The 109,636-nt window shown below is 62.4% G+C and carries 93 protein-coding genes, 1 tRNA gene, 1 rRNA gene and 2 pseudogenes (1 of these 97 cut by a window edge); 36 read left to right on the forward strand and 61 right to left on the reverse strand.

Translation table 11 applies throughout. The features are described from left to right. From zorA to G473_RS26565, 9 genes are all read left to right on the forward strand, one after another. A protein-coding gene (zorA, locus tag G473_RS0111890; protein ID WP_245580048.1) for an anti-phage ZorAB system protein ZorA crosses the window boundary here: on the forward strand, positions 1 to 392 show its final stretch. The gene continues 1,768 nt to the left of window position 1, outside the view; 392 of the gene's 2,160 nt are visible here — the last part of the coding sequence; its start codon lies beyond the left edge, outside the window; its stop codon occupies positions 390 to 392. A gap of 15 nt (positions 393 to 407) precedes the next feature. Continuing rightward, on the forward strand, positions 408 to 1,115 hold the full coding sequence (locus G473_RS0111895; RefSeq protein ID WP_029013284.1) for an OmpA/MotB family protein: 708 nt from the start codon (positions 408 to 410) through the stop codon (positions 1,113 to 1,115). 4 nt (positions 1,116 to 1,119) lie between these two features. Then, positions 1,120 to 2,751 carry an EH signature domain-containing protein gene (locus G473_RS26555; RefSeq protein WP_035706796.1) on the forward strand — a complete coding sequence of 544 codons (1,632 nt, stop codon included), beginning with the start codon at positions 1,120 to 1,122 and terminating at the stop codon, positions 2,749 to 2,751. Continuing rightward, on the forward strand, positions 2,748 to 6,146 hold the full coding sequence (locus tag G473_RS26560) for a DEAD/DEAH box helicase (RefSeq protein WP_051330187.1): 3,399 nt from the start codon (positions 2,748 to 2,750) through the stop codon (positions 6,144 to 6,146). Before G473_RS26555 ends, G473_RS26560 begins: the two co-directional genes overlap by 4 nt. Positions 6,147 to 6,271: 125 nt before the next feature. Next, positions 6,272 to 6,514, forward strand: a complete 243-nt coding sequence (locus tag G473_RS0111915) for a hypothetical protein (protein WP_029013286.1) — start codon at positions 6,272 to 6,274, stop codon at positions 6,512 to 6,514. Positions 6,515 to 6,639: 125 nt separating this feature from the next. Next, positions 6,640 to 8,205, forward strand: coding sequence for a site-specific DNA-methyltransferase (locus G473_RS0111920; protein ID WP_029013287.1), 1,566 nt, complete (start codon positions 6,640 to 6,642; stop codon positions 8,203 to 8,205). Then, entirely contained in the window at positions 8,205 to 10,862 is a 2,658-nt protein-coding gene (locus G473_RS0111925) for a DEAD/DEAH box helicase (RefSeq protein WP_210163300.1), read from the forward strand. The genes G473_RS0111920 and G473_RS0111925 overlap by 1 nt, the downstream gene beginning before the upstream one ends. A gap of 28 nt (positions 10,863 to 10,890) precedes the next feature. After that, complete coding sequence (locus G473_RS29915) at positions 10,891 to 12,225, forward strand: phospholipase D family protein (protein ID WP_210163301.1); 1,335 nt, start codon at positions 10,891 to 10,893, stop codon at positions 12,223 to 12,225. A gap of 325 nt (positions 12,226 to 12,550) precedes the next feature. Beyond that, positions 12,551 to 13,786, forward strand: coding sequence for a tyrosine-type recombinase/integrase (locus G473_RS26565; RefSeq protein ID WP_342665655.1), 1,236 nt, complete (start codon positions 12,551 to 12,553; stop codon positions 13,784 to 13,786). A gap of 51 nt (positions 13,787 to 13,837) precedes the next feature. Here G473_RS26565 and G473_RS26570 read toward each other — a convergent pair. The 3 genes and pseudogenes from G473_RS26570 to G473_RS31000 form a co-directional block, all read right to left on the reverse strand. Continuing rightward, positions 13,838 to 15,058 (reverse strand): annotated as a pseudogene (locus tag G473_RS26570) (IS256 family transposase). An 81-nt stretch (positions 15,059 to 15,139) separates the two neighbouring features. Then, positions 15,140 to 15,787 (reverse strand): PepSY-associated TM helix domain-containing protein, encoded by a 648-nt coding sequence (locus tag G473_RS26575; protein ID WP_051330188.1) that lies wholly within the window; start codon positions 15,785 to 15,787, stop codon positions 15,140 to 15,142. After that, positions 15,787 to 16,365 (reverse strand): STN domain-containing protein, encoded by a 579-nt coding sequence (locus G473_RS31000; protein ID WP_029013289.1) that lies wholly within the window; start codon positions 16,363 to 16,365, stop codon positions 15,787 to 15,789. Before G473_RS31000 ends, G473_RS26575 begins: the two co-directional genes overlap by 1 nt. 369 nt (positions 16,366 to 16,734) lie before the next feature. Between G473_RS31000 and G473_RS0111955 the strand changes: the two genes are divergently transcribed. Together G473_RS0111955 and G473_RS0111960 are read left to right on the forward strand one after the other, a co-directional pair. Then, positions 16,735 to 18,879, forward strand: a complete 2,145-nt coding sequence (locus G473_RS0111955; RefSeq protein WP_051330220.1) for a TonB-dependent receptor — start codon at positions 16,735 to 16,737, stop codon at positions 18,877 to 18,879. Between the two features lie 157 nt (positions 18,880 to 19,036). Continuing rightward, positions 19,037 to 20,245, forward strand: a complete 1,209-nt coding sequence (locus G473_RS0111960) for an MFS transporter (protein ID WP_029013291.1) — start codon at positions 19,037 to 19,039, stop codon at positions 20,243 to 20,245. Here G473_RS0111960 and G473_RS26580 read toward each other — a convergent pair. Together G473_RS26580 and G473_RS0111970 are read right to left on the reverse strand one after the other, a co-directional pair. Then, positions 20,237 to 23,338 (reverse strand): hypothetical protein, encoded by a 3,102-nt coding sequence (locus G473_RS26580; RefSeq protein WP_051330189.1) that lies wholly within the window; start codon positions 23,336 to 23,338, stop codon positions 20,237 to 20,239. The two genes, G473_RS0111960 and G473_RS26580, sit on opposite strands and share 9 nt — an antisense overlap. Continuing rightward, positions 23,335 to 24,216 (reverse strand): ABC transporter ATP-binding protein, encoded by an 882-nt coding sequence (locus G473_RS0111970; RefSeq protein WP_029013292.1) that lies wholly within the window; start codon positions 24,214 to 24,216, stop codon positions 23,335 to 23,337. The genes G473_RS26580 and G473_RS0111970 overlap by 4 nt, the downstream gene beginning before the upstream one ends. 217 nt (positions 24,217 to 24,433) lie before the next feature. Here G473_RS0111970 and G473_RS26585 point away from each other — a divergent pair, with 217 nt between their 5' ends. From G473_RS26585 to G473_RS26605, 10 genes are all read left to right on the forward strand, one after another. Beyond that, the gene (locus tag G473_RS26585) at positions 24,434 to 25,528 is read left to right on the forward strand and encodes an HlyD family secretion protein (protein ID WP_051330190.1); all 1,095 of its coding nucleotides are present in this window, start codon (positions 24,434 to 24,436) and stop codon (positions 25,526 to 25,528) included. After that, positions 25,525 to 27,078, forward strand: a complete 1,554-nt coding sequence (locus G473_RS26590) for an MDR family MFS transporter (protein WP_051330191.1) — start codon at positions 25,525 to 25,527, stop codon at positions 27,076 to 27,078. Before G473_RS26585 ends, G473_RS26590 begins: the two co-directional genes overlap by 4 nt. 10 nt (positions 27,079 to 27,088) lie before the next feature. After that, the gene (locus tag G473_RS0111985) at positions 27,089 to 28,825 is read left to right on the forward strand and encodes an ABC transporter ATP-binding protein (RefSeq protein WP_029013293.1); all 1,737 of its coding nucleotides are present in this window, start codon (positions 27,089 to 27,091) and stop codon (positions 28,823 to 28,825) included. Then, positions 28,819 to 30,600 carry an ABC transporter ATP-binding protein gene (locus tag G473_RS26595; protein ID WP_210163302.1) on the forward strand — a complete coding sequence of 594 codons (1,782 nt, stop codon included), beginning with the start codon at positions 28,819 to 28,821 and terminating at the stop codon, positions 30,598 to 30,600. Before G473_RS0111985 ends, G473_RS26595 begins: the two co-directional genes overlap by 7 nt. 136 nt (positions 30,601 to 30,736) lie before the next feature. Then, entirely contained in the window at positions 30,737 to 31,672 is a 936-nt protein-coding gene (locus tag G473_RS0111995; RefSeq protein ID WP_245580049.1) for a helix-turn-helix transcriptional regulator, read from the forward strand. 103 nt (positions 31,673 to 31,775) lie between these two features. Further along, positions 31,776 to 32,783 carry a helix-turn-helix domain-containing protein gene (locus G473_RS29260; RefSeq protein ID WP_029013295.1) on the forward strand — a complete coding sequence of 336 codons (1,008 nt, stop codon included), beginning with the start codon at positions 31,776 to 31,778 and terminating at the stop codon, positions 32,781 to 32,783. Between the two features lie 223 nt (positions 32,784 to 33,006). Then, positions 33,007 to 35,250, forward strand: a complete 2,244-nt coding sequence (locus tag G473_RS0112005; protein WP_245580050.1) for a TonB-dependent siderophore receptor — start codon at positions 33,007 to 33,009, stop codon at positions 35,248 to 35,250. Continuing rightward, on the forward strand, positions 35,244 to 35,534 hold the full coding sequence (locus G473_RS0112010; protein WP_154667379.1) for a hypothetical protein: 291 nt from the start codon (positions 35,244 to 35,246) through the stop codon (positions 35,532 to 35,534). The genes G473_RS0112005 and G473_RS0112010 overlap by 7 nt, the downstream gene beginning before the upstream one ends. Continuing rightward, positions 35,531 to 35,836, forward strand: coding sequence for a hypothetical protein (locus G473_RS0112015; RefSeq protein WP_029013298.1), 306 nt, complete (start codon positions 35,531 to 35,533; stop codon positions 35,834 to 35,836). The genes G473_RS0112010 and G473_RS0112015 overlap by 4 nt, the downstream gene beginning before the upstream one ends. Further along, positions 35,833 to 37,422 carry a PepSY-associated TM helix domain-containing protein gene (locus G473_RS26605; RefSeq protein ID WP_035706801.1) on the forward strand — a complete coding sequence of 530 codons (1,590 nt, stop codon included), beginning with the start codon at positions 35,833 to 35,835 and terminating at the stop codon, positions 37,420 to 37,422. Before G473_RS0112015 ends, G473_RS26605 begins: the two co-directional genes overlap by 4 nt. Before the next feature lie 82 nt (positions 37,423 to 37,504). Here the strand turns inward: G473_RS26605 and G473_RS0112025 are convergent, their stop codons facing one another. The 7 genes from G473_RS0112025 to G473_RS0112055 all read right to left on the reverse strand — a co-directional run bounded on the left by G473_RS0112025 (position 37,505) and on the right by G473_RS0112055 (position 46,692). Continuing rightward, positions 37,505 to 38,746 (reverse strand): RhtX/FptX family siderophore transporter, encoded by a 1,242-nt coding sequence (locus G473_RS0112025; RefSeq protein WP_210163303.1) that lies wholly within the window; start codon positions 38,744 to 38,746, stop codon positions 37,505 to 37,507. After that, a complete protein-coding gene (locus tag G473_RS29265) occupies positions 38,743 to 39,168 on the reverse strand; it encodes a cupin domain-containing protein (RefSeq protein WP_051330192.1) in 426 nt (141 codons plus the stop codon). The genes G473_RS0112025 and G473_RS29265 overlap by 4 nt, the downstream gene beginning before the upstream one ends. Positions 39,169 to 39,171: 3 nt before the next feature. Continuing rightward, the gene (locus G473_RS26615) at positions 39,172 to 41,352 is read right to left on the reverse strand and encodes a TonB-dependent siderophore receptor (RefSeq protein WP_051330193.1); all 2,181 of its coding nucleotides are present in this window, start codon (positions 41,350 to 41,352) and stop codon (positions 39,172 to 39,174) included. Between the two features lie 97 nt (positions 41,353 to 41,449). Next, positions 41,450 to 42,280: a helix-turn-helix transcriptional regulator gene (locus tag G473_RS0112040; protein ID WP_084438023.1), complete on the reverse strand. Its 831-nt coding sequence runs from the start codon at positions 42,278 to 42,280 to the stop codon at positions 41,450 to 41,452. 87 nt (positions 42,281 to 42,367) lie between these two features. Beyond that, the gene (locus G473_RS0112045) at positions 42,368 to 43,630 is read right to left on the reverse strand and encodes an MFS transporter (protein ID WP_051330221.1); all 1,263 of its coding nucleotides are present in this window, start codon (positions 43,628 to 43,630) and stop codon (positions 42,368 to 42,370) included. Continuing rightward, on the reverse strand, positions 43,627 to 44,655 hold the full coding sequence (locus G473_RS0112050) for a methyltransferase (protein WP_029013302.1): 1,029 nt from the start codon (positions 44,653 to 44,655) through the stop codon (positions 43,627 to 43,629). The genes G473_RS0112045 and G473_RS0112050 overlap by 4 nt, the downstream gene beginning before the upstream one ends. Before the next feature lie 9 nt (positions 44,656 to 44,664). Next, complete coding sequence (locus G473_RS0112055) at positions 44,665 to 46,692, reverse strand: TonB-dependent receptor (RefSeq protein ID WP_035706804.1); 2,028 nt, start codon at positions 46,690 to 46,692, stop codon at positions 44,665 to 44,667. 161 nt (positions 46,693 to 46,853) lie between these two features. On the opposite strand from G473_RS0112055, the gene G473_RS0112060 reads away from it, so the two are divergent. Then, positions 46,854 to 47,798, forward strand: coding sequence for a helix-turn-helix transcriptional regulator (locus G473_RS0112060; protein ID WP_051330194.1), 945 nt, complete (start codon positions 46,854 to 46,856; stop codon positions 47,796 to 47,798). Here G473_RS0112060 and G473_RS26620 read toward each other — a convergent pair. Together G473_RS26620 and G473_RS0112070 are read right to left on the reverse strand one after the other, a co-directional pair. Then, the gene (locus G473_RS26620; RefSeq protein WP_051330195.1) at positions 47,756 to 48,217 is read right to left on the reverse strand and encodes a hypothetical protein; all 462 of its coding nucleotides are present in this window, start codon (positions 48,215 to 48,217) and stop codon (positions 47,756 to 47,758) included. The two genes, G473_RS0112060 and G473_RS26620, sit on opposite strands and share 43 nt — an antisense overlap. Then, on the reverse strand, positions 48,217 to 50,283 hold the full coding sequence (locus G473_RS0112070) for a TonB-dependent receptor (protein WP_084438024.1): 2,067 nt from the start codon (positions 50,281 to 50,283) through the stop codon (positions 48,217 to 48,219). The genes G473_RS26620 and G473_RS0112070 overlap by 1 nt, the downstream gene beginning before the upstream one ends. A gap of 112 nt (positions 50,284 to 50,395) precedes the next feature. Here G473_RS0112070 and G473_RS29270 point away from each other — a divergent pair, with 112 nt between their 5' ends. The 10 genes and pseudogenes from G473_RS29270 to G473_RS30765 form a co-directional block, all read left to right on the forward strand. Beyond that, positions 50,396 to 51,289 (forward strand): helix-turn-helix domain-containing protein, encoded by an 894-nt coding sequence (locus tag G473_RS29270; protein WP_051330196.1) that lies wholly within the window; start codon positions 50,396 to 50,398, stop codon positions 51,287 to 51,289. A gap of 141 nt (positions 51,290 to 51,430) precedes the next feature. Further along, complete coding sequence (locus tag G473_RS29275; protein ID WP_210163304.1) at positions 51,431 to 52,243, forward strand: helix-turn-helix domain-containing protein; 813 nt, start codon at positions 51,431 to 51,433, stop codon at positions 52,241 to 52,243. A gap of 114 nt (positions 52,244 to 52,357) precedes the next feature. Continuing rightward, positions 52,358 to 54,487 carry a TonB-dependent receptor gene (locus G473_RS0112085; RefSeq protein WP_051330198.1) on the forward strand — a complete coding sequence of 710 codons (2,130 nt, stop codon included), beginning with the start codon at positions 52,358 to 52,360 and terminating at the stop codon, positions 54,485 to 54,487. Between the two features lie 284 nt (positions 54,488 to 54,771). Beyond that, entirely contained in the window at positions 54,772 to 55,281 is a 510-nt protein-coding gene (locus G473_RS0112090; RefSeq protein WP_051330199.1) for a sigma-70 family RNA polymerase sigma factor, read from the forward strand. A 1-nt stretch (position 55,282) separates the two neighbouring features. Beyond that, the gene (locus G473_RS26635; protein WP_051330200.1) at positions 55,283 to 56,266 is read left to right on the forward strand and encodes a FecR family protein; all 984 of its coding nucleotides are present in this window, start codon (positions 55,283 to 55,285) and stop codon (positions 56,264 to 56,266) included. Between the two features lie 60 nt (positions 56,267 to 56,326). Beyond that, positions 56,327 to 58,711: a TonB-dependent siderophore receptor gene (locus tag G473_RS0112100; protein ID WP_051330201.1), complete on the forward strand. Its 2,385-nt coding sequence runs from the start codon at positions 56,327 to 56,329 to the stop codon at positions 58,709 to 58,711. A gap of 3 nt (positions 58,712 to 58,714) precedes the next feature. After that, a complete protein-coding gene (locus tag G473_RS30345) occupies positions 58,715 to 58,888 on the forward strand; it encodes a hypothetical protein (protein WP_154667380.1) in 174 nt (57 codons plus the stop codon). Beyond that, positions 58,888 to 59,085, forward strand: coding sequence for a hypothetical protein (locus tag G473_RS0112110; protein ID WP_029013309.1), 198 nt, complete (start codon positions 58,888 to 58,890; stop codon positions 59,083 to 59,085). The genes G473_RS30345 and G473_RS0112110 overlap by 1 nt, the downstream gene beginning before the upstream one ends. After that, positions 59,082 to 60,560: a PepSY-associated TM helix domain-containing protein gene (locus G473_RS0112115; protein ID WP_029013310.1), complete on the forward strand. Its 1,479-nt coding sequence runs from the start codon at positions 59,082 to 59,084 to the stop codon at positions 60,558 to 60,560. The genes G473_RS0112110 and G473_RS0112115 overlap by 4 nt, the downstream gene beginning before the upstream one ends. 272 nt (positions 60,561 to 60,832) lie before the next feature. After that, a pseudogene (locus tag G473_RS30765) lies at positions 60,833 to 61,000 on the forward strand (SDR family NAD(P)-dependent oxidoreductase); the annotation flags it as partial. 66 nt (positions 61,001 to 61,066) lie between these two features. On the opposite strand, the gene G473_RS0112120 reads toward G473_RS30765, so the two are convergent. Genes G473_RS0112120 through G473_RS0112175 form a run of 13 tightly spaced genes read right to left on the reverse strand, consistent with a single transcriptional unit; the run spans position 61,067 to position 70,949 of the window. Next, positions 61,067 to 61,384 (reverse strand): DUF736 domain-containing protein, encoded by a 318-nt coding sequence (locus G473_RS0112120; RefSeq protein ID WP_029013311.1) that lies wholly within the window; start codon positions 61,382 to 61,384, stop codon positions 61,067 to 61,069. 3 nt (positions 61,385 to 61,387) lie between these two features. Continuing rightward, a complete protein-coding gene (locus tag G473_RS0112125; RefSeq protein WP_029013312.1) occupies positions 61,388 to 61,684 on the reverse strand; it encodes a DUF2274 domain-containing protein in 297 nt (98 codons plus the stop codon). Positions 61,685 to 61,686: 2 nt separating this feature from the next. Further along, complete coding sequence (locus G473_RS0112130) at positions 61,687 to 62,871, reverse strand: TraB/TrbI/VirB10 family type IV secretion system protein (RefSeq protein WP_029013313.1); 1,185 nt, start codon at positions 62,869 to 62,871, stop codon at positions 61,687 to 61,689. Continuing rightward, the gene (trbG, locus tag G473_RS26640) at positions 62,868 to 63,542 is read right to left on the reverse strand and encodes a P-type conjugative transfer protein TrbG (RefSeq protein ID WP_084438033.1); all 675 of its coding nucleotides are present in this window, start codon (positions 63,540 to 63,542) and stop codon (positions 62,868 to 62,870) included. Before trbG ends, G473_RS0112130 begins: the two co-directional genes overlap by 4 nt. Positions 63,543 to 63,571: 29 nt before the next feature. Further along, a complete protein-coding gene (locus G473_RS31195) occupies positions 63,572 to 63,847 on the reverse strand; it encodes a hypothetical protein (RefSeq protein ID WP_154667382.1) in 276 nt (91 codons plus the stop codon). Beyond that, on the reverse strand, positions 63,844 to 64,551 hold the full coding sequence (gene trbF / locus G473_RS0112140) for a conjugal transfer protein TrbF (protein ID WP_035706810.1): 708 nt from the start codon (positions 64,549 to 64,551) through the stop codon (positions 63,844 to 63,846). The genes G473_RS31195 and trbF overlap by 4 nt, the downstream gene beginning before the upstream one ends. Positions 64,552 to 64,553: 2 nt before the next feature. Beyond that, positions 64,554 to 65,864: a P-type conjugative transfer protein TrbL gene (gene trbL / locus G473_RS0112145; protein WP_029013315.1), complete on the reverse strand. Its 1,311-nt coding sequence runs from the start codon at positions 65,862 to 65,864 to the stop codon at positions 64,554 to 64,556. A gap of 11 nt (positions 65,865 to 65,875) precedes the next feature. Continuing rightward, entirely contained in the window at positions 65,876 to 66,571 is a 696-nt protein-coding gene (gene trbJ / locus G473_RS0112150; RefSeq protein WP_029013316.1) for a P-type conjugative transfer protein TrbJ, read from the reverse strand. Continuing rightward, a complete protein-coding gene (gene trbE / locus G473_RS0112155; protein WP_029013317.1) occupies positions 66,568 to 68,994 on the reverse strand; it encodes a conjugal transfer protein TrbE in 2,427 nt (808 codons plus the stop codon). The genes trbJ and trbE overlap by 4 nt, the downstream gene beginning before the upstream one ends. Further along, a complete protein-coding gene (locus G473_RS0112160) occupies positions 68,988 to 69,251 on the reverse strand; it encodes a VirB3 family type IV secretion system protein (protein ID WP_029013318.1) in 264 nt (87 codons plus the stop codon). Before G473_RS0112160 ends, trbE begins: the two co-directional genes overlap by 7 nt. Further along, positions 69,248 to 69,571 carry a TrbC/VirB2 family type IV secretion system protein gene (locus tag G473_RS0112165; protein WP_029013319.1) on the reverse strand — a complete coding sequence of 108 codons (324 nt, stop codon included), beginning with the start codon at positions 69,569 to 69,571 and terminating at the stop codon, positions 69,248 to 69,250. Before G473_RS0112165 ends, G473_RS0112160 begins: the two co-directional genes overlap by 4 nt. 14 nt (positions 69,572 to 69,585) lie before the next feature. After that, positions 69,586 to 70,554, reverse strand: a complete 969-nt coding sequence (gene trbB, locus G473_RS0112170; protein ID WP_029013320.1) for a P-type conjugative transfer ATPase TrbB — start codon at positions 70,552 to 70,554, stop codon at positions 69,586 to 69,588. Next, the gene (locus tag G473_RS0112175; RefSeq protein ID WP_029013321.1) at positions 70,551 to 70,949 is read right to left on the reverse strand and encodes a ribbon-helix-helix domain-containing protein; all 399 of its coding nucleotides are present in this window, start codon (positions 70,947 to 70,949) and stop codon (positions 70,551 to 70,553) included. The genes trbB and G473_RS0112175 overlap by 4 nt, the downstream gene beginning before the upstream one ends. A gap of 210 nt (positions 70,950 to 71,159) precedes the next feature. Between G473_RS0112175 and G473_RS0112180 the strand changes: the two genes are divergently transcribed. Further along, positions 71,160 to 71,447, forward strand: a complete 288-nt coding sequence (locus G473_RS0112180) for an HU family DNA-binding protein (protein ID WP_051330202.1) — start codon at positions 71,160 to 71,162, stop codon at positions 71,445 to 71,447. Positions 71,448 to 71,491: 44 nt separating this feature from the next. Here the strand turns inward: G473_RS0112180 and G473_RS26645 are convergent, their stop codons facing one another. The 11 genes from G473_RS26645 to G473_RS0112230 all read right to left on the reverse strand — a co-directional run bounded on the left by G473_RS26645 (position 71,492) and on the right by G473_RS0112230 (position 82,696). After that, positions 71,492 to 71,794 (reverse strand): DUF3325 family protein, encoded by a 303-nt coding sequence (locus tag G473_RS26645; RefSeq protein ID WP_035706813.1) that lies wholly within the window; start codon positions 71,792 to 71,794, stop codon positions 71,492 to 71,494. Further along, positions 71,791 to 73,299 (reverse strand): PepSY-associated TM helix domain-containing protein, encoded by a 1,509-nt coding sequence (locus tag G473_RS26650; RefSeq protein ID WP_051330203.1) that lies wholly within the window; start codon positions 73,297 to 73,299, stop codon positions 71,791 to 71,793. Before G473_RS26650 ends, G473_RS26645 begins: the two co-directional genes overlap by 4 nt. Next, on the reverse strand, positions 73,296 to 73,589 hold the full coding sequence (locus G473_RS0112195; protein ID WP_029013323.1) for a hypothetical protein: 294 nt from the start codon (positions 73,587 to 73,589) through the stop codon (positions 73,296 to 73,298). Before G473_RS0112195 ends, G473_RS26650 begins: the two co-directional genes overlap by 4 nt. 20 nt (positions 73,590 to 73,609) lie before the next feature. Continuing rightward, complete coding sequence (locus G473_RS0112200; protein ID WP_161630979.1) at positions 73,610 to 76,042, reverse strand: TonB-dependent siderophore receptor; 2,433 nt, start codon at positions 76,040 to 76,042, stop codon at positions 73,610 to 73,612. A 77-nt stretch (positions 76,043 to 76,119) separates the two neighbouring features. Beyond that, complete coding sequence (locus G473_RS26655; RefSeq protein WP_084438037.1) at positions 76,120 to 77,148, reverse strand: FecR domain-containing protein; 1,029 nt, start codon at positions 77,146 to 77,148, stop codon at positions 76,120 to 76,122. Continuing rightward, positions 77,084 to 77,608, reverse strand: a complete 525-nt coding sequence (locus G473_RS0112210) for a sigma-70 family RNA polymerase sigma factor (RefSeq protein WP_035706819.1) — start codon at positions 77,606 to 77,608, stop codon at positions 77,084 to 77,086. The genes G473_RS26655 and G473_RS0112210 overlap by 65 nt, the downstream gene beginning before the upstream one ends. Positions 77,609 to 77,798: 190 nt before the next feature. After that, positions 77,799 to 78,767 carry a type IV secretory system conjugative DNA transfer family protein gene (locus G473_RS31200; protein WP_425411576.1) on the reverse strand — a complete coding sequence of 323 codons (969 nt, stop codon included), beginning with the start codon at positions 78,765 to 78,767 and terminating at the stop codon, positions 77,799 to 77,801. Then, positions 78,668 to 79,822 (reverse strand): type IV secretory system conjugative DNA transfer family protein, encoded by a 1,155-nt coding sequence (locus tag G473_RS31205; protein ID WP_425411574.1) that lies wholly within the window; start codon positions 79,820 to 79,822, stop codon positions 78,668 to 78,670. The genes G473_RS31200 and G473_RS31205 overlap by 100 nt, the downstream gene beginning before the upstream one ends. A 135-nt stretch (positions 79,823 to 79,957) precedes the next feature. After that, positions 79,958 to 80,773 (reverse strand): oxidoreductase, encoded by an 816-nt coding sequence (locus G473_RS0112220; protein ID WP_029013326.1) that lies wholly within the window; start codon positions 80,771 to 80,773, stop codon positions 79,958 to 79,960. Between the two features lie 52 nt (positions 80,774 to 80,825). Next, positions 80,826 to 81,827 carry an NADP-dependent oxidoreductase gene (locus G473_RS0112225; RefSeq protein ID WP_029013327.1) on the reverse strand — a complete coding sequence of 334 codons (1,002 nt, stop codon included), beginning with the start codon at positions 81,825 to 81,827 and terminating at the stop codon, positions 80,826 to 80,828. Positions 81,828 to 81,907: 80 nt separating this feature from the next. Further along, positions 81,908 to 82,696: an SDR family NAD(P)-dependent oxidoreductase gene (locus tag G473_RS0112230; RefSeq protein ID WP_029013328.1), complete on the reverse strand. Its 789-nt coding sequence runs from the start codon at positions 82,694 to 82,696 to the stop codon at positions 81,908 to 81,910. Positions 82,697 to 82,756: 60 nt separating this feature from the next. Between G473_RS0112230 and G473_RS0112235 the strand changes: the two genes are divergently transcribed. Further along, the gene (locus G473_RS0112235) at positions 82,757 to 83,368 is read left to right on the forward strand and encodes a TetR/AcrR family transcriptional regulator (protein WP_210163305.1); all 612 of its coding nucleotides are present in this window, start codon (positions 82,757 to 82,759) and stop codon (positions 83,366 to 83,368) included. A gap of 162 nt (positions 83,369 to 83,530) precedes the next feature. Here G473_RS0112235 and rlxS read toward each other — a convergent pair whose 3' ends face one another. The 21 genes from rlxS to G473_RS31210 all read right to left on the reverse strand — a co-directional run bounded on the left by rlxS (position 83,531) and on the right by G473_RS31210 (position 106,496). Next, entirely contained in the window at positions 83,531 to 85,519 is a 1,989-nt protein-coding gene (gene rlxS / locus G473_RS0112240) for a relaxase/mobilization nuclease RlxS (RefSeq protein WP_029013330.1), read from the reverse strand. A gap of 263 nt (positions 85,520 to 85,782) precedes the next feature. Further along, positions 85,783 to 86,148 (reverse strand): hypothetical protein, encoded by a 366-nt coding sequence (locus tag G473_RS0112245; RefSeq protein ID WP_029013331.1) that lies wholly within the window; start codon positions 86,146 to 86,148, stop codon positions 85,783 to 85,785. A 286-nt stretch (positions 86,149 to 86,434) separates the two neighbouring features. After that, the gene (locus tag G473_RS0112255) at positions 86,435 to 86,698 is read right to left on the reverse strand and encodes a hypothetical protein (protein ID WP_154667383.1); all 264 of its coding nucleotides are present in this window, start codon (positions 86,696 to 86,698) and stop codon (positions 86,435 to 86,437) included. A 192-nt stretch (positions 86,699 to 86,890) separates the two neighbouring features. After that, the gene (locus G473_RS26665) at positions 86,891 to 87,445 is read right to left on the reverse strand and encodes a lytic transglycosylase domain-containing protein (protein ID WP_051330206.1); all 555 of its coding nucleotides are present in this window, start codon (positions 87,443 to 87,445) and stop codon (positions 86,891 to 86,893) included. Then, positions 87,433 to 87,999 carry a S26 family signal peptidase gene (locus G473_RS0112265; protein WP_245580051.1) on the reverse strand — a complete coding sequence of 189 codons (567 nt, stop codon included), beginning with the start codon at positions 87,997 to 87,999 and terminating at the stop codon, positions 87,433 to 87,435. The genes G473_RS26665 and G473_RS0112265 overlap by 13 nt, the downstream gene beginning before the upstream one ends. Next, a complete protein-coding gene (locus G473_RS0112270; protein WP_029013334.1) occupies positions 87,996 to 88,235 on the reverse strand; it encodes a helix-turn-helix transcriptional regulator in 240 nt (79 codons plus the stop codon). The genes G473_RS0112265 and G473_RS0112270 overlap by 4 nt, the downstream gene beginning before the upstream one ends. A gap of 176 nt (positions 88,236 to 88,411) precedes the next feature. After that, entirely contained in the window at positions 88,412 to 88,750 is a 339-nt protein-coding gene (locus tag G473_RS0112275) for a DUF736 domain-containing protein (RefSeq protein WP_029013335.1), read from the reverse strand. Positions 88,751 to 89,196: 446 nt separating this feature from the next. After that, entirely contained in the window at positions 89,197 to 92,421 is a 3,225-nt protein-coding gene (locus G473_RS0112280; RefSeq protein ID WP_029013336.1) for a type I restriction endonuclease subunit R, read from the reverse strand. Continuing rightward, positions 92,418 to 93,713, reverse strand: a complete 1,296-nt coding sequence (locus G473_RS29925; protein ID WP_161630980.1) for a restriction endonuclease subunit S — start codon at positions 93,711 to 93,713, stop codon at positions 92,418 to 92,420. The genes G473_RS0112280 and G473_RS29925 overlap by 4 nt, the downstream gene beginning before the upstream one ends. A gap of 4 nt (positions 93,714 to 93,717) precedes the next feature. Beyond that, on the reverse strand, positions 93,718 to 95,262 hold the full coding sequence (locus tag G473_RS0112290; protein ID WP_029013338.1) for a type I restriction-modification system subunit M: 1,545 nt from the start codon (positions 95,260 to 95,262) through the stop codon (positions 93,718 to 93,720). A gap of 103 nt (positions 95,263 to 95,365) precedes the next feature. Then, positions 95,366 to 95,848: a hypothetical protein gene (locus tag G473_RS0112295; protein ID WP_051330207.1), complete on the reverse strand. Its 483-nt coding sequence runs from the start codon at positions 95,846 to 95,848 to the stop codon at positions 95,366 to 95,368. Position 95,849: 1 nt separating this feature from the next. Beyond that, the gene (locus G473_RS0112300; protein ID WP_029013340.1) at positions 95,850 to 96,812 is read right to left on the reverse strand and encodes a toll/interleukin-1 receptor domain-containing protein; all 963 of its coding nucleotides are present in this window, start codon (positions 96,810 to 96,812) and stop codon (positions 95,850 to 95,852) included. A 132-nt stretch (positions 96,813 to 96,944) separates the two neighbouring features. Continuing rightward, on the reverse strand, positions 96,945 to 98,333 hold the full coding sequence (locus G473_RS0112305; protein WP_029013341.1) for an HsdM family class I SAM-dependent methyltransferase: 1,389 nt from the start codon (positions 98,331 to 98,333) through the stop codon (positions 96,945 to 96,947). Beyond that, positions 98,330 to 98,905 carry a restriction endonuclease subunit S gene (locus G473_RS29280; protein WP_029013342.1) on the reverse strand — a complete coding sequence of 192 codons (576 nt, stop codon included), beginning with the start codon at positions 98,903 to 98,905 and terminating at the stop codon, positions 98,330 to 98,332. The genes G473_RS0112305 and G473_RS29280 overlap by 4 nt, the downstream gene beginning before the upstream one ends. A 530-nt stretch (positions 98,906 to 99,435) precedes the next feature. Continuing rightward, positions 99,436 to 100,380, reverse strand: a complete 945-nt coding sequence (locus tag G473_RS0112320) for a DUF2493 domain-containing protein (protein ID WP_029013343.1) — start codon at positions 100,378 to 100,380, stop codon at positions 99,436 to 99,438. 255 nt (positions 100,381 to 100,635) lie between these two features. Then, positions 100,636 to 101,634: a DUF7146 domain-containing protein gene (locus tag G473_RS0112325; protein ID WP_154667384.1), complete on the reverse strand. Its 999-nt coding sequence runs from the start codon at positions 101,632 to 101,634 to the stop codon at positions 100,636 to 100,638. Positions 101,635 to 101,696: 62 nt separating this feature from the next. Beyond that, on the reverse strand, positions 101,697 to 103,727 hold the full coding sequence (locus G473_RS0112330) for a ParB/RepB/Spo0J family partition protein (protein WP_029013345.1): 2,031 nt from the start codon (positions 103,725 to 103,727) through the stop codon (positions 101,697 to 101,699). Between the two features lie 95 nt (positions 103,728 to 103,822). After that, positions 103,823 to 105,019 carry a hypothetical protein gene (locus G473_RS0112335; RefSeq protein WP_029013346.1) on the reverse strand — a complete coding sequence of 399 codons (1,197 nt, stop codon included), beginning with the start codon at positions 105,017 to 105,019 and terminating at the stop codon, positions 103,823 to 103,825. 84 nt (positions 105,020 to 105,103) lie between these two features. Next, positions 105,104 to 105,592 carry a thermonuclease family protein gene (locus tag G473_RS29285; RefSeq protein WP_154667385.1) on the reverse strand — a complete coding sequence of 163 codons (489 nt, stop codon included), beginning with the start codon at positions 105,590 to 105,592 and terminating at the stop codon, positions 105,104 to 105,106. 99 nt (positions 105,593 to 105,691) lie between these two features. After that, on the reverse strand, positions 105,692 to 106,090 hold the full coding sequence (locus G473_RS31085) for a DUF2285 domain-containing protein (protein ID WP_035706826.1): 399 nt from the start codon (positions 106,088 to 106,090) through the stop codon (positions 105,692 to 105,694). Between the two features lie 16 nt (positions 106,091 to 106,106). Next, on the reverse strand, positions 106,107 to 106,496 hold the full coding sequence (locus tag G473_RS31210) for a transcriptional regulator domain-containing protein (RefSeq protein WP_425411575.1): 390 nt from the start codon (positions 106,494 to 106,496) through the stop codon (positions 106,107 to 106,109). 511 nt (positions 106,497 to 107,007) lie between these two features. Here G473_RS31210 and G473_RS29290 point away from each other — a divergent pair. Both G473_RS29290 and G473_RS26690 read left to right on the forward strand, forming a co-directional pair. Next, positions 107,008 to 107,721, forward strand: a complete 714-nt coding sequence (locus G473_RS29290) for an AraC family transcriptional regulator (RefSeq protein WP_084438043.1) — start codon at positions 107,008 to 107,010, stop codon at positions 107,719 to 107,721. 60 nt (positions 107,722 to 107,781) lie between these two features. After that, the gene (locus tag G473_RS26690; protein ID WP_051330210.1) at positions 107,782 to 109,233 is read left to right on the forward strand and encodes a DUF6880 family protein; all 1,452 of its coding nucleotides are present in this window, start codon (positions 107,782 to 107,784) and stop codon (positions 109,231 to 109,233) included. Positions 109,234 to 109,319: 86 nt separating this feature from the next. Here the strand turns inward: G473_RS26690 and G473_RS0112365 are convergent. Together G473_RS0112365 and rrf are read right to left on the reverse strand one after the other, a co-directional pair. Further along, positions 109,320 to 109,396 (reverse strand) — tRNA-Met (locus G473_RS0112365). A gap of 97 nt (positions 109,397 to 109,493) precedes the next feature. Next, a 5S ribosomal RNA gene (gene rrf, locus G473_RS0112370) occupies positions 109,494 to 109,608 on the reverse strand. Between the last annotated feature and the right edge of the window lie 28 nt (positions 109,609 to 109,636).

Consider the following 109,636-nt stretch of genomic DNA (forward strand, 5'->3'; position numbering starts at 1 on the left):
AGGGCCTGGAAGCAACCGCCGACACAATGCGCGACACCATCACCGCCTATGCCCAGACGCGTGGCAGCCTGGAGGCCATGGCCGAAACCCTGCGCACCACGGTGCAGGAAGCCGATCAGCGGGCCGGTTTGAGCCGGACCCTGGTCACCGACATGGAACGGCTGGTGGCCAGATTCAGCGAAAGCCAGACCCAGGCCCGCGAGTATCTGGACGAGATCACCAGCGTCCTGGGCAAAGCCTTCGATGATTTTGGCACCTCTATGACCAGGAGCCTGGACAGGAGCCGCAGCGAGTTCGATGTGTCCCTGTCCAAGGCCGTCGGGATGCTGGATAGCGAGATTCAGGAACTGGCGGACGTGCTGGAGAATTTTCGTGTCCGGGTGTCCAACTGATCGGGAGGGGCGGTGATGCTGGGTCGGATCGTTCTTTCCAAAAGGTCGAAGGATGAAGCCGAAAAGCCGTTCTGGATCAGCTTTTCTGACCTGATGACGGCCTTGATGGTGCTGTTCCTGGTGGTGATGGCCATTTCGCTTCTGTCGGTGACGCAGAAACTGCGCGATGTACAGATGGAGGAGGCCGAACGGGCCGACGCCATCGACCGGATCGTCAGCTCCCTGCAGGAAGCGGCGGCCAAACATGGCGATGTGTCGGTCACCGGCAGCCGCGACCGGGTGGTGATCGAGTTTGGCGAGGCCGCACGCTTTGCCAGCAACGACCACCGGATCGGCACGCCGGGCGCGGAACGGCTGCGGCGGTTCGCACCGGAAATCTTGAACATGGCAGAAAGCGAGGATGGCCGCCGCTGGTTCAAGCGGGTGGTTGTGGAGGGTTTTACCGATCCGCGCGGCACCTATCTGCATAACCTGCATCTCAGCCTGATGCGGGCGGAAAGCGTGGTCTGCAACCTGTTGGCCCCCGGCGGGGCCGAACTGACCGATGCGCAGAAACAGGCGGTGCGGCGGCTGTTCCTTGTGGGTGGCTTCTCCTCCAACTCCACCCGCACCACGGACGAGGAAAGCCGCCGGGTCGAGCTGCGGCTGGATTTCCGGACAGTGCGGGAGAGGCCGGAGGCACCGGCACTGCTGGATGTTCCCTTGGGACAATGCCGGATCTGACGCCATGACCATCGCCGCGTTGAAGCGCCATCTGGAACAATCGCTGGCCCGATTACAGCAGAACCCGCCCCGCCTGGGGCGGCCCGACCAAATGGCGGCTGTTGCTGAACGGCTGCTGCGCGGACAAGCGTCGGATCAGCAGCAGCGGGCCAGGGCGAACAAGGTGCTGCAGGCCCTGACGGCCTTTCTGAGCCACGGGACGGTTGCGGGCACGCTGCGGCATCTATGCTGGGGGCTGACGGAGCCGCTGCCGACAGGGGCGCTGCTGACGCGACCACAATGCAAGGCCCTGCTGACCGAGATAGAGCGAGCGCTGGCCGGCGGCAGCCTGACGGCCAGCGCTTGGCGCGGACTGTTGCAAGGCTATTTCACGGCGGACCCGGCCACCATTGATGGGGCCGGGCGGGAAAACTGGCTGGCACTACGCGCCTTTCTGGCCCGCAGCCTGCCGGTGCTTCAACAGCGGATGAAGGCCATGCCGGTCTGGCTGGCGACGATCCTGGATCATGCGGCGGTACTGTCAGACAATCCCTGTGCGGGTTATGCGGCGGCATTGCTGTCGGGAGACCGGTCCGATCTTGAGCGGCTGCGGGACGATCTCGGCATCCCGCCGCAAAGCTGGTTCTGGCGGGAAACGGTCCTGGCGCAGGTCCGCGCGGCCTGCGCCATGGCGGATGGCGATTTCCGCGCCAACCTGTCAACCGTCCTCACAGCGCTGAAGGATTATCCGTTGCTGGTCAATGAGGGGCTGACTTTGCTGCTACCCCGCTATCACTTAGCGGCGGATAGCCGGCATGACGGTCTGTGCGCGTTGGCAGTGGCGCATTGGGGGAGCCCCAATATCTTCGCCCAGGCGAAATGGGCGCAAGTGTCTCCCGATGTGAAAAAGATGGTGCAGGTCTGGTTGGCCTTCCAGGACCTGCAAACCTTTTTTGAGATTTTGCAGGCCGACAAGACCGTCGATACAAGACGGTTTGAGTTCTGGCTGCGCTATCACCGGCAAATGGATTACGTGCGCATCGCCCTGGGCGCACAGGCCTGGCACTCCAATGATCCCGACCTGCGCGAATTGCGAAAAAAGGGCCGGGACCGCGTCTGTCGCCTGGAAGGGGGCCCTGGCAATCTGAACGCCATCATCATGAAGATCGGTGACTTTCTGCTGGTGGAATTCAGCCATACCGGCAATGCGGCCTATGGGTATCCGCATTTTTCACCTCCCTTTCCACTCGACCAGGAGAGCGTTCGGTTGTTCAACTTGAAGAGTGTGGCGAAATCTGTTTTTCAAGAATCCCACAATGGATCATGGGAGGATAAGTTTGACCGTATTCTTTCCACCGAGTTGAAGATCCATGCGGACAGCCGGCAACGGCCCATGCCGAGCCCACTACGCGCGCCATTACCGCCCCCGCCCTTTGTCTACCAGCAGCCAGCACTGACGCCCACGCCTGCCAAGCCAGTATTTGACATGGTCTGGCTGCGGGAAGAGTGCCGACGAAGGTCAATTGCGGTGATTGATAACCGGGATAAGAAGGGCGCGCTCTGGGTTCGGCACAAGGAACAATCCGATGCGTTTGGTCGTGACCTTGCCGCCCAAGGTTTCAGATTTGTACCCGGTAATGGCTGGTGGCTGAAATGAGCCTGTTTGACCGCTGGCGTGGGCGGCGCCCCTCCCAACCGCCCACCGCCTCCCTGATCCGGACATTTGAAGAGGCCGGCATATGTTTCCGCCCCACCGGTGCCCTGTCGGCTCAGGACGCCATCGACTGGCTGGCCAATCCGGCCCCGTTCGATGATTGGGAACTTGCCTGCTATCTGGCGCAACTGCATCAGGAAGGCTGGGGCCCAGACCTGGATGATGCGTTCATCCTGCCCTGGGATCAGCTCTACACATTATGTGAGCAGGAAGAACACAGGGACAGTATCGGCCTTCTCCGTCTGCCACCCGCCTGCCCTTATACCGCCAGCCTGGACGCAACGGGCAGCTTCACCGACATCAGCTTCGCCATCCATCTGAGCTGGCTCGACCCGCAGGCACGGGTGATGACAGGGGTGACCCGCATCGGCGGCATCATGCGGCAGGCCGATGGCGACCGGCTTTTGCCGCCATCCGCTTGGATGCTGGCCGAGGAGGTCAGGCAGTTTGCCCGGCGACAGGACAGGTCAGCACGCGCCAACCGGCAGGCCTGGGCCCATCTGCGCGCCCTGGCCGTGAAGGCCGGGGCCAGGATGGATGACTTCCTGCGCCGTTCAGTGGTCATCAGCCTGGATAAGCTGGACCTGAATATGAATCTGGTGTCGGTAGAAGGTACGCCCGTTGTGGAATTACGCCCCGGCGCACCCGATATCCCCATGGCCCCCTGGCTGAATATCTTTGATAAGTACACCCAAGTCCAGGACCAGTATGACCTGGTCCTGGATGACGGTACGGTCATGCGCATCATTCCGGACGAGCCCGTAAAACAGGTGCTGCGCGAAATCCGCGACATGCCGGGCCGCCGGGTCGCGGGCCGCCGTGCTAATACCTTTCTGCGCAACCCCTACGCCGTCCTCGGCCCGGCTATGGAGAAGGTCGTGGCACCCGCGCGGTTTGAGGCACTACGCCGCGCGGCGGGTATCCATTTCAACAGCTTCAGTATTCACCCGCATCGCGATAAGGATGGCCGGGTAACGCAGGTCGATATCCAGATTTCGCCCGATGATGAAGCGGCCCCACCGATACCGCCCCTTGTGCTGACTGGCAAGCCAGACGTCGCACGCTTTGCCAATCGGTTGGCGCAGGCCCATAGTCGGGGCGATCCTTGCCTGAACTTCCAAGACCAGGAACTTGACCTGCGCGGCGACGTCGATCAACAACTGGCAACGCTGTCCGCCCTGATCGCCGACCGCTGGTCATCTCGCCAGCCAGTGCCCAGCCTGGCGGAGATCATGGATCTTTCCCGTTATTCGGCGCGCATCACCGGCTTTGACATCTATCGCCCCGTCTATTCCCCCTATATCCAGAAAACGGAGAAGGGAGAGAGCTGGTTGCCGGACAGCATCCAACCCGTGATCGCCTGCCACCCGCCCGGTGCCGACGCGCCAGTGCATTTCACGATGGAGACCGCACAGCTGGACGAAATGTCCCGCAGGGTGCAGGACGCGCAAGCCAGTGGACAGGGCATGATACAGATGGAGGGCTGGCCGGGACCGGTATCCGTGCCAGAGGCATTGGGCATCCTCAAGGCCTATCAGCCGTTGCTGACGCCCTCACAAGCTCCCCTGCCCCTTGAAAGCTTCGGCAGTGGCATGGCCGAGGAGATGGCCACCTTTGACCATGGACCGGCGACGGGAGAGATCGGGCAGGAACCCGGACCGCCGATCCAACTGACCATTGCCGAGAATATTGAGCGGGACGATTACGCAGAGAAGCGCGGAGAACTTCTGGCTTTTGATGAAGGGACCGCCCCGTCCTTGCCCAAGGCCCTGGCCTCGCATGTGCGCCTGTTGCCGCATCAGATCAGCGGGGTGGCCTGGCTGCAGAACCTGTGGCGTCACCCGGCCCATGCCCGCGGGTGTGTGTTCGCCGACGATATGGGCCTGGGCAAAACGCTGCAGTTACTGACCTTCATCCATTGGTATCTTGAAAATGCCCCGGAAGCGGCACCCGTTCTGGTAGTGGCCCCTGTCAGCCTTCTGGAGAATTGGCAGAACGAAATCCGCAAATTCTTTACGGCGGGCGCGGCACGAACGCTGACCCTATACGGCAAGGATCTGGACAGGGTGCGGCTCCCAGCCAGCGCCTTGACGGAGGAGTATCGGGCCGCCGGTGTTGGAAAGCTGTTGAGCGACGGGTGGCGGGGTGCCGCGCAGATCGTGCTGACCACCTATGAAACCCTGCGCGACCAGGAATTGTCCCTGGCCCGTGAACGCTGGGGCATCATGGTCTGCGACGAGGCGCAGAAGATCAAAACGCCCAACGCGCTGGTCACACGCGCCGCCAAGAAACAGAATGTCCGCTTCCGCATCGCTTGTACCGGCACGCCGGTTGAAAATTCGTTGACCGACCTCTGGTGTCTGTTTGACTTCATTCAGCCGGGATTGCTGCCCCCGCTGAATGCGTTCGCCAGCACCTATGTGCGGCCGATCGAGGCCAAGACGGATGAACAGCGCACCAAAGTGGAGGCGTTGCGCGCCCTGGTCACACCGCAGATATTGCGGCGGACCAAGGCCGATGTCGCCCAGTTACCCCGCAAGCACCAGGAAACCTGCGAACTCCCCATATCGCCCCGGCAGCGGCACCTCTATGGTCAGGCCGTGAACAATCTGGCCAGCAGACGCGACGCGCAGGAGGCCGGAAAGGGTGGGAATGTCGGCAACCTGATCCTGACGCTGCTGCATGATATCAGGATGATCTGCGCCCACCCACACCATACCAAGTTCACCGACCAGGGGGAAAAGGCCCTGGGACCCGAGCGGGTAGACTCACCAAAGCTGGATTGGTTGCACCGCTATCTTGAACAGGTTCACGCCAAAGGCGAGAAGGCCATTGTCTTCACCGAATTCCGCGACATTCAACGCCTGCTGCAACGAACCCTGTCACGACAATTCGGTCTGCCTGTTCAGGTGATCAATGGTGACAACAAGGCGCAGACCGTGGGCGACAGCCTGTCACGGCAACGGCTGATTGATGCATTCCAGGACCGTCCGGGCTTCAACGTGATCATCCTGTCAACCACGGCCATCGGATTTGGCGTCAATATCCAGGCGGCCAACCATGTCATCCATTTCACGCGCCCCTGGAACCCCGCGAAGGAAGATCAGGCGACCGACCGTGCCTATCGCATTGGCCAGGAACGGGAAGTCCATGTCAAATACCCCACCATCACGTCGCCCGACTTCGTGACTTTTGAGGCAAAGCTGGCCAAGCTGCTGGACGCTAAGCGGCAGTTGGCCGACGATATCCTAAATGGATATGAAGATATTTCCTTAGCCGAGTTTCTCCGCTCTGATGGGCCCAGACGGGGCCGGTTTGATGCAGGATGGTCCGATTGACAGCATGTTCCTGCGGTCCATCCCGGATTTGTCGCCGGCTGCTCGCATTTTTCCGGATTTATGTTTGATAACAAGTAACTACCATTATTTTGGAGCGGTTAAGAATTTACAGGGTGTTTTTCGGGATGCGGTTTACGGATCATGGCCGGCGGGTGGTCATGGGGGCGTTTGACGGGGGAGAAATCACCTCGGATGCGGGCGGTTTGCTGCCGCGTGAGGTTGCCGGTCTGGCTGCCGAAATCGCCCCCAACATCGGCACCCTGCCCGCCAATCTGGCAACCATGATCCGCCGGCACCTGCGCAACAACCCGGACAGATTCGAAGCCAGCCGGGTGAAGTCCGCACAACGTTACCGGTTCATCGAATAAACGCGGCAAGCCGATAGGGAAAAAAGGGCGCTTGACGGTGTGGGCAAGCCTATGGGGCTGGCATCGGCCCCACCCGGCGGGATACAAGAAAACCCGTATTTTGTTCGTCCTTTGTAGAGCCACCCATGCCCATCCTGAATTGGTTGAACCGCGACCAGGACATCAAGGCCGCCACCCGCGTTCCCTATCGCCTGTTGGAGGAAGTGCCGGACCTGTCAGCCGGCGATGCCCAGACGGGGAACATGTTAATCCAGGGGGACAATCTGGACGCGCTGAAGGCACTGCTGCCGTTCTATGCAGGACAGGTGAAGTGTATCTATATCGACCCGCCATATAATACAAAATCGGCTTTTGAGCATTACGACGACAATCTTGAACATTCGCAGTGGCTGTCGATGATGTGGCCGCGTCTGGAGATTTTGCGGGAGCTTCTCTCGGAAGATGGTTCTATATGGGTTTCGATTGATGATAATGAAGGACATTATCTTAAGGTATTAATGGATGAAGTGTTTGGCAGAAAATCTTTTATTTCAAATGTAGTTTGGCAAAAATCGTACACATCAAATCAAACTGCGAAATTTATATCAGATACACATGATCATATTTTTTTATACGCAAAAAATACTGATAAATTTTCTTTAGGTAAAATTTCCCGCACCCAAGATCAAAAAAACAGCTTTAAAAACCCCGATAACGACCCAAGAGGACCTTGGAAAGCTGAGAACCTCTCGGCAGGAAAATTTTATGCCGCAGGACAATTTGAAATTGAAGGCCCAACAGGGCTGAAATTTCTACCTCCTCCTAACAGGTACTGGCGCTGCAATGAAGAAACTTATCTAAGCTGGCTTGCCGACGGTCGCATCACGTTTGGTCAAAAAAGCACTGGCAGACCAATGTTAAAAAAATATCTATCGGAAATGAAAGATGAACTTACAGCAAACACTTGGTGGCAACATCAAGATGTAGGGAGCAATAAACAAGCCAGTATCGACTTGAAATCCTTATTTCCAGGCCAGACCGTTTTTGGAACACCAAAGCCGGAGACACTTTTAAATAGAATTATTGAATTGTCCACGAACCCCGGCGACCTCGTGCTTGATTCCTTTCTCGGATCGGGCACGACAGCCGCTGTCGCCCACAAGATGGGCCGGCGCTATATCGGGATTGAAATGGGTGACCATGCGGTGACGCATTGCGCACCCCGGCTGCGCAAGGTGATTGAGGGGGAACAGGGCGGCATTTCGGATAATGTGGGCTGGAAAGGCGGTGGCGGCTTCCGCTTCTATCGGCTTGGGCCGCCCGTCTTTGACGAAGATGGCCAAATCCGCCGCGATATCCGCTTTCCCACCCTGGCCGCCCATATCTGGTTCAGCGAGACGGGGCAGCCCTGGCAGGCAGCCGCCACCCCCTATGCCCATGGCCCCTTCCTGGGGCTGGGGGTGGATGGGCGGGCCTATGCGCTGCTGTATAATGGCATTCTGGGGGATAAGAAGCCCGATGGCGGCAATGTGCTGACCCGTGCCACCCTGGCCTTGATCCGGGATGCCATCACCGCCACCCATCCCACCTTGGCAGAAACGCCCTATGACCTGACCATCTATGGTGAGCAATCCCGCCTGTCCGGAACCACATTGGCAGCGGAACGGATCAGCTTTAAACAGACCCCCTATGATGTGAAGGCGCGGGCGTAATGGCGATGCAACTGAAGCAATATCAACAGGACACAATTGCCACGCTGCGCCGTTTTTTTGAGGAAGCGCGGGTGGGTGGTGCCCGCAATGCCTTTCAACAGGTAACGTCGGCCCCGGATCAGGCCAAGCGGCTGGGCCGCAATGCCGGTGCCTATGTGCCGTTGGAAGCCTTACCGGACGTGCCCTATGTCTGCGTGCGTCTGCCCACCGGTGGCGGCAAAACCATCCTGGGTGCCCATGCCGTAGGCGTGGCGCGCGATACCTGGGTGGAAAAGGACTTCCCGACCGTGCTGTGGCTGGTGCCAACCAACACAATTCGGTTGCAGACAGCAGAGGCATTGAAGAACCCCCGCCACCCCTATCGGCAGGTTCTGGATGACGCCTTCGGGGGCCGGGTGCGGGTGTTCGACATTGCCGATTTCCCGCAGGTGCGCCCGCATGACCTGCGGGACCATTGCTGCATCATTGTCGGCACCATCCAGACGCTGCGTGTATCCAGCACCGATGGGCGCAAGGTCTATGCCCATCATGAGGAGATGGAACCGCATTTCACCCGTATCCATGCCGCCGATCATCCCGGCCTGGAAAAGCTGCCTGACGGCGGGGTGAAATTCTCTTTTGCCAATCTGCTGCATGTGCATCGCCCCTTGATGATCGTGGATGAAGCGCACAACGCCGTGACCGGCTTGACGCGCGACATGCAGGCGCGGGTAAACCCCTGCGCCATCATCGAACTGACAGCCACCCCCCGCGACCAGAAGGGCCACCGCGTCAATAATATCCTGCACAGCGTCAGCGCACAGGAACTGAAGCGGGAAGAAATGGTGAAGCTGCCAATCATGCTGTCGGAGCATGATAATTGGCAGAATGCGGTGAACGGGGCCATTGCCAGCCGCGCGGCACTGGCAGAGGCCGCCAAGGACGATAAGGACTATATCCGCCCCATCGTGCTGTTCCAGGCGCAGGACAAGAGCCAGGAGGTGACGGTTGAGGTGCTGAAAAAGCACCTGATGGAGGTGGAACAGATCCCGGAAGCCAAGATTGCCGTTGCGACGGGGGATCAACGCGGCCTTGATGGGGTTGACCTGTTCGACCGGGCCTGCCCTATCGAATATGTCATCACTGTTGAAGCCTTGAAGGAAGGCTGGGACTGTTCCTTTGCCTATGTGTTCTGTTCGGTCTCCCGCATTCAAAGCGCCGTTGACGTGGAACAGTTGCTGGGCCGCGTGCTGCGGATGCCCTATGCCAAGCGTCGCAAAGACCCGGTGCTGAACAAAGCCTATGCCCATCTGTCGGAGCCGGATTTCGGCATGGCCGCCCGTGCCCTGACCGATAAGCTGGTGGCCATGGGGTTTGAGGAAGAGGAAGCGGCGGACAATATCGAACCCGCCCAACCGGCCTTGGTTTTGGATAGCGACCTGTTCGCCGCACGCGCCAAGCCGCCACCCGTCTTGCGGCACGCGGTGCAGCTTGATGCGGCGGCCCTGTCAGCATTGGCAGGCACGCGGCTGGATGGCGTCACCGTGCAGGCTGGTGATGGTGGGGAGGTTGAAATCACCATTGCCGGGCGGATATCCGGTCCGGTCGAAGAAAAGATACTGGCGGCATTGCCGGCGACGGCACGGTCGGGCTTCATGGAAGCCGTAAAGCATTACCGGTTGGGGATGCAGGATCAGCTTTCACCGGCGGAGCGGGGGGAGGTTTTCACCGCCCCACGCTTGACGGCTGAAATCCAGGGGCATTTGCAGTTTGCCGATATCGACCTGTTCATGGAATGGCATGACTGGTCCATCACCTCTCACCCGGCCCGATTGGAACCGGCGGAATTTTCTGTCCGGGAGAGCGCCCGATCGTTCGAGATTGATTTGGACGGCAAGCAGGTGACCTATCATTTCGCCGATGAAGCCGAACAATTGAGCCTGGATGTGGCCGTAGATGGTTGGACGCCGGAAGCCCTGACCATCTGGTTGGAACGGCAGGTGCGCCAGCCTGATATCCATCCCAGTGATTTGCTGCGCTGGTTACGGGATATCGTGGCCAACCTGGCGGGGCCAAGGGGCATTCATATTTCCGCCCTGATGCGGGCCAAGTTCATTCTTGCCCGCAAGCTGCGGGAAAAGATCGCCGCTATCCGGCAGGGCCATCGCAACAGCGCCTATCAGCAATATCTGTTTGCCCCTACGGCCAAGGTCGGCTTCGACTTCAAGAACGGCTTCAGCTTCCGCGATGGCATGTATTGGGATCAGGCGCGCTATCGGGGGCGGTGGAAGCCGCGCAAACACTTCCTCGGGCCGGACAATGTTCCGGCCTTCGATGGCAACGAAGATGGGGAAGAATTCAAATGCGCGCAGGCGTTGGATAGTTTGCCAGCCGTCAGCTTCTGGATACGCAACGTCGCCAGGCACCCCAATTCATTCTGGCTGCCGACCGCCACCGATAAATTCTATCCCGACTTTGTGGCGAAGCTGGAAAGCGGGAAGCTGCTGGTGGTGGAATATAAGGGTGAACATTTAGCCGACAATGCCGATACCGCAGAGAAGCGCACAATCGGCGCCCTGTGGGAGAGGACCACGGGCAACCTGTTTATGGTGGCAGAGAAAAAAGTCGGCGATGCCGATGTGCGTAAGCAGTTGATCAGTAAATTGGAACTGGCATAGTCAACGGGGATTGAACATGAGATTCATAATGAACGGCATAAATGGAAATTACTTACAATACATTACAGAAAATCATTCAGCCGATACTGAAGAAGTTATTGCAGCCGTGGCATATGCGACGGAGTCATCTTTATTATTTGATTGGTGCTTAGAACGAGAGATACCGCTTACTTTTTATGGACGCCTAGATGAAGATGTTCCAGTATCGTACGCAATACTGGATAAATTTCTTAAGAAGAAGTCTCCCAATTTTGCTTGCTTCCTGGTTCAACATCATCATGCGAAAATTATCTGGTGGAAGGGGGTGGGAGTCTATGTTGGTTCCGCCAATCTAACTCAAAGTGCATGGAATAAAAATATAGAAGCAGGTTGTTTCTTTGATGAAGCTGAAATTTCTGAAGAAATGGAAGCTGATCTAAATAAGATATTCGAAAAGCTGACTGAAAATTCAACACCTCTTACAGAGGAATTGGCAAACATTATGAAAGATAGGGAACGCTCTATCTATAGAAATCATCCAAAACCTGACGCCTTCTGGAAGGAATCTTCATTGAAAACCTGGGGAGGGCTAACTCACGTAAGCCGTCTAGCAGCGGAGAAAGTTAGGAAAAATGCCTTTCTCGAAGAGTGGTATTCAACATTGCAGGTTCTCCGCGATATTGCTGACACCGTAAGCACCTCTGATTATAGGCCGATCTGGGTGAATGCTTCAGCCCCCAAGGGGTCGCAAGCAGACCAATTCTTACACGCTTACTATTATCAGCGTACCTTTGATGGTCGAAAAGCAAATTACAGGAAGCACTTTGAAGACAATAAAACTCGTAAATTGGACGCATTACAAGAAGCAATGAAATGGTGGCATAAATTGCCATCGCCGCCGCAAAACGAAGATATTGTTGTTAATGAGAAAGCCCCTCTTATCCAGGCCCTTCTATCTAAGGAAAAATTATCTAGTATGAGTTACGAGGATTTTCATATGCTTTGTTCGACCGTCCACGCCTTCATTGACTACTCAAGGCGCGTAAAAAATAAGTCCGTAAAATTAAAGACAGATGGAACAAAGTATACAATTCCTCAGAAGATCGATGCCCTTTCCCATAGAATATGGAACGATCAAACGGAGAACGGCTTAACCGTTAGGGATGTGTTATCCTTTATTCTCTACGGTGGAAGTCAGGACCAACTTCCGGAACGCCTTTGGAAGTGCATTTCCGACCCGCAATGGAAGCTAGAAGGGCTCGGAGTTAGTGCATTGGGGGAGATTGTTGGTTGGGCACTCCCTGAGCGCTTTCCGCCACGCAATGGCCGCACTTCCAAGGCCCTTAGGTCGCTTGGATTTCCGGTAAAAATCCATGTTCAATAGCTTCCACTGCGCTTCCACGCCTTGCGTCGCTTCCATGTCCCAGAAACGGCAACACCCGCCAAGCCATTGGCCTAGCGGGTGTTTTTTGGATGCGGGGGCAGGATTTGAACCTGCGGCCTTCAGGTTATGAGTTTGAAAAGTATTTATACGACGATGCACTCTCGAATACGCCAAAATCACATAAATACCTGATAACACTTTTGATATTTTGACTTACTTGTACGATCAGATACCATCATCTGCGCTTCGACTTTATCTCATCTGGTAGCTATATGGTAGCTGATACCAAGCACCAGGAAGGCGTTTCCGGTGTTTCTGGAGATGGATGATGGCAAAGCTCTCCAAACGTTCCGTAGATTCGGCGGCTGCCGGTCCAACCCTGAAAGTGGTCTGGGATGACGAGTTGCGGGGGTTCGGCGTCCGCATCCATCCGACTGGCCGCAAGGTCTATATCGTAAAATGCCGGATCAACGGGCAACAGCGGTTCATCACGATTGGCCAACATGGCCCTGTAACCGCCGACCATGCGCGGGCACGCGCCTATGAAATCCTGTCCGAAGCGAAGAATGGGCGCGATCCGGCACAGGAACTCGATCAGGCGCGGAAGGCCCCAACCATGAAGGCGCTGGGAGAGCGGTTTCTGGAAGAGCATGTTGCTGTACGCTGCAAGCCTTCGACCCAGTATGAATATCGACGGTCGGTGAAGCTGTTCATCAATCCCAAGATCGGGACCCGCCGGGTCACGGACATCCAGCGCCGGGATATTGCGGAACTGCACCATTCGCTGCGGCACATCCCGTATCAAGCCAACAGAACCCTTGGCGTGTTATCCAAGATGTTCAATTTGGCTGAAGTCTGGGGCCTTCGACCTGACGGCAGCAATCCCTGTCTGCACGTAAAGAAGTTCCCGGAGGAGAAGCGGGAGCGCTTCCTCAGCGCGGACGAATATGCGGCACTGGGGCGGACACTGGCCGAGTTGGAAGCAGCGAAATCGGAGCCGGTTTCCGTCATCGCTGCCATCCGGTTGCTGATGCTGACGGGTTGTCGGCTTAGCGAAATCATGACCTTGAAGTGGGCCTATATCGACTGGCAGGCCAAGGCGTTCAGGCTGCCGGATTCCAAAACGGGGGCCAAAGTCGTTCTGTTTGGAGAGGCTGTCGCTGCCGTCCTCCGTGCCATCCCAAAGCTGCCGGATAATCCATGGGTCATAACGGGCACAATGGAGGGAGCCAGACTGACAGACCTGCAACCACCGTGGCGGCGCATTCGGCATCTGGCGGGGCTGAACGATGTCCGCATTCATGATTTGCGACATTCGTTTGCCAGTGGTGCGCTGTTCTTGGGCGAAGGGTTGCCGATGATCGGGAAATTACTGGGCCATACGCAGGTGCAGACCACTGCCCGGTATGCCCATCTGGCGCTTGATCCGGTCAGGAATGCGGCCGAAAAGGTGTCCGGATTAATTGCAAAGCAGGCCGCTGGCCTTCAAGTGCTCGATTCAGGTCGAGGACGCCGGTTCAGAATCACGGGGCGACACTTAATCAATGCCAGCTGTTCTTGAAGCACAGGCGGGGACTGTCAGGAATTCCGTGCTTGTCGGGGCGGTTTCAAATCAGGCGATCATCGCCTTTGTGAACCTTTCGCCGAACAGGACGGCCATCTGCGCCTTTGCGGCGGCCCATTCCCTGGGGGGCATTTTCCACTCTTTCTCGGCCCTGTTCAAGACCAGGAACAGCAGCTTCAGCGCTGCGTCGTCATTGGGGAAATGCCCCCTGGCGCGAACCGCTCGGCGGAGCTTTGAATTCAGGGCCTCGATGGCGTTTGTCGTATAGAGGATGCGCCTGACCTCGCGGGGAAAGGCAAAGAACGGGATGATCTCCTGCCAGGCTCGGCGCCAGGCCTTGCCGATGGCGGCATATTTCCGGCTCCATGGACCCTCCTCGAATGCGGCCAGGGCCTTCTCGGCCTCCTTGTCGTCAAGCGCGTCGTAGACCTGCTTGAGCGCGACAGCGACCGGCTTGCGGTCCTTCCAGGAGGCGAATTCCATGCTGTGGCGCAGGAGATGGACGATGCAGGTCTGCACAGCTGTCTCCGGAAAGGCGGCGGCAATCGCTTCGGGAAAGCCCTTCAGCCCATCGACCACGGCCAGCAGGATGTCCTCCACGCCCCGGTTCTTCAGTTCGTTCAGGACCCGCAGCCAGAACTTCGCCCCCTCGTTCTGCTCGATCCACAGGCCCAGCACCTCCTTGGCGCCGTCCGCCCGCACGCCGATGGCGATGTGGATCGCCTTGTTACGCACCAGGCTTTCGTCCCGGATCTTGACCCGCAGCGCATCCAGGAAAACCAGCGGATAGACGGCTTCCAGAGGTCGGTTCTGCCAGGCCGCCACCTCTTCCAGCACCGCATCCGTCACCGCCGAGATCAGGTCCGCCGACACCTCGATCCCGTACAATTCCCGCAGGTGACCGGTGATCTCCCGCGTCGACATGCCTCACGCGTACATCGAGATGATCTTCTCGTCGAACCCGGGGAACCGCCGCTGGTACTTGCCGATCAACTGCGGATCAAACGTCGAGGCCCGGTCGCGCGGAATCGACAGATCCACAGAGCCCGTGTCCGTCAGCACCGTCTTGCGCCCATACCCGTTGCGACGGTTGCCGCTCTCATCGCCGGCAAGATGGTGATCCATCTCTGCCTTCAGCACCCGCTCAGCAAGCGCCTTCTTCAGCTGGTCAAGCAGACCGTTCTGGTCAAACGCCGTTTTCGCCTCACCTCCAGCCAGCAACTGGTCCAGAAGCGCGTCCGGGATAATAGGGTCCTTGCGTCGTGCCATTGTGAAGCTCCTTTCGCCTCAGTATGGCCCCGACAAGCACGGAATTCCTGACAGTCCCCACAGGCGCGACGCGAAGAACGCCTAGCGTCGCCGCCACCACAGCCATAGCCCTGTGATGCACAGCCCGGCGGTGGCCAACCCCGCCAGGAGCACCAGAATCCGGCCGGGCAGACCCAAGCCTTTGCCGGAATGCAGCGGGTATTGCCAGGCAAAGAACAGATCGCCCATCCCTTCCCCCCGGTCGTGCCGGCTTCCCAGAAGGCTGCCATCAGTCATCGACACATAAACCCACAATCGACCATAGCCATCCATGTCACGTTCGTCGAAACGGCGAACGCCATAGACGCCATAGCGATGCAGCAGCACCACGCTGTCCGCCACGCCACCGGCCAGGGCGACCGCCTGCTCCACCCCGATCGTGGGCGCTGCAACCGGCTGCGGTGGAAACGCGTCATGCAGACGCTCCGAAACCGGTACCAGCAGCCGGGCCGCAGCCCGTGCTTCTTCGTGCCAGGTCAGGGGCAGGGATGAGACGGCCAGGATCAGGGTGATCGCAAACAGCCACAAGCCCCCGGCACGGTGCAGATCGAACAGCCATTTCAGGCTGAAACCCCGCCCGGCCACGGCAAAGGACGCGCGCCATTTGGCCAAGGCGGGGAAGGAAAGGGCTGTCGCGATGATATGGTCGATGATCCAGAACAAGGCCATCAACCCCAGAATCCAGACCATCACCGGCCCCCGCCGACCGAGACGGAGGGCACCTGCCGGAACAGGTCCGACAGGTCGGATGCCTGCCGCATCTCGATCTCCTGCTGGTCGATGGCAATATCGGTCAGCACACCGACAACCACGATTTCAGCCACATCACCCGCCGCTTCCTGCTCGCGCGTGGCGGGCCGGACAGAAGCCGGTTGCGGCGACAGGCTGTAGGTGCCGCCCGGCCCCGCCTGCCCCCGCAGGCCAGTGCCGGCCAGAAGACGCTCCAGCGCGACCGCGGGCGTGAGGCGGCCGGAAAGTCCCGGTGTCTGCTTTCCGCGCAGGAGGTCAGGATCGGCAGTGATGATGATCCCCGCGAACAATCCTGAACCACCGTCTCGACACATTCCCACTCCGACTTCGGAAAACCGTGAACGCAGCAATTCCGGGCTTTCCGACAGCCCCGCTGCAATCAGGCCCGGAACGTCGAACACCTTCTCCACACTCAATATGGCCATCCGCGCATAGGCGGATGGCGGCGCGATATTGACCATGACGTCAACCTGTCCACGGATGGCATCACCTGCCCCGTCACGCCGGTTCGGCGCCACCTCCTGTATGCCATGTCACGGCAGATCGGCGGTTTTCGAGGGTGTCCACCTTGCACTCACGACCATGCCCCTCATCGCGTCAGGATAATTCCCAATAGGGGGATTTGTAGACGGGTTCGGGGAGCAGACTTGGTGGTCCCGAAAATAATTATCATTCCTAGTAATCATCCACTGCTGGTTCTCCCAGCTACGGTAGCCGGGTCGAGGGATAATGCCTTGATTGAACAGGGAATCTGCACCGATCCCACCGATATCGTCACAGAAATCGGGTGGTTGGGTGTTGGCCGCCTGGTTCGCTGGGCATCCGGGGGAATTATGACCCTTCCCCCCACCCCACAACCGCTTCATCCATCAGAAAGCATCCTTCCCATGTCCACGCGCCTGTACAGCCCACGCTGCCTGACCGCCATCTCCATTGTCCTGGCCCTGACCGGCACCGCCGGCGCGCAACAGGCCACCAGCACCGCCGCCCAGGTGGCGGACATGGCCAGCGTGGGGGAAGAGATTGTCGTCACCGCCCGCCGCAGTGCTGAAAAGGCCGTGGAAGTGCCCTTCGCCGTCAGTGTGATCGGCGGGCAGGATATTACCGAGGCTCGGCTGCAGAACCTGTCGGAAACCCTGCTGTCGGTGCCGGGGTTGGATATCAACGCCTCTGGCGGGCCGATCGATTATAATGTCCGCATCCGGGGTGTCGGCTCGCTCTACAAGGTCAGCGCCGATGACAATTCCGTGGTGCTGAATATTGACGGGGTGGCCCTGTCCACCGCCTTCCTGTCGCTGGGCACGCTGGATATTGAACGGGTGGAGGTGCTGAAAGGCCCGCAAGGCACCCTGTTCGGCCGCAACAGCGAAGCCGGCGCCATCAACGTCATCACAGCCAAGCCGACGCAGAATACCGAAGGCTATGTGCGGGGGGAGATCGGGCAGGAAGGGCATCGGCTGGGTGAGGCCGCCGTGGGTGGTGCCATCAGCGATCAATTGAGCGCCCGCATCGCCGTCCGCTATAACGAGGCTGACAATTGGGTGGACAATGCCCGCGATGGCAAGCCGCTGACCAAGATGTCCGATCTGGCGGGGCGTTTCAGCCTGGCCTGGGACAATGGCAATGGCACCGACGCCCTGCTGACCGTGGAGGGGCAGCAGGCCAAAGGCTATCTGAACATGATCCTGCTGCGCCCCTATGGCGATGATCCGTCGCTGGATATCACACCCGGTGCCTTTGATGAGAATAAGCGCACGGCAGGGCGTTATTCGGCTGAAATCAATCATGATTTCAGCTTTGCCCGCCTCACCTCCGTCACGGCGGCCACCACATTGGATTATGTGGGCTGGAAGGCCTATGACACGGTCACCTACCAGACCATGTACGGGATGCCGATGGAATATCTGGTGCGCGACAGTTCCAAGGAAACGGGCTTGAGCCAGGAATTGCGGTTGGCTTCCCTGCCGGATTCACGTCTGTTCTGGGTGGCGGGGGTGCTTGGCACCCATAGCGACCTGTCCTTCGACACGCGCGACCCTTTGCAGGGCCAGCAGCGTTTCCGTGATTTCACCTCCAAGAGCATCGGCGTCTTTGCGGAAGCGACATATCCGCTGACCGAAGCGCTGAAACTGACAGGCGGTATCCGCCAGTCGCATGAAAGCAAGGATTACGACGCGCGCTACATCAACACCAATACGAAGGCCACCACGCCGGATAAGCGTGACCTGTCCGACAGCTACACCACCGGACGGCTGGCCCTGTCCTATGAACTGGCTAAGGATACCAACCTTTATACCACGCTGGCACGCGGCTATAAGTCGGGTGGTATTTCCTATATGGCCACCAGCGTTTCGGACAGTGAGCCCTACAAGGCCGCATCCGTGAACAGTCTGGAAATCGGCTTCAAAACCGCCCCGGTCGGGGGCGATTTCAGCCTGAATGGTGCCTTCTTCCTGAACCAGATCAAGGATGACCATATCCTGAAATATGACAGCGCCACCTTTGCCATGTCGGTGGTGAATGCCGATGTGCGCAGCATCGGCGCGGAACTGGAAGGAAGCTGGCGCATCACCGAAGGGTTGGTGCTGACCGCCGGGCTGGTGCGGGTGAATTCGGAAATCCGCGATGATGTGCTGGGCCTGACGGCAGGCGATATCCATGCCGGCAACAAAGTTCCCGATGTGCCGGGCTGGAGTGCCAATAGCAGCCTTGCCTATGAAGGGCATGTTTCTGACGCCGGTCTGGCGGGGCAGCCCACTTTGCTGAATGCGCGCATCGGCTATCGCTGGGTGGATAGCCGCCCCGCCGATGCCCAGAATAATTTCGACTTGGACGCCTATGGGGAGGTGGATGCCCGTATCGGTCTGTCCAGCGGCGGCAGCGAATTCTACCTTTGGTCCTCCAACCTGTTCGACAGCAAGCATGATGTTTATGGCTATGGCGAATTGGCCTTCACCGATTTCAGCATCCACCAACTGGGTGCCCCGGCGCGGGGGCGGGTGATCGGCATCGGCGCGTCGCACAGCTTCTAAAGCGGTTTTCGGCTGGCCGAAAGCCGCTTCGGCGGCGACTGCCGCCGCGCGGCACGTGCCGCGTTAGCCAAGCCGCGGATGCGGCGCCGGCGATTGAGGAAAACCTAAACGCAAGAGCGTGTTTCCGGTTATCGGGAACACGCTCTGTGAGGGCATCATGACGAAAACCACGCCGTCGGCCTGGGCGCTGCTGGCCAGCCTTTACACCACGCAATATCTGGGTCTGGGCTTCCTGGTGGTGGCGCTGGTTGCCATCATGATGGAACAGGGAGCCAGCCTGGAACAGGTGGGCATGGTCTATATGCTGGGTATGGTCTGGCCCTTCAAATTCATCTGGGCCCCCCTGGTGGACAAAATCAGTTTTGGCCGGCACGGCCATTACCGGGTCTGGCTGATCGTCACCCAGACGGCCTTGGCCCTGGTGCTGGCCCTGATGGGACAGGTGGATCTGAAGACGGAATTCACCACCGTCTATCTGCTCGGCTTGGGCGTGGCGGTGATTTCCGCCACCCAGGATATCGCCGTGGATGGGCTGGCCTTCCGGCTGCTGGCCGCATCCGACCGGGGCCTGGGCAATGGCATCCAGATTTCCGGCAACCTGCTGGGCAATATGCTGGGTGGTGGGCTGGTGCTGCTGGCCTATCCATGGCTGGGCTGGCAGGGGGCGATGCTGCTGCTGGCCGGCGGTACGCTGATCTCCCTGGTGCAGCTTGTTTTCTTTAAGGAACCGGTGCAGGCGGCGGCGGGGGTGGTTCATGCCAACCCGTTCCGCTGTCTGGCTGCCTTCTGGCGGCGACCGGGCGGGCGGCGCTGGCTGGTGCTGCTGTTGATCTATCCGATCGGCAGCAGCCTGGGCTATGCGCTGATCACGCCCATTCTGGTAGATGCCGGCTGGGGCATGGATCGGATCGGTTTCTTCGTCAATGTCATCGGGTCGGCCCTGGGCATTGCGGCGGCCATGGCCACCGGCTGGCTGCTGCAGAAATGGCCGCGCCGGCGGGTGATGCTGGGGGCGGCCCTGCTGCAGATACCGGGTGTGGCCGTCATCGCCGCCCCGGTGCTGGGCTGGAATGGCGATCTGGCCGTCAGTCTGGCCGCTGGCCTGTTTTTCCTGCTGTACAACCCGGCGGCGACCGTGCTGGCGACGCTGATGATGGATCACGTCTCCCCGGAAACGCCGGCGACGGACTACACCATGCAATATAGCGTGAACATGCTGTTCGCCATGGCGGCCATGTCGGCATCCGCCTGGCTGGCAGCATCACTTGGCTATCTGGGCTTGCTGGGCATTGCCGTGCTGGCCGCGGTGGCGGCGGCGCTGCTGTCCCGGCATTATCGCGACGGGACGATGGCCGCCTTATCCTGAAGCCTTGGCGGCGGCCAGCAACCGGGCCGCCCCTTCCCGCCCCAGCAATGTTTCCAGCGCTGCCGGCACCGTCGCCCCCTGGCGAACCTGATCCAACAGCCGGGTGATGCCGTCCGGCCCCTGCCCATCAAGCCAATCCAGCGCCGCCAGCGGGGCATAGGCAGACGCCCAGCCATTGGGGGCGGCCCTGTCCAGCGGGCCGACAGGCACATCGCTGCCGGCCACGGCCAGCCGGGCTTTTTCCTGCTGGCGGGCGAGCACCTGGGCGAAAGCGTCTGCCCCATCCGTTTCCCGCACACAGGCAAGCCCGATAGCGCCGGCCACCCCATCGGCCAGCCAGACAGAACCTGGCCCCTGCCGCAGATCGGACCTTGCCAGCAGTTCAGCGCGGGCCAGGGCGGTGGCGATCTCCACCCGGCGCAACCGGCGCCCCGTGCCCTGATCGGCCACATCCCAGCCCGGTGCTTCGGCCAGCAGCAGCAGATCATCCGCCCGCGCCGTCTGGCTAAGGCCACGCGGCCATTGCGCCAAACGGGTGACAGGGGGCACCGTGCCCAACCAATGGGCCACACAGGCACGCATGGCCGCAACATCCTGCACCAGGGCCGGCACCATGCCGCTGCGGCTGGTATCATGGCTGACCTCCACCCCATCCAGCCGCTGGGTGATGGCCCCGGGTGCCCATAGGCCGGCAAAGGCAAGCGGGCCATTGCTGCGCCCCTGACCGATCAGATTTTCCCCCTGTACCAGTTGCCAGCGCCAGTTGCCCGTCGGTGCCAGGCCCGCCGCCGGCACGGCAAGGGCGGCGGGCAACGACGGGATATCAGCGGGCAGGCCCTGGCGCTGGCGGGGCAAGGCGGCCCGCAGCAGCCGGGCCGGGTCCAGCCCCAGCCGGGGGGCGATATCGCTTTCACGCAGCCATAGGCCAGCCCCCGTCAGCCAAGTGGGTTTCCCTTCTGCCGACCATTGCGGCACCTGCACTGTCCAGCGGAGTTCCAGGCCGCAGTCTTTGCAATCCCCCAACTCCAGGATCAAATGGTCGGCCACCTGCGTTGCCGGCAGCGAACGGCCCCCGATACTGGCCGCCTGTAATTGGAACCCATGCGGCAATTCCGCATCCAGCCGCTGGCCCTGCACCCCGTCCAGCCGCCATTCCCCCCGCACCACGCGGCTGGCGGGGTCGATGCTAAGGCGAAGGTCGCCGCCGGCCACATGCCAGGGTGGCAAATCGGCTGTCCATAGCCGTTCCCAGGCCGCCCCCTCCAACTCGGCACTATGCCGGGAATGGCCGCCATCATCGGCATCCAGCCGGCTGGCAAAGGGCAGGCCGATGGCGGCCAGCAGCAGCAGCGCCACCGCCCCCGCCAGCCCCACCGGCCCGCGCAGGCGCGCGCCTGCCAGCGACAGGCGGCGTTCCTCCGTCCCGCGCGGCAGGGCCAGCCCGGCCAGCACCACCAGCAGCAGGCAGAGCGCCAGCTTGAACCCGTCCAGCGCCAGCAGGTAGGAGAGCCACGGTCCCCAGCCGGTCAGCCCGGACAGGCTGGCCTTGGGCGCAATGCCCATTTCCGCCAGCGGGAAGCTGACCAGTTCCAGCTCATGGTTCAGCACCAGGAAGAAGGTCAGCAGCATGGAGGCGGCATAGGCCAGCCCGGCCCGCCGGCAGATGGCGTGCAGCAGCAGCGCCAGCATCGCCAGTTCCAGCAGCGGCGGAGCCAGCATCAACAAGGGGTACAGCAGCGCAAAACCGGGATCGACCGCAGCCCAGGGTGCCGCCAACAGCGCCACGATCAAGCCCGACAGACCGGGCAGCAGCGACAGCACCAGCGTGACCGCCAGCACCGCCAGCGCGCGACCGAAAAGACGCACATAATCAGGGGCGGGCGCGGCATCCAGCATTTCGCCAAAGCCGGGCAGATCATCGGCCCGCGCCAGCAGACCGGCCAGGGCTGCCACGGCAAAGGCGATCACCAGGAAGATGGCGCTTTTCAACAGCGGCAAGGCCAGCTCCAGCCGGGGCACCATCGGCCCTTCGGCATGCCAGACACCATGAATAAAGGCCGACAGCACACCCAGCGCCAGCAACAGCAAGACCCCGGCCCGGAACGCCCGGCCCCGCAGCAGCCGGCCCGCCTGCCATGCCGCCTCTGCCAGCAAGGCGCGGCCCCAGTGCAGGCGGCCCGTCCCATCCAGCGCTGGGGGCCGTGGCCCGGCGGGCAGCAACAATGCCGCTTTCTTCACTTTCCGCTGGCGGGCGGTTCTTTCCAGCGCCAGATCCTCCCGCCCTGTGCGGGCCAGCGCCCAGCCCAGGGCCAGCAGCGGTAACAGGCACCAGAGTGCGCGGTTGACCAGCAGCGGCACATCCAGCGGCAACAGGCCGGTGGATTTCTGCGCCGGGCCCCAGCCCTCCACCGTCTGCAAGGCGTGGGTGAACAAAGACGGGTCGATGGAAGCCCCCAGTACCGGGTTGATATGCCCTTCCTTCAGCACCACCACGGCGAACATCCAAAGCAGCATCAACCCCGCCGCCACGGCAAAGGGGGCGGCCAGCCCCCGCCCGCGCAGCGTTGCCAAAAAGTAAAGCGCACCCAAGCCACAGGCCGCCGGCAACAGCAGCCAGAGGAAGGCAAAGCCCAACGCCATCCAGGGCACCGGCCCGATGGCACCATCGGGCACCAGCGACAGCCATTCCAGCACCGGCGTCACCAGGAACCCGACCAGGATCGACGCCGACAGCAGCACCGCCAGCAAGGCGGCCCCCAGATAGCGGCCCCAGAGCAGGGCCGTCAGGTTCACCGGCAGGGCCAGCACCACCTCATGCAGGAACACCGCCCGGTCGCCCAGCAGGGGGCGGGCGAAGACCCAGGCCCAGGCGAAGAACAGAAAGAACATGCAGCCCGATGCCATCAGATAGATCAGGCTGGCGGCATTGCGGGGGACTTCTCCACCGCCCATCTTCTCCACATAGCCGGCATTGGTCAGGCACATCAGCAGATAAAGCGTCAGGCCGATGAAGATCAGAGGCACGATGCCGCTGTGCAGGCCGGCGCAGAATTCCGCCACCGCTTCCCGCCACATGACCGCCCAGCCACTCATGCCGCTTCCCCACAACCGGCCTGCGCCAGGGCCATGTAATAAATATCCTCCAGCCTTGGCGGATGGGGTGTGAAGGCGGGGTCGGGCGGGGTGTCGCCCAGCGCCACCACCCGCGTGCCGGCACGGGTGGCCACCAGATGCAGGGCCGGTGGTACCGGCTCCCCGCGCGGCACCAGCCGGGACCAGAGGCGACCGGCGCAGCGGGCCGCCAGTTCATCCGGCGTGCCCTTTGCCAGGATGCGCCCCCCGGCCAGGATGGCCACACCAGCGCACAGATTCTCCACATCCTCCACAATATGGGTGGAGAGTAATACCACCGCATCCGCCGCCACATCGGCCAGCACATGGTGAAAGCGGTTGCGTTCCGCCGGGTCCAGCCCAGCGGTGGGTTCATCGACAATCAACAGGCGCGGCTGGCCGATCAGCGCCATGGCGATGCCGAACCGGCGCAACATGCCACCGGAATAGGTGGAAACCGCCCGATGCGCTACCTCAGCCAGATTGACCTTTTCCAGCAGGTGCCCCACCTCTGCCCGGCGTTCGGCCTTGTCCGTGCGGCCCTTCAGCCAGGCGAACCGGTCCAGCAGGTCGCGGGCCGAAACGCCGGGATAGGCGCCGATGGTTTGCGGCAGATAGCCCAGGCGACAACGCAGATGCTGGGGATCGGCCAGCACATCCACCCCATCCAGCAGGATTTGGCCGGCATCGGGGCGCTGCAGCGTCGCCAGCGTGCGCATCAGGCTGCTTTTGCCTGCGCCGTTCGGCCCCAGCAGCCCATACATGCCGGGCGGCACATGCAGCGACACCCCATCAAGCGCCTTCACGCCGTTGCGATAGGTCTTGTGCAGATCGACAATATGCAGGCCGGGCAGTGCCATGGCGATGCTCCCCCAGAATGGTGAAGCGACCGACGATAGGGGTTTTATCCCCTGCCGCTGCCCGGTTCGGTGCAACCGCTACCCGGATCGGGCTGAAACTGCGTGATGGCTGGAAAATTGACCCGATCGGAGTGAAAGCGTCCCCGATCAGGGTAGCGGCAAAGTTGCGGGTGATTATCACTCCGGCCCTTGCCCTCTCCCCCTGCCCGGAAGACCCATGGCCAGTGACACCCCACCAAACCGCCACCGCCGTAAAATCATCATGCTGGGGGTCGCCTGCGCGCTGCTGGCCGGTGGTGGCTGGCTGGGTTGGGATTATCTGCACTATGGCCGGTTTCAGCAGACGACGGACAATGCCTATGTGAAGGCGGATTTCACCGTCATCGCGCCCAAGGTGGCCGGGATCGTGGCCGAGGTATTTGTGGTTGCCAACCAGACAGTCAGCACCGGCACACCCCTGGCCCGCATCGACAGCGCCGATTACGAGGCCAAGATGGCGGAGGCCGAGGCCCTGATTGCCGTGTCAGAGGCCGAGGCCAACAGCCTGCGCGCCCAGGTGGGCGAACAGAAGGCGCTGGTGGAACAGGTGGTGGCCGAACTGGCTGTGGCGCGGGAGGAACTGGATTTCGCCCAGGCCGAGGTGCGCCGTTACGAACCGCTGGCCGCCAGCGGTACCGGCAGCCGCCAGCAGATGGACCAGTTGCGCAACCAGGAACGCCAGGCCCGCGCCACCCTGGCCGCCCGGCAGGCGGCGGTGTCTGGGGCCGAACAGCATATCCAGTCGCTGGAAGCCGGTATCCTGCAGGCCGAAGCCCAGGCGCGTTCCGCCCAGGCCCAGCGGCGGGCGGCGGAAATCAATGTCGCGGCCTGCCTGATCCGCGCCGGAATTGACGGGATTATCGGCGACCTGACCGCCCGCCCCGGCCAATATGCGGAGGCCGGGCAGCGGTTATTGACGCTGGTGCCGGCCCGCCAGCGCTATGTCGAGGCCAATTTTAAGGAAACCCAGGTCGAACATATGCAGCCGGGCCAGCCGGTAAGGGTGATGGTGGATGCCTTCCCCGATCAGCCGATCCAGGGCAAGGTCGCCAGCTTTGCCCCCGGTACGGGGGCTGAGTTTTCTATTCTGCCACCACAGAACGCCACAGGCAATTTCACCAAGATCGTCCAGCGCGTGCCGGTGCGCATCACCCTGACCGATACCGCCGGGGCCGCCCGGCTGGTGCCCGGCATGTCGGTGACGGTATCGGTGGATACGCGCAACGCCACCAGCCAAGCCCCGCAGGTGGCCGCCACCGGGTCGGCACCGTGAGTGGGGGCATCGCCGATCCCCAGACACCGCCCCCGATTAAGGTGGAACCGGGGGCCTGGCTGGCCGTTATCGCCGGGGCGCTCGGCAGTTTCATGGCGACGCTGGATATTTCCATTGTCAATGCCGCCCTGCCCACCATCCAGGGGGAAATCGGGGCCACGGCAACGGAAGCAACCTGGATCGCCACCGCGTATCTGGTGGCGGAAATCATCATCATCCCGCTCAGTGGCTGGCTGTCGCGCCTGTTCGGGCTACGCAGTTTCCTGCTGGGGGCGACCCTTGGTTTCACCGGCTTTTCCATGCTGTGCGGCCTGTCGGACAGTCTGGGGCTGATGGTGTTCGCCCGTGCCGGCCAGGGGCTGACCGGCGGGGCGATGATCCCCACCGCCATGACCATCATCGCCACCCGCCTGCCGCCGGCCCGCCAGCCCATCGGCAATGCAATTTTCGGCATGACGGCCATTTTGGGGCCGGTGCTGGGGCCGCTGGTCGGCGGGCTGATGACGGAATATCTGTCCTGGCACTATGCCTTTTTCATCAATCTGCCCATCGGGATGGTGCTGCTGTTCCTGCTGTTCACGGCCCTGCGCCATGAACGCGCCCAACTGGATCGGCTGGAGGAGGCTGATTGGCTGGGCGTGGCGGGGCTGACCTTGGCGCTGGGCGGGCTTACCCTGGTTTTGGAGGAAGGACAGCGCGAGCAATGGTTTGAATCCAGCCTGATCCGCTGGCTGTCCGTCGCCAGCTTGCTGGGGCTGATCTTGCTGCTGTTGGGGCAGAAATACGCGGCAAGGCCGGTGATCCGGCTGTCCCTGCTGCGCGACCGCGCCTTTGGTGCTGTGGCCGCCATGGGGGTGCTGATGGGGATGGTGCTGTACGGCACCTCCTACATGATCCCGCAATTCCTGGCGGCCCTGGCCGACTACACTGCCTTTCAATCGGGCAGCATCGTGCTGATCGCCGGATTGCCCAGCCTGATCATGATGCCGATGGCCCCCCTGCTGTTCCGCCTGTTCGATGCCCGCGTGGCGGTGTTCACCGGCATGATGATCATGGCCGCCAGTTGCTGGCTGGAATCCGGGCTGACGGCGGATGCGGTGGGGGCCGATTTCGTGCTGTCGCAGATCATGCGCGGGGTGGGTCAGGTGTTGGCCATCCTGTTTTTGAACCAGGCGGCCATGGGGGCGGTTGCGCGCGATCTGGCCGCCGATGCCGCCGGCCTGTTCAACGCCGCCCGTAACATCGGCGGTTCCCTGGCTTTGGCCGGTATCGCCATGCTGCAGGATCAGCGGATGTGGCTGCATAGTCGGCATCTAGAACAGACCCTGTCCGCCAACGCCCCCGCCACGGGGGACTATATCAGCCAGTTGGGCAGCGGGAATCTCGCCATGGGAATGCGCCTGCTGGCGGGTATCATCCGCCAGCAGGCGTCGGTGATGACCTTCAACGACCTGTTCTGGCTGCTGGGCACCGGGGCGGGGGCGGTCAGCCTGCTGGCCTTCATTTTGCGCCCGCACCGGCCCCCGCCGAGACTACTCGATCAGGCTTGAGGTCACGGTAATGACGTCGATCATTGACTCACCCCTAGCCGCCCTTCGCCGCCCTGCCATGGGTCTGGTGCGGCTGGGCATGGTTCTGGGGGCGGTGGGGGCACTGTCGCAACTGCTGCCCTTCATCTTCATCGCCCGGCTGGGGGAATTGCTGCTGGCCGGTTCCTCACAGGACAGGGCGGCCCTGGCGGGGTTGGGGGCGCTGGTGGTGGCCGGCCTGTTCATCGGCTGGGCCGCTAATGGGGCGGCCCTGTGGCTGACGCATATTGCCGACCATCGCATCCAGGCTGATGTGCGCCGTGCCCTGGTGGCCAAGCTGGGGCGGGTGCCGCTGGGCTGGTACGCGGAAAACACCACCGGGGCCGTGCGCAAGGCGGTGCAGGGCGATCTGGAAGACCTTCACCATATGGTGGCCCACCATTATGTCGATCTGACTGCCGCCATCGCCCTGCCGCTGGGGGGTATTGCCTATCTGGTCTGGCTGGATTGGCGGCTGGCCCTGCTGGCGGTCGCCAGCTTCCCGATCTATGCGCTTGCCTATGGCTGGATGATGCGGGGCTTCGGGGCCAAGATGGCGCAGTTGGATGCCAGCTTCGCCCAGGTGAATACCGCCATTGTCGAATTTGTCCATGGCATCGCCGTGGTGAAGGGCTTTGGCCGCGCGGGAGAGGCGCACAGCGCCTATCGTGCGGCGGTGGATGGCTTTTCGCAGCGCTATGCCGGCTGGGTAAGGCCGCTGCTACGGCTGGAGGCGCTGACCTCCATGGCGCTGTCGGTACCGGTGATCCTGCTGGTCAGCCTGTCGGGCGGGGCCTGGCTGCTGGCCGATGGCCAGATCGCACCGATGGACCTGCTGGCCGAAATCATGGTGGCGGTGATCCTGCCGCAAAGCCTGCTGACCCTGAACCAGGGGCTGATGGCCGAGCGCAAGGCTGCCGCAGCGGCCAGCCGCATCGATACGCTGCTGCGCACGCCGGAATTGCCGGCGGCGGTGCATCCAAGGCTGCCGCGCGATGCCACCATCTGTTTTAACAATGTCAGTTTCCAATATCCAGACGGGGCAACCGCCCTGTCCGGTATTGATCTTTATTGCCGGCCCGGCACGGTCACGGCCCTGGTCGGCCCGTCGGGTGCCGGTAAATCCACGCTCGCCAAGCTGGCGGCCCGTTTCCACGATGTCAGCGGCGGGGTGGTGCGGATCGGCGGCATCGATGTCCGCGACATTGCCGGGGAGGCACTGTACCGCCATGTCGGCTTTGTGCTGCAGGAGGTGGGGCTGCTGCATGGCAGCATCGCCGACAATATCCGCCTGGGCCGCCCGGAATCCCCCATGGCAGCGGTGATGGCAGCGGCCAGGGCGGCGCAGATCCATGACCGTATCCAGCAATTGCCCCAGGGTTATGACAGCATCATCGGGGCCGGGGCGCAGCTTTCCGGCGGGGAGGCGCAACGGCTTTCCATCGCCCGCGCCCTGCTGGCCGACACGCCGATCCTGATCCTGGATGAAGCCACCGCCCATGCCGACCCGGATTCAGAGGCGCGTATTCAGGACGCCCTGTCCGCCGCCGCCCGTGGCCGCACCGTGCTGGTGATCGCCCATCGCCTGTCCAGCATTGCCGGGGCCGACCAGATCGTGGTGATGCGCGACGGCACCATCGCGGAATGTGGCCGGCATGGTGCGCTGCTGGCAAGCGGCGGTCTCTATGCCGCCCTGTGGCAGGCCGAACAGGGGGAACCCGCATGTTGATCGCCGATCTGCTGAAAATCCTGGGGCCGCAGCGGCGGGGTGCGCTGTACCGCTATTTCGCTTGGCTGCTGGCCTATGGCGTGCTGGAAGGGCTGGCCGTCACCCTGCTGGTGCCGGTTTTGCGCGCCCTGCTGGCCCAACCGCTGGACATGGGGGCGCTGACCGGCTGGCTGCTTGCGCTGGGCGGCGTGGTACTGTGCTGTTGCATCGCCCGCTATCAGCAATCCATGCAGGGTTTCAATCTGGCGCTGGTGGTGCTGACCAGTCTGCACCGGCGGCTGGGCGACCATGTGGCCACCCTGCCGCTGGGCTGGTTTTCCGGGGAACGGATCGGGCGGCTGTCGCAAAGCGCCACCAATGGCACCCTGATGGTGACCAACATCTTCGCCCATCTGCTGACCCCGGTGGTGACGGGGCTGGTGACGCCCTGCATCATCGCCCTGGCCATGCTGATTTTTGACTGGCGGTTGGGCCTGTGCGCCCTGTTGTCGGCCCCGCTGATCCTGCTGGCCCATCGCCGGGCATCCGCCGCCATCGGTCGCACGGAAGAAGCCGTGGACCATGCCGCAGCGCAAGCCGGCAGCCGGGTGGTGGAATTCGCCCGCCAGCAGCCGGCTCTGCGCGCCTTTGGCCAGGCATTGGGGAGCTATCCGCCGCTGGAGGCCGCCATCACCGCACAAAAACAGGCCGGCGGATCGATGCTGGACCAGACCTTTCCCCGCCTGTTTGCCAGCGGACTGGCCGTGCAACTGGCCTTTCTGGCGCTGATCCTGACCGGGTTGGCGCTGGCAGCCAGCGGGGCCGCCGATCCGGCGGGGCTGGTGGCGCTGCTGGTGCTGGCCGCCCGCTTCGCCGGCCCGTTGACGGAGACGGCAGCGCGCAGCGGGCTGCTCCGCATGGCGGGCAATGACCTGCGCCGGCTGGCGGCCATTTTCGATGAAAAGCCCCTGCCGGAACCGGCTGAACCGGCCCGGATGGATCAGCCGGGCAGCATCGCCTTTGATGAGGTCCATTTCGGCTATGATCCGGCACAGCCGGTGCTGCGTGGCCTGTCCTTCCAGGTGCCGTCGGGTTCCATGGTGGCGATTGTCGGCGCGTCCGGGGCCGGCAAAAGCACCATCATCCGCCTGATCATGCGGTTTTTCGATGTGCAGGCGGGGGCCGTGCGCGTCGGCGGGGCCGATGTGCGCGAGGTTGCCACCGCCGACCTGATGGCAGCCATCGCCACCGTGACCCAGGATGTCTATCTGTTCGACGGCACGCTGGAACAGGCGGTGCGCCTGGGCCGGGCCGATGCGACAGAGGCGGAACTGCGCCATGCCGCCGATCTGGCCGGCGTGACAGAGATTGTCGCCCGCCTGCCGCAGGGCTGGCAGACACGGGTGGGCGAAGGCGGTGCCCTGCTGTCGGGTGGGGAGCGTCAGCGGGTTTCCGTCGCCCGCGCCCTGCTGAAGCAGGCCCCCATCCTGCTGCTGGATGAGGCGACGGCGGCGCTGGACCCGGAAAATGAACGCTATGTGCAACGCTCCATCGCAGCATTGCGCGGGCGGGCCACGGTGCTGGTGATCGCCCATCGGCTGCGCACCGTATCCATGGCTGACCGTATCCTGGTGCTGGCCGATGGACATGTGGCGGAGGCTGGCAGCCATGCGGAATTGATGCAGGCCGGTGGTGCCTATGCCGCCTTCTGGCATGAACGTCAGCGGGCGGAAGGCTGGCGCCTGCTGCCGAGAGATCAACCGATGGCACCCGCCCGTGACCAACCATCGCCCTGATACACAAACCAGGGGATGTCAGGGTTGCAAAATCCGCCCCCTGTCTCCAGGTGATCGACATAGAGTTGAGAATCGTTATCAAGTAGGCTGCTTCCCGTGTCCTGACCGCAATCCGTTGCAGGGGTGGCCTTACGCCATGAATGAGAGAACTCCGCTGAGCGACTGCGTAAGCTGCGGCGAGCCGCTTCTATCCCAGGCTGATCAAAAGGCCCTGTTCAAGCAACAGTCCTGCAGCAAGGACGACACATTGGAGAGCATCAATTGCCGTCTGGTGGAACTGCGCCCCGGCATGGTCGCAGCGCTTTATGGCGGCAACGGGCGGACACTGACGCAGGGCCGGATGCAAAGCAACAGCCGCTATGTACATTTCTCCTGTCTGATGCAGGACATGGCACAGGCCGAAGTGCGTAACCATCGCTGTCAGCCGGATGTCGGCTCCGGCCATATCATTTTCGCCCCCGGCGAGTTTTTCAGCGCCCGCTATGGCAAGGACTACATCAGCCTGGATCTGATGGTGGAACCCGAAGCGCTGGCCGATGTGGCGGCGGATGATTATGACCGGATCGAACCGGATATCCGCCAGGGATTCCTGGTTCGTCAGAGCGTAAACAACCGCCAGATCATGCACGCAGCCCATATCCTGGCCAGCCGGCTGGACCACCCGCGATGTCAGCAATTGCTACTGCAGTCCGCTGCCCTGGAATTCCTGGGTGCCCATTTCAGTTCCCTGGAAGGCACCCAACGGTCGGCGACGTTACCACAGCGGGAGCAGATGCGGGTGATGATGGCACGGGACCGCCTTCTACAGGATCTCAGTTCACCGCCAACGATTCAGCAACTGTCACTTGAAGTCGGGTTGAACCAGTTGAAGCTGAAGCAGGGTTTCAAAACCCTGTTCGGCAGCAGTATCTATGCGCTGTTCCAGAAACACCGGATGGAACATGCCAGATTGCTACTGCGAAACCATAATGTCACGGAAGTCGCCATGACCATGGGTTACAGCAATATCAGCCATTTCAGCGCAGCCTATCGCAAACAGTTCGGAATACTTCCTAAGTATGATCGACATTAATAACATCACTTTTATGGATCAATGCATTATTTCTACACAAACTCATTCATAATTACGTTCAATCTCTCTGGCCATCCAAAGACGAACAGACAGGAATGCCGACATGCAGATGCGGTCACGGCTGATCGAAGGGGAGTTCGCCGTTACCGACATCGTGCGCGAAGTCGCAAACCTTTATCTGACGCATCCTGCCGGGGATACCGGCGGACAGCGCGCACTGGATGGGGAGTTTCGCGGCTGGATGTGGATGGAGCAGGTGCAGCCCGGCCTGCTTGGTTCTGCCTGCGACCTGACGGCAATAAGGGACACCACCATCGACCGGACAATCGACCGTTCGATCATGCTGGCCCTGCTGCTGCGCGGCGGCAATGGCCAGTTCCGCACCGAAACCGGCATCGTTCCTCCGGCGGAGAACGGTTGCATGCAAATCCTGGGATTTGGCCATGCCCAGCGTTGCTCCCGCACCCTGCGGGCGGGGGAACAGGGTGTCCGGGTCGGGCTGACAATCAGCCCGCATTTGGCTGAGCAGTTTGCCATCGCCATGCAGGGGGCCGATCTTGACCTGCTGGACATGTTGACGAGCGGGGGACTGCATACCCTTACGCTGCCCCGCAGCGAACTGCTGATACAACTGAGTGCTGGGCTGATCGACATGCCCTATCGCGGTCCGTTAGGTATGCTGTTCCGGGAAAGCGCCATCACCCAGATCCTGTTTCATTCGCTGCAGTTGCTGCGGCAGGATCAAGCTCTGCTGCGGGGCCTGGGGCGACGGCACCATGATGCCGTCCTTCATGCGCGAACGTTGCTGGACGCCGATTTGACCAATCCACCGGGAACTTTGGAACTGGCCCGTCGCGTAGGGTTGAACCGTAATGCCCTTCAGGCCGGATTTAAGGCCATGTTCGGCGCCACCATCTTCGGTTATGTCCGGGATCAGCGGCTGGCCATCGCCCGCATCTTGATTGAAGAACACGGATTGGGGGCGGCAGAAGCCGGATACCGCGTGGGCTTCGCGAGCCCGTCGGCCTTCGCCGCAGCTTTTCGCCGTCGCTTCGGGTACCCCCCGACCGGGACGGCCGGTAACAGTGCCGATCTGACAACACGCCACTGATACAGCGGCGCCCGGCGAGTCATGCTGGCGAACACCGGTGAATTGATAGCCATCTGCCTTACGCGACAGCAATTGTGCCGGATGCGACAGCATTCCTCTTTGCCTATGCATCCCCACAATCGCTACTGATAGGCAGTCGCATCCTCACGTGTGCTTACTAAGCTGCTGAAGCGGGTCATCGGGGGAGGTGCGCCGGTCTGTCATCCGCACTTCGGGGGTTTTCTTGCTCGTCAGTTCAAGGCTCCAAGGCCTTTCCGCCGCTGCAATCGCCATTGCCGTCGGCGCCCTCGCCCCGATGGCCATGGCCGAACAGGTTGCGGCCCGCCCGGATGTCGAGGAAATCGTGGTCGTCGCCACCGGTCTGTCCAAGGCAACAGCCACCACCAAGACCGACACGCCGGTCATTGAATCCCCACAGCAGATTTCCGTCATCAGCCGGGAAGAGATCGACCGCCGCGCCGCCGCCACCATCGCCGAGGCCCTGTCTTACACCGCCGGTGTACAAGCAGCCCCCTCTGGCGTGGACAGCCGGGTGGATGAGGTGTCGGTGCGCGGCTTCGGGGCAGCCGGCTTTTCCTCCAACAACAATTTTGTCGATGGTCTGCGCACGGCTGCCGGCGGTGAAGGCACCTGGATCCGTCCCGCCTTTGACAGTTTCGCCCTTGACCGGATCGAAGTACTGAAAGGCCCCTCCGGCGCGCTCTATGGCCAATCGGCACCGGGCGGCGTGGTGAATGTGGTAAGCAAGAGGCCCACTTTTACCCCGCATGGGGAATTCCTGCTGCAAGGCATCGGCTATACCGGCCTGTCGCAGTGGAATGGCCAGGCCGGCATTGATGTGGGCAACCGGTTGAACGAGGAAGGCACCCTCGCCGGCCGTTTCGTGGCATTGGCCCGGTCGGGCAACACGCAGATCGATGGGGTGAAGACCGACCGATACTATTTTTCCCCCAGCCTGACCTGGACACCGACAGACCGCACCAGTTGGACCCTGATCGGCCAGTATCAGCGCGATGAGGGGGGTTCCAGTTTTCAGTTCCTGCCAGCCCTGGGCACGCTTTACGCCAGCAATGGCCGGCATATGGATAACAGCACCTATCTGGGGGAACCGGACTGGAACAAATATGACCGCAACCAGTATCTGGTGGCGTCGCTGTTCCAGCATGATCTGACCGACAATCTGACCATCCGCAACAATTCCCGCTACATGCATCTGGACATTCTGTATCGGGGTGTCGTGCCGTCGGGCAATACGCTGACCACCTGCACCGCCGCCATTACCGGCTGCGTTGCCGGGCAGACGTTGAACCGCCGCGCCGTGCAGGGGGATGGGAAATCCGACGGCATCGCCACCGATACCCAGCTTGAAGCGCGGTTCGCCACCGGTACGGTGGAACATACGCTGCTGGGCGGGGTCGATTATTTCCGCACCGAATGGGAACATACCTATTCGCTGGTCAAGTCCAGTCTGGTGCGGCCCATGTTGAATATCTTCAAACCCGTGCCGCGGGGGACAACCGGCTTTGCCGATAATCTGTCCACCGTGATCGACAGCGCCACCACCAGCCATCAGGCCGGTGTCTATGTGCAGGATCAGGTGAAGATCGGTCAACTACGTCTGACACTGGGTGGCCGTCAGGATTGGGCGGAAGACGATACGCGCAACCCCACCACCGGCACGCATCTGAAAACCAAGAGCGACGCCTTCACCTGGCGCGCGGGGGCCGTCTGGCTGTTCGACAATGGCTTCGCCCCCTATTTCTCGTATTCCGAGAGCTTCCAGCCCATGGTGTCGAACCGCGATCCCTCCGTATCGCAGGTGGAAGGTGCCAAGCCATTCGTGCCCACCACGGGCCAGCAATATGAGGCCGGGCTGCGCTATCAGAGCGGCAACAACATCTATGTCACCCTCGGTGCCTATCAGGTCACCCAGCAGAACATCGTCACCCCCGACCCGAATGGAACGCTGTGCGGCATCTCTGTCTGTCAGGTGCAGACGGGTGAAGGCCGGGTCCGGGGGCTGGAACTGGAAGGCAAGGCCATTCTGCCCTGGGGCATGGCCGTGATCGGCACCCTGACCCGCAGCGATGGCGAAATCACGAAAACCAACACGGCTCGCCAGTTGGGCAACAAACTGATCCAGTTGCCCAACTGGATGGCGTCCCTGTTCGTCGATCAGCATTTCGACGAAGGAGCACTGGCGGGCATCGGCGTTGGCGGCGGTATGCGCTATACGGGCGTCTCCTACGGTGATACGGCCAACACGCTGAAGATCCCGGCCTATACGCTTTATGACCTGTTCCTGCGCTATGATTTCGGGGACCGTGACCCGTCACTGGCCGGCTGGTCGACATCCGTGAATGCGGCGAATGTGGCGGACAAGCGCTATGTCGCCAGTTGTATCGCCGCTGGCTGCTATGCCGGCCAGGGCCGCACCGTAACTGCGCGGGTTCAGTACAAATGGTAAGCGTGGAACCGATGATGGTGGCCGCAGGGGATGCGGCCACCCTGCTGGGGGCTATGCTGGTTTATCTGGCGTCGCCCAACCAGCCACTGATGGGCAACGCAAAGCGGCGGAAGCTGGCCGGCTGGATCGGTGCCCTTCTGCTGATCGCGGGGCTTGTGCTGCTACTGGCCAGCATGCGCCCGGCTAACGCCGTCTTTACCGCTGTTACTCTGGCCATGCTGGTCTGGTCGGTGGCCCCGCTGGCCGCAGCATGGTGGTGCCGGCCACGGGAGGAACGGCCATGACCGCCATCACCAAACGCCCGCTTTCCAGCCGCGACTGGTTCGGTAAAACCATGGCGGGGCTGGTCCTGGGTTTCTTCCTGGCACTGGGGCTGGCGGGTTTGCTCCGGGTGCTGGTGAATGGGGGCCTGCCCTTCTTCTCGGCCCGTGGTCAGCTTTCCATGTGGCTGATGGCCCCCGTCTGGGGGCTGATCCTGTCCTTCTGTTTTCTGTTCCGGTCAAGCCTGCAGGCCTGGGGTTGGTTGTTTCTGGCCAACCTGGCCGTCTGGGGCCTGACCGCGCTGCTGGGAGGGCTGCGGCTATGAAGCTGCCAACCGATATTCTGAGGATGTACAAGGAGATCCATGGCTGGGTCGGCATCATTTCCGGCCTGGCCCTGTTCATCGCCTTCTACGCTGGTGCCATCACCATGTTTGAAGGCCCCTTGCAGCAATGGGCCTCACCGCCGACGCGGCTGGCCCCGGCCCCCGCGCTGGAACAGACACCCGATCTGCTGGCCAAGGTGCTGGCGGCCCACCCGGAAGCGGCCGCCAGCTATACCGTCAATCTGGTGATCGACCCCACCCATCCGGCCCGCATCTCCTGGGTTGTGGCGGAAGATGCGGAAGAGGCCGAGCATGGCGGCGGCACCATCCATTATGCCAGCCTGACGCCCGGCGGGGAATTGCAGGTGGAAACCCGGGGGCCCTCCCCGGTAGCACAGTTCATCGACGATCTGCATCGTCAGGTGGGGCTGCCGCTGGATCATGAAATCGCCATGCCCATCATGGGGGTGGTGGCTTTGCTGTATGTCGTGGCGATGGTTTCCGGGCTGATCGTGCTGCTGCCCAGTCTGGTGAAGGATTTGTTCATCCTGCGGACCGGGCGCAACTTGAAGCGCATGTGGCTGGATGCGCATAATGTGGTGGGGCTGTTCAGCCTTCCCTTCCACATCATCATGGCGCTGACCGCTGTCGTCTTTGCCTTTCACGACCAGTTCTATATGGCGCAGGGCATCGCCTTCGACAAATCTGGCGGGCCGGTGCGGGCGGCGATGGGGCCGGCACCGGCGCAGGGTGCCGCACCCTCTGCCCTGCCCCCGCTGGATTTGCTGGCACAAATCCGCACCCAGGTGCCGGAATTCCAGCCCGTCCAACTGGCCTATGCCCATCTGCCCAATGGTCGGGCCGTGGTGCGGGTCAGCAGCGGCGATCCGGATTACAATATCCGTACCCCGCTCTATGGTCTGGTGACAGCCGACCCGGTCACCGGCAAGGTGATGTCGGTGGATTACATGCCGGGCCGCCAGGATGGCTGGTCGGCCAGCGTCACCAGCTTCTTTGCCCTGCATTATGGCAGCTTCGGCGGCACGCCGGTTCGCTGGGCCTATTTCCTGCTGGGGCTGGCGGGGGCCTTTCTATTCTATAGCGGCAATCTGCTGTGGGTGGAATCGCGGCGCCGGCGGGAACGCAAGGGCGGTGCGGTGGAACAGACCCGCGCCACCCGCATCCTGGCCGCCCTGACCGTGGGTGTGCCGGTGGGATGCGTGGCCGGCATCGCAGTTACTGTGGCGGCGGCGCGCTGGCTTGGGGATGGGGCAACCTTGGGGATGCACAGTCTGATCTATCACGCCCTGTTCCTGGCCTGCACCGCCTGGGCCCTCTGGCGCGGTGCGGCACGCGCCGGATGGGAACTGCCCCTGGTTGCCTGCCTTGCCATGCTGACAATCCCGTTGGCCGGCTTGACTGCGGGCGGCAACTGGGACCAGCCGCCCAGCCTGATGCTGATCGATCTGGTCGGGCTTTGTCTGGCCGCCATGCTGGCCATGGTGTCCCAGGCGGCGCGGCGGCGCTGGCGCACTGGCCCCAGGGACAGCGTGTGGGGTACAGGGGTCAGCCTGTCGGCGGGATGAACCTTCCCATTGGCGACAATGCCAGCCTGCCCCACCGCAGCCGCCGTGATTGGCAAGAGAACCGGGCGGGAGGCCCGCATACTCACCCGTGTGCCGGCAATGGCCGGCGAAACAGCAGTACGATGCCCAGCAGCGGAATCAGGGCCGCCACCGCTAACGCAGTGCCATAACCTGCAACCCCGGCAAGGGCCATGGCGGCTGACGCGGTGGCGATCTCCCCCAGATCGCGGCTACTTTGCACTGCCGTCATGTCGGTGCCACTCTGATCGTCCCCGGCGGCGAACCGCATGGCCAGCGTCATGGCGGCAACCGAGGCACCACCACTGCCAAGCGCACCCAGCAATGTGGCTGGCCAGACCAGGGCGGTAGCCCCGACCACCCCGTCCATAGTCGTAAACAGCCACAATAGCAGGATGCTTGCCGCCGCGCAGATCAGCCCCCCCGCCAGTACCCGGTACACCCCGAACCTCGCCACCAGCAGGGCGCCGCCCCCACAGCCAAGGGTGACGGTCACAATCCCGCCGGACATGCCCAGTTGACCGATCTTTTCCAGCGGCCAGCCGCGATCAACCAGCAGCAATTTGGACAGGTTGAAGCCGGCACTGGCTGCGACAGCAGTCACCAGCGCTATGGTAAGCACCATCCAGGCGCTAGGGCGCCGCAGGAAACGGCGCAGGCTGGCGGGCGGGCGCGTGGCAGCCAGGCCCCCCGCCACCTCACGGGCCGGTTCACGCCAGACCAGGGCCAGCAACAATCCCGCCAGCACCAGGGCTGTCATGGTCAGCAACCCCGCACGCGCGCCCGCCAGCCCGCTGACGATCAACATGCCGGCACCACCGATGAAGAAGCCGATCATAGTGCAGGCAACCTGCACCCCATTGGCGTAGGGCAGCAGATGGGCGGGGATATGTTCGGCCGCCAACCCGTCGGTTGCCGTGTCCTGCGTGGCGCTGGCCAGGGCCGCCAGGATCAGCAGACCGACAGCCACCGGCGTTGTCTCCACCCGGATCCCAAGCAGGGCCAGAGCCAGCAGGGAGAGGGCGACAATCGCCTGCATCGGCAATATCCAACTGCGCCGCCGGCCCAGCCGGCGTGACCAGTGATTATCCAGCCAGGGCGCCCACAACACTTTGGCAATCCAAGGAAGTCCGATCAGTGGCAGGAACGAAAGGCTGGCCAGCGGCACCCCGTCGCGCCGCAGCAGATTGGGCAGCGCCTCAACCGCCAATCCCATCGGCACCCCCTGGGCCGTGTAGAGGCAGGCAATCAACGTAAACAGAAAGAACGGGTGCCGCGAAGGACGGGCATCAGGCGATAACATCATCGTTTCCTTGCGGCAGGGGCCATGGCGGGCCAGGGTTTGCCCAGCGGGTGCCGCCGAGTGCCTCTGACGGGTGAAAGGAAGGCCAGCGTCGACGGTGCCAGTAACAGCAGCCGATGCCAGGTCCCCTGCCGTATCAAGACAGCCTGCCCCTTTTGCAGAAGTTGGCGTTGTTCATTGCGGCCATCGCTGGTGATCAGGTCGATAACGCCGTCGATCAACAGCAATAGCTCATCGCCATGCGGGTGCATTTCCCATTGGTCAGGGTGCAGATCAGCGGGATCAACAGCCTGTTTGACGCCAAAGACGCGACCGTTGCCCCTGTTCACCCGTCGCCATGCCTGCGTGTCGCGGGGCAGCAGACTGGCACCACACCCCTCCAGCAAAAGCAGGTGGGAAAGCGGATCAAAGATGGTGGCCGTCATGGGTCACAGCCCCACCCGCAGGCTCAGCATCACATTGCGCGGATCGCCATACCAGTTGTTCCAGGCCGTGCTGCTGAGGGTTGCGAAATAGCGTTTGTCGAACAGGTTGTTGACGTTCAATCCCAATGACACATTTTCCAAAACCGTATAATCGGCGCGCAGGTTGACGGTGGCATAGGCACCCTGGTTCAAGACCAGCGTACCGGATTTGGCATAAAAGCGGCTTTGCCAGTTGACACCCGCCCCAACACCCAGGCGCCTCTCCAGCACCGGCAGGTGGTAATGGCTCCATAGGCGCAACATGTGCTTTGGCGTGAAGCTGGAGAAAGCCTGCCCCTCGTTGCTGCTTGCCGCTCCCGTCGCGGTCCGGTCCCGCAAATATTCCGTTTCAGTGAAGGTGTATCCGGCCTGCAGGCTCCAGTCCGGCGTCAGCTTACCTTCGATACCGGTATCAAAACCCTGGCTGCGCACCTTGCCTTCGGCAACATAATAGCAGGTGGCCCCTGTGACGCAGGGATAGCTCGGATCCAATTGGGCCCGGTTATTCTGGATCACCCGGAACAGGGCTGCCGACGCGTTCAAGCGCCCCTGGAACCAATCGGCTTTCACGCCGGCCTCGTAGTTGGAACCGGTCATCGGGTCGATTACCCGACCGTCGGCGGTCAGGTAATTCTGCGGCGTGAAGATGGCGGCATAGGAGCCATACAGACTGAACGGCCCCCCCACCTTCCAGACCAGACCGCCATAAGGAGTGAATTCATTGTCGATCTTATAGTCGCCGGTCGGCACCAGTGGCCCGCCCACGTTCGCCTGCCGGTCAGTTTTCGTCCGCCATGAGCTAAGCCGCCCACCCAGGATCAGGTTCAAAGGGTCGGCCAGGCTGAACCGCAGCACGCCGTAACCACCATATTGGCGCGTGCCGGTATCCTGGCGACCGGCAAAGGTACGATCAGCCGGTGCCGGTGTTGTCACCGGATTCTCCGCGAACAGGTTCAGCGGCTGCATCAGCCCCGGCAGGCTGTAGGAGATCTGGCTGGTATCGCCGTCCCAGTAATTCGCCCCCAGCACCAACTGGTGCCGGCGGCCCGCCAGGTTGAAGCCGCCGGAGACATAGCCATCCAGGTCGGTCTCCTCATTATCGAAATCATAGGCGCCGCCGTAAAGGATCGGCCCTGTTCCAGTCGCCTTGTTCACCGCGCCATAGGCCGAGGCATAATCCAGCAGACTGTCACCGGCGATATGGGAAAAAGCGACCTTCGCCTCCCAATCATCCCAGAACCGGTGTTTCAGTTCGACAAAGGCCTGGGTATTGTTCCATTCCCGCCGGGACCAGTCGGCATGGAGCCGACGGGACAGGGGAATGTCCAGGGGGGAGCCGTCACTATAAAGTGGGGTGCCCATGAAAGCGCCATCATCTTCGACATCCTGCTTTTTGATGGTGGCCGCCAGCACCGTATCCGGGCTCAGGCTCCATTCAAGCGTGCCATAGCCCAGATATTTGCGCCGATGGATGCCGTAATAAAAATCCCGCTCCTCCGCCACACCGACCAACCGGCCCCGCAGGCTGCCATCCGTCGTGATCAGCAAGCTGACATCCGCGTCGATGCGGCGATTGTCCCAACTCCCCAGCATCAGGCCGACCGTGGCGGCCAGTTCACGCGCCGGTCGCTTGCGCACCAGATTGATGGTGCCGGACGGGTTGCCACTGCCCTGCATCAGGCCGGCTGCCCCGCGCAACACCTCCACGCTGTCATAAATCGCCATATCCTCCGTATTCACCGCCTCGTTCCAGCCAGAGGTGGGGATACCGTCGAAATTCAACGTGTCGATGACAAAGCCACGCGCGTAATAGGCCGTGCGAAGCCGGGTTCCGGGCTGGACGGTAATCCCCGGCACATTGGCCATCACCTCATCCAGGTTGACCAGCGCCTGCTGATCCAGCCGGTCACGGTCAATGATGCTGATGGTTTGCGGCGTTTCCGACAGCGGCATGGGCAGCTTGGTGGCCACCGCGGCCCCCCGCGCGAAGGCCGCTGTCACCACAATCTCCTCCACCGTCTGGTTCTGCTCCGCATCGTTTGCTTGCGGATCGGCTGCCAGCCCTGGTGATGCCATCACCAGACAAAGACAGGCGGCAAGCGACCAGCGGTTGGACTGAAACCGATATGGATGGCGGGAAAGCATCGCGACAAACCCCTGATATGCGAATGATTATCAGGTGCTCGTATAGGCGGATGCATCGCCGCTGTCTTTGCGGCGGCGGGAGGAAGATTTGTGATTTTCAGCAGGCCTTCAGGCACAATCGGCCGGGGTTGAAGCCAAAATGACGGCGGAAGGCGTGGGTAAAATGGGCCAACGTGTAGCCCGCCGCGTCTGCCGCCTGTGTCACACTGGCCCCCTGTTCCAGCATGTTGCGCGCCGCCACCAGCCGGCGGTTACGGATATGTTCGGCGATGGTACAGCCGAACAATTGCCGGAACCCATCGGTCATCTTGCGCTGGTTCAGTGCTGCTAGCCGGGCTAGTTGCGCCAGATTATTCCCGGCCAATGGATTGGCATCCAACAACTCCCGCAACTGCCGCAGCCGCTGCACCTCCGCCGGGCTCAGCAAACAGGGGGACGCAGAGGATCGCTGCCGATACAGCTTGTCCAGGGCCAGCCCGGCCAGTTCCAACCCCTTTCCCGCAAGATAAAGCCGCCCGGCAATACCGGGGAGCGGCGGGAGCAACATCTGCCGGACCAGTGCTTCCATGGCGGGGGACGGGGCTGCGGACTTGTAATCCACGCCATCGCCCCGCAGCGGCATCAATACATCTTCCACCATGTCCGCATCCAGGTGCAGGGTCAGATAACGCAATGTCGGCTGGGTGGGAAAATAATGGTCCAGGCGCCATTCCCCTCGCCCCAGGAACAGGCTGAGGCTTCTACCTGCGATCGACAAAGCACGACCATCCCCGAGATTCAAATCCAGCATCCCTTCCAGAAGGAAGGCCAATTTCAAGCCTGGCGGCACCGCTTCGCTATCCGTTGCACCTTCATCGGGCGTGAAGGTGCCAGCGGCAATTCGCATCTGCGGACTGACGGACATCGACCAGGGAGGAAGGCTGTTCATGATAGTGGCCGATAGCGAATGACAATCATTATTATTTGATCATGATTCCAACACCAGTCAATTGCCATGCAGCGATAAGACGACCGTTCAAGACCCGGTCCCTCCGCTGGCGTGGGGGTGAATGAAAATGCGGTCACGGCTGAACCAGGCCAACAGAACAACCAAGCCCAGGCCGACAGCAAGGCCTGTCAGCATCCAGAGATAGCCAAGCCAATCCAGCAGGATACCGGCCATCAGAGGGGCCATTGTCCGGGCGGAGATGAACAGGCTGGATTGCAAGCCATAATCAAGCGCCGCCAGAGACGGTCGCGCGTGGTTCATCATCAACCCGAACAACAGGCCGGCGCTGGCCCCCATGACCAATGCCAGGGCGAGAGAAGCTGCCATCAACGCCCCGCTGCCGGGGAAAGCCGACACCACAACGGTCAACGTCACCATGGTCAGCAGGTTCAGCCCTGCGAACAGTGGCAACGCTGTTCGGGGACCAATTACCCGGATGACAGGGCCCGCAACCATGCTGGCAATGGCGGCGATCAGGCCGCCAGCGACGCCGATGCTCCAGGCGATCTGTTCCTGTGCGAAGCCCTGATCCAGCATCAAGGGTTTCATGTAGATCCACGCAGCACCAATGGCCGGAAAATAAAACAGCAGCAGCAGCGCCCAGACCCGATGTTGGGCAATATGGAAGTAACCGATCCACTCCCGCAATCCGGCGCGAGTGACCTGTGTGCCGGGTGGGTCGCCCCCCTCCTCCTCACCCGGCGCAATCCAGCGCAGCAGAAGCAGGCTGGACAGGATGGCCCCCGCCATCAGCAGGAATGGCCACGCCCAGCCCAGCCGCGCCTGCAGCACCAGCATCAGCCCACCCCCCAGGATGGCAGCCAGGGAGGCGGCCCCAGACCGAATGGTGCCCGCCCGAATACGTTCCGGCGGCGGCAAAATGCGGATGGCCAGCGCATTCACCGGAATATCAGCCCAGGTTCCCAGCAAGCTGGCCGCCATAGCCAGGGTAAACAGCACCGCATACGGGGTCCCGGAAAGATCCGTTGCCGCCAGCAACCCCAGCACCAGCACATATCCCACCCCCAGCACCAGGGCCCAGTTGCGATAGTTCAGCCGGCCCAGCCGCCAGCGATCCAAAGGTGTGGCGAGCAGGAATTTCAAGATGGCCGGCAATCCCGCCAGTTGCAGCAGCCCAATCTCCGTCCCGCTCCAGCCCTGCTGACGCATGACCAGCGGAAGACCAACGAACAGGTAGATAATGGGGGCCGTCAGGACCAGATTGAACCAGCCGATGAGAAGTTGCTGCGGCCACCAGGAACGTGCTGCCGCCTCGTGGGGAAGGGTCACGCGCACCTCCCCACATGCAGCCACACCGGTGCCATGGGAAAATCGATCCGCCCCAGGGATTGGATTTCGTGCAGCCCCGCTGCCTTCATCATCGCGGCAACCGCCCCTGGACGGGGCAATGGGTTGCCGCGCAAGGCCACGGTGCCATAGAAGGGCAGCACCCGTGCCGCCACGCCTGGATCATCGGTCTGTTCGGCATGGGCCAACACCAGCAGGCCGCCGGCATTCAATGCATTCGCCGCCTTGCGCACAGCCTCCTGCGGATCGCGCAGAAAATGCAGCACAGCCGAACACCAGATAAGGTCGTAGCCACCACCCGGCATGTCCGTGTTCAGATCGCACCCCAGAGCCTGGAGACGATCCGCCAGGCTAGCCTTGTCAATATTTTCCTGCGCCACCATAGCCGTTTCCGGCTGATCACACAGCACCCCCTGCCACCCGGTCAGGCGCTGCGCCAGGGCAATGCCGACATGACCGGGGCCGGCACCCAGATCAAGCAGACGCCCTGTCTGCGGCAGGGCCGGCAGCATCTCCAGAAGGCGCAGCACCGCCGGTACCGTGACGGCGCGCTGTTCCTGCCCGATCTGCTCGCGTGCCGCCTGGGCCCAACTGCCCTTTGGCGCCGCCTCGCCACGCATGTCGAACCCTTGACGCAGCAGCGTTTCCCATTGACCGGCGAAACGCGTCAGAAAACGGGCGCGATACAACCATGCCTGTGCGCAATTCTCTTCCGAAGCGGTGTGGAGATAGCGCAGGGCCAAGGGCGCGGTTCGGTAGTGCGGCGTCTCGGGCGCATCGGCCAGATGATGTCGCGTCAGCAGTTCCATGCTCCATAACAGGTCCAGCCAGAGACCGGTGGCTGTCGGGTCCAACTGGCACTGCCGGGCAACATGGTCGGCGGTGGCCGCTTGCTGCAACATGTCAAACAGACCGAGCGACAGCGCCTGTTCCAGCGCCTGAACCTGGAGAGGGGCGGCAGCGATGTTCCAGAAAGGTTGCAAAGGATGGGGGGTATGGAAATTCATGGTGTCACCTCACATCCGCCAGATCAGGCGCAAGCCCGCTTCGCGCGGCAGGCTATAGACCGTGACAAAGCCGTTCTGATACCCGACGGCATCATAGGTTTTTTCCGACAGATTGTTGATATATCCGGAGATTTCCCAGTCACCGATCCTATATCCCGCCACCATGTTAATCACATGGTAGCCGTTGCGGCGGTACTGGTTGGCGGCATCAAGATTGACTTTGCCGGCACCCACCATGCTGGCCTCTGCGTACCAACCCTCCGGGGCGTCATATCGCAGGCCGACATGGCCGGTCAGCGCCGGCACAAAGGGATTGGCATTGCCGGCATAATCCGCCGCACCATCGCGGAACCGGTCAAAGCGGGTGCGGTTCCAAGAGATGCCGGCCCTAAGCTGCCAGCCGTCGCCCAGTAGATAGTCAAGGTCCGCTTCCAGCCCTTTCGATGTCGCCGTGGCGGCACTGGTGATATACATGAAACCTGGCATGGGCATCTGCAGCACCTGCATATCCTTGATATCCATGATATAAGCCGCCGTTGCATAGCGCAGGCGCTTTCCCCAGGCCCAGCCTTTGAAGCCCGTTTCATAGGACCAGTTATCCTCCGGCTGGAAAGCCGCAAAGTTGGATGCGGCCGACAAGGCATTGAAACCACCGGACCGCACGCCCCGGCTGACGCTGGCATACCATTGATGCTCGGCAGAGAATTGGTGATGCAGCGCCAGCTTGGGCGTCAGTTGGGTCCAGTCCCGGTCCTGGCTTGGGGCCCCTTTGGGCTCGATTTTCACGCGGGTCCGCTCCACCCGCGCACCGGCGGCAAGCGTCCAGCGATCAGACAGCGGTACGTTCCAATGGGTGAACAGGGCCATTGCCCGGCTGTCCAGATCGGCCCGCAGATCTTCCACCAGCATCATCCGCCGCCCGACATTGTGAAGATCATTGTCATGGCGATCCACATAGAGGCCCGCCAGCCAGTCCGCCGCCCCCAGCCTGTCCTCCAGCCGGAATTCCTGCGAAAGCGTGCGCAGGTCATGATCGCGGCGGATATGGGTGATATCCGCCGGCATGAAATCCGTATCCTGCTGGATATCGTCGTTGAAATCGCTCCAGGCCGTGATGGACCGCAACCGAAGCCCATTATCGAACAGGTGCGAAGCGTTGAGCGACAGTGAATGGCCCTTGGACCGGTTCCAGCTATCCGTGCCCGACGCAACCTGTTCCCGCGGCGCCGTCGGGGGCCCCCACAAGGCCGCGCCGTCATCATAATCCTGGAAGGCATAGCGCAGAACCAGATCGGTGACGGCGCTGGGCGTCCAGCGCAGCCCGAATTTCAGGTTGCGCCTCTCCCGATCATCGGCTTTCCCGCCGGTATTGATATTGGAAATGAAACCATCCTGCTTCAGCCAGGAGCCGGACAGGCTGGCATAAAGCCTGTCCTCGACCAGAGGCTGGCTGAGCGACAGGCGGGCGGCGCGCTTGTCCCGACTGCCCAGTTCAGCGGAGACGCTGGCGCGCGGTGTTTTATCCATCGGCAGGCTGTAAATGGCGATCACACCCGCTTCGGCATTGCGGCCATAGAGGGTGGATTGCGGGCCGCGCAAAATCTCGATGCGATCCACATCGATCATCGCATCCTCAAAGCCCTGCGCCGTATGCTGCGGTACACCATCGACCAGCAGCAGCGTGGAGGTGGAGAAGGCGTTAAAATTCGCTGTCAACCCACGCATGACCGGCGCGTTCAGGCCAGCCTGGCCGAATGGCTGGAATGACAGTCCCGGAACACGTCCCTCCAGCTTTTCCATACCGGTGATGTGGGATTGTTCCAGATCCTGCCCGGCGATGACCGCCACGCTGGCCGGAACATCCTCCAGCGGGCGGGCAATCTTGTCTGCCGTGACGATGATCGCTGGCAATCCGTCCGGGGCGTTCTCCACCTTGGTAACGTCGACAGCAATTTCAGCCATCACCGCCGTCGCCGGCAGAAGGCCGGGCAAGGCCAGCAGGATGGCGCGATGGACCGTACTGAGTGCGTGTTTCATGTGCAGGCTCGACAGAAAAAGGAGGTGCAATCAGACGGACGATCATAAAGATGAATTGCGAATGATTATCATTTGTTGTTTAGGTGATCCGGATTGTTTCTTTGGCATTCCGGAGCGCAGCAAGCGCGGCGACCGGGAAAGGCCAGAGCGAGGGGAAAGTCATGGCCTATCATCTCGACAGCACGGATATCGGCGAACCGGTGCGCCTTGGCCGGGGTCTGTGGTGGCGCTCCCGATTGCCGGAACAGGCTGGCGACTGCGCCATCGACATGTGCCGGCTGGATGATAGTCTGGCCCTGGCCTATGCCCAATATCGTCCCCGGCATGATTTGCTGGAACGCAGCCGCATGGAACGGGAAAGCCGTTCGCTGACCATCACCCTGGGGCTGGAGGGACAGTCCAGCACCATCAGTCATGATGGCCAACGTTTCGATTTCATGGCCGGCCATAGCACCCTGGCCGCCTTCACAAGCGTTCGGGGGGAACGCCGCTTTCCGGCAAACCGCGCGATCCGCCAATTACGGCTGATCGCGGGTGAAGCACTGCTCTGCCGTTACCATCTGGACCATTTGCTCGACGATATTCGTGACGATCATTCCGCACGGCACGTCCATTTCGGCCTGCATAATGTCGCGACCCAAAGGCTGGCGCATACACTGGTGCATCTGCATAGAAGCGATGCCAGTCTGCTTGATCTTCAGGTCGCGGCCTTGGGCCTGTTGGCCGAACAGACCCGGACTTTCCAACCAAAGGCGGTGACGATCGGCAAATTGCGGGAAGATGAGGAAGTACGCCTGTTTCATGCCCGCGACATCCTGATGCGCGACTATGCCAAACCCATAACCGTCGCGTGGCTATGCGCAACAGTCGGCATCAATGAATTCACGCTCAAGCAGGGATTCCGGAAGCTGTTCAATACCAGCCCCCATCGTTTGCTTACGGATATCCGTATGCGGAAGGCGCATGAGTTGCTGGAGACGGGGCCCCATGTTTCCATTGTAGCCTATCAGGTTGGTTATCAGCATCTGTCCAGTTTCAGCGCCGCCTTTCAGCGTTACTATGGTTATCCACCGAAATCTGTGGCGGCCCCGCGCAAACAATCTTGAACCACCGTCGTTACACATTCCCACTGTCCGAATTCGGGAAAGTGGGAGCGCAGCCATTCCAGACCTTCCGGCAGCCCTGCCGCAATCAGGCCCGCTACGCCAAAGACCTTCTCCACACTCAACACCGCCATCCGCGCATAGGCGGATGGCGGCACGATATTGACCATGGCGTCGACCTGTGCCCGGATGGCCTCCCCTGCCCCATCGCTGAGCCATTGCTTCGTCGCGCGGGCGACGCCGTCGGCCTGTTCCAGCGCCGCTTCATCCATGAAGACGCGCAACACCATGAAGCGCTGGCCGCGCGCGAACCAACGGTTCCATTCGGCCAGATGCGCCAGATGATCGTCAAGCGAGGCAGGTCCATGATAGACGGCGATGACCAAGGGCCAGACCGCCGTCTCTGTGCGGATGGGCAGCATCAGAAGGTCACCTTCACACCCGCCATGAAGGTACGCGGCTGGACAAGAACCGCACTGTCATAATCACTTTCCGCGCCGGTGCCGCCGGCCGGCACGACACCGGGATAGCGGGCAAGGGCCGCGCGGCTGTCAAACAGGTTCTTCAGCGATCCGAACAGCCGGAACCGGCCAAGATCATAGGATGCCTGGATATCGGCGATCATACGGCCATCGGTGCGGCCGCGCGGGCGGTTGTTGACATCCGTGAAATAGGCACCGGTATAGGTCAAGGCACCCGACGCGGTAAGGTCGCCATGCCGCCATTCAACACTGCCGCCCGCCGTGACATCCGGGGCTGTCAACAGGTCATTCCCCTCCAGGCCGGAACCTGGGTAATGCGTGATCCGGGTCCGCAACAGGCCAAGCTGGGCACGCGCCGTAACGCCATCCACCACAGCGCCCTCGATACCCAGTTCCGCGCCTGACGTCTCCACACGCGGGGCATTGCGCACCACGAAGGCTTCGTCATGGGTATTTTCGGGCGTCAGGTCGAAGGGCAACTGCATGTTGCGGTACCGGGAGTGGAACAGGTTCTGTGTTGTCCTGATCTTCCCATCCGCCCATTTCTGGCGGCCGAACAGCTCCGCCGTCCAGACATATTCGGGACCATATTCATAGTTCACGATGGGGATGGCAAAAGCAATGCCACCGCCACCGGCATTATATCCGCGCGAAATCTGCGCGCCCCAGGTCATCTGATTATCCGGGTGCCAGGTCACCCCCAGCTTGGGCAGGAAGACATCATATGTCGCGTCAGAGTTGATGCGTGCGATGGCACCGGCAGCATCGCCGCCATTTCGTTCACGCTCCTCCCGCTCGTACCGCAGCCCCGCCGTCAGGTCGAGCGTGTCACTAACCGGCAGCAGGCCCTCGACATAGGCGGCGGCCGTATCGGTATTGTCCCGGAAATTCTGGGCCGTGATGAACTCGATAAACTCCTTCTGTCGCGCCCGATACAGATAGAGGCCGGTGACCAGCGATGTGCCATCTGCCGCCTCGTACCGCAGGCGCGGTTCGGCGATATATTCGTCGGTGTCGATGCGGGCATTGGAACTGTTGGGAACAGCCCGGCGACGGAAGCGGAAATCGGTGTAAGAGGTGGAAATCTCAAGCTTGTAGCCATCAGCCAGGGGTATCCAAGCCTCCATGCCCAGGCTGTTGGTGCGCGGCTCATGTACGGGCTGCTGCGGAAAATTGGAGCGACGGTCGGCAAAGGGCCTGACAATGATCTCGCCATTGGGGCCGCGATGGTCGACATGCGCGCCCGTCACCAGTAAGCGCAGATCAGGATCGGAAGGCGCTGTGAACAGCAACTTGCCGCGCAGCGCGGTTGATTTCACCCGGCCAGGGTCGCTCACCCCTTCATAGCTGTCATAGCTGGTCACGGAATCGCGCTGATAGCGATCCGCCGAAAGGCGCAGGGCGACGCTGTCAGCCACCAGCGGCAGATTGACCATGGCCGATGCCCGGCGCTGATCATAATTGCCGGCCGCAATCTGGGCCGCCCCTTCCTGAACGAAGGCCGGGTCCATTGTGTCCACCACCACCGTGCCGGCAATGGCATTGCGCCCAACCAGCGTGCTTTGCGGACCACGCAGAACCTCAATACGGTCAATGTCCCACAGACCGATATCGCCGAACACCACCTCATTGTAACTGGCGGGCCGGCCATCAATGCGCCAATTCAGGCGGGCGCGGCTTCCGGCGAAGAAGGCGTTGGCGTTTTCCGCCGGTCCGGTGCCATCCACGCCGCGCACGGTGGGGGCCTTGCCGGTACCGGTCACCAGGGTAATATTGGGGATGGTTTCCAGTACATCGCGAACAGTATCAAGCCCCGCCTGATCCTGAATGTCCTTGGCCGTCAGGATGACCGCACTATTGCCCGTCAGCATCTGCGACCGGCGGATCATCTCCGCCGTGACGATGATTTCCGGGATGTCAGAAGCGCCCTCATTTTCCTGGGCAACAACAGGCACGACGCCCGCCAAAACGGAAAGGGCGCTGACACTGGCGATCCAACGGTTCATCTCTCTCATACCCCGAGCGCGAAATGCGATATTGCGAATAATTCGCAGTCATTGTTTCCTTACCGCATCTGGCGATGCCCGCCACTCCACTCCTGGGGAAATTGCTCCAATCATGTCGAAATCGACACAGGCGAACCTGGAAATGGATGCTCAGGCGGAATTTGATGCGCTCCGTCAACGGGCCGCCGCCCTGGGCGTCATCCCGCAACAGATTGCCATGGCACCGGATGGGCGGGTGCGCATGGCGGTGCTGGATTATGCCCGCTTTGCTGGCGACCTGCCCCCCGCCGGCTATATCAGCCTGGGCCTGTGTACCCGCTCCATCGCCCCGATCAGCCGCCAGTCACGCCAGGGAACCCTGTCCGGTGTGTTGCGGCCTGGATCGGTGATCCTTTCCCCACCGGACGACGGGGCAACCGTCCGGTGGGACCGCTGCCGGATGATCGCCATCGGCGTTGATCCGGAAGGGCTGGATGAACGGCTGAACCTTGCCGATAGCCGCCGCCTGCTGTCATCGGCGGCGTTGCGGATCCATCGCGATCCCTTGCTGACCGCCATCATGACCGCCCTTTGGCATGAAAGCGCGGTGAACGGACTTTCCGGGGACTTTTTCGATCATTGCATCGGGCGGGTTTTCAGCCGTTTGGGAGAGTTGGCCGGCGATCCGCCCACACGGCGGCGCGACAGGCCCCTGACGGCTGCCCAGGTCATAAAGGTCAAAGAGTTTATAGCAACCCATCTGGAAGAAGGGGCGGGTGTGGCAGCAATGGCCGCCCTGGTCGGGCGCGATCCCGCCAGTTTCAGCCGGGCTTTCCGGGACGCAACCGGCCTGCCGCCGCACCAGTTCCTGACAAACGCCAGAATGGCGCAGGCTGAGGCCCTGCTGCGCGACGGCATGTCCGTAACGGCCACGGCAACCGCAGTTGGATACACAAATCCCAGCAAATTCAGCGCTGCCTATCAGCGCTATCGGGGCACGAAGCCATCCCGCTGCCGCCAGACATGAAGGGCACGGGGCAGCAGCACCATTCCTGAGTAACGATAAAACCACAACGCGCCGGGATTGGCGTACCGGCAAGGCAGTGCGATCACAATGGGAACCGAGAGCATCAGGCGCGTTGCACAGGCCGGCGGTCTGGATGGATATTTGCAGACTGCTGAGACAATGGGCGGTACTTTCCACCACTCCCATCAAATTCAGACGGTGCCTGTCCATTACAACCCTTTCCTGCCGGCCGGATTGCACCTGTCATGCGGCATCGCCCGCCTTTCCACACAGGGCGGTCTGGGCGGTTTCGATCTTGCGGGGCCGGGGCTGACCGCCATGCTTTGCCCGGCCGATGCCCCAGCCTTCTCCACCCGGATGATGGAGGGCGAGGCAAAATCCTGCGGCTTCTTCCTGCCGGTCGATGCTACCGCAGAAATTCCGCACCTGGGCGACATCCAGGCGATACTCCGCCACGGTGCGCCCCTGCGCGCCACCAACAGACCGCCACCCCATTTAATTGCCCAGCTTTGTGCCCCTATTGACCCGTGGTTTCAGGATGGTGCCCGCGCGCTGGTGGCGCAGGCGCGGGTATTGGAATTGACAGCACTGGTCTGGACCTGGCTGTCCGGCAAAGACGAGCGGCTGCAGCCTTCCCCACGCTTGGCCACCCAGGCCGATACCGCCCGCGACATGCTGGAAGACCGGTTGCGCAATCCGCCCTCGCTGGCCGAATTGGCGCGCATGGTCGGCACCAATGTTCGCACATTGACCGATGCGTTCCGCCTGCGCTTCAACATGTCCATCGCCACTTATGTGACAAAGCGCCGTCTGGAGGTGGCCGCCCATCTGCTGCAAGAGGGCATGGGGGTGGCGCAGGCCGCTTATCATGTCGGCTATACCCCGTCCCATTTCTCCAACGCCTTTCAGCGCCAATTCGGCATGCGGCCCCAGGCCGCCCGCCACCGCAGATAATATGCCGGCTGGCGCATGACGGTTCCGTTGCCCGATCTGGGAGCGCCTCGCTAATTGTGAATCATTCGCAATTTGGAGGCAGAGATGTCCAGAATACGGCTGGTTGGATCCTTGATGCTGGGTACCACCACTCTTTTTCCCCTCAGCGCCCTGGGCCAGACCATTGCCGATCCTGTGATCGATGAAATCGTGGTGACGGCATCGCGGCATATGCAGCGGCTGGCCGACGCGCCAGTAGCGGCGACCGTGATCACAGAAAGCATCATTCATGACGCCCGGATCGAAACGCTGCGCCAAATTGATGATTATGTGCCCAATGTGAAGTTCAATCAGATCGGACAGGTTGGCGGCACCTACATCACCATCCGCGGGATTGAGAGCAACCCGTTCATCGTCAACCGCGCTGCCGTCTATATTGATGGCATCCCCTATCGCCAGCCATCGGACCAAGCCTTGGGCTTTGCCGAACAGATCGAGGTGCTGCGCGGCCCGCAGGGCACGCTGTATGGCGCCAACACGGAATCCGGGCTGATCGTGGTGCGCACCCGTTCCCCTTCCGACAGGTTGGAAGCGGAAGCAACGGGCAGCGGTTACCGCTTCACCAATGGCGAAGGCTTCAATGGCCGGCTTTCCCTGGCCGGTCCCCTCAGCCCGGACATCCTCACCGGTTCCTTCGTCGCCACGCATGAGGATGCGGATAGTTTCGTGCGCAATGACGCCTCCTCCATCGGGGAACCGGGTGACGTGCGCGAGACCTTCCTGCAGGGCAAGCTGCGCTGGACGCCGGGCGACCGGACACAGGTGGATTTTGTCACCTCCGCCTCCCTGCTGCGGGCACCCGGCCTTTACGAACAGGAGTTCCTGCCCATTGATCGTACCCGTTACGACAGCAATTACAGCGCCGCCTTCAATGATGGACGCCAGGCCGGGCGCTACAGCCTGTTACATGACGCCCCCAAACACACGCGGGAGGATGAGTATCTGGCGGGTGCCAACCTTAATCACCTGTTCGATGGCGCGGTACTGGATGTCAGCGCTTCCTGGCGCGATGTGAAAGATATCTCCTTGGGCACCGACCTGGATTTGACCGCCATGCCGGGGGCTGCCGGGGGCCATCGTGATGATGAGACCTATTGGAATTTCGAGGCACGGCTGGCCTCGGAGGATGGAGCTAAGCTGCAATGGCTGGTCGGCCTGAACCATTACCGTGATCGGCGTGACAAGGCCCTGTCCACCCTGATCGGCCCCGGCGATCTGGATGATTACAGTTGGGCACCCCGGCAAAGTACCTGGTCGCGCGACAGCGCCCTGTTCGGGCAGGCCGGAGCCTCCCTGGGCGGCGGCCTGCGGCTGACGGGCGGCCTGCGCTATGAACGTGCAGAACGGGAGAAACGGCAGCAGGCCGGAAGCCTGAACCTGGGTCCGCTGGGCACCCTCGCCTATCAGGCCGAACAGTTACAGGATACACACACGGCCCTGTTGCCCCGCGTCTCTCTGGACTGGAAGCCGGATGCCGATTGGCTGCTCTATGCCTCCGTCGCCAAGGGCTGGATTCCCGGCGGCTTTAATCTGGCGGCTACCGGGCTTGGTGTGGCCGGGGACTATTCGCGCTACGGATCGGAACGGCTATGGACCTATGAAATGGGGGCCAAGGCGACCCTTCTGGATGGCAAGGCCCTGCTGGGCGGTGCGCTGTTCCATACCGATGCCGATAATTGGCAGGAATATTCCATCCTCTACGACGCCAATGGCCGCATCGTCTCCACCACCATGGTCACATCTGCCGCCGCCATCCGGTCGTGGGGGCTGGAACTGGAACTGACGGCGCGGCCAACGCCGGAACTGGACCTGATGGCCTCTGTCGGATTGGTGGACAGCGAATACACCAAAGGGGCCAACCTTCAAGGTCGCAAGGTGAAGCTGGTGCCGGAATGGGATGCCTCCCTGGCGGCAAGCTGGCGGCCTTGGCAGGGGCTGTTCCTGCGTGGGGAAGTGAATGGCACCGGACGCACACCGCTGCATGGCGACAATATCGCCGTTCAGGATGCCTATTGGCTGGTCAATGCCCAGCTCGGCTGGGAGAGCGAACGCTGGACACTGCGGCTTTATGCGGAAAATCTGACCAAGACCCATTATTATACGACCAGCGCCTACAGCAACTCTCTGTTTGGCTATGATGGCACCTATTATGCCGGGGTGGGGGCACCGCAGGTCATCGGTGCGGAATTGGGCTGGCGCTGGTGAAGCCATCACGCAGAGCCGGCCAAACCTGCCCGGACAGTCCCGTCAAGATCATACCTATCGGATGAGCGATCACGATGTCAGCGCCAACAAAAGGGGGCGCAGGGCATGGACTGGCCCATCCGTTATGCCGACCTGAAACCCTGGTACGACTATGTTGAAACATTCATAGGCGCCTCCGGTCAGGCGGAAGGTCTGTCCGCTCTGCGCACCGTATCGTTATTGCGAATAATTTCCATTTCCATTAAGCACGGGTGCGGGGATCCGGGTAGATATGGGGATGAGGAGTGGTGGAGGGTGCGGCGGCAGCGGCGATCAGCAAACTCTATACCACCCATGCCCATTGGCTGCGGGACTGGCTGCGGCTGCGAACACGCTGTGCCAGCCGGGCCGCCGATCTGACACAGGATACTTTCTGCCGGCTGCTGGAACAGCCCCGCCTACCGCCACTGGCCAGCCCGCGTGGCTATCTGGCCACGGTGGCCCGCCGTCTGCTGATCGACGATATCCGCCGGCGGGAGATCGAGCGGGCCATTGCCGATATCTGTGCCCTGCAGAACGGAGAGGCCGACCTGCTGACGCCGGAGCGTATCGCAGAAGCAGCACAGTTCCTGGATATGGTGGCCCGCCTGCTGGATACCCTGCCGGAACAGGCCCGCACGGCCTTTCTGCTCCGCCGGGTGGAGGGATTGAGCCAGCAGGAGGTGGCGACGGCGCTGGGCGTGTCACTGGCCACGGTCAAGCGACATATTGCCTTGTCCTATGCAAGTTGCCTGTCGATCATGGAGGGGGCGTAACATGCCGGGGGCGGGCGCCCCATCGGCAGACCTGATCCATCAGGCGGCCCAGTGGGCCGCCATGATTGATGCCGGCGATGTTACGGAAAGCGAGATGGCCGCCTGTCGGGCCTGGTGTGCGGCGGATCCGCAGCATCAGGCCCTTCTGGACCGGATGCTGGGTTTCAACGACCGGATGGCGGCAGCACCATTTGAAAAGGCGGCATTGCACCGGCTGTTGCATCGGCGGCAACGCCGGCCCCTCTTGGCTGGTGCCGCCGCCCTTCCCCTGCTGGTTGCTGGCATCTGGGCGGCATGGCAGGTGCTGCCGCTACACAGCCTGTTTGCCGATTACCGCACCGCCCCCGGCGAACAGCGCGTGGTCGATCTGGCCGACGGCAGTCGCCTGACGCTGGATACGGATGGTGCGATAGATGTGGAACTGGGGCAGAAGCAGCGCTTGGTTCAATTGCGGCAGGGACAAATCCTGGCAGAGGTTGCCCCCGCCCGCGACCGGCCCTTCATCGTCGAAACCCCGGAAGGCACCGCAACCGCCCTGGGCACGGCCTTTATTGTGCGGCGGGAGGCGAGGGGCACGCTGGTCACGGTGGTGGAATCCCATGTCCGGGTCTGTGCGTCCGCACCGCCCGCCCATATGCTGCCCTGTCGCGATATCGGTCCCGGGGAAAGCGTGCATCTGTCTGCCCGGATGGTAACGGCCCCAAAGCGCGTGGATACTGCCCGCGCCACCCTCTGGACACAGGGGTGGCTGGAGGTGGATGACCAGGAGGTGGCGGATGTACTGATCGAGTTGAACCGTTATCGGGATCAACCCATCGGTTTCGATCCGACTGCCCTGCGGGGCCTGCGGGTGACGGGCAGCTTCCCATTGACCGACACGGATCAGGCCCTGCAGGGGCTGGCCCGCACCACCCGCTTGCATATCGACCGCGATACCGATGGCCATGTCGCCGTTCGACCGGGTGATGTCGCACAAAAAAACTGAGCCGTTTTTCCGGTTCGTCCGTCCCCCTTGCTGAGAGGGTTAGTTTCAAGGACGATGCCGATGTTCAGTTTTCGTAAAGCCACCCTGCGCGGGGCCGTTGCCATGGTCGCCTTGGCCGGTACCGTATCGCCCGTTTCCGGGGCTGAAGGGGTGGTGGCCGCGCCGATGACGGAATTCGATATTCCCGCCAGTTCCCTGGGGGCGGCCATCGCCCGCCTGGGGCGGCAGGCGGGCGTGATGGTGACGGTCGATCCCGCCCTGGTGCGCAATCTCCGCACCGAGGGGCTGCGCGGTCGGTACAGCGTGGCGGACGCACTGGACCGGTTGCTGGCCGGCAGTGACCGGCAGGCCAGAATAGACGGGACCGGCGGCTTCATCATTGCCGCCCGTGGGGATGTCGCCAGCGCGACCCCGGAAACCGATACGGAAATCGTCGTCATCGGCACGCCGGAATCGCGCTATGTCAGCCGCACGCCACAGGCCGGCAGTCGCATTGAAAAGGATATTCTGGACACCCCCCGCTCGGTCGATGCCATCCCGGAGCAGGTGCTGCGCGACCAGCATATAAGGGAATTGAGCGAGATCTACCGCTATTCTGTCAATGTGGTGAACAATGACGGCTATGGCGGCACGCGGGAGGATTACATTATCCGTGGCTTCCGCCGCCGCGATGATGTCTACCGTGATGGCGTGCGGCTGAAGACCAACAGCATCGTCGATCCCAGTACCGTCGCCAGCGTGGAAATCCTGAAAGGCCCCACATCCGACATCGGCCAGATGACGCCGGGCGGGCTGGTCAACATCATCACCAAGAAGCCGCAGTTGCAGGACTATCGCCGGATTGAACTGAATACCGGCAATCAGGGGGAGCGCCAGGCCTATGCCGATATCACAGGCGGCTTTGCCGGGGACCGCTTCGCCTATCGGCTGACCGGAAGTTACGAAAACGGCCATACATTCCGCAATGACAGCAAGACCAAGCGCAGCTTTGCCAATGGCAGCCTCAGCTGGTTCGGCGACAGCGGCGCCACCGCCAATCTGACCTATGAGCATGGCGATGACGACCGACCGATGGACCGCGGCTTTATCACCCTGCCTGTCAGCGGCGGCCTGCGCGAGGTACCTTCCCTCCCCCGCGCGCAGCGTCTTGACGCTCCCTTTGCCCGACGCGATTCACGCTACGATCTGGCATCGGCCGATCTGGCCATACCGGTGGCCCCGGATTGGCAGATGGAAGCGAAACTGTTGTCCAACACGGAAAACACGGACGAAGTGCATACCGAGGTTCGCTCCGTCGCCAGCAATGGCACTCTGGTGCGACGGGTAGAGGGCAATGACGACCGCGACCTGGAAACCCGGTTCGGTCGCCTGCAGATGCGCGGTCAGGGGGCGTTGGGCCTACCCTACAAGCTGGTGGCCGGTGTGGAATATCGTCGGCAGACGGAAAGCTGGATCAATTATGTCGGCGCCAACCAGAGTTTCGGCACCGCCTTCAATCCGCAATCGGAAAAACTGGTGAATGACGGGGCCAGTCCGGTGCAGCGGACGCAGCGGTCGGTGAAGCAGGAGGATTGGGGGCCTTATGTCCAGGCCGATATCCAACTGGCCGAGCCCTTGACCCTGACTCTTGGCGCTCGACGGGAAGCCTATAAGGGTAACTTTGCCAATCAGGTGATCGTCGGCAGCGGGGGCCGTACGGCATTCTCCTATCCCACCAGCTACAAATTCACCAAGTCCGGCGCGCTGGCCTATAAACCGGAGGAAAGCTGGACGCTCTATGCCAATTATTCCGACACGTTCCAGCCGCAGAATTTCTATGAGAACAGCAGCCAGGTTTTCCCCGCCCAGGAAGGCCGGATGTATGAGGCTGGCGCCAAGAAAGCCCTGTTCGACAACCGGCTGCTGCTGACCGCCGCCTATTTCGACATCAAGCAGAGCAATCTGGTGGAGGTTTCAAACGGGGTTCCCTTCCTGTCGGGTGGGCAAACGTCGCGCGGGGTGGAAATGGCGGTCATCGGCTCGCCCATGCGGGGATTGAATGTCCGCGCCGGGGTCGGGCATGCCGATGCGGAGGTGGTCAGCCGCGATGCCGCCACCGATGGCAAGCTGCCGACCAATGTGCCGCGCTGGAACGCCAACGCCTATGTCAGCTATGAAATCAAGGACGAGGACAGCCCCCTGCGCGGTCTGGGCCTGGGGCTGGGGGCCGTCTATGTCTCCAGGCGCTATGGCGATATCCAGCACAGTTTCTCGATCGGTGACTATCTCGTGGCCGATGCAACGGCTTGGTATTATCTGCCGCTGGGCACAGGTCGACAGGTTCGCCTGACCGGCGGGGTCAAGAATCTTTGGGATGAGCGCTATTACACGGCGTCCGGTGGCACCTACCGTATCGCGGTGGGGGCACCGCGCACCGTATTCGCCGGTCTGGCGGCGGAGTTCTGAACCATGATGGCGCGTGATCAGGCACGGGCCTGGGGCCTGCTGGCCCTGTTCGAACTGGCGTCAGGTAGTGTTGCCATTGCCCGGCTGGGCCCCGGTCCCGGCATCGTCATGGCGCTCTTCCTGCTGGGCATCGGTGGCACGCTGCTGAGCTGGCTATATCGCGGGAGCCGGCGCTAATGCGCACGCTGATCGTCACCTTGCTGACCCTGGTGGTGGGCCTGCCCGTCTGTATCGCGCTTGCCGCCCTGCTGGGGCGGACGGCGGGCCTGCGGGGGGTCGCGCTGGGCTTTGCCGTGCTGATCACCGCCAATCTGGGCTGGATAGTGCTGCTGTTCGCCGCCTTGTGGCAAATGGCGAAGGAAAAGGATCGATGACCCGAAAGGAAATCGCCAAGCGGCTGCTGGCCATGCATGGGGCCATCAGCCTGGTATTCCTGTTGCTGATTTCGTGGTCGATCTGGACCGGCATCCTGTCGGTCTATGCTGATCTGGCACGCCCCTGGTTGCGGGCGGATGTCGCGGCGGCATTCGACAATCCCGCGTCTTCCCCGTCCGCGGTGCTGGACTTCACCCTGCAAGGCGGCACTTTGGGGGAGAGCTGGAATTTATTGGCCCCGACGCCGCTCCGGCCCTTCCATGTCTATGCCGGCCCCGTTCCCGACGGCGGGGCGCCACAGGTCCTGATGGTCAATCCGGCAACCGGGCTGCGGGAACCGTGGAACAACCTGGCTGCCGATGGGCTGTTCCGTCGCATCCATACGGATCTGCTGCTACCCAAACCCTGGGGGCGGCTGGCCATGGGACTGGCGGGGGCGCTGATCACCATTCTGGTGGGCACAGGCCTGTTTATCCATGGCAAGCAGATCCGCGATGCCTGGCGCTGGCGACGCAATTCACCGTTGCTGGACCTCAGCGAAAGCCACAAGCGCGTTGGGCTCTGGCTGACGCCGTTCCTGCTGCTCATGGCCCTGACAGGGGCCATTCTCGGGTTGAAGATCGCCATACCGCCGGTCGTTCAGGCGCTGGGCGTGGCCGTGGAGGTGCCGGAGAGACCGACCGGCACCCGGTCACTGGAACTGACAAGGTTGGATCGCTGCGTCAGCGATGCCCTGGCCGCCGCACCAGACACACGCTTTGCCGCGATCAACCGGAGCGGCGACCGGGTAGAGGTCAGGCTTCTGCGCCTGCGCAGCCTGCAATGGTGGGGCGAAGGCGGGGGCAGTGTGCGCGCCCTCTGCGATCTGGCCGCCGGTTCCGTCCGGCTGATTCAGACGGCCCCCTCCGGTGGCATCTGGGGGGCGTTGGAAAGCGCGCTGCGTCCCATCCATTATGCCCGCTTCGACAGTACCGCAGTGCTGGTAGCCTATATCCTGCTCAGCCTGTTATGTCTGTGGTCGATCGACAGCGGCATGAAATTGCTGTGGCTGCGCCAGGCCGGTGACGGGGTGGACAGCGTGTCCCGTCGCCTCTATCGGGCCAACAACCAGCTTTATGGGGTTCTGCCCCTGCTGCTGCTGGCCGGCAATCTGGTTGCCGGCTGCACACCCTGGCTGCTGATGGCCTGTGCCACCCTGATCCTTGTCGCGCTCAATCTCACAAGGTGGGCGGGATGGCTGCGCCACCCCGCCTGGGCCTGGGGTCTGGCGGCGGCCTATATGCTGCTGATTGCCGGGCGGCATTGGCTGCTGCCCTGGACAGGGGCCGCCTGGGCCCCGGTTCTGCTCACCGATGCCAGCCTGCTGGGCATGGCATTCTGGCTGCTGCTGCCATGGCGCGCTTCCCCGGCGGCTGCCGACCTCGATCCTGGCCGGCCGACGGGAAGAAAGGGTGTCCACCACCAAGCCGGATAAATCCAGCCAGCCGGACAAGAATTTGCTTCGCTGTCATCGCGATCCATTGCCGACAGCAATCATGACCACCATTTGGTATGAAAGCGCCGACATCGGCGTACCGGCGGGGTTGTGCGATCAGGATGAGCACCGAAAGCACACGGTTCGCGATTGTCGGGGACCAAACGTGCTCTCGTGGTCATCCACCCGTAGTTTGTCGTCTTTTGTCAAAACAGCCGATAAAATCGCCGCTTACATGCCCTGCCGGAAAGTCAAAAATCCGAGCAGGGAGGATGCATTGCCAAAGTTTGTCAGGAAAGGTCGCGATAGTCACAGGGGCAGCGCGCGGCATCGGGGAAGCGATTGTATGCCGTCTGGTGCGTGACGGTGCAGCAGTCATGATGACCGATCTGGATACGGTGTCGGGTCAGACCCTGGCTGACAAGCTGGGTGCAGAAGGCGCGGATGTCGTTTTGAAACCCAGGATGTGTCCGGCCCCGCAACAGCCACGACAAGACCGGCGCTGGCTATTGTCGGTAGCGATTCCAGACGAGCTTTGCCGATGCTCCATCTACATCGAGGAACAAGGCGGCGCTGATCGGCTCCGACAGAGCCGGATCATCAAAACGCACCCGAAGATAGGAGCGGGGTTCATCACCCGTGGTCTCCGCCTCCCAGGCGTCACCGATACGGTCATAACCGATCAGCAGGCGGTAAGCCGGCGCATTCTCCTGGTCACGGTTATCATTGGGAACGAGCCGAACTTTGGCGTTGACGGTCAGGGTCCTGATGATGCCCTTCCAGCCGCCATCCTTGGCCAGCTTGAAATGACCGATGGTACTCATGGCTCAGGTCTCCTTGTCGCCGGTTGAGTGGGTGGCTTCGGCATCGGCCCTGCGACGCCCCTGCTGGCGTGCATGTTCCTCGATAGCGGGCAATTCTTCCTTCCTGGCCTTCGCATAGGCGCGATCACTGTCCAGGAAAGCATCCAACATATAAGGGATCAGGTCGGCGACCGGTTCAGCCGTGCCATAGGTAACTTGGTAGAGGGCCGCATAGGAGAGCAAACGTTGGTGCTGATCCGGGCTCAACGTCACGGTCAGCTTCATGGGCGTGCGGTCGGGGAGTTTGGACAACTTCAGCATGGTCAGCCTCCGCGATAGGGAGAGAGGGTCGCGTCGCGCCGGACGATGACGCGCAGCGGCCAGCCGGGGCGGACGGTCAGGGTTGGCTGGATGTCGAGGTTGCGTTCGACGAGGCGCTGGCTGGCGCGGTCGACGTTCTGCTGCACGGATTCCCGGACGGCACGGACCAGTTCGCTTTCCTGCTGCCCGAAGGTCAGTTCCGTGCTGACACCTAGCAGGGTGGCCATGGCGATCCCCTTCAGCAGACGACCGGTATGGGAATCCACATCGTCCGACAGGCCCGACCGGCCCTCGGTGTCGCTGGCCGGCAGGTTGTCCAGTTGCAGGGAGGAGCCGTCGGGGCGGATAAGGCGCTGCCAGACCAGCAGGGCACGCTCCTGCCCGAAGCTGACCCGGCTGTCATAGGTGCCGATGAGACGGGAGCCCTGGGGGATGAGCAGTATCTGTCCGGTGACACTGTCATGGACATTCTCCGTCACCTGCGCCACGACGGAGCCCGGCAGGTCGGAATTCAGGCCCGTTACCAGGGCCGCAGCGATGATGCTGCCGGCCATGATCTGGTTGGGAGATGCCGGTCGCTGCTCGGCATAGGGGTTGTAGACGCTGTGCGTATCGCGGTGGGCCAGGAAGTCCAGCTTGCGCTGCTGAGCGTCCGGTTCAGCGGTGGAGGTCGGATCTATGGCGGCTAAGGCTCTGGATGGCGAGATAGGATTCAGACTTGCCGGCGCGCGTGGCGCCGATTTCGGTTCGGTGCGGAAGAACAGACCGGATTGTCGGGCCTGGCTCGCCTGAACCTGTTCCGGGGTTGGTTGATGTGTCGGTTCCATGGGCGGCCATTCCGTTCCCGCACCGCGGTGCCGCTGGTGCTCCAGGATCGGCCGACCAAGATCGCCCGGCAGCGGTGGCCCCAGCAGCGGCGTGTCAGGTTTGACCTGGCTGTAGTCGGTGGGCAGTCCGGCCAGTGCTTCCGGTGCTGGTGGTTTGGCCGGCTGAGCCAGTTCCGGATTTTGGTCGGGCTTGCGGGCCTGATGCTGGAGGGACAGGAAGATCAGAGTGAGGACGGCACCGGCGGCGATGCCGATGCCGCCGATGATCACCCCACGTCGCAGGCGCAATGCCCGACGAGGAGCCGCCCGCAACTCCAGTTTCTCGGGTGGTTGCTTGGTGTCGGGAGGGGCCGTGGTCATGAGGGCCTCCTATCCGTGCGTTCGATCCGCACCAGCTGCTGCGGCTCGCTGCCCAGGCGTAATTCCGCGGCGGCGAACAGCCTGTCCACGATGTAGTGCCGTCCGCGCACACGGTAGTTCACCAACTGTGCCTCACCCTGCGGGCCGATGACAAACAGGGGTGGGGCTTCGCCCTGGTCCAGGCGGCTGGGGAACTCGATGTAGACCTTGGCCCCATCGTCAAAAACCCGCTGCGGACGCCAAGGCGGATTGTCACCGGTGATGGCGTAACGGAAGTGCAGGTTTTCCAAGGACAGGCCGGTGGCAACCGGTTGCGTTGCCGCTGCCTGACTGTTGCGGCGTTGCAGGGCCAGCAACTGGTCCTGCGGATAGGTCCAGGACAGCGAGGCCATGGCAGTCTGCGGCGTGCTTTCCAGCAGCAGATGATAGGCGCGTCGGTCGGTGGTGATGACAAGGTTGGTGGTGAGGCTGGCCGCAACCGGTTTCACCAGCACATGCACACGGCTGGCCTCCCCTGCCCCACTGCTGGTGTCGCCGATGATCCAGCGGACCGTGTCGCCAGCGGAAACGGCAATCAAGGCTTCGCCCGGTTGGAGGGCGATGTCGGTCACCCGTTCCGGGGCGGCATAGAGACGGTACAGAGCCCCCTCGGTATAGGGATAGACCTGCATGGCGTTGAGATAGCCGCTGCGCGTGGGTTCTAGCGTGGCCGCCTTGTTAGCGTCCGTGACGCGCTGGGTCGGGGGCGATTGTCGGGCGTTACAACGGTCGGCGCGGATGGAAGCGGCTGCAATTGACCGGGCAGCGGCAAGGGGACGGGCTTCTCAACAATCTGAACCGGCAACGGGGCCTCGGGTTCAACCGTTGCAGCCTGGAAATTACTGCTGTCATAGGCGATGACGGGCGGCTTCTTGGGTTGACCAGCACAAGCGGAGAGTATCCCGGCCATCAGGACCGGCAGGATCAGCTTGGTCATGGCGTGTTCCTCGGGGATGGTTGGGTGTCGAACTCCCGCGACCAGTCAATGGCGGTGATGGTGACGCCCAAGGGGTTGCGGGCCAGGGCTTCCGGCGTGCCGGGGGGCCGCAGGCTGACCGCCAGGATTGAGGTCCAGCGGTCGGTGCGGACCAGACTGCCGCGCTCGAAATGCTGTTCGGTCCATTTGACCTGGAAGGATTGATCGGACGCGCGAACGATGCTGGTCACCTGCACAGTGACGCTGTTGGTGCCGATTCGGCTGAAGGGATCGTTGATCTTGGCCTGTTCGTTGAGGAACAGGGCGGCACGGTCGGCCACGAAATCATAGGCGGCCAGCCAGTTCTGTCGGACCAGCACCGGATCGGTAGAGAGCGACCGAACATTGCTGATGAAGCGCCCCAGGTAATAGGCGACCTGGGCGTCGGTGGGCTGATAGGCGCTGGTTGCTGGTGCCGCGGCACGGGCCTCGCCCAGCCGGTCGATCTCCACCACATAGGGAATGATCCGGCTTTGGCCCGATTGCCAGGCCACGATGCCCGCCAGCCCAACGGCCAGCCCCAAGCACCCGAAAGCCATCAGCCGCCAGTTCCGGGCCTGGACGCGGGCGCTGCCAATCCGCTCATCCCAGAGCTGGGCTGCCTTCTGGTAAGGCGTCACGGGCTCCGGCGTGGTGCCGTAACGTTGCAGGGTGCGCTTGAACATGGTCAGTCATCCTTCTGATCGAGGGACGGGGCAGCGCTGCCGCCGGACCGGTCCCCATCTTTGATGGCCTGTTCGGTGCTGTGGCGGCGGGCGCGCACGGCCTGCTCGGCGCGGAGCTTGCGCGCCCAAGCCGGGGCGTTGTCGGTGGAAGCGGGCGATGCGGCACCTACCCCCTCCCCGCCTTTGTCAGGTGAAGGGTCGGGATGGGTGGATTGGCGACCGGACTGATAAGCCTCGCGAAATGGTTCGGTCATGCGGTGGCCGGCAACCTTGGCCTTGCGCAGGGTGGCCTCGCCGGCGGCACGGGCCATACCGCCCACGCCAGACTGTCCAGCGGCCTGGGCGGATTGATAGGCACCGGTAGCAGCACCACCCAGGCTGGCACCAGCGCGGACGGCGGAAAGACCGGCACCACCGGCCAGTCGAGCACCGGCGACAGCGGCACCGCCCGCCAGCAAAACCGTTCCGGCGGCGGCCCCGGCGGTCCCAAGTGCAGCACCTGCACCCAGCTGCGGTGCGCCGGACACCAGCCCAGCGGCGATGCCGGGGCCAAAGATGCCCAGCCCCAGCAGCGCCAGAGCTGCCAGCACCATCGTCATGGCATCGGCAATCGACGGCGTCTTTCCGGACAGTGCCTCAGTGAATTCCCGAAAGAAGCTGGAACCGATACCAACAATCACGGCCAGCACCATAATCTTGATGCCTGAGGAGATGACATGGCCCAGCACCCGCTCGGCCAGGAAGGCGGTCTTGCTCCACAGGGCAAAGGGCACCAGCACGAACCCGGCCAGCGAGGTCAGCTTGAATTCGACCAACGTGATGAAGAGCTGCACTGCCAGGATGAAGAACGCGATCACCACAAAGAACCAGGCCAATACCAGAATGGTGAGATGCAGCGCGTTTCCAAAAATCTTGGGAAACCCGATCATGGTCTCCGCCTGCTTGAGCAGCGGATGGGCCGCCTCAAACCCCACAGCCGCCAACTGTCCCGGATGCAACAGGTCACTGGCCGACAGACCGGAATTCCCCGCGCGCAACCCAAGCTGCGCAAAGGAGCTGTAAACAGCCTCTGACAGCGCCTGGAAATTACCCAACACCAGCGCAAAGAAGCCGACATAAAGCACCTTACGGATCAGGCGCGGCATCACGTCGTGATGGCTATCCATCGCCCAGAACAATCCGGCCAGCACCATGTCGATGGTGATCAGGGCGGCTGTCAGATAGGCGACATCGCCCGACAGCAGCCCAAAGCCGCTGTCAATGTAGCGGATGAAGGTTTCGGTGAAACGGTCAATGATGCCGAGGTCGCCCATGGTGGTTGTCCTCAGCGGCTATAAGCGCGGCCATCGCCCAGGAACTGCCGGGTGCGTTCCCGCGCCATGGCATTGGCCTCGGCAATGGCAGCCTGGGTTTCGGCATCAGCGCGGTATTGGGCGGCCATCAGGCTTTGCAGCTGCATCTGCTGCTTGATGGACAGGGCCAAAAGCTGGTTACCCGCCTGCTGGGCCTGCAAACTGCCGTCAGCCCCCTGGCTGCGGTTGACCAGGTCGGCCAGTAACGGCGCATCGGCCTGGATCGCGGTCACAATGCCAGACTGAACCCGTATGGTCTGCTGATAGGCGGCCCTGGTGCTCTGCCATTGGATGTCGGCCTGCTGGTCCAGGCTGGCGGCATCGGCATCGCGGTAAGTACCGGGGTAGGTGCGCTGCCAGGCGGCATCACTCCGGGCAAGGTCAAAGCCGATACTGTCAGCCTGGATCATCAGCGCGTCGATGCGGTTCAAGGCGCTGGTGATCTGACCCAGCGACGAATAGTCCAGCCGCTGAAGCTGCCGCGCCATGTTCTGCAACATGGTGGCCTGATTTTGCAGGGTGCGGATCTGGTTGTTGATCTGCTCCAGGGCACGGGCGGCCTGGAGCACATTCTGGGCATGGTTGGCCGGGTCATAGACGGTGAAGGCGTCCACCTTACCGATGATCAGGACAACGGCCACCAGGGCCGCGAACAGCTTGGCGCTCATGGTTGGGTCTCCTCAGGGATTCGGTGGAGAAGGTCGGCCGCCCAATCCAGGCCCGCGGCACGCAGCCAAGGACCGGCAAAGCCACCCGGTCCCGCCTCGGCCAGAACCTTGTCGATCAGCGCCTGCGATGCGGGATCGGAGGCCGCGCAGAAGGCCTTGGCCACGGGACCAAGGCCCAGTTGGAAAATTCGGTTGCCGCGCCTGGATTGCAGGTAATAGTCCCGCTTGGGCGTGGCCTGGGCGATCAGGCCGATCTGGCGATCATTCAGCCCAAAGGCCGCATAGACGGCCCTGGCCTGCGGTTCGATGGCGCGGTCATTGGGCAGGAAGATGCGCTGCGGGCAGCTTTCGATCAGGGCCGGGGCAATGCTGCTCCCAGCGATGTCGGCCAGGGACTGGGTGGCGAACAGCACCGCCACGTTCCGCTTGCGCAGGACCTTCAGCCATTCCCGGATGCGGGCCGCAAAGGCGGGATTGTCGAGATAGACCCAGGCCTCATCCAGCATCAGCAGGGTGGGCGCGCCCGTGAAGCGTTCCTCCAGCCGATGGAAAAGATAGGTCAGGACCGGCAGCACGGCCCCTGTCCGGTGCAGCAGCGCCTCCATCTCGAAACACTGCACGGCGGCCAAGTCCAACCCGTCCAATGCGGCGTCCAGCAAAGCACCGTGCGGCCCCTCCAGCGTGTAGGGCTGGAGCGCGGCTTTCAGCGGGTTGGATTGCAGCAGCAGGGACAGCCCAGTCAGCGTGCGCTGTTCCGGGGGTGCCCCGGCCAGACTGTTCAGCGCTGACCAGACGAGGTCCTTGATCTCCGGCGACACCGCGACCTGCTCATGGTCCAGCAGACCGATAATCCAATCGGCAGCCCAGGCCCGTTGGTCGGGGTCATCAATGCGGCGCAGTGGCTGGAAGGACAGGTCGCCCGTCTGGCCCAGCGCATGGTGGCGACCGCCCATCGCCAGGGTGGCGGCACGGGCAGAGTTGCCCTTGTCGAAGATATAGACCTGGGCATCGGGATAGCGGCGGAACTGCATGGCCATCAGCGCCAGCAGCACCGATTTGCCCGCGCCTGTCGGCCCCACCACCAGCATGTGGCCGACATCGCCGACATGGGTGGAAAAGCGGAACGGTGTCGCCCCGCTGGTCTCGGCCTGGAACAAAGGCGGGCCATCCAGGTGCCCATTGCGCGCAGGCCCTGCCCAGGTCGCCGACAGCGGCATCAGATGGACAAGGTTCAGGCTGTGAACCAGCGGCTGGCGGACATTGGCATAGACATGGCCAGGCAGGCTGCCCAACCAGGCCTCCACGGCGTTGATCCGCTCTGGAATGACAGTAAAGCCAAGCCCCGTCAGCACCCGCTCGACAGCGGCCAGCTTGTCGTCCGCCACCTGCGGGTCGGTATCCCAGACCGTGACACTGGTGGTCAGGTGGCCATAGGCGACATGGTCGGCACCAAGGGATTGCAGCGCCTCATCAACATCCAACGCCTTATTGTCGGCATCACTGTCCAACAGGGTCGATGGTTCGTTGGTCATCACCTCGCGCAACAGGGCACCAATGGATTTGCGCTTGGCAAACCAGTGGCGGCGCAACCGGTTCAGACTGCGGGTCGCCTGCTCCTTGTCCAGCGGGATCCAGCGCGTGACCCAGCGATAGGGAAAATCCAGATGGTTCAGCCCATCCAGCAGGCCAGGGCTTGTCTGGTTGGGAAATCCCAGCACCGACAGGACCCGCAGATGCCGGTCGCCCAACATCGGTTCAATCCCACCCAACAGGGGCGTGTCCACCAGCAGCCCGTCGAGATAGAGCGCTAAGTCCGGCACACCGACAGGATGCCGCCGGGTGGAAATACAGCCATGCAGGTAGGTCAGAGTCTCGGTATCATCCAGATCATGCTGCTCGGGCAGGATGGTTTGCAGCAGCCCCGCCAGCCGGAAGAATTCCTGCTGGAACTGATCCAGCTCCCGCCGCCAGTTGCGCCGCCCGACAGACGAATTGCCCCCATCCAGCAAAGCATTGCTGGCGCGGGCTTGAGTGTCGGGTGGCGGCAGATAGAGGACGGTCAGGTGGTAGACGCTCTCATAGTGGCTGCCCGCCCGTTCAAACCCGGCCCGGCGTTCCTGATCGACCAGCCAAGACGCGGCATCAGGAAAGGTACCGTCGGGATAGTCTAACGCCGGCACCCGTTCGGCCTCAAAGAACAACGCCCAGTCCGACCCCAGCCGTCGCAGGGCATTGTTGGTGCGCGCCGACAGCGCGACCAGTTCTGCCTCGGTGGCGGAATCCAGGTCCGGCCCGCGATAGCGCAGGGTGCGCTGAAAGCTGCCATCCTTGTTCAGCACGGTGCCGGGGGCGACCAAGGCCGCCCAGGGCAGATGATCGGCCAGCCGGTCAGGCCGGGGGCGGTATTCGCGCAGGTTCAGCATGACCAGCCTCCCGCTTGACGCAGATGGCGGGCCAGGATGGCGGCGATGTGGGGATCACGGCGGCTGACCAGTACGGCCAAGCTATGCCCGCCCAGGGCCAACAACAGGCCCGCCAGCCATTGCTGAAGCCCCAGACCGATGGCGGCGGCGATGGTGCCGTTGAGGATGGCCAGCGCGCGCGGGGCACCGCCCAGCCGGATCGGATCGGTCAGCGCGCGGTGCAACGGCACGGTAAAACCTTCGGGCAGGTCCTTCATGGCAGCAGCGCCCCGCCGCCAAAGGAGAAGAAGGACAGGAAGAAGCTGGAGGCGGCAAACGCCACCGATAGCCCGAAGACGATCTGGATCATCCGCCGGAAACCGCCGGACGTTTCCCCGAAAGCCAGAGTCAGGCCCGTGGTGATGATGATGATCACCGCCACGATCTTGGCAACCGGGCCCTGGACGGAATCCAGGATGCGCTGGAGGGGATCCTCCCAGGGCATGCCCGATCCAGCAGCGTGGACAGGTGCCACGAGCAGCATGGCCATGCCGGCAAAGACCAGGGAACGCAGATGGGACACGCGGAACTGTCGCATGATGATCTCTCCTGTCAGAGCTGTTGAAGGTCGGCCGGACCCAGGGTGACGATCCGGTAATCGCCATGGGCGTCGAGCCCATCGGTGCGGGCGATGGCATCCACCCGGCGCTGTCCGCCACGGGATTGGATATGGACGATCAGGTCCACCGCCTCAGCGATCAGGCGGCGGGGCACGGTCACGACCGCCTCCTGCGCCAGTTGTTCCAACCGGTAGAGGGCGGCCTGGGCGGAATTGGCATGCAGGGTGGCGATGCCACCGGGATGGCCGGTGTTCCAGGCTTTGAGCAGGTCCAGCGCTTCCCCGCCCCGGACCTCTCCGACGATGATCCGGTCGGGTCGCAGCCGCAGGGTAGACCGCACCAGATCACGCAGGCTGACCACGCCCGGTCGCGTGCGCAGCGCCACGCAGTCCGGGGCGGCACATTGCAGCTCGCGCGTATCTTCGATCAGCACCAGCCGTTCAGTGCTCTCGGCCAATTCTGCCAGCAGCGCGTTGGTCAGCGTGGTCTTGCCGGATGCGGTGCCGCCTGCCACCAGAATGTTACGGCGCGCCCGCACGGCCCGACGCAGGGCATCGGCCTGCAAGGGCGACAGAATGCCGTCGGCAACATAGTCGGCCAGGGTCAGGATGCGCGCCGCCGGTTTGCGGATGACAAAGCAGGGGGCGGTCACCACCGGCGGCAGCAACCCCTCGAACCGCTCGCCCGTTGGCAGCTCCGCCGATAGAATGGGCCGGTCGGCATGGGTTTCGGCACCGACATGGGACGCGACCAGCCGGATCAGCCTTTCCACCTCCTCGGGCGGCACCTGCATACCGGTAGCGGCAATCCCCTGCCCGGCCCGTTCCAGCCGCAGCATCCCGTCGGGATTGACCATGACCTCGTTGATGGCCGGATCATCCAGGGCAGCGGCGATATCCGGCCCCAGGGCTGTGCGCAGCATGGAATGGCGGCGTTCATCCGCCTCGCGCCTGGGGCTCATGCTGTGCCCTCCCGGCTGGCGGACAGGGTGCGGGTAGGGGCGGCCATCTGGCGGCCCACCTGATCAATGAATTTCTGAAACCGCTCCTTGCCCACGGCATGGGCGGCCCGGTCAGGTTCAGGAACCGGGGCCGTAACGGTCAGTTGGTAGCGGACATACAGCGCCAGGCTTTCCAGCAGCACCTGCACATCCCGTTCGATCCGCTCCAACTGTCGGGCCTGCCGGTCCAGCCGGATGCGCAAGGCCTCCTCGATGCCATTGGCCCCTCGCCGGGTCAGGTATTGGCGCAGCGCATCGGCGACGATGGCGGATTTGGTCGTACCCGGCTTGGCGGCCAGGGTCTCCAATTGGGTCGACAATTCGTCATCGAGATAGAGGTGATGGCGGGGTTTCATGGCCCGGCTCCAACAGCGGAAATGTTGGTGCCAAGCGTGGGACAGAGCGGCGGAATCTCTTATGGCCGTTACCTACGCCCTTGCGCGATCTGCACCAGAGCCGGCTGTCCCCCTGTCCATCTAGGTAACTGGTCAGACGCCGATCATTCAGGGTAAAGGCTTGGAAATCGGGCACTCTGTCGGTGCCTGCAATGCAGAACGGATTGAGATATGACGGAAAAGATCAGCAAGGACGACCTGGCCGCCATCGTGGCTGAGGTCACGGGCAGCTCCAAGGTCAGCGGCAAAGAAGCTGTGGAGCGTATCCTGGTGGCCATTGCCACCGGCCTGAAGGATGGCAAGGAGGTCAATCTGGCTGGCTTTGGCAAGTTCACGGCCCAGCAGGTGCCGGAGCGTCAGGGCCGCAACCCGCAGACGGGGGCACCGACCACCATCGCCGCCCAGACCAAGGCCAAGTTCTCGCCGGCCAAGGCGCTGAAAGATGTGCTGAACGGCTGATCCTGCTGGCGATGCCGCACCTGGCGGGCATCGCCCATCCCGGTTCAGCTGTTTGTGTGGGGCCTGACCTTGCCTGCGCGTATGGCAAGGAAGCCGACAACCAGTGACGCGGCAACCGGCAGCAGCATCACCCAAAGCACGAGACCGAAGCTGATCCCATCGCGCAGGATCGTGGATGCCAAGGACAGGCACAGCAATAACCATGCTGCCAAGCGCAACCCGGTCGGCGGTTGGGCAAGGGGGAAAAGGCGCAAGAGCGGCCAATGCTGCTGCTGGCTCGCCGCCAGCAGCAGGAAGGCCGGCGTGGCGATGCTCACCGTCACCACCAGCAGCAATCCCATCATCATCCTGTCCGCCCTTTCCGCAAGGCATTCGCCGACAAAGCCGCGACGGCGGCGCTGGCCAGCAGGAAAAGGTCAACCCCAAGCACGGGCCAGAACCCACCCATCAACGAAAACGGCAGACCTTGGCCCGTCGTAACCGCGTTCAGCAGCACGGCGATCAGGCTGCCGGCGGCGATCATCCAGGCCTGTTCCCGCCACGCGACACGCCCCCGGATACCGGCATGAAGGAAGGCCGCCGCCCAAACCCCATGGAATATCCAGACCTCCATCGCTGCACGCCCCTCCAGTCCGACGGGGAGAAGCCGGTTGGCAATGAGGAAACCCAGGCTCGCGATCAACAGACCGGTGGTGACAGCCACTGAAGCCGCCTCTGCCACACGCACACCATGTAGCCCCAGCTTCTCGTGCTGCTTACGCCGTGATTGCACCCAGAACAGCAGGCCGGTGGCAATCAGCAGACAGCCGGCAAGGCCGGACAGGAAGTAGAGCCAGCGCAGCGGCCAATGGTCGAACTGCACCAGATGAATGCCATAGATGAAATCATAGAAACGGCGCGTGGCGGTGACGGGCGAAGCCACCAGGAACTCGCCACTGGCTGCGTCGTACCAGATAACCTCCGTGCTGTAGGACACAGTGCCGGCACTGGGGCGCCGGATTTCCACATAGGCGTTGGCATCACCCGGATGGATGAGCTGGACATATTTCGGCCGCTCGCCGGCCCAATGCACTGCCGCTTTGTCCCGCAACAATTCCAGCGATACCAGGGGGCCACCCGGCCGGCCCGCTGGTGGGCGGGAGAAGTAGCCGGCGGCCGTTGCTGCCGGGTCTCGGTCGAACAGGATAGCTTGTGCCGTCGGCAGATAGGCAAAGGTGAAGATGGCCACACCGGTGAAGGAGATCACCAGCAGGAAGGGCAGTGTCAGCACGCCTGACAGGTTGTGCAGATCCAAAACCGTGCGAAGCGGCTTGCGCAGGATGCGCAGCGTGAAGAAATCCGCGAAAATGCGCCGGTGGATGATGATGCCGGAGATGCACAGCGCCATCATCACCACTGCCGCGAAGGCACAGAGCCACAGCCCCGTTGCCCCGACATTGAGCCGGAAATGATAGGGATAAAAGAAGCGTGTACCCCCGAACGTCCCCGGCTCTGGCACGATCCGCAGTGTCGCGGGATCAACGAAATGGCGGATAAAGTCCCCGGAGGCAGGCCTGATCTGGACCTCCGCCACCGGTGTGCGGCTGTCGGGCAGGATCATCCGCCAGCTCCGCGCCGTTCTGGCATGGTCCCCAAGAGCGGGCAGCAACGCGTCGGCCGATACTGGCGGTGGCGTGGACAGGCGGGTTGCTGGCATCATCCAGCGGTCAATCTCCCGGTCGAACACGGCCAGAGTGCCCATCCAGAAAATGACGAACAGCAATCCGCCGAGAAACAGGCCGAACCAGGTGTGAAACCAGTTCAGCGCCAGGCGCAAATCCCCCGGATGGTCCGGCAGGCCGGGCGGGCTCATGGCTTGCCTCCCGTCAGCGGCAGCGACGGTTCCATCAGCATCGCGGCGGCGTGGGTGACCAGTGCCGCAACCAGCAGCACCAGCCAGACCAGTGATAAGCGCCGTTCGGCAAAGCACCACAGCATCAGGAAGGTGAACAGCAGATAGCCGATGCTGCTGCCGACGATCAGGGCATCGGAACGTGACAGGCCGATGGCGGCGACCAGCAGCACGGCGACCATCGCCGCCGTGCCCGCCGTTACCGCATAGGCACCCGCGACCGCCGCCAGAACACGCGCGGCGATACGCATTCCGGGAACCATCGTCACCATCAGAAATGCCGCGTGACCGACAGCATGGCCGAACGCGGCCGACCGAACGTGCTGGCACCATAAATGCTTACGGCACTCAGATAGCGTTCATCAGTCACGTTGAAGATATTCAGACGAACGTCCCAGTTCTCCAACCCACGATAGAATAGCTGGGCATCGACAATGGGCGGCGGGTTATAGGCCAGCAGGTTCTGCGGCACGGTGTAGGGATAATATTTGCCGAGATCCCGCACGCTGCCACCGAAGCCGAAGCCTTTCAGCGGCCCGGACTGCAATTCATAGGTTGCCAGCAGGGCGCCGGTGAATTCCTGGGCATCATAGGGGACCGTGCCCTGCACGCCGTCATTGTTGCGGGTCACCAGCGCATCCTGGTAGGCCAGGGAGGCGACGATCTGCAGACCTTGTATCGGCTGTCCCGTGACTTCCAGCTCAATGCCCTTATGGACCTGTTCACCCGTGGCGATGACAAAGGATTCACCGGTGCCGTTACGGGGATCGCGATTGGCCACATTCTGGCGGACCATGCGGTAGACCGCGATAGAGGCGCTCAGCCGGTCCTGGAACAGTGATGCCTTCAGGCCAGCTTCGACCTGGTGACCCGTTTCAGGCTTCACCAGATCACCTTCCCGCGTCGTGCCGCTCGACGGGATGAAGGATTCGTTATAGGTGGTGTAGGCGGTTAGTTGGTCATCCAGCTTCCAGGTGACAGAGGCCCGCCCGGTAAATGCTTCGTCCCTGGATTTCTGCGTTGGGGTGCCGGGGCGCGAAATATCCAGCCGTGACCAATCATACCGCCCACCCAGATGCAGCGCGAAGCGATCGTCAGGGCGCAGGATCATCTGGCCATAAATGCCCGTTCCCCCAGGGCTCCGCTCCAGAATTTTCGCAAGATTGCCAGCAAACGGCCCTATATCCACATTATAGTCGGGATTGTAAATGTTGAGTTGTGCGACGTTGCTGGTGCGACCGCCAGCAACGGATTCACTGTTTTCGAATTGATCGGCACCCAGCAGCAGATCCGTCATCTGGCCGAACAAGGGAATACTGCCGGACACAAAGGCATCCACCGCCACGGTATCGAAGGAATAGCGCCGGTTCAGCTTGTTCACGCTGGCGAGCCCGGCATTGCGATCAATATAGCCGTTGAACTCCGTGGCACGCTGCGCATTGAACCCGTCCTCATACCGACCCCTTGCGGTCAGCATCCAGTCCGGTGCCAATTCCTGGCGCAACTCAACGTTAACCCAGCCCAGTTCCCCGTCCGCTGGCGTTGTCGGAATGCCGACGAAGCGCGACCTCGGAATATCGGGAACCCAGCCATCATCACCGACTGAAAAAGCCCCGCCCTCCACGAACTCCCGACGCTGAAAACTGCCGGTAAGATCAATCGTGGTGGTTGGGGTCAAATCGGCACCAACAGCCAGCGTGCCCACCCACAGCTTGCTGTCGCGATAGTCAATCCAGGAACCCTCATCAACATATTTGCCGCTGACCCGGGCGCGCACAGTGCCGTCTTCGGTCAGCGCACCACCGATGTCAGCTTCCAGAACGCGGGCATCATAGCTGCCAACGCGAAGGGTGGCGAAACCTTCGAACTCCTTCGAGGCCCTTTTGGGGATCAGGTTGATGATGCCGCCGGGTGGCACCGCACCACCGAACATCGTCGCCGGCCCGCGCACCACCTCCACCCGTTCCAAGGCAGCAAGATCGATCGTTGCACGATTATGGGTTCGCAGACCGTTGACGCGGCGATAGCTGAACTGCCCACTTTCATAGATGCCACGAACATTATACTCGACGCCCAGACTGGTGCCGCCACCGCCAGCCCCGCCCGTCGCGCCCTGGTTGAAAACCACGACATTGGGAATGAAATACATCGCCTCAGCCAGCGACTGCGCGCCACGGTCGGCGATCATGTCGGCAGTGGCGACGGAAACCGATTGCGGCGTGTCCTTCAGGGCCAACGCCGTCTTGCTGGCGCTGCGTTGCTGGGTGGCGCGATAGCCGGAGACGACGATCTCCTCCACCGCCGCCGCCGTGCCGGCATCCTTCTCAAGGCCGCGCGCCGACCGGGCCGGTGTGGCGGCGGGCGACGGTTTAGCCTCCCCCGGCATCGCCGCAACCACAAAACCCCCAGCCCCGTCCGGCATGGCGCGCAAGGCGGTACCCCGCAGCAGAATCCCCAGCGCCTGTTCATTGCTGTACGATCCGCGCAGGCCCTGTGTCACTTTCCCCCCGACCATGGCCTGATCATAGGAGATTGCGATCCCCATGATGCGGCCCAACTGGTTCAACGCTGACCCCAGCGGGCCGGCCGGGATATCATAATCACGGGCGCCCGCCGCCGACTGTGCGAAAGCCGGTGCCTGCACCATCATCGACGCCGTTGCCAGCAGCGCGCCCATCGCCGCGACGACATATTTCCTGTTCACGAAAAACTCCCCCTGCAAATCCACTCTCATCAAGGGGGACGAACGAGAGGGTCGACGGGACAGTGCGGCGACAGTAATTATTTCGGCTTGCGGCTGATCGTGGGTGATCGCGTGTTGGCTGCGTCGATGATGATGGGCTGCGCGCGGACAAGATTGGCCAGCACGCTGTCGCTGTCGCGCAACGGGAAGATGCCTGATACACGTAAGTCCCGCAGCGCCGCCCGGTCAAAGCGGATGGGGCTTTCCCGCCAGCGGTTCAACTCGTCCAGCACCTCGACCAACGGCTTTCCATTCGCCGGCAGCCACCCTTCGACCCAGGCCGTCGCATCCGCAGGGACGATCGCGGGCAGTCGCGTGACGATGCCATCCGCCAACCGCACCCTCTCGCCGGGGGACAGGGTCTCGCAGCCCAGCCCATTACCGTCCACGTTGGGACAGACACGAACCTGTGACGAGACGACGGTGACCAAGGTCGCGCGCTCATCCTTGCGCACCGTGAAGCTGGTGCCCAGCGCCTCAGCCACGCCATCGGCTGTTTCCACCCGGAAGCGCGTTGCCTGTCCTTTCGCTACATCCGCCAGAAGGTCGCCACGCAGCAGCCGGACATTCCGCCGGCCCGATCCCATGTCGATATCGGCAGCGCTATTGCTGGCCAGTACCATCCGGCTGCCATCGGGCAGAACCACCGAACGGATCTCGCCGATCGGCGCGCGCTCATCGGCGAAACGAACCTGAACCGCCGGAAGCTGACGCAGGAACCAGCCGCCCCCGGTCATCAGCAACGCGAAGAGGACCAGACCAACGGCACCATTGCATCGCCGGGTGGATGGGCGTGTGAACAGAAGGCGCAATGTTTCACGCTCAATCTCTGTTCGGCGGCTCAGCCCCCCCATCCTTTGTATGGCAAGCGCATGCGAAGGATGCTCAGCGCACCAACGCCGGAAATCGGCATGGTCCTTCTCATCCGCATCATCGGATTCAAGGTGGGCCATCCACGCCGCCGCACGTTCCACGACCTGGACGGTCGGCTCTGCTGCGGTGTCAGCCTGGATTTTCAGAGGGTCCATAGGATGCAGCATAACAACGGGCGTATGCCTTGGCGACATACTGTTTCACCATGCTTTTCGATACGCCCAGCTCTGCCGCGATCTCCCCATGGCTCCATCCTTCCAGACGGGAAAGCAGATAGGCGCGGCGGATATGGTCGGGCAGCGCATCCAAGGCGCGCGTCACGGCCAGCAATGCGTTTACAGCCTCGGCAATCTGGTCGGGTCCGGGATGGCTGACACCATCCATCAAAGCCGCATGCGCCGCCAGAAACGCATTCTCGATTTTGGCGCGCCGCGCATCATCAATGATCAGGTGGCGCGCGATGGTCGCCAGATAGGTGCGGGGTGTCACCAGCGTCCGGCAATCCGACCGTTCCAGCAACCGGCAGAACGTATCCTGCGTCAGGTCGGCCGCACGTTGCGGACAACGGATATGCCGACGCAGCCAAGCATTAAGCCAAGCCGCATGTGAGGCATAAAGACACCCAATGTCCACCCCTGCCGCCGACGCCTGCACACCGCCCCCTATTCACCGCCCGAAAACGCACCCAACGACCAAGCCAGCTTATAAAGCTAATACATAGATAGTGATAATGATTTTCAAATGCATACAACGCAATGCGTATCTACCGAAGGCGGAGGGCGTTATCGCTTGAACCGGATCAGATCAGCGGGTTGATGGATAACTGATAGTGGTGCCCGCCCAGTCAAAAACTAGGCAGCAGATCGTCGCGCGAGCCCTCATTGATTGCATGGGCGCGGGCAACACTTGATAACCGGTCTATGGCGCGTTTATCGGCCGCCACATCCGTCTCGTCATCGGCAGCCCCGAACAGGTCGGCACCGTCAGGGTCGACCTGTTTGGTCGTTCCCTCCTCCGGTAACCCTGGATGACGCTGCTGCTGTAGACCACCCTCGGTCAGTTCATCCAACTCCGGGTCGTCGTCATCCTCGGCAAGCCGCTGATCCATGCCGCGCACCTGTCCACCCCAACCGTCGGATCGGGCCGGAGGACAGTCAGCATAGGGGCCATCCGACAGGGTTGGAGCCTGCAACACCCGTTCTGTAAAGTTCCGATCCTCGTAATAGCGCAGCTTGCGGGCGCGGATCGGGGACAGGCCAGACACCAGCACCAGCTGATCGGTCGGCGGCAGTTGCATCACCTCGCCCGGCGTCAGCAGGGGGCGGGCGGTTTCCTGTCGGCTGACCATGACATTGGACAGCCAGGGGGCCAGCCGGTGGCCGGCATAGTTGCGTTGCGCCCGCAATTCCGTCGCCGTGCCCAGCGCGTCCGAGATGCGTTTGGCCGTGCGCTCATCATTGCTGCTGAAGGCGATGCGGACATGGCAATTATCCAGGATGGCATTGTTCTCGCCATAGGCCTTGGAGATCTGGTTCAGGCTCTGGGCAATCAGATAAGCACGGATGCCATAGCCCGCCATGAAGGCCAGTGCCGTTTCAAAGAAGTCCAGCCGACCCAAGGCCGGAAACTCATCCAGCATCATCAGCAACTGGTGCCGCCGCCGCTTGCCGGGGTCACCCTCCAGCCGCTCCGTCAGACGCCGCCCAATCTGGTTCAGCACCAGGCGCACCAGCGGCTTGGTGCGGGAAATGTCGGAGGGCGGAATGACCAGATACAGCGACACGGGCCGCGGCGCATCCACCAGATCGGCAATCCGCCAGTCACAGGCCGCCGTCGTCGCCGCCACGGTCGGATCACGATAAAGGCCAGGAACGACATGGCGGTAGACAGCACACCCGACCGCTCATTCTCCGACTTGTTCAGCACCTCCCGCGCCGCCGACGCGACAACGGGATGGACGATGGGCTTGTCGGGTGTACCCAGATGGTTGGTCGCCATCATCCGGCGCAGGGTGTGGGCAAAGCTGCGCCGGGGGTCTGACAGGAAGGTGGCCACGCGGGCCAGGGTCTTCTCCTCCTCGGCATACAGCACATGCAGGATGGCACCCACCAGCAGGCTGTGGGAGGTTTTCTCCCAATGGTTCCGGCGCTCAAGCGCCCCCTCAGGGTCGACCAGGATATCGGCGATGTTCTGCACATCGCGGACCTCGTCCGGCCCCTTGCGCACCTCCAGCAGCGGGTTGTAGCGGGCCGAGCGCGGGTCGGTGGGGTTGAACAGCAGGCTATGCGAGAAGCGCGCTCGCCACCCCGCCGTCAGCTGCCAGTTCTCGCCCTTGATGTCATGGATCACGGCCGATCCCGTCCAGGATAGCAGCGTCGGCATCACCAGCCCCACGCCCTTGCCCGACCGGGTGGGGGCAAAGGCCATGACATGCTCTGGACCATCGTGCCGCAGGTACCGGCCACCCAACCGCCCCAGAAAGACCCCCGCCGGTCGAAACAGCCCCGCCCCCTCCACCTCCCGGCGGGTCGCCCAGCGCGAGGAGCCATAGGTCGTAACCATCCGCGTCTGCCGGGCGCGCCACAGCGATCCGATGATGGCAGCAGCACAGCCCATGAAACCACTGGCCCCGGCCAGCATGCCGGCCTTGTCGAAGACATGCGGGGCATAGGCCTCGTACCAATACCACCAGTGAAAGAGCTGCCAAGGCCGGTAGATGGGCCAGCCGGCGATAACGATCCAAGGAGGGCCAAGCTGTGCCTGATAGCCCAGCATGGCGGCCGCCCATTGCGTCGCCGCCCAGACGCCCAGGATCACGATGGCGAAGACGACCAGGACCTGGCCGATCAGCAATTTGGTGGGGGTCATGGGGGCCTCCGTGGACGACAAGGCGGTCAACGGAGGGTGAAAGTTAGATGACGAACAGGCTATGTCCCTTATGTACGACCTTTCCCGCCGGGTGCCGAGGGAACAAGTTCGGGCTGCTGGTCCGAAACGCAAACATCAGCCCGGCAGACCGAATTCCTGGCGCAAGGTCTTATCAAACAGCCGAGCGGGCATGAGGCGCCGCAGCAGACTGACCTGCTTTGCAACCTTGCCGACGGGATAGCGCAATTGCTGGCGCGGAGCCGTAGCAGCCAGCAGTACGGCATTGGCAACCTGTTCCGGTGTCACCGCCGTCAACAGCGCCTTCTTGAAGAAGCCATGCACCCAGGCGCGGGCATCATCGTACTCAACCATCCTCGTGTCAGGGTCCAGCGCGTTCTGATCGAAATTGCCTTTGACTGTGCCGGGCTCAATCAATGAGACGCGGACATTGAAGGCGCGGACTTCGTGATCCAACGACTCAGAATAGCCCTCAAGCGCGAATTTGCTGGCGGCATAATGGGCCGAATAGGGCGCTGGCACGATCCCAAGTGCGCTGCTGAGGTTGATGATGCGACCGTGCCCTTGCACCCGCATCGACGGCATCACGGCGTTGATGACCCGGACGACACCAAACAGATTAACGTCGAACAGGCGCTGAACCTGCCCGGCCGAAGATTCCTCCGCTCCACCGAACAGGCCCAGGCCGGCATTATTGACGAGAACATCGATGCGCCCGGTGCGGGCGAGGACCTCTGAAACGAGGGCAGCCACAGAGGCATCCTCCGTCACATCGCAGGCGAGCATCGTGAACTGGCTCGGGCTGCCACCGCCCGGCCTACGGCTGGTGCCAAAGACGGTGAAGCCCGCCCGCGACAAGGCCTCGGCGGTGGCCCGCCCGATACCGGAGGAGGCACCCGTCACGAGCGCCGTTTTGGGGGAATATGCGTGCATGGCTGTCACTCCGGTTTACCGAGCATGAAGTGGAGTAGGTGCGTCGCCTTCGTCAACACAGGGCGACGACGACCTTGCCCTTTGATCGCCCCGTTTCGACATATGCCAAGGCTTCATTGGTCGCCTCGAATGGGAAAACCTGATCCATGACAGGGCGGATGATCCCGGCTTCGATCAGCGATGTGATCTGCGCCACCTGCCCGCCATCGGCCCGCATGAACAAGAAGGAATAGTGGATCCCCCGGCCTCTGGCTTTCCGCCGAATATTGAAACTCAGCAGGCGCATAAGCAGACGCAGCACCCCATTCAGCCCTTGCTGGCGGGCAAATTCGGGGTCTGGCGGACCGGAGATGGAAATCAGCTTTCCGCCTTGCTTCAACACGTCCAGGGACTTTTCCGGGGTGTCGCCTTCCAGGCTGTTCAAGACGACATCGTATCCTGACAGGACCTTGGAGAAATCCTGTTTCTTGTAGTCGATCACGACATCAGCGCCGAGGCTTTTGACGAGGTCGACATTGGTCGTGCTCGTCGTCGTAGCAACGGTCGCGCCCAGATGCTTGGCCAACTGGATGGCGAACGTCCCGACACCGCCCGAACCGGCATGGATGAGGATTTTCTGGCCCTTCTGCAGCTTGGCCTGCTCGACCAATGCCTGCCAGGCCGTCAGCCCCACCAGGGGAATGGCGGCGGCTTCAGCCATGCTCAGATTCTTCGGCTTCAAGGCAAGATCAGCCTCGTGAATAGCGATCGCTTCTGCCAGGGTCCCGACACGGCCGTCGCGCGGGCGGGCAAAGACCGTATCTCCGACCTTGAACCCGCGGACCTTGGGCCCGACACGGGTGACGACCCCTGCCATGTCATGTCCCAGGATGAATGGCGGCCGATAGGGGAGCAGAGGCTTGAAGACCCCATCGCGGATTTTCGCATCCAGGGGGTTGAGCCCGGCCGCATGGATCTGGACCAGGACATCCGTATCCGTCAGCAAGGGGTCCGGCATCTCGCCCAGGCGAAGGGCGCGTCCCTTCTTGTACTTATCGACGATGAAGGCCTTCATGATGATCCGCTCTTCAGATGATTGTTAGCGACCTGCCGGGTCACAGAAGCCATTCGGCCGAGAAATGTTGGCGCACAGAGTCAGACGGCCTGCCGGTAGCGTGCGGCCGCATGCTCCTGACCCACGTTCGGAAGAATGGCCTGACGGGCAGCCTGAAAGGCGTTCCACTGTTCCACATCGGGCAACGGCGGGATCGTGACAGCCTCGCGGCGGTCGAAGCCGACCAGTGCCGCATCGACCAGTTCGCCAACTTCCATCAATCCGGGAACGGTGTCGACATCCACACCAGCATGCCCCCAAATCTCAGTGCGCGTTGCAGCGGGAAGGACGGCCTGGACATAGACGCCCTTCGGCCCCAGTTCCAGATTGAGCCCCTGCGACAGGAACAACACAAATGCCTTGGTCGCACAATATACGGCGGTGCCGAATTCTGGGGCTAACCCAACCACCGAGCTGATATTGATGATTGCCCCATCGCCAGCCTGGGCGAACCGGGGAGCAGCGGCGCTTGTGAGCCGCAGCAGGGCCGTGCTGTTGAGATTGGCAAGCCGCGCAACATCATCCGTGGACTGCTCAATAAAACTGCCGCCCAGGGCCGTGCCGGCATTGTTGACCAGGATGCCAATGCGAGCATCGTCACGCAGCCGTGTTTCCACCACAGCCAACTCGGCCGCCTGCGTCAGATCAGCCTGGATAATATCGACCGCCACCCCGGTCTCCTGACGCAGGCGCGCGGCCAGTGCCTCCATACGCTTGCGGTCCCGCGCGACCAGCACAAGATCATGGCCGCGACGCGCGAAGCGGTCGGCATAAGTGGCACCGATGCCAGTGGAGGCCCCAGTAACCAATACGGAGGGAAGGACAGCCATGGGATTGCTCTCTGCCTTGTTGATGCCTATAATAATGATGATCATCATGATTGCCTAAATATGATGATCGTCATGATTGTGTCAATGAGGCTCGTGGAGAAATTTGAAATGAACGTCAGCCGAGAGCAGATGGCGGAGAATCGCCGTCGGATTCTGGACGTTGCCAGCAAGCTGTTCCGCGAGAAGGGGTTCGATGCGGTCAGCGTGTCGGAAGTGATGAAAGCCGCCGGTCTGACGCATGGCGGCTTCTATGGACATTTCAGCTCAAAGGACGATCTGGTCGCAAAGACTCTTGCCCATGTTCTGGCAGCGGACACCGGTGAAGGTGGCGACTTTCGCCGTTACGTCGATGCCTATCTTTCGCCACGTCACCGCGACAATCCGGCCGGTGGCTGCCCAACGGCCGGGCTCGCCGCCGCCATCCGCCACCAGAAGCCAGTGGCCCATACAGCCATGACGGAAGGCCTTAGGTCACAGATCACCCGCATTGAAGAGGCTCTCCCGGATATGGATCCGGCTGACCGCCGGCGGGTGGCAATTGGAAGCTGGGCGGCGATGGTGGGCGCCATCATCCTTGCACGCGCCATCGACGATCCCGTTCTTTCTGACGAAATCCTGGATCAGACCCGCGCCTGGATTGATACCGGGATCGAACAGGTGCTTGTCTCGTGATCACGATGGTCCGCAGGTCATGGCTCCTCAGCGATCCATCATGCTGATTTCCTTCGGATTACTTCAGCGGGGGCGCAGTTTGGCGTATTGCGACCCCTCATGTTCACACCCAGGATGAAGCGAACGAGCAACCGAAGGTCTACATCTGAGTAAAATCTCTTCTCACTCAATCACCGGCCCGCCGCGCTGCCGCCCGAAGTTCCAGGTCACGCCATCCCCGCTGACGATCCCTGACACAGGCTGCCCAAGATGCCGGTCCAGCACAGGCCGCCAAGGCACCAGGGTGAAGTCCCGGCTGCGCTCGATCAGGGCCAGCTTTTCGCTGGCAAGAGTCACGGTCCGGCGATAGGTACCCTCGACAGGTTGGCCACGGGAGAGGCTGGCATAAGGGAGACCCAACTCGTCAGACAGTTGGCCAGCAACCCGCAGCAGCTCCCGCCGCCGCAGGGTCGCCAGCGGGTCGGCGCGGTAGAAGGTTCGGCCTTGTTCCTCGCGGGCCAGATCCTCGACCATCAGCCATTGCCGCCGACGGTCCTGGGCGTCGCGGACCTCATGGCCGAAACCAGCATCGCGCAGCGGCGCTGGGTTGCTGGCAACCAACTCGCGGTCCAGCCAGGTGGCACCGTCGGTGGTGATCTGCTGATCCAGTGGCAGGGTGGAGAGAACCCGAACGGTGACCGGGTTGAACCGGGCCTGGGTGCGTTCATAGTCGGCAACGTGGTCCAGGTGGTCGGGTTGGATGATCCAGGTGCCGTCCGGTTCGCGGGTGACGGCGTTGGTCAGACGGCGCATCGCCTCCAGCCGCCGGACATGGGCGTCGGCATAGGCTTCACTGGCTGTGGGATCGTGGCGCAGGTGGATGTCGATGCTGTATCGGCCATTATTGGCCGCTGCGATGTCCATGATACGTCGGTCCATCGGACGAGGATCGGTAGCACGCGGTTCCACACGGAGGATGCTGCCGACAGGCGTTGGCTCCGTGGCGTCGCCCTTGCCGATATCGACATAATGGGTGCGCCCATCGGTGGCGTCGATGATCAGATAGTGGCGGTCATTCACCTCGTCCGACAGGCCGCGCGCGACGACACGGCCGGTGAGAGGTGGAGCGTTGGCGGCACCGGGATCATGGATGATGAGGTCATTCGGCGTGCGGGTCAGGTTCTGCGCGGCCAGTTCCCGATGCAGGGTCTTGATGATATCGCCGCGCTCGCCCATGCGGTGCAGGGTGGTTTCCAGGTCAGGATCGAGCCGCCATTGACCAGCGCCCAGGTCCTCGGCCAGACCCAACCGCTCCAGCTTGCACAGACGGCCCGTGCGCAGAGCCTGCTGAAACGGGTCCAGGTCGCTTCCTGATACCAGTTGATCTGGCCCCCGGTCCCACAGCAGACGCCGGTCCAGGCCGGTGAACCGTTCCTGTTCCACCTCCCGGCGCAGCTTTTCCTGGACCTCGAGGTCGGTACGGGGACCTAGGTCCAGGCTGACGATCTCAGCGGCGCGTTCGCGCATGCCCTGGGACAGATATTCCCGCGCGATGATCAGGTCTTTGCCGCGGTCATCTTTCCCCCTGACGATGACGTGGCTGTGCGGATGGCCAGTATTGTGGTGGTCGACCGCCACCCAATCGAGCCGTGTGTCCAAGTCCTGTTCCATCTGCACCATCAGGCGGCGGACAAGGGGCTTCAGATCGCCATACTGGTCGCCATCTTCCGCCGAGACGATGAAACGGAACTGGTGGCGGTCGCCGTCGGCGCGGTCGAGGAATGCCTGTCCGTCCAGTTTGTCCTGGTCGGCACCATAGAGCTGGCCCGCCTGTCCCTCACGGGTCACACCATCGCGCTGAATATAGCGCAGATGGGCACGGGCACCGGCCATGCCCTTGCCCGCCAGTTTGACGATCCGGGATTTGATGATCACACGCCGCTGCCGCCAGGCGGCGAACTGGTCGCGCGACGCCAGCACCCGGCCCACACCGGCACCACGCCCGATGCGGCTGCCATCGAAACGACCGGACCGTCGGGTGAAACTCAGCGGCCCACCCCTGGCCAGAACGGTGGCCGGCAGCACCCGGTTCAGGAAGCGTTTGCCCCGCCGCCCGGAGGCGCTGCGCATGCGGCCCAAACGGGGGCGGAAATCATGATCATCGCCGAACATCGCGGTCTCTCCCGATCCGAGGTTGGCAAAGTGGCCCTGGGCCGGGTTGGTGCCAGAATGGCACCGGTCCCGCCGCCCTGGCGCCACCGCAGGGCCCCAAAAAGGATGTGCAGACAGGGGGTTACGGGGGCGCTGGCGCCACCGTTTTATCTTGCCCTACAGCACCCCTGATCAGCACCCGCGCTTATCCACGCCCTTCTACGCCCTCATGCTGGAAAGAAAGGGAGCGACGGCCTGAACCGCCGCTCCCGGATCAGCGCCGCCTATCGACAGATGGCGCTCTGGAAGGCCTTCTCGGCGGCGTCGCGCGTCGTATAGGCACGCTGACGGGTCATGAAATGCAGACGTTCATCGCCATCAACAACGCAGCTGGCGACGATGAATTCACTGCGGAAATGGCTCAGGATCAGGATGCAGTGCAGGCCTTCTGCACCGTCATCATCGCCCATCCATTCGCCCAGATAATGCTCCTGGAAGCGGCCATCCCAGATGAATTCGGGACGTTCGGCGCTGATAAAACGCTCGACATTGGCCATCAATCCGTCGCTGCCGAACTCGGTCCGGACGTCATCGACAAGGGCGTCGAAACGGTCGATCGCGGCCTGGGGATGCGCTGCAATGAACGACATTGGAACCTCCGTTGCTGGCGTCCTCCTGATCGAGGACGAGGTTCCCGTCCAGCCGAAGAGGGGCCGGTCAAGGACGCCGAAGGCGCCGCAGCGCGGGGCGCGGGGGAGCCAAAATGCCTAGCATTTTGGGGGGACCGCGCATCCTTGACGGGCCCCGCTGCCCGGCTGGTACGATGAGCGGACCGAGATGAGAACCCCCTCCCCCGCCGCATTCAGGGGCCAGATCAGGGATACTGGAAGACCTTAGAAAAGGGAGCGGCATCCGATGGACACCGCTCCCGCCACGCTATGCCGTCAGAAGCGTCAGCCGCTTCTGGGCGGCCAAGGTCTCCATAGCCAAAGGGTCCTGACGGACCTGATCCTGAAGCTGACAGCCCCTGTCCCACGGCCCGATATTCTCGATGGGATCATCGGCTGATCCGACATACATCGGTGCCTGATTGCGGATGCGGATGGCCTGCTCCAGACTTTCAATAAGGGCAAAGGCGTCGCGGCGTTGACGCCAATAGGCATCGGTTCCACGGATTGGCGCGGTCGTCTCGGTCACCATAATCTGCTCCATCGCTGTCGTCCCCCTCATCGAGGACAGCGCCTGGCATCAGCCGGAGCGGGGCCGGTCAAGGAGGCCGCAGGCACCGCGAAGCGGGGCGCGGGGGAGCCGGGGGACCGCGCATCCTTGACGGGTCCTGCACCTCGGCTGGTACGATGGGCGGACTGAGATGAAGTCCCCCTGCTCAACCGTCTATCGCCCCGGTCCCCGACGCTTGGACAGCGGTGCGAAAAGACGGCGGTCAGGGCTGTTCAACGGCACGAACAGCCCACTGGTGCCGCCTGCTGGCAATCCCAATCTGGCGTCGAGTTTTCCCAGATAGGCCTGGGTTTCAGCTGGCAATGACACACCATCGCGGAGGTGAGATTCATAACGCGCGGGCTCTGCATTGTAGGCGGCGAAGAGGCCCTGATAGCCGAAGCGGTTGCGCATTTCGGCAAGGTACGCGCTGCCCGCCATGACGTTGGCGGCAGGGTCCAGGACATCGCCCTGGATGCCATACCGGTCGCGCATTTCGGCCCAGGTGTCCGGCATCAATTGCATCAGGCCCAGCGCGCCCTTGACCGATACGGCATTGGCATCACCAGCGCTTTCCGCCTTGATGACGGCCTTGATCCAGTCCTGTGGTAGGTTGAAACGATGGGCAGCGGCGGTCACCGCGGTATCGTAAGACGCACCATCTGCAACCCCGGCAACCGACGTGGCCAGTAGCGCGAAGGCCAGCCCGGTCGCTTTCAGCGCAGCCATAGTGGCACCAGCCGACCGATGACATGCACCGACGACAGCGGCCCGAAATAGCGGCCATCCAGGGATTCTGCCGCTGGCATCAGGAACAGGATTTCTCCTGCCGACAATACCCGGCAGCCCTGCCACCAGGGCAACGGACGGCCCGCCCTGTCGGCCTTCTGACGCACGGCGACCGTATCGCCATTGATGGTGATGACGTCCCCCTTGGTGCAGACGTGATCCCCGCCCATGGCCGCCACCTGCTTGATCAACGGCACACCGCGCGGCAGATAGCTCCGCCGCGCCGCCATCTCGGCAATGCTCTCCGGCGGTGTTATCAGGGCCAAATCGCCAGGACGAAGGCGGGTTTCCGGCAGCACAAGATAGAGGCCGATGGGTGCAGAGGCGCTGCTGTTCCAGACAAGGATCGGTAAGGGGCGAGCCAGTACCGAAAAGCCCACCGCAGCCAGGGCAACACCTGCCAGCAACAACGCCCGGCGGCGTGACGCCCGAGACAAGCGGCGACGCGATGGGCGGCGGGGCGATTTCTGTTGCGACATCGGGGCGCAAGTCATGACGCATCCCCCTTGTCGGAGGTGCTGTCGCGCCGCTCCCCCACTGACCAGGCATCCAGGTCATCAATGTGGTACCGGACATAGCGCCCGTGCTTGCGAAAGCGTGGCCCGCCGCCCGTCAGGCGCATCTTCTCCAGCGTCCGATGCGACAGGCCGATATAGAACGCGGCCTGTGCCGTGTTGAGAAACGGGCTGCCTTTGCGGGCTTTTGCCGCCCGATTGACCTCATCCTCCATCTCACCGCTCCTCGGGTGACAGCGGCGGGGATCGCCGCAGATGGGGCGAGCATGGCGAACGGGGGCGTGGTTGCGGACGCTCGCAAATCCATCCCCTGGATTTCCGATCCCCCTCCCCATGAACAGGCGAAAGGCCCCGTCCCGGCGGTGCCGGAACGGGGCTGAAAAGGCCGGGATCAGCGGTCGCGGGGCTCCCACAGGGCGATATGGGTGCTGCCGTCATCGGCCGGATGTTCCAGCTTGACGAGGCGGGCACGCACCCAGTGGGGACCGAATTCCGGGGCAGCAACCTTGAGATTCAGGTAGGTTTCGCCGCTGGATTTGGCGATCTGGGACCAGCCGGCACCGACCTCGTAGCGCTGGCCGTTGCCGGCAAAGACGCGGTGGTCGGGGGCATTGTCGGACAGCTTGGTCACCGGAACGATGGTGAGCGAAGCGGTGACGTTGAGGGTCTTGAGGACGCCCGAGAAGCTGCCGTCGTCGAGCTTGGTGAAGGTGCCGAGGGTGATGGCCATGATCTGTCTCCTACGCTGCGGTCGCGGGACCATCCCCGCGATGTCCCCGGCGTCAGAGACCGCAAAGGTGACCAGTGCCACCCGAGCAAAGCGAAGGGCCGCAACGCAGTGGAGGACCCTGGGGTGGAGAAAATTTGTTCCGCGCGGAATGCCGGAACCGGGGCCCCGCCCCATCGGCGGGGTGGTTCCGGCAGGGGAAATTTTCTCCTATCCCCAGGGTTGGCGCGGGCACCGCGGGCTCTACGCCAACAGGAGGACAGCGGGGATGGGGCTGTGATTGCGGGCGGAAGGGAGGCGGTCAAGGCCAACAGTTGGCAAAGATGCCACCGGCTCTTTCGGCGAAAGCACGAGAAAAGATAGAGCCCAGCTCTGTCACCTCCGCCGCAATCGGGACGGAAAGATGCAGATCGGAAGACTCGGCCAGTGCGTGGCAGCAACTGGCCCGGTCAGTGCATTGTCGGCTGCCGTTCATAGACAAACCGGAAGGTATCCTGAACCTTTCGCTCCCAGATATCCTGGATGAAGGCCTCGGGCAGCTTGTCCAGCTCTTCCTCGATGGCGATACGCACCTGATCCCGCATCGACGGTTTGCGCCACCAGTCCAGGATCGCCGTCTCCCGTTTCAGCCGGGCCAGCAGGTCGCGGGCCACCCGCTTTACCTGCACGATTTCCGCCCGCGACAATGTCGGCCCCGGCTTGACCAACAGGTCGAACACGGCCAGTTCATCCTCGCTCAACTGCTCCCGCGCGGAGCGGCGGGTTTCCTCATCCAGTTCGCGCACAAAGTCCAGCAGCCGGTCGAACAGCTCGTCCAGCGACACGGTGTTGGCATTATAGTCAGCGATAAGCTGTTCCAGCTTGTCGGCCAGATCGCGGCGGGAAGGGTTGGCCGCCGCCATTTCCGCCACCTTGGCGCGCGCGGCGGCGATCAGCGCTTCGGCCTTGCTACGCCGGTTACTACCGGAAAGTTTGCCGGCCAGTTTCTCAAAATCAATGGAAGACAGGTCGAACAGTTCATCCAGATCGTCGGCACCGCGCACCGGCACCTCGATGTCGATCCCGGCGATGGACCGTTCGATCAGGGCCGCGATCTCCGCGCGCACGCGGGCCAGTTCGGCGGGATCGGGGCGGATGCTGGCCCGGATCGTATCGGCCACGATGCTGACCGCCGCCACATCGCGGGTGAAATCTGACGCCGCTTCGTCGGGCAGGATGGCCTTATAGAGACGCAGGATCAGGCTGGCCTGCGCCAGGAAGGCCTGACGGCGGTTTTCCGGGTGGATCAGGGCATCGGCCGCCGCCTTCACCCGTGCCAGCCGGTCCAGCTTGCTGGCGGTCCAGATGGCGTCCAGGCCGGCCCCGGCGGCAGATGCCAGCAGGCGGACGACCGACAGCTTGTCGCGCAGCACCGCCACCAAGGCGGCCTTATCCTCAATCGGGCGGTCATCGCCACCGCCTTGTTTGGGCCGGGCATAGAGCGCCAGGGCCTTTTGCAGATTGGCGAACACCCCGACATAATCGACGATCAGCCCGGCTTCCTTCCCCGGCGCGCGACGGTTGGCCCGCGCGATGGTCTGCATCAGGGTGTGATTGCGCATCGGCTTGTCGATATAGATGGTCGAACAGGTCGGCACATCAAAGCCGGTGATCCACATGGCGCAGACAAACACCAGGCGCAGCGGATGGTCCGGTTTCTTGAAATCCGCGTCCAGATCGCCCGCCTGCATCCGCGCCCGATGCGGCCGGATATCCAGCCCGCGCGCAGCCAGTTCCGCCACTTCGTTCTGACCCTGGCTGACAATCACCGCCATGTCGGTTTCCCGCAGCCAGGCCAGATTGTCGGCGATGGGTGCCTGCTGATCCGCCGGGGCATGGGCCAGCTTCGCCGCCTCCGCCGTGATCAATGCGTCCCAATGTTTGCGGACCAGATCATGCATCTGCACCGCCGTGGCCTTGTCGATCCCCACCACCATGGCCTTGCCACGATAACCCCGGCCGGCAAAATGGCGCACCAGATCGGCGGCGATCTTGTCCAGCCGGTCGGGGTTGGTGATCAACTGGTACAGCGTCCCCAGCGACCGGCCAAGCTGGCGTTCCTGATCCTCATCCAGGGCGGCATCGTCGATAATGTCCTGCAGCTCCTCCTTGAAGCTGTCATTGATGATATGCACCTCCGGCACCCGCTTTTCATAATAAAGCGGCACCGTCGCCTCATCCTCCACCGACTGCCCGAAATCATAAATGGAGACATAGTCGCCAAACACTTCGCGCGTCGGCTGGTCGCCTTCCATCAAGGGCGTGCCGGTAAAGCCCAGGAAGGCGGCGTTGGGCAGGGCGCGGCGCAGGTTCAGGGCCAGTTGGTCATATTGGCTGCGGTGCGCCTCATCGGTGATGACGATGATGTCGGACCGGTCGGACAGGCGCGGATAGACCTCCCCCTTGCCGGCGGTGGAGAATTTCTGGATCAGGGTGAAGATATAGCGTTCATCCCCGCGCAGCAGCTGTTTCAGATGCTCCCGGTCATGGGCCTGCACGGCCTCCAGGTCCTTCTTCACGGCCCCGGCGGCGGCATAGGTGGCGGATATCTGGTCGTCCAGTTCCGTGCGGTCGGTCAGGATAACAAAGGTCCAGTTGCCCGGCAGGGTGCGATGGATCTTTTCCGTGAAGAACAGCATGGACAGGCTTTTGCCGCTGCCCTGCGTATGCCAGAACACGCCCAGCCGCGCGGCCTCACGCGGGGCCGGCTGGCCCGCCAGGGGCGTGCGCAGGGCCATCAGGCGAGCCACGGCCTTGTTGACGCCCAGATATTGGTGGTTCTGGGCGATCTTCTTCACCAGCCCGCCCGGCGTCTCCTCAAACGCCGTGAAATTCTCGATCAGGTCCAGCAGCCGGTCGGGCGTACAGGCGGCGCGGATGGCGGTTTCCAGGCCGGGGCGCGGTTCCTCCCCCTCATCCGCCACCCGTTTCCAGGGCTTGAAATGGCCGAACTCGCCATGGCTGGCGCCGATCACCGCCTCCATCCCGTTGGACAGCAGGGTGATGCCGTTGAAATCGAACAGGCGCGGGATCGTGTCGCGGTAATCGCGCAAATTCTCATCAAACGCCGCGCGCAGGGGCCGCCCCAGCCCCTTCAGCTCCGCAAACAGCAACGGAATGCCGTTGACGAAGCCGACCAGATCGGCCCGCCTTTCCCACAGGTCACTGGCAAACCACACCTGCCGGGCCAGCAGGAAATCATTGGCGGTGGGGCAGCGCCAGTCGATCAGGCGCACCAACTCATCCACCATCTCCCCCTGCGGGCCGCGCGTGCGCACGGGAACGCCATCGCGCAGCAGGCGCCAGACCTCCCGGTTGGCGGCCACCGGGTCCATGGCGGATCGGTCGCGGGTCAGTTCCGCCGCCGCCAGCTCCCACGCCGCCGGGTCCAGCCCCGGATTCAACCGTGCCAGGGCCGCCATCAACGGCTTGGGCAGCACCACATCCCGCCGCCCCCGGCGGCCCATCGTCCCCTCGGGGCCGAACCGTTCCTCAAACAGATTGGCCGTCTGCCAGCCCAGGCCGGTGAACAGGTCCAGCGCCGCATCCTCTACCAGATCACCCTCCCCCAACCCGGCATGAAGCCGGTCGGGCTGCACGTAATCCATGGCGGGGAACCGGGGCGGCGGCGTCATTCGGCGGCAATCTCCAGCGGCAGCGGGGCGCGCGAAACATCGATCTCGCCGGAGATCAGCTTGGGCAGCAGCAGGTCGCGGGCGGCGCGGAGGCGGGTGTTTTGCTGCTGTAGGTTTTGCGTCTGTTGAACCATGGGGCGGACAAGATCATCAAACTGGTGGATCAGCCCGTCCGGCGGACGGTTCACGGGAAATGACGGAAAGCTGGTCAGCGGGATACGATCAACCGTGGCGCCGGACAATATATTGGCTTGCACCACGTCACGCCACTGCTGCGAGAAAAAGTAGTAGTATAGGAACAGGTTGATCCTGTGCTCCGGTGCGGTGCGGATCAATGCCATACGCCGCCCAAGGCAGCCGTTGAAACCCGGCGGGATCAGGGCGTAACGGTTCAGCGTTGCCTCATAGGTGAAGACGATATCACCCTCGGCAGGCGTTACACGCTTGGTCCATTTCGGGAAATCTTCTTCCGCAATATGCCTTATCTTTGACAGATCGAGGTGCCCCGCCTCGGTGACATTGCCGATGCCAAGGAAGATCGGACCATTCTCCGCCGGGGCGGGCGTTGCGTGTGGCCCATCAAACAACCCCTGATACAAACGGCTGATCGGCTCCCGCACCCAACCGTCGGGAAGCTGATCATCGACTGGCGCGTCACCCGCACCGGGATAGCGGTAGAGGACGAACCATTCCTCAAACAACCGCCGCGCCATCTCCTCCAAAATCGCAATCCGCCGCGTGTTGTTCTCGATCAGGTCGTCGTAGGCGGTGAGGATTGAGGCAACTTTCCGCTGGATTGAGATTTGTGGTAAGTGCAGCCGAAAATCTCTCAAGGTTTGAAGATTTATATGAGGAACACCTGACGAAGAAGCACATGAAATAAGATTACCCATAATCACAGGGGACCGAAACGCATAATAAATATACAAATAATCAGCAATTTCACTATTAACTGTAAGCTTCATTTGGCTTTGAGATACGACATACTCATCATAAATTGAATAATTTGGTATTATGCCAATTTGACCCAGCGTCCCACGCTGGGTAAATATCACATCACCTTGGCGCGCAATGTGCGCCCGAAGTTCCTTTGCCTTCTCCTTAGTAACATATACAAAATCACCATCATGGAATTTCTTATCAAACGGAAGGTTATTACCACGTATTACAGGAACACCTTTCTCCGCATACATAGAAGATACGAGCTTAGAGCCGAACGGTCCACCGTTCAGCGCATTTTTCTCGTTGGCTGCGATCTCAGCAATAGTGAATTCCGTTTGGAACATAGCCATCACCTCACACACCCAACAACTCAGCCACATTCGCCGCGATCTTCGCCTGCAGCCCCGCTGCCTCGGTATTCAGAACCTCCAGTTCCTTCTGCAACGCTTCCAGCCGTTCCTTGAAATCCACCTCGTCCTTGGCCCCGGCAGCGACGCCGACATAGCGGCCGGGGTTCAGGCTCCAGCCCTGGGCGGCGATCTCCGCTCGGCTGGCCAGCTTGCACAGGCCCGGCACGTCGCGATACCGGCCATCGGGGAAATGGTCCCGCAGGGCGGCCGCACTGCCACGCAGGGCCTCGCACGGCTCCCCGCGCCACAGGCGGGCGATGTTGGCCAGGAATTCCACCTGCCAGCCCTCAAAATCCCGGTGCGCCCGGTCGATCTGGCGATAGGTGTGGCGGGCATCAATGAACAGGACCTGATCCTCCCGGTCCGTCCCCACCTTGCCCTTGTCAAAGAACCAGAGCGTCACCGGCAGGGTGACGGTGTAGAAGAAATTGGTGCCGACGGCGACCATCACATCCACCGCCCCGCTTTCCACCAGCCGTTGGCGGATTTCCGCCTCCCGCCCCCGCGCGTCGGACGCGCTGTTGGCCATGACAAAGCCGGCCCGACCAGTATCGTTCAAGGCGGAATAGAATAGCTGGATCCACAGGTAATTGGCATTGTCCGTGGTCGGCACGCCAAAGGGGAACCGCGCCGCCCCGCCCAGCAGCCGTTCACGATCCAGCCCCGACACGTTGAAGGGCGGGTTGGCCATGACGAAATCGAACCGGCCCGTCAACCGGTGCGGGTCGGCATACATGCTGTTGGCTTCCGCCAATTCCCCCGTCAGCCCATGCACGGACAGGTTCATGCGGGCCAGGCGCAGCGTGTCGCGGTACAGCTCCACACCATAGATCGACAGTTCCTTCTGCGGCGACCGTTCATGCGCCTTCACGAAATCCGCCGAATGCACAAACATGCCACCCGACCCGCAGGCCGGGTCCAGGATACGGCCATGATAGGGCTCGATGATTTCCACGATCAGCTTGACGATGCTGGACGGCGTGTAGAACTCCCCGCCCTTCTGCATCGTCTCCATGGCGAAGGCCCCCATGAAATATTCATAGACCTGACCGAAGGCGTCACCGGCAATATCCAGCGGGTGCAGCAGCTTCAGCAACTCGCGCAGCGTTTCCTTCGGCAGCCCCTGATAGGTCTTGGGCAGCACGTCGGCCAGATAGCTGTTGTCGCGTTCGATGGCCGTCATGGCCTCGTTCAACGCCTTGCCCAGATTGTCCCCCTCCGGCAGGGCGATCAGCCGGGAATAGCGCGCATCCTCCGGCAGATAGATCACGCCCCGGCTGATGAAATCCGCCGGCCCGATGCTGCGCCGCGACCCTGCGGCGGGCTTCAGGGTCCGCGCCATCTCATTGAAGCGGGATTCGGCATAACGCAGGAACAGCAAGCCCAGCACCGGATAGGCATAATCCGACGGCTTCAACCCCGCATCGGCCCGCAGCTTGTCAGCGGCTTTCCACAGGGTCTGGTCAATCTCACGCAAATCGGCGGGCACGGGCAAAGGCTCCTGTCTGACGGACGGCGGACTATGGCGCGCAACCCGTTGGGCGTGCAAGGGGGGTGGTATGGTGGGGTAGCGCGGAATGCCGCCGGTCAGTTCAAGGCTTGGGTGGCGTAACGTCAAACGTCCGCAGAACCCGCTTGGCCTGGCCTTCACCCAAAACGATCTGCCATTTATGGAAGCCGACGGAGGAATCGCCTTGGCACGGCGGAAGGCCACTGAGCAAAGGTATCTTGTGTGGCTCCATAAAACCGTAGGAGCCCTGAATACCGGCCAGAATTGCGAGGAAGTCCTCCTCGCGAACAATGGTTCCTATGGGGGCATCATGCCTATTTATGCTGACAGCACTGGAAAGGTCGACTTCGACCCGGATATTGGGAACAACGATGCCCTCCCAATTTCTCCCAGAAGGCGTAAACCCACGGAAAGAATGTTGACCATCCAGGAAGACGGCTTTCTGGGGTTCTCCGGGTGCCGCCAAGATCAACCTCTCATACTCTGTCCTGGGCACGATGAGGCAAAGCCCATCGAAATGACCCAAAGACCCGACCGAAAACTCCGCCCCTTCCAGCATCGTCATTTCAACGAACTCCTCTTTGCAGCGGATCAATGAACATGGCCCAGTACAGTTCCGCCGCCCCCTCCTGGCTCAGCTTCTGGTCGGCGGTTCCCCGCATGCTCATACCCAAGGACTTCAGGAACAATGACTGGTCGTCATGTTCAACCGTCAGGCTCTCATTGAACGAATTGCCGGCCCCGGAATCATTGTTGGCATAGGCGATGCCGCCACCGAAGCCGCGCATCCCCATGAAGATGGAACAGCGCGCAACGGCGCGTCCGTCGCGATAGATGACCGACGTGAACTGGTTGGCATCAATCCTTCGGAAATTGCCATCAATACCCGGATTGCGTTTGGATAATTCGTTGAGCGAGTTCTCAAAATAGCGGGCGATATAGTCAAACGTCTCGACACGGAAGGCGTCCTTATCCCGCTCTGTGAATTGCTTCGTCACCCGCAGGTTACTGGAACGCGGGGCATGGTTTGGCGCGATTAACAGGGGTGGTGACGCGGGGGGCACGGCGGGGCGCACCGTCGGTTGCTTCGGCCTCAGCATTTCCGCCGCGCGGCGGATAGCGCGCGCCACCTCCAGAAAGGCTTGATCCCGATCCGGCCATAGCGTGATGGGCTTGCCATCCGTGGGCGTGGCCAACAGCTTTCCAAACGGGGCATGGTGCCAGTCGCAGGCACGCAGGATCACCGGGATGACAACCGCCACTCCCGCCGCGTGCCTCTCCATGGCGCGGGTCATCTCCCGGTCATAGCAATAATCAGACGCCAGGAAATCCGGGCTGACCAGCAGCAGGATGATGTCGGCAGTCTCCAGATTGTCACTGATGGCGTGATCAATCTCCTGTCCGGCAATAATCCGCCGATCATGCCAGACAGAAATCACCCCCTGGCGCTTCAGCATGGAAAGCTGCTTTTCCAACTGGTCGCGCAGCGCCTCGTCAGCATGGGAATATGAAAAGAAGACCGAGACCAAGGGGCGCTCTCCAAACCGTTTGCTTTATTGTGGTTTACACACCGGGCAATGCAGCCAAGAATGGTAATACGCCATAGGCTGCTGCCACAAGGGTGATCGAGTGTGATGTGCAACCAATTGCACTGACCAACCCTACACCGCACCCGGACCGGAGAGACGGCGGATCAGGTCGTCGGTGGTGCGGGCCAGATCGGCATAGCGTGTCTCCAGGTCGGCGACCTCTGCCAATCGTTCGGCAAGCGGACGGCGATGCACCTGTTCTGCCTGCTCACGCAGGTAGGTCTCTGGACGCAGATCGTAGCGTTCATCCCGCAACCGGCGATCATCGACAAGGGTGACCTTGATCTGGTCAGACGCGGGCCGTCCTGTCTTCACCGTTTCCGCGATGGCCGCACGATCACCATCGCCCAGCACATGACGGCGGCGTTCCTTGCGGCCAAGCTGCGTGGCATCGACGAAAACGGTTTTCTGATCCGCATTGGCCGCGCGCCCGCGAAGCAGGATGACCGCAGGTGCCAGTTTCGTCGCCGGTGCCAGCACGCCCTTCGGCAGCATGACCACGCCCGCCACCTGGTGCCGCGACGCCAGTTCGCGGCGGACCTTTCCGTCATCCTCCCGATACAGAAAGCCCGGCGGTATCAACAGGGCCGCGCGGCCTTTAGGCGTGAGCCGGTCTGCCGCATAAGCAACAAAGGCAGACTCAGCGCGCAGTTTGGACAAATCCCTGAAGGCATCCTGCAAGTTCAAGGCGTCGAGTTCCGCCTTGGACATGTTCACCCCAAAAGGGGGAGAGGACAGGATAAGATCGAATTTCTCGCCGCTGCCCGGTTGCCGGGCACCAGAAATCACCGTCGGATCAAACGCGCCCATCAGGCAAAGTCTCAGGGTGGCGACAGCGGCTATGTCGGGGATGATTTCAACCCCAACCAGATGAAGACGGTTGTGATCGTTACCCGTCTGTGTCCGAGAAAATGCCGAGGCCAAGAACGCGCCGGTGCCGCAGGCCGGATCAAGGATGGTTGCTGCCGAAGGCTGCCAGACAAGATCGACAATTGTATGAACCACATTCGCCGGCGTGTGCAGGTGGCCGAGTTCGACAGCCTCATCACTGACTTTTTCGATGGCACTATCGATCCATTGTGCAAACAGGCCCTGCGCCTGCGGTGTCGATCCGACACACAGCGAACCAAGGTGATCAACCCAGGCCCTCAGCGTCATCCTTCCCGTAGCCAAGATGAGCGATACCAGCCGGATTGCGTGGTCGGTTGGCACCAGTTGGTTCAGGGGACGGAGAATGGCTTGATGAATCTGACGCGATGAGCCGTCTGCCTCCTCACGCACCATCTGCTGCAGCTTGTACCAGTCGGCGGGATCGTGGCGTTCACATTGCGCACGCGCCGCCATCAGGCTGAGGGCCGCCAAGGCCCCCAGGCCCCGCGTCGATTGTCCGCTCTGCTGCGCAACCTTCGTCATGAAGGCGAGAGCGGCATCAAGCTCACGTATGGTCGACAGATCGCTCATTCTGCGGGCTCCAGGGTGCGATCAATCACGTCCATTGCAGCGGCGCGGCGCGCCTCAATAAGGGCGAGGCCTACACGGTACTGCTCCTCAGCAGCAGCAAGCAGAGAGGCCAGTTGGGCTTGGTGTTCGAGAGGGGGAAGGTAAAACCTGATATTTTCCAGGGACTTCAGATGGAGCCCGGGCATCACAGACTCAACAGTCTCGGCACGCAGGAGCTGTTCGACCCGTGCGGACCGGAACAGCGCCAGAAGTGTTTCCGGTCGAATCGAACGGCTAGGCCGAACTATCGCGATGTTCACCGATGCGTAGGCACCGACATGCTCTTCGGCTACCAGCGCCGTTTTCAGCAACGTCCCACGAACCGAAACAAGCACATCGCCCTTTTGCAGCCGATAATGCTCTTGTTCAGCAGGCTGCACCAACTGCAAGCTGGCTGGTGAGGTCAGCCCCCCGTTGACCATGTCCTTGATATTGATCAGCGGAACATCCTCAGCCTTGGTTCCCTTAGATAGGCGCCCCAGATTCACACCCAAGAACACCTTGGCAATGTCGCCCACAGTCACGACGGTCATCCCGCACCTCCTGTTTGACCTAAGCATACTATATCTCAAAAAATTTTTCTAGGCTGCCAATACCCCCTTGCGCTGGCTCGTTGCCATGCATAACTGTGAACGCGTCGGCAAAGTGACACAAGGGAGCGAACACCGGCCCCATATCACAGGTCCAATTGCCTTAGGAAGATTAGGCGCAAAAGGGAGGAGAGAATGTAGTGACATCAGCAGGGCGCCCGTGAGCGCAGAAAAATGCCCCGCAGCGATCGCAGCGGGGCTAAAGGGTGCCACCAGTTTCCCAATGGCCAACAATATGCACCAAGGAAGCTGGGGGCCCAACAGACGTAAGTCAACCCAATTGAGGAGATAACCATGCGCAAAGTCATGGATATCCTGCTCCAGCTCCTGGTCGAGTTAGTGATCAGACTCCTGGAGTGGGTTTTGTCGCAAGGCTGGTTCTGAGCCAGCCAGGGGCGGGGCAAGCCAGGGGGCGCTCTGCGTCTCCCGGCTTGCCGCGGTGACCTGTGATGCTGCTGAAGCGATCGCATGCCTCATCCCCCCTCCCCGAACCGCCAGACGGGAACGCCCATCTTGCGGGCCTTGTCGGCAAGGTTCTGGGTGATGCCGGAACCTGGAAAGGCGATGAGGCCGATGGGCAGGGTTTCCAGCATCTGGTCGTTGCGACGGAAGGGGGCCGCCTTCTTGTGGTGGGTCCAGTCGGGCTTGTAGACGATCTGGGGAACGCGACGGTTCTCGGCCCAGCAGGCGGCGATGCGTTCGGCACCTTTGGGGCTGCCGCCATGCAGCAGGACCATGTCGGGATGTTTGGCGTGGACCTTGTCCAGCGCAGCCCAGATACGGTCGACATCGTTGCACTCGACCCCGCCGGTAAAGGCCACCTTGGGGCCGGGGGGCAGCAGCAGGTTGGTGTCGGCATGGCGGCGGGCGGCGATATGGTCGCGGCTGTCGATGATCGCCGCCGTCAGGGTGCGGTGGTTTAACTGGGAGCCCTGGCGCGGGCGCCAGGTGGAGCCGGTCAGGGCTTCGTACATCTCGGCGGCAGCGTCGCGGAAGAACTCGAAGGCGTTGCGGCGTTCGATCAGGCCCAGCCCTTCGGCGGTCAGGCGTTCCAGTTCGACGGAACGGATTTCCGAGCCGTCCTGTTCGGTCTGGCTGCGCTGCTGGGCCTGCTCGTTGGTGTCCAGGTCGCGCTCCAGGCTGCCGATACGGCGGTGAAAGACATTGACGCAGGCCCAGAGCAGGTCGTCCAGGTCATCCTCCAGCCGGGTGCCGGTCAGCAGACCGGCCAGCGTCTCCAGACAGGCCCCGATCTCGGCCCTGGCCTGATCGGCCTCGGGCAAGGGGCGCGGGTCGGGTTCGTCCTGGAACGGGCGATAGCCGTAGAGCTGCAATTCCTCCAGCAGATGGGCGGAAGAGGTAGCCTCCGTAAGGCCGTCGGTGGCGGGGTATGGAGATGTCGTGCGGCTGGTCAGCATGGCGGTCACCGGATATGTGGGCCGCGCCGGTCGCGGCCTTCCTGGGGAGCGCCCGCCAGGGTTAAGCCCAGCCCCGCACCCCTTGCGGGCCGAAGCGCCAGCGGAGGACGGCCTCTGGCCGTTGCGGGGCCGGGTGACCCTGGCAGATCCCCAACCTGGAAGGCCGCCTCCCCGCGGCCCGCCCTTTACGGGTGGCATGACGATGCTGTGCGCCGTATAGGCCCATTCGCTCCCGAGGCGGCGGATGCCAGGGCCCTATCCGCAGGGCAGGAAGGTGGTTATATCGCCCTCAGCCAGTTGCGGGACGATCCATTCGCGTAGCGCCATCAGCCCATAGGCCATCAGGTCGCTGTTGAGATCGTCCAGCCGGGGCCGGAGGGGCAGGACTGTCAACGCGGCAGCGTGACTGCGCGACGACAACCGGGCAAAAGCCCACTCCCCCGCCGCATCGGCATCGCAAACGACATAGAGCCGACGCAGCAGCACTGGAAAGGTCCAGGCGGCGAGGTGTGCTGCGGATAGGGCCGCAACGGCTGGCAGCAAGGGCAAGGCCTGGCGCAACGACAGCATCGTCTCCAGCCCCTCCCCCGCCGCCATGACGGCGCCGACGGGGCCAAAGCGCACGGCATTGCCCAGCAGATGCCCCATCGCACGGCGGGGATCATCCAGCGCGGCCTTGTCCCCGGCTAGGCTGAGCCAGGTTCGGTGCAAGCCCGTGACGTGGCCGCCATCGTCGGTGACGGCGGCGATTAAGGCGGGCAGGCTGATGGTGCCGGACGGCTCCCGGCGATGGCAACGCGGATGAAAGCGCAGGGCCGGTTCAGGGTAGGACAGGACAATGCCGCGCTTGGCCAGATAGCGTTCCGCCAGGGTGCCCGGCAAAGGCTTGCTGGCCGCAAACAGACGGCGACAGGCCTCGGGCGAACCCGTGGGGGCCATGGCAGCGGCGACAGCTCCGCTGACCGGCAGCGGCAGGCGCAGAACCGCCCGTGCCTCCGCCATGGCCTCAAAGATGGACAGGCCCCGGTTCAGGGCGATCAGGTCCAGCAGGTCACCATGCTCGCCCGTGGCGGCGTCGGTCCAGGACCCAGCACGGGGACCTGTCAGGCGGACATAGAGGCTGCGGCCGCGATGGCCTTGCACATCGCCAACCAGCCAATAACGCCCTTGCCGCCGCCCATTGGGCAGAAACTGACGACAGATGGCTTCAGCGTCGCAGGCCAAGCGGCGGGACAGATCGCCAGCACTTTCCATGGGACACCTCCCCATAGGAAAGGCCCGGCACTGTGGCCGGGCCAAGGGTGGAGAATGTCAGTTCATTCCGCCGCGACAGGCAGGCTGGCATCGGCAGCGGCGTCATCCTCAGGCGTAACAACTTCCGCCTTCGGCTGACCCGGCTTGCGCAGCAATTCCGGCAGCCAGCCCGTGCCCGCCAGCAGTTCCTGCGCGTGGGCCGCCATGTCGGGCTTCTTCAGATGTTCGATGCGCTGGGCTGCGTCGGTTCCCTTCGCTTCCCGGACGGCTTCCAGGATGCGGGCCTTGGTGACGCGGCCCAGGAAGTTGTCCACCGTGGGCACCCACCCGGCGGCGGTCATATCCAGGTCGAGAACGCCGGCCAGCGTATCGGCATGGTTCAGTCGGCCATTGTGGCGGTTCCAGTTCTCATGCACGGCATTCACCGTGCCTGCCACGCAATGCGCGAACAGGGCCGACCGGCTGTCGGCATCAAAGCCCACCAGCACATCCCACAGTTCGGTGGCCCGCGCCGGCATCTGCCGCCGCCAGTTCTCATGCCGGTCCACCAGGGCTGTGGCAGCGGCACAGTCGCGCAGGCTGGGTTCCTGGAGCACCGGTACCGTGCCGCGGGCGCTGATTTCCAGGCAACTGGCATAGGAGCCGGGATAGAAGGTCTCCAGGCACAGCACATGCAGCACGGCCAGAAACGCCGTGTCCGGGTCCCGCGCCAACGCATCCCGCAGGGCCAGCGTGCGATGGGTGGTGAGTTCCATGACCAGCCGGTCGGACAAGGGCTTCATGCCCTCATCCTCGGGTTCCGCTTCCTGGCTAACACTGGTGCCGGTATAGGCGGTGTGGGCAGCGGCGGATTGGGTGACATCACATTCCGCCGTCGCCCCATCAGCGTCAGCAGGCACCTCCTCCACCGGCGGTTCATCCTCACGGCGAACGAAACCGCGTTCCACCCGCAATTCCCCTTCCGCGTTGACCCGGACATTGCAGCCGGCACGCGCCATCTCCTCAGGGTCAAAACGCTCAGGGCGCTCTTCCAACCGGGCGATTTCAGCCGACAGGGCCGTCAGGCGCTGATCGACCTCCTCGGGGAGGTGCTCGCCCGTATCATGCTCCTCGGCCAGCCGTTCATACTCGGCCGTCAATTCGGCGTATCGCGCCTCCTCTTCCTCCGTCCGGGGGACGATCTCAGCCTTCAGGCGGCGTTGACCGACGGTGTGGCCATAGAGGAAATCGACATTCACCTCGACCCATTTCCAGCCCTCCGCCATCACCCCCTCGGCGGCCTTGGCCAGCTTTTCCGACACCAGCCGTTCCAGCAGCGGCACATCGCCCAGCCAGCCACCCTCGTCCGGCGTGAACAGGTCGCGCATCACCGGGCCGCCGGCGGCGATATAGGCGTCCAGCCCGACAAAGCGGGCACGCTTGTCGTAGGCCGGAATGCTGCTGGCCGTCAGGGCACGGCGGATGTGGTAGGGCTCCTTCTGCCAGGGCTGGGTCAGCGAGGCCCAAACCTGTTCCTGCCGCTCATGGCTGTCGCTGACGCTGAACGCCATCAGCATGTCGAGGTTCATGCCATCCTCGGCATAAATCTCCAGCAGCTTGGGCGAAACCGACGCCAGCCGCAGACGCTGTTTCACCACCGCCGGGGTGACAAAGAAGCGGGCGGCGATGTCCTCTTCGCTGAGGCCCTTGTCCATCAGGGTCTGGAAGGCGCGGAACTGATCCAGCGGATGCAGCGCCACCCGTTGCAGGTTCTCCGCCAGACTGTCCTCCTCGCCCAGCCCCTCGGTACGGATAACACAGGGGATGGGGGCGTTGCGGGCCAGACGCTTCTGCTTGACCAGCAGTTCCAGCGCCCGGTAGCGCCGCCCACCGGTGGGCACCTCGTAGATGCCCGTCTCCTGGCCCTGGTCATCCAACTGCGCCCGGACGGAAAGGCTTTGCAGCAGGGTACGGCGGGCAATGTCCTCGGCCAGATCGGCAATGGACACGCCCGCCTTGACGCGGCGGACATTGGCCTGGGATAGGACCAGCTTGTTGAAGGGGATATCCTGGGACCGGCTCAGGATGATCTTGTCGGCTGCTTTCGTGGCCATGGGTTTTCTCCATGACGGGCGGATGGAAGCCTCTCTCCCGTCTCATCACCCGTCACGAAGGCCCCAGCCTCCTCTGCCTCTACCCGCGCCACCGGTCAGGCAACCCGGTCCAGCAGCTTCTTGGCCCTGGCCTCCATATCCAACCTCGCATCCTGGTGCGGCTTGTCGCGGGCGACCGCCGTGATGCCCTGGACAAAGTCAAAGATGCTTTCCGGTTTGCGCCCCTCTTCCGCCAGCACGGTTTCGATGATCTTGCACGTCTCAGCCTTGGAAAAGCCGCGCTTGCGCAGGAACGCCTCCCGGTCATCATCGCTGCGGGCGACGATCTGTTCACGCGATGCCTTGATGCCGTTGATGAAGGGCATGGGGGAGGAATTGGCAAAGCGGGTCAGGGCGGGTGCGGCCTCATGGGCAAAGCGGGAGGCGGCATATTTGGAATGGCGGATGGTGATCTCCTGGAAATCCTCCACGCCCCATAGGTTTCGATTTTGACACACGGCCCGCAGATAGAAGCTGGCCATGCCCAGGGTCTTGGCGCCCACCTCACTGTTCCAGCAATAGAAGCCCCGGAAATACAGGTCCGGCGACCCATCGGGCAGTCGCCCGGCCTCGATGGGATTCATATCATCGACCAGGAACAGGAAGACGTCACGGTCGCTGGCATAGAGGGTGGTCGTGTCGCGGGTAATGTCCACGCGCGGATGATAGATGCCGGTCGACCAGTCCAGCACGCCCGGCACCTTCCAACGCGTATCGCCGGTGCCATTGCCGGCAATGCGCTGCACCGCCTCGACCAACTCATGATCAAAGATGCGGCCATAATCGGGGCCGGTGACAGCGCGCAGCTCAACGCGACCGTCTTCGATCTCCAGGGTCTTGACCTGCTCGGCCCGATGCGCGGTCAGCCCATATTGCAAGTTGATCCCGGCCAGTGCTGCCGGAAGCTGCCGCAGATAGGCGGCGGGTGCGCCCACCAGCCCGGCCAACTGCCCGAAGCTCCAATGGGTGGGTGCCACGGGGCGTTCACCCCCCGGCAGCAGCAGCGACAGCCGTTCCGGCGCGTCGCTGCGCGCCTCCACCTTGATATCAGCGCTGGCCAGGGTACGCGTGCGGCTGCGATCCGTGCGGGTCTTGACCGACGCATACAGGTCGGACAGGGACAGGAAGCGCTCATCATCGGGCCGGGAGAACCATTCCGACGATACCCGGCTGTTGCGCTGGCCACGGTTCACATCCACCCGGTAGCCGCGCGCGGCATCACGGGGATTGTCGAGGATTTCCACCTGGGTCATGGCACATCTCCATGACGGGTGCCGAAGGCCACTCCTCCAGCCCAACCCGTCACGAAATCCCAGGCCGCCTCTGACTTTACTGGCTCACCGGGGACATTGATCCAACGGTGTCGGGGGCTCAAACCCGCCCCGCCACAGACCCACGGCGATAAAGCGGGGGGAGCTTTCCGAACCGCTGAAATCGGCAGTACCGTACCGGCAGGCCAAGGCCCACCCCGCCCAGACCATACGTTCCGACAGATGTTTGCCACCGACATAGCAATCGGACAGGTCCGCCTTGCCCGGCCGGGGTCGACAAAGGACCGGCGTGCCGGTGACCAGCTTGCGCAACCCTTCCACCGCCTGCTGACCACAGGGCCAAGACTGACCCTTTCGATCCAAACATTGCTGGTCGGGCAGCGGCACCACGATACCGGCCAGCCGGTGGCGAACACCGGCAATCTCAATCAGATCGGCCGCGATGACCGTGGCCGGTCCCTCCTGTTCCACCCGCCCCTCGGGCCAGTAGATGAAAGCGCCCGTGCCGATGCCAAGCAGAACCAGCACGGACAATCCGATCTTGAACAGCTTCATGGCAAAGCCCTCCGTCACATCATGGTTGCGGTGAAGGGGCCGGACCTTCTCCAGCCCAGACCCTGACACCCACGCCTGCCAGCCTTTGACTCTGGCCCGTCAGGCCAGCAGATCCCGGTAGCCATCCCGCACCATCCGCCGTCCCTCCCGGATGAGCCGCTGGACCCGCAGCCGCAGGCAGTCCGATCCGCACGACCATTCGGCGGCAACACGCCTTTCCCCAAAGAGCGTGACGGCAATTTCCCGCTGGGACGCGCCCGCGTTGGCGGCATCCACCGCCCGTAGTTTGTCGATCCAGCGCCCAGCCTGGGGCTCTGGCGCGTACAGGCTGCGGGGCATTCGACGCAACCGGCAGCACAGGCACAAACGGCGCAGGGACAGCACTTTGCGGTCAATCTCCTGCAACCCGGTCAACGTGCAGCGGAGGCGCACCGGGCCGTCGAGAAGCGTCCCCCCTATCACCCGGAGCTGCAGATGCCGAAAGCCATCCGATAGCATCAGATGCTCGGCCCCGTCAGGTTCCGTGACGACGGTTGCAAGGGTCCGAACCGCTTCCAGGTCGAACAGGTCGTCCGTCGCCGTCGCAGCTTTCGCTGGCTCGGCTGCGACCGCAAGAACCGACGGGCATGCTTCGGGTTGCCAGTAGGCTTTGGCATCGCTGGTAATGTGGGCGAAACATCAACCCCCAGGTCATCGCATGAGAGGCGGCGTCCAATCGCACCACGGTACGGTCCATGCTTGTCAGGCAGGTGCTGGATTTCAGCGCTTCTTTGAAACCACCATCTCGCCTCAGCCATTGCCAAGCCCAACCGGGCCGGTCCATGTGCTGCAATGACTGATAAGCCGCACCATCCTGCCAATCCGGCACAGATAACGCGGCGTCAACCGGGCTCCTGATCTGCATGGGGTGCCACCTCCCAACAGGCTGTGCCTCGATAAAGCACAGCGGTGGAACAATACCGCCAACTGCCAAGCTGGCCGTATCGATGATTATCGATACGATTTCCCCGGAAAACTTTCACGAAAACGGCATGACTATCAAAATTCCGCTGAATCGCGTAGAGCCAAAAATAATGAAATTACAAGTAATTTGGTCACAAAATTTAACAAGAAGAACTAATGATAACTCAATCGAATATACTCATTCAGTCTATATAGCATTTACCTGCTTTGGACTCAATTTCGCCTTTAGTGCCGGCAAACATCAATCAAAACAAGAAGGGAGGCCGCCGTATATCTATATAAGGAGATTCTCATGGACGCACACAGCTTCATAGACTTCCAATCCGACAGATTACCCCGTGGCATCCAATCGCTGCATCGTGTCAGGCACGACGGCTACGTCGTTGGACGCTATCTGCTGGATGAATGCGCGGACGCAAAACTTGGGTCCCCACAGCTGACGCTGATCCAGCATGATGGCCCCCCCTTTTACGTTGCGGTGGCATCCGGTTGATCAGGTTTCTGCCATTCTGCATCGCGTCAAACCAGGACAGATCCATCTGACGCCGCCTGAACGCATCATTCAGGTCTCGTGGTCCGGGCGGCAGCCGGTGTTCATCGTGGCACTGGATGTTGGTTTCATCACCGGCCCCGCCTGTGAGGGTACCGTCGAAATCCTCGACAGTATGCCGGCGCAGCTCGATATCCAGGATACGCGGACTGGATACATTCTCGAAATCCTCAAAGAAGGACTGGAACAATCGACATCTGCTGGGACCCTGACGCTGGCCTGTGTGCTGCTGGTCGGGAGATTGTTGGAGATCTTCGGCAGCAAACCTGGACCACCGGCTGTCAATGGTGGCCTGGGCGTTTCGCGCCAAAGGCGGGTGCTGTCCTACATCGACGCCCATCTCCAGGACGATCTGACCCTTGAACGGCTCGCAGCGGAAATTGATCTCAGCCCTGACCATTTTGGCCGTGCCTTCCGGGCCAGCCTGGGTGTGTCCCCTCTCCGCTATATCGCCCAGCAGCGATTGCAACGTGCCAAGGCGCTGTTGCTTGATCCAGTCATGTCCATCACCGACATTGCCATGGCGCTCGGCTTTGCCACGCCCAGCCATTTCACCAGCAACTTCCACAAGGCGACGGGGACAACGCCCTCGCAATGGCGGCGGGATCGGCTGTAGCAGAAGGCTGGCGCTCCATGGACGGTTTCTGCCATATGGGGAGGAGTACCCAGTCGGAGAATGATGATGGCGCCGCGTTCCCCCTTGACCCTGGCCGGGCTGGTAGCCCTGGGCGCGGAAAAGCTGGCGCAATTGATTCTGGACGAGGCCGCGGAAAGCCCCGCCTTTGCGCGGCGAGTCACGGCGGCGCTGGCCGGTGGCCAAGGACCAACCGCCGTTGCCAAGCTCATCGACCGGCGGCTTTCCGCGCTGGATCGCGCCAAGGCCATGGTGCCGTGGGAAAAGGAACGCGCGCTGGCTGCTGATCTCGATGCCTTGGTCGACAGTATCGAACGTGAGCTTGCCCCTTTATCTCCCCTGATGGCAGCGCAACGCCTGATCCGGTTCATCGCCGGCCACGGTTCCCTGTTCAATCGGATCGATGATAGTTCCGGGCGTATCCAAGCCGTCTATTGGCGGGGCAGTGAAATCCTGCCGCGCATTGTGGAGCAGATGCCGGGTCCTGACCGCGCCAGTCTGCCAGACCTGCTGGACGAGGCCCTGACCCGCGACAGCCATGGGCTGATCCCGGCGCTGGCCATCGCTACGGCCCCGCTGCTGCCGCCGGCGATCCTGGCTGATTGGGAGAAGGGTTTGTCCAAGGCCACGCCAGACGAATATGGCCGGGTCATCCAGATCCGGCAGGCCATTGCCGATGCCATGGGCAACCTGGATCATTACATCGCCCTGGAAGCCCGCCTGCCGGAGCATCGGCGCGAGCCGTTGCGCATTGCCGCCAAGCTGCTGGAGGCTAAACGGGCTAGCGAGGCATTGGAATGGGTCCGCAAAGCAGCCCCCCGATCAATACCCCGCGACCTGTCGGACGATTTTTACGGGGCCGGTGTTGCGCCAAGGGCTGACCGCGATCAGGTCAAACTGGAAGCGCGCATCCTGGAAGTCCTGGGCGACCGGACAGCCGCGCAGGCGTTGCGCTGGTCGCAGTTCGCCCAGTCCCTGGATGCCAGCCTGCTGCGCGACTACATCGCTAAGCTGGAGGATTTCAACGACCGCGAGGAGACGGCGCGCGCCCTGGCCCATGTCGCCGCCAGCCCGTATTTCAGCAGCGCCCTGCAGTTCTGCCTGGATTGGCCGGCGTTGGACCTGGCCTCGGACTTGGTGGTGGGACGGCATTCTGTCTGGTCCGGGCGACTTTACGGCACGCTGGTGCCAGCGGCCGAAGCCTTAGCCGATCAGCACCCGCTGGCGGCGAGCGTGCTCTACCGCGCCTTGCTGGACGACATCCTGGCCCGCGCCAAATCACCCGCCTATGGGCATGGGGCGAAGTATCTGAGCCATCTTGACCGGCTCGCCCAACAGGTCACCGGCTGGCAGTCCCTGCCCGACAATGTCCGTACCGGGAGCAGATCAAAAATGCCCATGGCCGCAAGCTGGGCTTCTGGAGCCTCGTCAAATGAGCGGCCGCAGCGGCGTCGCATGGCGCCAACTACGCTCATTTTCACTTTCATCTGGTAGCTATATGGTAGCTAGGCGATGTTTTGGGGTGGTTTTTGCGGGCAGCAAAAAGCCGCTGATCTCTTACGAGTTCAGCGGCTTTTGTTTGGATGCGGGGACAGGATTTGAACCTGTGACCTTCAGGTTATGAGCCTGACGAGCTACCGGGCTGCTCCACCCCGCGTCAGAGGGCCGTTTTGCGGCCCGCAAAAGGTAACGCCCCTTGGCGATATGCCGAGGGGCGTTTGGTTCTGGTATCGTGATTTACCTGTTACGAGCGGACCTGGCGGCGACCTACTCTCCCGTGCCTTAAGACAAAGTACCATTGGCGCAGAGGGGTTTCACGGCCGAGTTCGGGATGGGATCGGGTGGGGGGCCCTCGCTATGACCACCAGGTCGGCGCGTAACAGGGATTGGTTTTGTG

It is taken from the genome of Niveispirillum irakense DSM 11586 (assembly GCF_000429645.1).
GTDB lineage: Bacteria > Pseudomonadota > Alphaproteobacteria > Azospirillales > Azospirillaceae > Niveispirillum > Niveispirillum irakense.

Excerpts from the sequence above, each read along its gene's own strand:
- trbL (WP_029013315.1), bottom strand. The coding sequence starts at position 65,864 with ATGGGCGACCTCGGCATCATTGACCGTTTCACCGAAACCTTCATCCGC.
- G473_RS26595 (WP_210163302.1), top strand. The coding sequence starts at position 28,819 with ATGTTGATCGCCGATCTGCTGAAAATCCTGGGGCCGCAGCGGCGGGGT.
- G473_RS26655 (WP_084438037.1), bottom strand. The coding sequence starts at position 77,148 with ATGTCGCCAAGGCATACGCCCGTTGTTATGCTGCATCCTATGGACCCT.
- G473_RS0112175 (WP_029013321.1), bottom strand. The coding sequence starts at position 70,949 with ATGAAACCCCGCCATCACCTCTATCTCGATGACGAATTGTCGACCCAA.
- G473_RS0112275 (WP_029013335.1), bottom strand. The coding sequence starts at position 88,750 with ATGGCCATCACCCTCGGCACCTTCACCAAGCTCGACGACGGCAGCTTC.
- trbG (WP_084438033.1), bottom strand. The coding sequence starts at position 63,542 with ATGCAGGTCTATCCCTATACCGAGGGGGCTCTGTACCGTCTCTATGCC.
- G473_RS26645 (WP_035706813.1), bottom strand. The coding sequence starts at position 71,794 with ATGATGATGGGATTGCTGCTGGTGGTGACGGTGAGCATCGCCACGCCG.
- G473_RS0112055 (WP_035706804.1), bottom strand. The coding sequence starts at position 46,692 with ATGAAACACGCACTCAGTACGGTCCATCGCGCCATCCTGCTGGCCTTG.
- G473_RS26615 (WP_051330193.1), bottom strand. The coding sequence starts at position 41,352 with ATGCTTTCCCGCCATCCATATCGGTTTCAGTCCAACCGCTGGTCGCTT.
- G473_RS0112325 (WP_154667384.1), bottom strand. The coding sequence starts at position 101,634 with ATGGAAAGTGCTGGCGATCTGTCCCGCCGCTTGGCCTGCGACGCTGAA.
- G473_RS0111915 (WP_029013286.1), top strand. The coding sequence starts at position 6,272 with ATGCGGTTTACGGATCATGGCCGGCGGGTGGTCATGGGGGCGTTTGAC.
- G473_RS0111985 (WP_029013293.1), top strand. The coding sequence starts at position 27,089 with ATGACGTCGATCATTGACTCACCCCTAGCCGCCCTTCGCCGCCCTGCC.
- G473_RS26565 (WP_342665655.1), top strand. The coding sequence starts at position 12,551 with ATGATGGCAAAGCTCTCCAAACGTTCCGTAGATTCGGCGGCTGCCGGT.
- rlxS (WP_029013330.1), bottom strand. The coding sequence starts at position 85,519 with ATGTTCGGCGATGATCATGATTTCCGCCCCCGTTTGGGCCGCATGCGC.
- G473_RS0112245 (WP_029013331.1), bottom strand. The coding sequence starts at position 86,148 with ATGTCGTTCATTGCAGCGCATCCCCAGGCCGCGATCGACCGTTTCGAC.
- G473_RS0112165 (WP_029013319.1), bottom strand. The coding sequence starts at position 69,571 with ATGCGACAGTTCCGCGTGTCCCATCTGCGTTCCCTGGTCTTTGCCGGC.
- G473_RS26665 (WP_051330206.1), bottom strand. The coding sequence starts at position 87,445 with ATGGCTGCGCTGAAAGCGACCGGGCTGGCCTTCGCGCTACTGGCCACG.
- G473_RS0112195 (WP_029013323.1), bottom strand. The coding sequence starts at position 73,589 with ATGCGTATCGCCGCGCGTGTTCTGGCGGCGGTCGCGGGTGCCTATGCG.
- G473_RS0112280 (WP_029013336.1), bottom strand. The coding sequence starts at position 92,421 with ATGACGCCGCCGCCCCGGTTCCCCGCCATGGATTACGTGCAGCCCGAC.
- G473_RS0112220 (WP_029013326.1), bottom strand. The coding sequence starts at position 80,773 with ATGCACGCATATTCCCCCAAAACGGCGCTCGTGACGGGTGCCTCCTCC.
- G473_RS0111925 (WP_210163300.1), top strand. The coding sequence starts at position 8,205 with ATGGCGATGCAACTGAAGCAATATCAACAGGACACAATTGCCACGCTG.
- G473_RS26620 (WP_051330195.1), bottom strand. The coding sequence starts at position 48,217 with ATGCTGCCCATCCGCACAGAGACGGCGGTCTGGCCCTTGGTCATCGCC.
- G473_RS0112130 (WP_029013313.1), bottom strand. The coding sequence starts at position 62,871 with ATGACCACGGCCCCTCCCGACACCAAGCAACCACCCGAGAAACTGGAG.
- G473_RS29265 (WP_051330192.1), bottom strand. The coding sequence starts at position 39,168 with ATGACGGCCACCATCTTTGATCCGCTTTCCCACCTGCTTTTGCTGGAG.
- G473_RS26650 (WP_051330203.1), bottom strand. The coding sequence starts at position 73,299 with ATGAGCCCGCCCGGCCTGCCGGACCATCCGGGGGATTTGCGCCTGGCG.
- G473_RS0112335 (WP_029013346.1), bottom strand. The coding sequence starts at position 105,019 with ATGACCCAGGTGGAAATCCTCGACAATCCCCGTGATGCCGCGCGCGGC.
- G473_RS0112180 (WP_051330202.1), top strand. The coding sequence starts at position 71,160 with ATGACGGAAAAGATCAGCAAGGACGACCTGGCCGCCATCGTGGCTGAG.
- G473_RS0112125 (WP_029013312.1), bottom strand. The coding sequence starts at position 61,684 with ATGCTGAAGTTGTCCAAACTCCCCGACCGCACGCCCATGAAGCTGACC.
- G473_RS26560 (WP_051330187.1), top strand. The coding sequence starts at position 2,748 with ATGAGCCTGTTTGACCGCTGGCGTGGGCGGCGCCCCTCCCAACCGCCC.
- G473_RS0112040 (WP_084438023.1), bottom strand. The coding sequence starts at position 42,280 with ATGAACAGCCTTCCTCCCTGGTCGATGTCCGTCAGTCCGCAGATGCGA.
- G473_RS26585 (WP_051330190.1), top strand. The coding sequence starts at position 24,434 with ATGGCCAGTGACACCCCACCAAACCGCCACCGCCGTAAAATCATCATG.
- G473_RS26555 (WP_035706796.1), top strand. The coding sequence starts at position 1,120 with ATGACCATCGCCGCGTTGAAGCGCCATCTGGAACAATCGCTGGCCCGA.
- trbJ (WP_029013316.1), bottom strand. The coding sequence starts at position 66,571 with ATGAGCGCCAAGCTGTTCGCGGCCCTGGTGGCCGTTGTCCTGATCATC.
- G473_RS29270 (WP_051330196.1), top strand. The coding sequence starts at position 50,396 with ATGTCGAAATCGACACAGGCGAACCTGGAAATGGATGCTCAGGCGGAA.
- G473_RS0112010 (WP_154667379.1), top strand. The coding sequence starts at position 35,244 with ATGGTAAGCGTGGAACCGATGATGGTGGCCGCAGGGGATGCGGCCACC.
- trbE (WP_029013317.1), bottom strand. The coding sequence starts at position 68,994 with ATGCTGAACCTGCGCGAATACCGCCCCCGGCCTGACCGGCTGGCCGAT.
- G473_RS0112070 (WP_084438024.1), bottom strand. The coding sequence starts at position 50,283 with ATGAACCGTTGGATCGCCAGTGTCAGCGCCCTTTCCGTTTTGGCGGGC.
- G473_RS0111970 (WP_029013292.1), bottom strand. The coding sequence starts at position 24,216 with ATGGCACTGCCCGGCCTGCATATTGTCGATCTGCACAAGACCTATCGC.
- G473_RS26575 (WP_051330188.1), bottom strand. The coding sequence starts at position 15,787 with ATGGTCTGGATTCTGGGGTTGATGGCCTTGTTCTGGATCATCGACCAT.
- G473_RS31210 (WP_425411575.1), bottom strand. The coding sequence starts at position 106,496 with ATGCAGATCAGGAGCCCGGTTGACGCCGCGTTATCTGTGCCGGATTGG.
- G473_RS29260 (WP_029013295.1), top strand. The coding sequence starts at position 31,776 with ATGCAGATGCGGTCACGGCTGATCGAAGGGGAGTTCGCCGTTACCGAC.
- G473_RS26580 (WP_051330189.1), bottom strand. The coding sequence starts at position 23,338 with ATGAGTGGCTGGGCGGTCATGTGGCGGGAAGCGGTGGCGGAATTCTGC.
- G473_RS0112110 (WP_029013309.1), top strand. The coding sequence starts at position 58,888 with ATGCGCACGCTGATCGTCACCTTGCTGACCCTGGTGGTGGGCCTGCCC.
- G473_RS0112330 (WP_029013345.1), bottom strand. The coding sequence starts at position 103,727 with ATGGCCACGAAAGCAGCCGACAAGATCATCCTGAGCCGGTCCCAGGAT.
- G473_RS29915 (WP_210163301.1), top strand. The coding sequence starts at position 10,891 with ATGAACGGCATAAATGGAAATTACTTACAATACATTACAGAAAATCAT.
- G473_RS0112120 (WP_029013311.1), bottom strand. The coding sequence starts at position 61,384 with ATGAGTACCATCGGTCATTTCAAGCTGGCCAAGGATGGCGGCTGGAAG.
- G473_RS0112270 (WP_029013334.1), bottom strand. The coding sequence starts at position 88,235 with ATGGAGGATGAGGTCAATCGGGCGGCAAAAGCCCGCAAAGGCAGCCCG.
- G473_RS29280 (WP_029013342.1), bottom strand. The coding sequence starts at position 98,905 with ATGACCGTCGTGACTGTGGGCGACATTGCCAAGGTGTTCTTGGGTGTG.
- G473_RS0112230 (WP_029013328.1), bottom strand. The coding sequence starts at position 82,696 with ATGGCTGTCCTTCCCTCCGTATTGGTTACTGGGGCCTCCACTGGCATC.
- G473_RS0112160 (WP_029013318.1), bottom strand. The coding sequence starts at position 69,251 with ATGAAGGACCTGCCCGAAGGTTTTACCGTGCCGTTGCACCGCGCGCTG.
- G473_RS0112265 (WP_245580051.1), bottom strand. The coding sequence starts at position 87,999 with ATGACTTGCGCCCCGATGTCGCAACAGAAATCGCCCCGCCGCCCATCG.
- G473_RS0111960 (WP_029013291.1), top strand. The coding sequence starts at position 19,037 with ATGACGAAAACCACGCCGTCGGCCTGGGCGCTGCTGGCCAGCCTTTAC.
- G473_RS0112015 (WP_029013298.1), top strand. The coding sequence starts at position 35,531 with ATGACCGCCATCACCAAACGCCCGCTTTCCAGCCGCGACTGGTTCGGT.
- G473_RS0111895 (WP_029013284.1), top strand. The coding sequence starts at position 408 with ATGCTGGGTCGGATCGTTCTTTCCAAAAGGTCGAAGGATGAAGCCGAA.
- G473_RS0112085 (WP_051330198.1), top strand. The coding sequence starts at position 52,358 with ATGCTGGGTACCACCACTCTTTTTCCCCTCAGCGCCCTGGGCCAGACC.
- trbB (WP_029013320.1), bottom strand. The coding sequence starts at position 70,554 with ATGAGCCCCAGGCGCGAGGCGGATGAACGCCGCCATTCCATGCTGCGC.
- G473_RS0112235 (WP_210163305.1), top strand. The coding sequence starts at position 82,757 with ATGATGATCGTCATGATTGTGTCAATGAGGCTCGTGGAGAAATTTGAA.
- G473_RS0111920 (WP_029013287.1), top strand. The coding sequence starts at position 6,640 with ATGCCCATCCTGAATTGGTTGAACCGCGACCAGGACATCAAGGCCGCC.
- G473_RS0112115 (WP_029013310.1), top strand. The coding sequence starts at position 59,082 with ATGACCCGAAAGGAAATCGCCAAGCGGCTGCTGGCCATGCATGGGGCC.
- G473_RS0111995 (WP_245580049.1), top strand. The coding sequence starts at position 30,737 with ATGAATGAGAGAACTCCGCTGAGCGACTGCGTAAGCTGCGGCGAGCCG.
- G473_RS30345 (WP_154667380.1), top strand. The coding sequence starts at position 58,715 with ATGATGGCGCGTGATCAGGCACGGGCCTGGGGCCTGCTGGCCCTGTTC.
- G473_RS0112060 (WP_051330194.1), top strand. The coding sequence starts at position 46,854 with ATGGCCTATCATCTCGACAGCACGGATATCGGCGAACCGGTGCGCCTT.
- G473_RS0112100 (WP_051330201.1), top strand. The coding sequence starts at position 56,327 with ATGTTCAGTTTTCGTAAAGCCACCCTGCGCGGGGCCGTTGCCATGGTC.
- G473_RS0112295 (WP_051330207.1), bottom strand. The coding sequence starts at position 95,848 with ATGACGATGCTGGAAGGGGCGGAGTTTTCGGTCGGGTCTTTGGGTCAT.
- G473_RS0112305 (WP_029013341.1), bottom strand. The coding sequence starts at position 98,333 with ATGAGCGATCTGTCGACCATACGTGAGCTTGATGCCGCTCTCGCCTTC.
- G473_RS31195 (WP_154667382.1), bottom strand. The coding sequence starts at position 63,847 with ATGACCAAGCTGATCCTGCCGGTCCTGATGGCCGGGATACTCTCCGCT.
- G473_RS29285 (WP_154667385.1), bottom strand. The coding sequence starts at position 105,592 with ATGAAGCTGTTCAAGATCGGATTGTCCGTGCTGGTTCTGCTTGGCATC.
- G473_RS31205 (WP_425411574.1), bottom strand. The coding sequence starts at position 79,822 with ATGACCCCCACCAAATTGCTGATCGGCCAGGTCCTGGTCGTCTTCGCC.
- G473_RS26635 (WP_051330200.1), top strand. The coding sequence starts at position 55,283 with ATGCCGGGGGCGGGCGCCCCATCGGCAGACCTGATCCATCAGGCGGCC.
- G473_RS26690 (WP_051330210.1), top strand. The coding sequence starts at position 107,782 with ATGATGATGGCGCCGCGTTCCCCCTTGACCCTGGCCGGGCTGGTAGCC.
- G473_RS0111955 (WP_051330220.1), top strand. The coding sequence starts at position 16,735 with ATGTCCACGCGCCTGTACAGCCCACGCTGCCTGACCGCCATCTCCATT.
- G473_RS0112320 (WP_029013343.1), bottom strand. The coding sequence starts at position 100,380 with ATGCTGACCAGCCGCACGACATCTCCATACCCCGCCACCGACGGCCTT.
- trbF (WP_035706810.1), bottom strand. The coding sequence starts at position 64,551 with ATGTTCAAGCGCACCCTGCAACGTTACGGCACCACGCCGGAGCCCGTG.
- G473_RS31085 (WP_035706826.1), bottom strand. The coding sequence starts at position 106,090 with ATGCTATCGGATGGCTTTCGGCATCTGCAGCTCCGGGTGATAGGGGGG.
- G473_RS26605 (WP_035706801.1), top strand. The coding sequence starts at position 35,833 with ATGAAGCTGCCAACCGATATTCTGAGGATGTACAAGGAGATCCATGGC.
- G473_RS0112025 (WP_210163303.1), bottom strand. The coding sequence starts at position 38,746 with ATGATGTTATCGCCTGATGCCCGTCCTTCGCGGCACCCGTTCTTTCTG.
- G473_RS29925 (WP_161630980.1), bottom strand. The coding sequence starts at position 93,713 with ATGGCTATGTTCCAAACGGAATTCACTATTGCTGAGATCGCAGCCAAC.
- G473_RS0112225 (WP_029013327.1), bottom strand. The coding sequence starts at position 81,827 with ATGAAGGCCTTCATCGTCGATAAGTACAAGAAGGGACGCGCCCTTCGC.
- G473_RS0112255 (WP_154667383.1), bottom strand. The coding sequence starts at position 86,698 with ATGGTGACCGAGACGACCGCGCCAATCCGTGGAACCGATGCCTATTGG.
- G473_RS0112050 (WP_029013302.1), bottom strand. The coding sequence starts at position 44,655 with ATGAATTTCCATACCCCCCATCCTTTGCAACCTTTCTGGAACATCGCT.
- G473_RS29290 (WP_084438043.1), top strand. The coding sequence starts at position 107,008 with ATGATGGCCCCCCCTTTTACGTTGCGGTGGCATCCGGTTGATCAGGTT.